Genomic DNA, 115,343 nt, shown 5'->3' on the forward strand with positions numbered 1-115,343 from the left:
TGAAACTCATTGACTGGGAATATGCAGCTGATACCGATATCGGATTTGCGTTAGCGACGCTATTTCGTACCAATCATTGGGATGAACCGCAGCAGCAGGATTTTTTGCGCTGCTATTGCAGTCAGCCATCAGGATACCGGGATCGAACATTATTGACGCGTCAGATTAAACATTGGCAACCTTGGGTTGACTATATGATTTTGATGTGGTCTGAAGTGCGCTGGAAACAGAGTGGTAATCCACAATTTTTAGAGTTAGCGCAACCGTTGCGTCTCTCTTTTGGTCTAACGTTTTAAATCAATCACGCTGCATTGATTGCAGCACATGAATACAAGTGAGGAATGTTATGGGTCCGGTAATGTTAGATGTTGTCAGTTATGAACTCGATAATGAAGAAAAGGAAATTTTGCAACATCCATTAGTGGGCGGTTTAATTCTGTTTACCCGCAATTTTCATGATGTTGAGCAATTACGTGAATTGGTACGTCAAATTCGTCAGGCATCCCGTCATCGTCTTGTGATTGCCGTTGATCAGGAAGGTGGCAGAGTTCAGCGTTTCCGTGAAGGGTTCACCTGTTTACCCGCGGCCCAGTCTTTTGCTGGATTGAGTGATAATTTCAATGGCATTAAATTGGCGGAAGAAGCGGGTTGGCTGATGGCGTCTGAAATGATTGCAATGGATATCGATATCAGTTTTGCGCCTGTGCTGGATTTAGGTCATCAATGTGCAGCTATTGGTGAACGTTCATTCCATGAACATCCTGAGCAGGCCAAGATGATGGCAGAGCATTTTATTAAAGGAATGCATTCTGCTGGTATGAAATCGACGGGTAAACATTTTCCGGGGCATGGTGCTGTCAATGCGGATTCTCATAAAGAAACGCCCCATGATGATCGTCCGCTGGACGTTATTTGTTGTCATGATATGTCTATTTTCCGTGATTTTATCCAGCGTAATTTGTTGGATGCGATTATGCCGGCTCATGTGATCTATTCTCAGGTGGATAAGCATCCTGCCAGCGGATCGTCATATTGGTTGAAATCGGTACTGCGTCAGCAATTGGGCTTTAATGGTGTGATATTTTCGGATGATCTCTCTATGGAGGGGGCGGCGATTATGGGCAGTTACGCTGAACGCGGGCAGGCTGCGCTGAATGCAGGTTGTGACATGATCCTAGTGTGTAATAACCGTGACGGGGCGGTCAGTGTGCTTGATAACTTGCCTCAGACCAAAGTAGAGAAAGTCTCGGAATTATATCATCAGGGCGGCCAATTCAGCCTGAATGAGCTAAAGAATTCAAAACGCTGGCAGCAGGCTAATAAAGCATTAACGGTTTTACATGAGAAATGGCAGTGTTGTGTTCGGTGAGGGATGTTAAGGGATGGCAAAAAAAAGTTCTCAACTTGTCTGAGAAGAAATTAATGGAATGTCTTAATCGCCTTGGGTATGACATTGAGATTGTCGTAAAACCCAGTCGAGAATTTATTGGGCATCGCACTTTTTGTTTTGCTGGATAGGGGAATGCCAAGGGAATACGGGGGAGTCACATATTCCCCGTTTATCGAGCCAAATCCAACCAACTGAAAATAAATTGACAATCTTTATGATTGATGTTTATTTCTTCAAAAGAATTTGATGTTGTTCAATTTTGGTATGACCAACTAACCAGCCGTGGTATTCTGGAACTATCACATCAGTTATTTATTTCAAACTAAATGTTATCTAAGGATATTGTTTTAATATCCTTAGATAACATTTGATTTACATTTTTAGTGGAGTAGTCATGTCAACACCAAAGAAGAGAATTGTGATCATTGGTGGCGGTGCTGGTGGTTTGGAACTGGCAACCAGTCTGGGGCACAATCTGGGGCGCAAAAAGAGAGCAGAAATTGTGCTGGTGGATCGTAACCAAAGTCATTTATGGAAGCCGTTATTGCATGAAGTCGCGACAGGATCACTCGACGATGGGGTTGATGCGTTGAGTTATCTGGCTCACGCCCGTAATCACTATTTCAGTTTTCAATTAGGCACGTTGACCGATATTCATCGTGACACCAAAAAGATTTCTTTGGCTGAGATCCGGGATGAATATAACGAGGTGTTGGTTCCTGAACGTGAACTGAGTTATGACATTCTGGTTATGGCTCTGGGCAGTAAATCTAATGATTTTAATACGCAAGGTGTGAAAGAACACTGCATCTTCCTGGATAACCCACAACAGGCGCATCGTTTCCATAATGAAATGCTGAATCTGTTTCTTAAATACTCTGCAAGCAGTGGTCAGCAAGATAAGGTTAATATCGCTATCGTTGGTGGTGGGGCAACAGGTGTTGAGTTATCAGCGGAATTGTATAACGCGGTAAAACAACTTAACAGCTATGGTTTTGAGGGACTGAGTTCAGAAGCATTGAATGTGACGTTGGTAGAAGCAGGTGAGCGTATTTTGCCTGCATTGCCGGCACGCATTTCTGCTGCGGCGCATCAGGAGCTGACAAAACTTGGCGTTCATGTATTGACCAAAACTATGGTAACCAGTGCTGATGAGCATGGATTGAATACCAAAGAGGGTGATTTGATTAAAGCGGATCTCATGGTATGGGCGGCGGGTATCAAAGCACCTGATTTTATGAAAGATATTGCCGGCCTTGAAACTAACCGGATTAATCAACTGGTAGTGAAGCCAACGCTGCAAACGACATTTGATGACCATATTTTCGCCATTGGTGATTGTGCATCATGCCCGAAGAAAGAAGGGGGTTTTGTTCCTCCGAGGGCACAGGCGGCTCACCAAATGGCTAGCCGTTGCCATAGCAATATTATGGCGTTGTTGAATGACAAACCGTTAAAAGAATATACCTATAAAGATCATGGATCTCTGGTTTCGTTATCTAAATTCAGTACGGTTGGTAGTCTGATGGGTAATTTAATGCGTGGTTCAATGATGGTAGAAGGGCGTGTGGCTCGTGCTGTCTATATTTCATTATATCGAATGCATCAGGTAGCTTTGCATGGTTATATTAAAACTGGCTTGATGATGTTGGTCGGTGGAATTAACCGTGTGATCCGTCCACGATTAAAATTGCATTAATTATTTAATCAATACAAGGCCACTCGTAAAATAATGAGTGGCCTTGATAAAGCATCACTTATTTAGTTTGAAATAATTTATCTTAATTAAGAAAACAGACGATCAATTAATTTGAAAGCATTTGCAACATTTGGGCGAGAACCCATTCCCTGTAGTTCTCCGGTTGAAAAGCCACTATTTTTAACCAGTGTTGCTATTTGAGAGCAATTAAAATATCTGTGATATTTTAATTTAGCATAGGATTGAACGAGCGCTAACGCACCGGAAACTAAAGGTGTTGCACTGGATGTCCCATTATAACTACGAGTGTAGTTTCTATTATTTCCTGGCAGGCGCTGTAAGTTTGAATATCCAGTGGTTGTGACATTTTCACCCCAGGAATTTAAACTGGTATGGAGATTATGATTGGAAAAACCTAACCTGTATCCATTAATTGATGTACAGGCACCAATCATAATACCGCCAGGATCGCCATAATTAGGGAAGGTGAAATCATAGGCTAAATTAATACCGCCATTACCGGCAGAAAAGATAATAATTGCACCTGCGTCAACACAGCTTTTTATTTTCTGCCAATTAGACTTGATATAGGTAAAAGGGTAATATCTATTATTGGCGACAATTTGAATATTTAAACTAATAATATCTCCTGGTGAAAAACTATATATTATTCTGTCAAAGTCATCAATGTCATAAAAACGGAAATGACATTCGTGAGCTATACCTGTCACACCAAATTCATTATTCTTTGCTGCAATACATCCGGTGGACGCTGTACCGTGGTTACAGTCTTGTGTTTCAGGGCGGCTGTTGATCACAGTAATATTACCAACCAAGTCTTCATGGTTTCGGTAAACACCAAAATCAAGATGGTGCACAGTGATACCCTGACCTTTATAACCAGTAGCCCAGGCATTTCTGATATTCATCCCATTGTGTTCGTCTAAATACCCTTGCAGATATGAAAAATCAGGTGTAATGATATGAGAATCAAATTCGGCAATCACCTCTTCTGGTTTGGATGAAATCAGAGGAGGCGGAGGTTGATATTTTAAAACAGGAGTGAGAGAGCAAAACTCGATATAATCCAGTTTTTCCAATTCATCGGCTAACTTAACTAAATCAGAATGATTAATATCCGCTTCTATTTTGTAAAGATAAGTTAATTTATTGAATTCCTGGGTTTTCCAGGTTTTTTTATCGAAATCGTCTTTATTAAAAATAGGTTTTATCTCCATTTTATGTTTAGATGCATTAAAAACAGGTAATGAGTCAGTTGTTTCAGCTGCTAATCTTTTTAATCCATCTGGGAAAAACATGATTTCAAGATTATACTTCAAATTATCATTTGGGATATGATTGTTTCCTTTTAAAGAAATATCATTATCTTCAGATGGTGTTTGTTTAAGTAATGGATAGCTAATATCATTGCTTTCATTCCTAATGATTTCATTTATTTCTCTATTTATATCAAACAGAAAATCTGATTCTTTTATTTCTATATTTTCTGGTGGAAGTTTTTTAATTACTTTTCCATTCTCAATGATAGTGGTTTCTATTGTGTAATTTGCGGGTTTAAGTGAGGTAAAACAAGCTAATTGATTATCGTCACTATAATATTCATATATATCTTTTGTGTCTGAATCTATTAGCTTGTATTTTATTTCTATGTTATCACTCATTTCACCATAACATTTAAGATATAGATTACCGTCAAATTTTGCAGATTTAAAGTACTCAAGGGATATGGACATTGTCATTCTCCTCTTTAGTTAATTGCCTCCTTAGTATAACTATAAACGGGTATTTCATATTATTATTATTTCTTAGTCCACTATTCTGTTAGGGAGTGGCTGTATTATCTGTATTGATTATTACTGAATGTGATTTTATATTGAATATATAGTTATGTTCGTTTGTAATTTATCTCTCATTGAAGTGAATGGTGGGTTTTAATTAATAAGATCAGGTATGAATATATTCCATGAATAGTGCAGGGTTATTCGTATTTTTATCTATTGTTTTTCCTTTTTCTACGAAACCACAGCTAAGATAGAAACCGATAGAGTCCTTATTTTGACAATAAACCTCTAATTCCAGTTTATTTCGTAGATTTTTGGCATAGTTGATCAGCTGCTTACCGATACCTCTTCCTTGCGCTGATGGTGAAACAAAGATAGCAGCAATACGGTTTTCGTATAGGCTGAGAAAACCTTTCACAAAGCTTTGTTCTTCAAATACATAGGTTTCTGACGATGGGATATAGATATTGCGCATATCATCTGTTTTGCTTTTCCAAAAATCAGCATCAATGAAATTATGGGCAATCAATGATGCTGATAGCCAGATATCCAGAATAGTATCCATATCCTGTGCGTTAAAAGGGCGGATCATGATTGACTCCCAACAGATTTATATTCTGTTTCAGTTGATAGTTACATTGCACTGGCAGAGTAACCAATAACTACAATGGGAGTCAAGATAATGGATCTTTCCTGCTCTTTCTACGCTATTAATGCTTGATTGTTAAAGACGGGATCAGATTGAATATGGATCCTCTGTAAATGTCGTTCTGATTTAGACGTAAATCCTTCTCGCCCATGTAGCAAAGAGAAATTGTCCACAATCACTAAATCGCCTTTTTGCCATGCATGAGCATATAAATGGCGCTTATCGTATAGCGTATTGATAAAATCTTGCTGAAATTCTGCTACCTGATCAGGATTGATATTATGATACTCAATAGCATGTTTATTCAGGAATTTCTCACCATCTACCGCGGGTTCATTATATCTGATAACAAATCCATTTCCATCGGGATGTTTTTCTAATAAAGGAGAATGGACTTCGCCACCATAATGAGTGACTTTATTAATGCGATAAGTAACAGATATATTTTTCCATTGTTCTAATTGCTGCTGAGTCGCATTAGCAACCACAAGGCGGGTATTGACGAAGGTTGTTCTGCCGCCTTGGTCACTGTCTGGCGCATGTGCACAATGGAACATAATAAATTCGGGAATGGTTGGTTTATACATGCCATCCCAATGAAGCGGCATATAGCTGTTATCAAATACGTGATCGGTCGCATCCTGATGTTCACGAACATCTAAAACAGCACCGAACGGCCACATCATTATTTCTCCCCAATCATGGGCATAATCTTTATATTTTTCGTGATCAGATAAGTCAGATTTGAAGCCACGTAATAAAAGCAAATGATGTTTTTTAATCAGTTTTTTTAATTCTTCTACTGATAGCGTATCAATATGCTGGTCGGCATATTGTGGTGTAATCTTCAGGCCAAAAGGCGTCATCTCTTCTGTCTGAAATTTGTTTAAATCTGTCATAGTCATTTTCCTTTAAATTACATAATGGCTGGGTTTTCCATGAATACTTACTAATTTTCCGCCCATCATCTGAACTTCTTTATGTTTCATTAATATAAACTGCCCATTTACATTGGCTGCAACGCCATGCCAGGGGGTTAACCAATCATCCCTGGTTGGCATCATATGAATACCGAGTTTAATACTGTCTGCTGGTTGAGGATGAATAGACAAACGTATGGCTTCTGGGAAATGCGTATCTAATAAACTTCCCCATGCCCAACTTCTCTGAATAACACCGATAGCTCTCTGTTTGGCATCTTTTTGCAGGGCATTGTTTGATCCGGTATAGCCGGGTAATAAGCTGTCTTCATATAAAAAGCGGGTAACCGCGCGATACAATTGCAATCCATCACTGCTTTGCAACAGTTGATTTTTAATGGATTCCTCAGTTCGGGCGTAATGTTTTACTAACATCTGCCTCTGTAAATCGAAATCATCACTATGCTCGCAGAGGTTCTTATCGTCATTGAGATTAAATGTACTTAGGTTTATAGCACCCATCTCATTGATTAATTGTTTAATATCTTCATGATATTGACTGATGATATCATCACTGACACGAATTAGATCGCCGAAAACATGCCCGTCTGAACAGATAATAATACGGGCGCCAGGAGGATAATAAAGCTGTATACGCTGGCACAGAGAATTAAGAAAAGTCAAAGATAAGCGTTCTGCCATATCGGGAGCAGTACCAAGCACTTTATTTTTATTTGGTGATTTTGTTGGGAATGCCGGCAAAATAAATTCGATAGGTTTTTTATTCCTGATGAAATACGCAATTCTGGGTAACTGTACGTTTTTAACAAACGCTTCTTCTTGCACTAAATCTTTTTCTGAGTTGGTAAAGCGTCTGCGGTATTGTAACAACTCATGTAGAATCTGCATGGAAATATTGCTAGAAGAAACATTACCAGAAGTAACGTTATTGTAAGTAATACTTTGCATAATGACTATTTCTCTTTCTTGTCATAAATATCTATTCTTTACTTCCTTAAAAATAGATAAATATGAGTTTAACTAATTGGTATAGACGAAGTGTAAGATAGCGCAATTAAAAGATAATATAATATTTAGGAATAAATAATAATTTATTTTCTAACAAACAATATGTTTGAATATAATTTTTATAATCACTCAATATATTTGATTGATTGTTACAATAAAGCACAGTTTTCCTGGGTTATTAGAATCCCATATAACTGGTACGATCACTTTAATTGGATACCACTTAAGGTTAGGTAAGGTAAGCGAAATGAGGTTATTGCACCATTTTATGTTAGCGATTTTTCTGAAATTTATCGTCAATAAGACGAGTGAGGCATATCTTTATTTTATCTAATGTATTATTTGGGGTTATGAAAGATGTGGGTTGCATAATTAAGGGTTATGATTGTAACAAGAGAAATAGGATTTAAGTTAAAAAAGCAAACTAATATGTAAGGTTGATAATATAATCTGTTATCATGAGTATGACTCTATTTGGTTATTATTTTCTGAAACCTGAATTTACCTCTAATTTAATTCGGCAATAGCCCAGATTCCATATGAATATTGCGATATGATTGTTATTTAAAAATAAGTATTAATGAGTAAATTACAGCACTTCCCCACGGACTGATAATCAATCACAGGGGAAGTAAAAAACAGCTTAAAAACTTACTTGATGATGTTCAAAAGTACTCATTAACTGCTGAATAAACTCCAGACGCGCCATCCTCTCGTTCAGGTCAGTAATGAATTTCAATTTAGCGGGGCCATCCAGCCGGTAAATCTCAGGCTGTTTCTGTAACAGGCTGATAAGATAAGTTGGATCAACTTTATTTTTCTCACTAAATTCGATGAAACCGCCTTTTTCATGGGCTTCTATGCGCTTAATCCCTAATTTCTGAGCAGATAAGCGAATTGCCGCTGATTGTAATAAATGGCGCCCAGGATCAGGTAATATGCCGAACCGGTCTACCAATTCAACCTTTAATTCTGCCAATTCTGATTCGTCTCTGGCGCTGGCAATGCGTTTATAGAAAGATAAACGCATATTGACCTCAGGAATATAACTGTCAGGCAGTAAAACAGGCATACGTAATTCAACCTCCGTCTGGCTATTCACCAAGTCTTCAAGTGAAGGTTCACGACCTGCTTTTAATGCATTGACAGCACTTTCCAGTAGCTCCATATAGAGTGTGAAGCCAATCGTTGTCATCTGGCCACTTTGTTCTTCACCGAGAAGTTCACCAGCTCCGCGGATCTCAAGGTCATGGGTTGCCAGTGCAAAACCAGCGCCTAAATCTTCAAGGGAAGCGATTGCTTCCAGACGTTTGTGTGCATCGGTTGTCATGGCTTTCGGATGTGGCGTCAGAAGATAAGCATAAGCCTGATGATGAGAGCGTCCGACACGTCCTCGTAGCTGATGCAATTGAGCCAGGCCGAAATGGTCAGCACGTTCGATAATGATGGTATTGGCGCTTGGAATATCGATGCCTGTTTCAATAATGGTGGTGCAAATCAGGACATTAAACCGCTGATGATGGAAATCGGTCATCACCCGTTCTAAATCCCGTTCACGCATTTGCCCATGACCAACGGCGATCCGTGCTTCTGGCACTAACTCCTCGAGGCGTAGTTTTGCTTTCTCAATATTTTCAACCTCATTATAGAGGTAGTAGACTTGACCACCGCGCAAAATTTCACGCAACATCGCCTCCCGAACAACCAGGCTGTCATACTCGCGCACGAATGTTTTAACCGCCAGGCGACGGGCGGGCGGTGTCGAAATGATCGAGAGATCCCGCATACTACTCATTGCCATATTGAGCGTTCGCGGAATAGGAGTTGCGGTAAGTGTCAGAATATCCACATCGGCGCGCATAGCTTTGATCTGCTCTTTATGGCGAACACCAAACCGGTGTTCCTCATCGACAATTAATAAACCAAGGTCTTTCCAGCGCAGGCCACTTTGCAGCAATTTATGAGTACCGATAATAATATCGACTTTACCTTCGGCTGCCATCTCAACGACTTGCTGCTGCTCTTTCGCGCTGCGGAAACGGGATATCATTTCAATACGTACCGGCCAATTAGCAAAACGGTCACGGAAATTATCAAAATGTTGTTGAGCCAGAAGAGTTGTCGGAACCAATACCGCCACTTGCTTGTCATTATGGACGGCCAGAAATGCAGAGCGCATCGCAACTTCGGTTTTACCAAATCCGACATCACCGCAAACCAGGCGATCCATCGCCACGGGTTGACACATATCATTGAGAACGGCGTTAATCGCCTGCTCTTGATCTGGTGTAGTTTCGAATGGGAAGCTCTGACAGAACAGTTGGTATTGTTCCCAATCATGTTTAAAAGCAAACCCTGGTTTTACGGTGCGATGGGCATAAATATCAAGCAACTCCGCAGCCACATCGCGTACTTTTTCGGCTGCTTTCTGGCGGGCCTTGCTCCATGCCTCTCCGCCCAATTTATGTAGTGGCGCATTTTCATCTGCGCCACCTGCGTAGCGGCTAATCAGGTGCAGGGAAGACACCGGAACATAGAGTTTGTCGTTACCGGCATAACTCAGGATCAGATATTCAGCCTTGATCCCCCCTGCTTCCAGAGTGGTTAACCCCTGATAACGGCCAACACCATGTTCCAGATGAACCACCGGCTGACTGGGATGTAGTTCTGCAAGGTTACGGATCAGAGTATCTGTATTGATCGTGCGGCGGGTATCCTGACGGCGGCGAACAACACGCTCACCAAGCATGTCACTTTCACAGATCAGAGCAAGTGCATTCTTTGCATCAATAAAACCATGTTCAGCCGCACCAATCATCAAAAAGTAGCCTGATTGTTGAGCTTCATGTAATTTGCTGATTTTAATTGGCTTAATATTTATCCGTGACAACAATTCTTGCAACGTTTCTTTTCGGCCTTCACTCTCAACGGAGAAAATAACGCGGCCACTGAATTGTTCAAGAAAACGGCGAAGCTTATCCAGAGGTGCCTTATTTTGTGCAACAACGGCGAGATCCGGCAGTCGTTGATAATCAAGATTGATGTGGCTGGTTTTTTTACTGAGCTCTTCCGTTTTGAGTTGAATGCGGGGCCAGTTTTTGAGTTCGGAGAATAGCTTATCAGCCGGAAGCCAAAGTTCTTCCGGTGGTAAGAGAGGACGCATGGGGTCAACTTTACGGCTCTCAAAACGTTGTTGAGCATCTTGCCAGAAACGTTCCGCGGAGGGGGTTATCTCTTGATTGATAATCAAAGTGTTGTCTGGCAGATACTCAAATAGCGAAGGCAAGGGTTGGTTGAAAAACAGGGGTTGCCAGTATTCTATCCCTGCCGGTAATGTCCCTTTACTGACTTGCTGATAGATGTGTTCACCGTCACGACGGACTTCAAAACGTTCTCGCCACTGGCTGCGAAACAGTTCAATAGTCTCTTTATCCGTTGGGAATTCATGAGCGGGCAGTAAGTTGATTTGCTTGACCTCGGTCAGCGTGCGTTGGCTGTCAACATCGAAAATTCGCAGACTATCAATTTCATCATCGAAAAAATCAATACGATAAGGGTGCTCGCTCCCCATTGGAAAAAGATCAAGCAGGGCGCCACGGGTAGCAAATTCACCATGTTCAAGAACTTGTTCAACACTGCGATAGCCCGCCTGTTCCAATTCCGTACGCAGTTTATCCCGCGAAAGCCTTTGACCTTTGCACATGACCAGCGCATGCCCGTGAAGAAATTCATGAGGGCAAACCCGTTGCATCAAGGTATTTATCGGCAGGATTAAAACACCTTTGGTCATTGTTGGCAGACGGTAGAGTGTGGACAGGCGATTGGAAATAATTTCCTGATGAGGGGAAAAACTGTCATACGGCAATGTTTCCCAGTCAGAAAGGAGATCAATAGGGCAGTCGGTAAACTGATGGATTTCATCATGCAGACGTAAGGCGTTTTGCATATCTTTGGTTATCAGTACCACAGGGCCTTGATGGCGTTCGACAATTTCAGCACACTCTACAGCATAAGCTGCGCCAGTAAGTTGGCCTAACTGGCGGCTATCACCGCGGCGTTCAGGAAGTTCATAACGGTATTTTGAGGACATAAGCGTTAATGTGTTCTCTATGATTCAGTCCATTCCCAACAGATTTTTCGACTCATAATGGTCTTAAAGTAAACACGCTGGCAGGTTGAGAGAAAATAAAAAAAACCACAGATCCGGGCGTTGGTGGTTCCATAAAGTATAGCTACCCTTTATTATCCCCGAACACTTTGCTTTGGCAACAGGGGAGTAACAGATTTCATGTTTCAATCTGTCTCATTATTTATAGGTTTGCGGTATATGCGTGGCCGTGCGGCTGACAAATTTGGCCGGTTTGTTTCATGGCTGTCGGCAATTGGTATTACTCTCGGTGTTGCTGCATTAATTACAGTACTGTCCGTGATGAATGGTTTTGAGCGTTCACTGGAAACCAGTATTCTTGGTTTTATGCCGCAGGCTATTGTGACGTCGGTGAATGGTTCTTTGGATCCGGAAAAGTATCCGGCCAGGGAGCTTGAGGATTTGAAACAAGTTAGCAGGATTACACCCTTGGTGGTGGGAGATGTCGTATTACAAAGTCCCCGCAATGTTGGTGTGGGCGTGATGTTGGGTATCACTTCTGATGAATATGAACCGCTGACGGAATATCTGATCAGCACTTATCGTCAGCAACTTGAATCCGGCAGCTATAATGCGATTTTGGGCGAAAAACTGGCCAGGGAGCTTGGGGTAAAGCGCGGTGATCGGGTCCGCTTTATGGTGCCGGGTGCAAGCCAGTTGACACCGATGGGGCGTATTCCCAGTCAGCGTCTGTTTACGATTGTGGGTACTTTTGCTTCTAACAGTGAAGTAGACGGCACACAGGTTCTGGTTAATCAGCAAGATGCGGCTCGTCTGATGCGTTATCCGCAGGGTAACATCACCGGCTGGCGTCTCTATCTCATAGAACCCTTGGCTGTAGATAGTTTGAGCTTACAAACCTTGCCTGAAGGGTTGTTGTGGAAAGATTGGCGTGAACGTAAAGGTGAATTTTTCCAGGCGGTAAGGATGGAAAAAAACATGATGGGCTTATTGCTGAGTTTGATTATTGCTGTAGCTGCATTCAATATCATTACTTCGCTTGGCTTGCTGGTGATGGAAAAGCAAGGTGAAGTGGCGATTTTGCAAACACAGGGACTGGTACGCCGTCAGATTATGACCGTTTTTATGATCCAGGGAGCCGGTGCCGGGATCATCGGTACATTACTAGGAACCGGGCTTGGTGTTCTGCTTTCCAGCCAGCTTAATAACTTAATGCCATTGGTTGGCCTGTTAACCTCAGGTGTTGAATTGCCTGTTGCGATTGAGCCATTACAGGTAGCCACCATTGCAATTTCAGCGATGGTTATCGCCTTGTTATCTACGTTATATCCTTCCTGGCGTGCTGCTGCCATTCAACCTGCTGAGGCTTTGCGTTATGAATAATCAACCACTACTGCTGTGTAATAATTTGTGTAAAAAATATCAGGAAGGGCAAGTACTGACCGAAGTGCTGAAAAATGTCACTTTCGCTATTAAGCAGGGTGAAATGATGGCGATTGTCGGGAGTTCCGGCTCAGGTAAGAGTACGCTTCTGCATTTGCTTGGTGGATTGGATACACCGACCTCTGGTGAAGTCCTTTTTAAAGGGCACTCTTTGAATAAAATGTCCTCCAAAGCCAGAGCAGCGCTGCGCAACCATGAATTGGGTTTTATTTATCAGTTTCATCATTTGTTGCCTGATTTTGACGCAATAGAGAATGTGGCTATGCCACTGCTGATTGGCGGAAAAAACCGCAGCCAGGCACAGAAGAAAGCATTGGAAATGTTGGCGGCTGTTGGTCTGGAGAAACGAGCCCATCACCGCCCGTCAGAATTATCAGGGGGTGAACGCCAGCGAGTGGCGATTGCCAGAGCCCTGGTTAATGAGCCTTCTTTAGTTTTGGCTGATGAACCTACCGGTAACCTTGATTTACGTAATGCCGATAGCGTTTTTGAATTATTGGGCGAGCTTAACAGACAGCAAGGCACAGCATTTCTGGTTGTCACCCATGATTTGACACTGGCTGGCAGATTGAATCGTCAGGTGGAGATGCAGGATGGTTATTTACAGGATAAATTGACCCTGGCGGGGGCATTGTAATGGCGAATTTGCCTCTCTCTTTAGTCACTGCTCTGCGATTCAGCCGGGGGCGCCGCCGTGGTGGAATGGTATCCCTGATTTCAGTGATTTCCACGCTGGGGATTATGCTTGGTGTCGCTGTTCTGATTATTGGTCTGAGTGCCATGAATGGTTTTGAGCGCGAATTGAGAAACCGGATCCTTTCGGTCGTTCCTCATGGTGAAATCTATGCAGTTAATCAGCCTCTTGAGCATTGGCGGCCGGCATTAGAACGGGTAAAAAACACAATCGGCATAGTTGCTGCTTCACCTTATATTACTTTTACCGGATTAATGGAAAAAGGCGTCAGCTTACATGCTGTTCAGGTGAAAGGTGTTGATTTAGTTACTGAGGCTCAGGTCAGTTCATTACCACAGTTTGTACAAGGTAATGCATGGCAAAACTTTCAGGCGGGTCATCAACAGGTCATTCTTGGGCAGGGCGTTGCTAATGCTTTGAAGGTTAAACAGGGCGATTGGTTGACTGTCATGATCCCAAACAATGATCCGGAAATGAAACTGTTGCAACCAAAGCGGATCCGTTTACAGGTTAGCGGAATTTTTCAGCTAAGTGGCTTACTTGATCACAGCCTGGCGTTGATTCCTTTGGCTGATGCACAGCAATATTTGGATTATGGTCAGGGGATCACCGGAATTGCGATCAAGGTTGATGATGTGTTTGCCGCTGATCAACGGGTACGGGCTGCCGGTGAAGCCTCACAAGAATATGTTTATATCAGTAGTTGGATAAGAAATTACGGTTATATGTATCAGGATATTCAGATGGTACGCGGCATTATGTATCTGGCGATGATTCTGGTGATTGGCGTAGCGTGTTTTAATATCGTTTCTACACTGGTCATGGCGGTAAAAGATAAAAGCAGTGATATCGCTATTTTGCGAACCCTCGGCGCGAAAGATGGGCAAATCAGAGCGGTTTTCCTCTGGTATGGATTATTGGCGGGTATGGTAGGCAGTATTGCTGGCGCGGTAGTCGGCGTGGTGGCATCACTGAATCTGACGGCCCTGATTCATGGTTTGGAAAAGCTGATCGGCCATCAATTTCTTTCCGGTGATGTTTATTTCATTGATTTCCTGCCATCTGAGCTACATAGCATGGATGTGCTGTATGTTCTGGCGACGGCTTTGATTCTGAGTTTACTGGCAAGTTGGTATCCGGCAAGACGGGCAAGCAGACTTGATCCGGCGCGGATTTTAAGTGGGAAATAATCAGCCGGCTATTGGCATGAGCTAAACAAAGGCGCTATGGTATAAAAAATAGAAACCTAAGCAGTACTAAGAAATCTTATAAGGAAATCATATGCGTGTTCGTCGTCGGCTTGGTCGGTTTCGTAAGGTTAAGCGTTTGCGGCATCAGAGGTTTCGTAGTCGAATTTTCTATAGGGATAATCGATTGGCACTGAATATGAAAAAACCTTATGTAGTGGTATTGACTGGCGCGGGTATTTCGGCTGAATCGGGTATTCGGACGTTCCGCTCCTCTGATGGACTATGGGAAGAACACCGGGTGGAAGATGTTGCTACACCGGAAGGTTTTCAGAAAGATCCGGAACTGGTACAGGCATTTTATAACGCCCGGCGTCATCAGCTTCAGCAACCGGAAATAAATCCGAATGCGGCGCATTATGCTTTGGCAGCCTTGGAAAATGAGCTTGGTGATCATTTTCTGCTGATTACCCAGAATATCGATAATCTTCATGAGAGGGCGGGCAGCTATCGTACGGTGCATATGCATGGCGAATTGCTCAAAGTCCGTTGCTGTCAGTCCGGGCAAGTGTTCGATTGGGCAGGTCCTCTGACGACTGATGAACGTTGCCATTGTTGTCAGTTTCCATCACCATTGCGTCCGCATATTGTTTGGTTTGGTGAAATGCCTTTTGCTATGGAGCAAATCTACTCTGCATTGGCTCAGGCGGATATTTTCATTGCTATCGGCACTTCCGGGCATGTTTATCCTGCGGCTGGATTTGTGCATGAAGCTAAACTGGCAGGGGCACACACAGTAGAGCTGAATCTGGAGCCGAGTCAGGTAGAAAGTCTGTTTGATGAAAAGCATTATGGGCCAGCCAGTAAGATAGTGGATGAATATGTCCAAAAGTTGATTGATAGGATAAAAGAATTTAAAGCTGATTTGACGCAATAATTATTCTGTTTCTCTTCCTCATATTGACATCCTCCCCCACTTTCGCACTTCGTGACTCAAGAGGGGGATCCCCGTTAGTGGGCGACGGCTGATCGCTCTGCGTCTGGTTCCTGCTTCGACGGGCGGCCTGACTGCACCGTCCCTCCACAGGCAAGCACGGCATGTCCTGCCGCTAAAATGTTACGAGCGCCGTTTACATCTGCGTTCGCGGTATATCCACACACCTGGCACACGAATTTACTCTGTGACAAGCGGTTCTCTTTTGCTGTATGACCACAACATGCGCACCGCTGGCTGGTGTATGCCGGAGGGACTGCCAGTACCTGACCGCCGCGCCAGCGCTGCTTATATTCTAGCTGACGGCGCATTTCATACCAGCCCTGATCCAGTATCGCGCGATTTAAGCCTGATTTAGCCCGAACGTTCCTTCCGGGCTGTTCTGCCGTGCCTTTCGCTGACTTCGACATGTTACTGACCTTCAAATCTTCAATCACGATCATCGCGTGGTTTTTGCTTATTTTCGTGGTGGTCTTATGAAGGTAGTCGCGGCGAATATTGGCGATGTGCGAATGCAGACGCTGAATTTTTCGCTTCTGTTTCTGCCAGTTGGCGCTGAACTTAACTTTGCGGCTTAACTGTCTCTGGAGCTTTGCCAGCTTGCGCTGGCGGGTTTTAAAACTGTTGACCGGTTCGTATATCGTCCCGTCTGAGAGCGTCGCCAGTTTCGATATCCCGGCATCCAGACCCACCATTGTTGTTGATTCGTGGTGTGGCTCAGAGGCTTCTATCTCGACTTGAAACGACACATACCACTTACCCGCTGACTGGCTGATCGTGGCATTTTTGATTTTGCCGTTCACCTCCTGCGATTGCCGGAACTTTATCCATCCGAGCCCAGAAGGAAGCCTGACTCTGCGATTTTCAAGGAGACAATATTTTTCAAAATTGACGAACCGGATTGAATCCCTGCCGTCATTTTTTCGTTTCCATACAGGCGCTTTCGCTGCCAGTGTTTTATCGAAGCAACGCCGCCATGCCCCCTGTAAGTCTTTAAGTTTTTGTTGAAGGTTATCGGTGTAAGCTTCCTGTAAGAAGGCGTATTCCGGTATTTTTTTCCACCCCGTGAGCATTCGGTTGAGTTCAAACGCGGAGGGAAGTTTTCCGCCAGAATCCAGAATGTGTTTTGTTACCTGAAGTCCGTGATCCCAGACAAAACGAGCACACCCGCATAACTGCCGCAGACGCTGCGACTGTTCTTCAGTTGGCTCTAGTCTGAACTTGTAGGCTTTCAGTATTAGCATTATCATTCAGTGTGTAGTCGGTTTGTTCTCTATTTTACTGTGCCTTCGGCTAACTTCAATGCAAAAATACAAAATTAATTGTTCACGACATGCCGCCTTTCTTTTGCATGTATATCTTGTGTTTGTGACCAAATACCGTAGAAAGATTCTTGGCGAGCGGACACTATGCCGCCTTTCTACGTGGAGGTGACCTGGCTGATAAATATGCCAGTCACTGCCTCTTAATCGGAAGATCTGATTAAAAGGCAGTGAGGTAATAACTGGGTGAGAAGTGACACAGAATTATTTAAAGGGTCACCTTTTGTGATGATACATTAATCATTAAAGTACCAGTAGCCACTGTTTACCAATGCAGTGAGCAGGCTGATAAAACGCACATCATCTATCGCTTCACCCAGCATTTCTGCATTAATCTCATAATAGTGGCAAAGAATATCAGCTGCTTTAATATGAGGTGTATCTATTAATTCACCATTCACAAAGCACTGATCACCAATTCTTATAACCCGTAGTCCGTTAAGGCGGTGGAGATTTTCACCTTGTTTCATTAATTCATAAATTTCATCATTTTCATAGGGCGGCTCTGGTGGGGCAATATCAAGCTCATGCCGGGACTGAGAGATAAACTCGCCAAACCATTGTTGGAAAGTTTCAGGTTGCGCTAATAATTCGTTCATCATTGTGTGTAGCGCGGATAGTTCATGTGGCTGGACCCGTGCCGGGTTTTCGCGGAAAGTCAGATCAGGGTCGCTATAGCGATAGCTGCCTAAATCATTAGCCAGCACATAATCGGCAAAACTGCTGAACAGTTCGCGGGAATTGGGCGCACGGAAACCAACTGAATAATTCAGTGAATCTTCAATGGCATAACCTTCATGCGGAAACCCAGGTGGAATATAGAGAATATCACCGGGTTCCATCTCTTCATCAATAATGGCGTTAAATGGAGCGACTTGTAATAGATCGGGATGAGGGCAGTGCTGTTTCATGGGGATCTTTTCCCCAACGCACCAACGACGGCGACCCATTCCTTGAATGATAAACACATCATATTGGTCGAGATGCGGGCCAACACCCCCACCGGGAACAGAGAAGGAAACCATGAGATCGTCCATCCGCCAGTCAGATAACACGCGGAATGGTTGCATTAATGCCGCGGAAGGATGATGCCAGTGATTAACCGCTTGTACCAGCAGTGACCAATCCTGTTCACTTAAATGATCGTAACTTTCGAATGGACCATGAGAGACATCCCAACGGCCATTTTTCTGGCTGACCAGACGGCAGTCAACTTCATTCTCCATAGCCAAACCTGCCAGCTCATCGGGAGTAAGTGGATCAATGAATTGACGGAAGCCTTGTTTAATCAGTAAAGGGCGTTTTTGCCAGTGATTTTGCAAAAACGCCTGCCAGTCCAGATTCAACTGATAGTCCATAGTGACATCCTGAGTGTGAAGTGAGTTTCAGGATATTATAACGAATTAGTTAAATCGAGTATCAGACTGCATAGGCATATTTAGCAAAAATAGCCGTAAACCTTCGTCCGATGCGGAAGGAGGTATAAGAGCACAGAGCAGTCCACTTAATCGTCATCATTAATTTGCTGACACCGGAATATGACGCAAATTCTGGCGCCGCCAAGCGGGCTGTCACTGATACTGATATCACCGGTATATTGTTCAATAATTTCAGAAGCAATTGACAACCCAAGCCCCTGACCAGGTCGTAAGGTATCGACGCGTTGGCCCCGCTGGAAAATTATTTCCCGTTTGTCAATTGGAACGCCTGGGCCGTCGTCGTCGACAATAATCATCACCGAATCGTGATCAACAGTGACTGAGATTTCGACAAATTTAAGGCAATATTTACAGGCATTTTCCAGCACATTACCCATGACTTCCATAAAATCATTTTTTTCACCAAGCCAGGTGATCTCCGGCGATACATCTAACGTAAGGCTGACCCCTTTACGTTGATAGACTTTTGTTAAAGCGCTGCACAGGCTATCCAATAAAGCGGGAATAGAAGAGACTTTCCGCATAATAGTACTGTGTTCGCTGCGCATACTGGCTCGATGCAGGTAATAGCCTATTTGCTGAGAAATACGGCTGATTTGCTCAAGCATGATGGGTTCGGCCTGTTGAATCGTCATTTGCTTACTGTTGCGTAAAGAACGAAGGGTTGATTGCAAAACAGCCAGTGGAGTTTTCAGGCTGTGTGTTAGATCAGCCAGCGTTGTCCGGTATTTTGTATAGCGGTTTCGTTCATTATTGAGCAGCACATTAAGGTTACGCACTAATCCCCGCAGCTCGGTCGGTGGGTTTTCATCCAGTTTTTCCCGTTCACCTTTCTCCAGTGAACTGACCTGATGAATCAGCGACTTAATCGGTCGTAAACTCCAGTGTGCCGCCAGCCAGATTAAAGGGATGACCAGAATCAGGTTGGCAATCAATACATAGCCGAACCATTCCCACACCATAACCGTTTTTTGTAAATCCTGCGGAATAGTATCGATGACGACAATGGTTAACGCCGGCAGATGATCTGTCGCACTGTATCGGTTAACAGAAACGGAGTGGGTCAGCTCATTGTCTTCATTTTCGTCGAGAGCGTTAAGTTTACCTAATTGTCCTTGCATATTGTCCGAGTCTTTTAACAAGTCCCGGCTGTTTTTCAGGTCAGTATTCAGATCATACAAACCATTTTCCTTCAACCATACACTTGGAATCGAGTTCTCTACTTTCGGGAGATGACGTTGACGCCAGAGGATCGTTCCTTTGTTGTTGTAAATCAGAACCAGTGATGGGTTGTTCAGTGTGAAATTGGGAGGGACTGAAATATCCAGTTTATTGTTATTCCACTGAGCAAGACTGAAAAACAGGTTACTCTGACTGCGTAGCAGAGTATAAGCGGTTTTATCAAAACTGACCAGATAACCGACAATGGCAACAATACCGTAAGACATTGTCAGAGCCAGAATAACGGCGGCAGTCGCCATTAAAAACCGGGTACGGAGTGAGAAAGGTTTCTTTTTGTGCTTCAGCACGGTTTTACCCAGCAAAATTTTATACATCAAAGCGATAGCCTTGACCACGGACAGTCACGATAACTTCATAAGGCCATATATCTTGTATTTTCTTTCTTAACCGACCGATTAACACATCAATGGAATGGCCTTCGCGTAGTTCAGCATCGGGATATAACTGGCGCATTAATGCATCTTTAGTAACCACTTTGTCACTATTGCACATCAGTATTTCAATAATCCGGTATTCAAACGCTGTTAGTTTGACATTTTCCCCATAAACCGTTAATTCCTTGCGTGACAGATCAATTCTGAAGGGGGGAAACTCAATAACCTGAGAAACCAATCCATTATTACGGCGCAGAAGTGCCTGCATCCGGGCAATAATTTCTTCAAGATGAAATGGCTTGGTGACATAATCATCGGCCCCTGCATCAAGGACTGTGACTTTTTCCTGCCAGCTTTCACGGGCTGTCAGAACAAGAATGGGGAGTTTTTCATCTTTCTGGCGCCAGCGACGGATCAAACTCAAACCATCTTCTCCGGGCAAACCAAGATCAACAATAGCAATATCTGGTTCGCTTTCTGCCAGATAGTAATCGGCTTCTTTGGCATTTGCCGCAGCATCAACCAGATGGCCTGTGTCGCGAAGCTGTACTGTCAAATGATGACGTAGCAGCATGTTGTCTTCAACGATCAATATCCGCATGGAATATTCCTTCTAAAACGGCAACTGGCAGTATTGTAATAATTAATTTATTCAAACTGTTATATAGACAAAACTGCTGGTAAAAAATTCAATGCAATGGGTCTGGCTGAGTATGTTAGATATATGGATCTGTAACAGCAAGTCATCAAGTAGAAATAGAGAATATAACTTCAATGTGTGTTTGGGATTGGTTTATAAAAGGGTAGAAATTAGCAGATATTTTATCCGTCTCAGGTTGTTGACAAGCCTCTCTATTTCAAACGAAGCCCTATGTCGCCCAAGCCATACGCAAACACGATAAATGGTTCATGTCACAACAGCATGAAAGAACGCTCAACCAAATACTGGCGAATGAAGAGCCTAAAGTTGTTACCAATCCACATGTTCCCATCCCTGATGCAAGTAAGTTTTCTTGCCAGGATAGGGTAATTCAACACAATCAATTTGCCAATTAAGCACCGCGATTGAGTGTTCTAAATCAAACAAGCAGATTGGACGCCCATTAATGATAGTTTCTGACATCAAACTGCCACATTGCAAAAAACCTTTATGCCAGCGCTCCGCTACAGAGATATCGTGACAACGTAAGGAGATATGATCGGCTTGATATTGCTCAACATTCAAATTAAGCCGCTGTTTGAACCGTACCAATTTTTGCTCAAATATTGCCAGTTCAGCCACTAAATCCTGTAATTCAACAATAGAAGAAAAATGTGTCATACTATCCCAGTTAAGATGCAATAGATTGGTCTCTTCCCTTGGCCCCAAACAGCCCAAGAATTTTAAAGGGTTGCCGCCGTTTCAAACCTCGAATGATACTCTCGATTTGTAATAATTGAAATTTGATGGTACCAACACAATCACTCTTTCAATAACTCCATGAATTCGTAAGATGAACGCCAATGAATTCTCATTACCCTATTTCACTCACAAAAAACTGCAATTAAACGAAAAAACCCGCTTGGGACAAGGTTTGATACCTTGCAAGAAACACTATCTATCAATAATTTACTGTAACCATTTTATTTTACACAATTTCTGTACGGAATGGGAATTAATGGTAACTCTGGCTTGCTAATATAATTAGATTAGGAAATTAAAAATAGGAATCTTATTCTTTTATTCTAATGATTCGGGATAATTATTTAAAATAAAGAATCTCAATATTAAAATTAACGGTAGATACAAAGATTATTGTAATTGATACAGATCACAAATGCTAATTTTCTCATTGAAACCCCGCCATAAAATAAATAAATTATACTTCCGTCAAATATGTAAGCATCTTTGACTAAGTTTATTTCCATAAAATATAATTTCAGAGGTAATACTATGTCTAACTGGTCTGGAAATGTTCCAGCTAACGCTGAAAGAGGTAAATCCACAGGACTTATTCTCAAACAAGGAGATATAATCTCTATTGTTGCTCATGGATGGGTGAAATATGGCCGTGATAATGTTGAATGGGCATCACCTGATGGCCCTTTACCTATTAATCCACAACCGCCATCAATAGCCACACTCGTCGCTAAGATCGCCAACCAGAATTTTGCAATTGGCAACGGAGTACTTCATAAAACGATTCCTGTAGATGGTGAATTAATACTTTTATTCAATGACGTACCGGGTACTTTTGGTGACAATTCAGGTGAATTTCAAGTCGAGGTCATAATAGAGTCTCGGTATTCCCCTCTAAAGTAAACAAAAACTGTGTGAATATATATTACCAATAAAGTAATAAACATTTTTACTGATATAATGCCAAGTGAAAAATCACATCATTTCACTTGGCAGATAAGAAAAAGACCACATTAAGCGATCAAAAACTCCCCGACTTTTAAAGCTACTGGAAAATAAGCACTCCACCCTTGCACTAACAAAACAGGCCACACAATGCGCAGCCCTTAATAAATTACACTACCGAGCTAGTCAGTAGCGGCCTGTGGGCAAACAACTTCGTTTCCTTCTGCGCCACCCTCGCCAGTCAGTGGCTGGCACGTCGTCGATGGCCACGGAGACGCTTATGTTTGCGGGTCAGCCATAACACGAGTTTGCGATCGATCTGCCTCAGCGTTGGATACAGTGCCGACTTATAAAATGCACCGTAATAATTTATCCAGCCTCTGATTTTGGCGTTAAACATATGCGCCAGATTGATTGGTGATAACGGTCAGATTCTGGGTATCCCGGGTAAAGCGATTAGCCATACCCCGGAAGGCGCTTATAGTGCGGCGAACAGCGCAGAACTTGTCTATCGTAATAACATGACTGAGCATATGCTGTATCAGTTATCGGTTGACAATCAAAAGGATATATTAGCGGTAGAAAAAGGGGATAAAGCGGCGGGATGCCGCAATTACCGTCACCGCAGTAGGGACAGGCGGTTATGAGCTGGTTTATTGCGGTCAGATACTGATTGCGAGCTCGGCGGAATATCTTCCGCTTATTTTACATTTACCTAACCTGCTATGACCATTTAAAAGCACGAAAACAGAGATATTAAATATTTTATATAAAAGACGGATTTAACTATAAGTGTAATTTTTTTAAAAGAATATTGATTATATTTAATCAAAGTCTATTTATCATTAACAGAGAATTGAAAAAATCAGCAAAAAAAGATATTGCTCGGGAAAACATAAAAGGATATCTTTATACCATCAAGTTATTTACTGATTGATTTATGAAGATAAAAGACTTATAAAAACTGTTCAGGATTGCCAGTAAAACAGCGTCAGTAAAGATAAAAGTCGAGTATGATTAACGTTGGTTTAACGTAAAAAACAATATACCATGATGATTAAACTTAATAAAAAAAATGTTAAAAGCAGTAAAAAAAACGGCTAAAACCTTATTATACAAGTTAAAACCAGAGGTTAAAAAAATGGCTTTTAATAACAGTTTAAAACCTGCCTATGATAAATCTATCAGTGAAAATGAGAAAAAGAATTGGTTTTATTAATGCTTTATATACCACGCAAAAAAAATAAATAAAAACAGGGATAACAAAACCCGCAAATAAACGATTAAACCGAACATGAACTGGATTACTTACAGCGCTTTTATGTTGAATTTGTTATGCAACACTGCGATACATTAAATACATCCGTTAAAACTTGTTTTATACTATTTCATCCCGTTTAATAGCATTGCTTTTCTACTGTTTGATTTAAATCGCGCCTCTTTTTATACCTTAAATGTGATTTAACGATAAAATTAACTCATATCGTTGTTTTTGCAAGCTTTTTTCAGAGTTTAAACCTTACAGAATTAACCTTTTTATCCATTTTTTATTGTGCTATTTCCTTATGGCTTACTTCGTAAAATAACGACTAGAAAGATTTTGCATGCCCGTTTATTCAGATAATATTCTTTCATGTACTGATTTCTTTTCAATTCTCTGTTAATGGTATTAAATACCACACTCATTTATTTAAGGAAAAATAGTCAGTATTCATGATAAAAACAAAAACCTCGTTATTTTCAACGAGGTTTGTCAGCGGTCTGAGACGGATATTTTATCCATCTGTGGGAATATCGATTACTTTAATTCATCAACCAGTGTGATTGCGCGGCCAATATAATTTGCCGGCGTCATTGCTTTCAGGCGGATTTTCTCTTCTCCAGGTAAATCTAACCCATCAATAAAGGTTTTCATCCCTTCAGCATTGACGCGTTTACCACGAGTGAGCTCTTTCAACTTTTCATAAGGTTTTTCGATACCGTAGCGACGCATGACAGTCTGGATAGGTTCAGCAAGGACTTCCCAATTTTTATCCAGCTCATCCAGCAGATTCTGTTCATTGACTTCCAGCTTATTTAAGCCTTTCATTGTAGATTGATAAGCAATCAGAGCATATCCCAGACCAACGCCAAGGTTACGTAATACGGTTGAGTCAGTCAGATCACGCTGCCAACGGGAAACCGGCAACTTGCTTGCCAGATGACCAAGTACGGCATTTGCCAGCCCCAGATTACCTTCAGAGTTTTCAAAATCAATTGGATTGACTTTATGCGGCATTGTGGAAGAGCCAATTTCGCCGGCAATCGTTTTCTGTTTGAAATGGTTGAGTGCGATATAACCCCAAATGTCACGGTTGAAATCGAGCAGAATCGTATTGAAACGGGCAATGGAATCGAACAATTCCGCAATGTAATCATGAGGTTCGATTTGAGTCGTGTAGGGATTCCATTTGATGCCCAGTGAAGTCACAAACGTTTCACTGAACTGGTGCCAGTCAACCTGCGGGTAAGCGGCTATATGGGCATTATAGTTACCCACTGCGCCATTGATTTTGCCTAATATTTCGGTTTGCTCCAGTTGGCGATACTGGCGTTCCATCCGGTGAGCAACGTTGGCAAACTCTTTACCCACCGTGGAAGGCGTGGCTGGTTGACCGTGAGTACGGGACAACAGCGGCAAGTCCCGATATTCAACCGCCATTTCTTTAATGGCGTCAATCATCTGGCGCCATTGTGGCAAAATCACTTCTTCACGGGCTGTTTTCAGCATTAGCGCATAAGACAGATTGTTAATATCTTCAGAAGTACAGGCAAAGTGAATAAACTCAGCAACTTTATGTAGTGCCGGAACATCTGCAACTTTCTCTTTTAGAAAATATTCCACTGCTTTAACATCGTGGTTAGTCGTGCGTTCGATCGTTTTGATGCGCATTGCATCCTGTTCATTGAAATTTGCGATAATTTCATTCAGGTAAGCGTTTGCGTCCGCACCAAAAGCCGGAACTTCTTTAATTTCAGCACATTCTGCCAGTTTTTGCAGCCAACGTACTTCGACCTGCGTGCGGAATTTCAATAAGCCAAACTCACTAAAAATGGCACGTAATGCGCTGACTTTATCGCCGTAGCGGCCATCAATCGGAGAAACAGCAGTCAGTGAGGATAATTCCATTGGTAGCAACTCCTGGATTTTGTTTAACAATGAGCAAGAATATCTTTCGCCTGTTGGAGCAGGCGTTGACGAGAAAACATTAATTGCCAGCGACTACCGCCAACTTGCTGCCATAAGACAGCACAACGGATCCCTGCCAGCAGAATAGCCCTGACTTTCGCTTGTACAAGTGGATTGCGCAGAACATCAGGGGAACCTGTCACCTGGATCCTTGGACCTAATGGGCTGACAACATCAACATAAATACCGGCCAACGCATTGAACATGCCTTCCGACATGGGTTCAAAATAAGTCTGTTGGCGCTCTAACTGGCTAATGCGATTGCCAAGTGCGTCGGAAGCGTCCTGATTTTTACTCAGGCGGCGCTCCAGTACCATCAGGCTTAACATATAGCGGGTAAGATTGGCAGAAAGACTACTGTTAGAACCATTGAACATCCCAAGCATGGCATCCAGACCAATTCGCAGATTGCGTTCATGATTACCAAACACATCTAAAACAGATGCCGGGTTGGTGTTCAGAATGCTATTGACCATAGTTGCAACAGCATCGGTATCACACTGGTTTTCGTGAGCAAGTTGCTGTACCAGACGACTTGACTGGCAAATTCCCGCCAGAGCCAGTGTAATGTTGTAATAATTCTTTGCCACAATTACTCCTGCAAACGTTGTTCAATCACGCCACCGCCAAGACAAACTTCACCCTGATAAAAGACGGCTGACTGACCAGGGGTGACTGCGGCGACAGGGTTAGCAAAACGTACTTCTATTTTGTCTTCGTTTATTGGTGTGACAGTACAAGGAATATCCTGCTGGCGATAACGTGTTTTGACCACGCAGTGGATTTCTTCAGTCAGTGGCTGTTTGTCAACCCAATGAAGCTGTTGAGCAATAAGGCCGGCAGACATCATACGGGGATGTTCGTGTCCCTGAGCCACAATCAGAATGTTATTTTGAACATCTTTGTCTATGACATACCAAGGCTCTTCACTACCTTCTTTAGTTCCGCCGATCCCCAGACCTTTACGTTGACCCAGTGTGTGGTACATCAGCCCCTGATGCTCGCCAAGGGTTTCTCCATCCACAGTCATAATCGGCCCCGGTTTGGCGGGCAAATAGCGTCCAAGGAAATCACGGAATTTGCGCTCACCGATAAAACAGATACCCGTGGAATCTTTTTTCTTCGCCGTCACCAAACCGATTTTTTCAGCGATACAACGCACTTCCGGTTTTTCCAATTCACCGACAGGAAATAAGCTTTGCGCGATTTGCTGGTGGCTCAGGGTATATAAAAAGTAGCTTTGGTCTTTATTGTTATCGAGCCCACGCAATAATTGGCTCTTACCGTTAATATCCTTGCGGCGGACATAATGACCTGTAGCGATGTAATCCGCACCTAAATCTTCTGCGGCGAATTCCAGAAATGCTTTAAATTTAATTTCTTTGTTGCATAGAATATCTGGGTTAGGGGTTCTGCCGGCTTTATATTCAGAAAGGAAATGCTCGAAAACATTATCCCAATATTCGGCAGCAAAATTGACGGTATGAAGTTCAATACCCAGTTTATCGCAAACGGATTGCGCATCGGCCAGATCAGTCGCGGCTGAACAGTACTCTTCATCATCGTCCTCTTCCCAATTTTTCATGAACAAGCCAGCCACTTGATAACCTTGCTGTTGCAGCAGGTATGCGGAAACGGAGGAATCTACACCACCGGACATGCCGACAATGACTTTTTTCTGGCTGTTATCTGACATGAGAATCTCACTGGAGAAAAAAACAAGCGCCGTACTTTAACACGTTGTGAACGGGGGTGCATCAAACGCATCACTGTTTTGCTATTAATTAACCGCAGAGACATAGCTATCCAGCAGGGTGAGAGGATGTTTTTCGTCTTGCAGGTAACAGCGGATACTTTCTGCGACGAGTGGTGAACGCAGACAATCACTCTTTAATATTTGTTCTGCGGTAACCCAATGGCAGCAGTTAATATCACTGTCTTGTGGATGGGTTGCTGCTTGTTGTTCCATTTCAACCAGAAACAGAAAGCGGATAAATGGTGTGCTGTCTGGAGCAACCCACTGATAAATTTTCAGCAGCGCTTGTGGTTTAGCCCGGATACCGGTTTCTTCCCATAATTCACGCTCTGCTGCCTGTAATAGCGTTTCATCCGCTTCAAGATGACCCGCGGGTTGATTCCATAATGCTTTGCCATTAATTGTCTCTTCAACCACCAGGAATTTATTCTGGGCATGGACAACACAGGCAACTGTAATGTGGGGGTTAAACAAAATCGATCTCCTTCCATTCGCCGGGTTTCATCTCGTCTAATTGCCAGTTTCCCATACTAAAACGAATCAACCGAAGTGTAGGGAAACCAATATGTGCTGTCATTCTGCGCACTTGGCGGTTTCGGCCTTCATACAGTGTTATTTTTAACCAGCTCACCGGAATGCTTTTACGTTCACGAATCGGTGGATGACGACTCCAGAGCCATGTGGGTTCATGAACTAACTCGGCACCTGCGGGAAGGGTAGGCCCATCTTTTAAAATAATACCGTTACGCAGTTTATCGAGTGAAGCTTCATCTGGAACCCCTTCAACCTGAACATAATAAACCTTGGCCGTTTTTTTATCCGGTTGAGTCAGATGTGACTGAAGTTTACCGTCATTAGTCAAAATCAATAATCCTTCACTGTCACGATCCAAACGTCCGGCGGCATACACATCGGGGAATGGGATAAAATTTTTCAGCGTTATTCTGCCCATTTCATCGGTGAACTGGGGCAAGACATCGTAAGGTTTGTTCAATATCAACACCCGGCGAGGTCCTGTTGGTTTTTTGACAGAGTGTGATATTTTTCTTTGGCTGAATCGGTTAAGTCTGCGTTTTTTAACAGAGAAATTTGTCATCATAGATCACTAAGCGAAAATGGGGTGGGTATTATACATGAGTCTGCTATCGATTGGCGTTTGCAGAATATTCAAGTAGTATTGACAGGTCCCTTACAAAAAATTAACAAGGTATTACGCTTACTTGAAAGGAGAGGTTAATGGAAAGCAAAGTAGTTATTCCGGCGGAAGGTAAAAAAATAACAGTCGACGCTAAAGGTAAACTGGTTGTTCCGAATAACCCGGTCATCCCTTATATCGAAGGGGATGGGATTGGTGTCGATGTTACCCCTGCAATGTTGAAAGTTGTCGATGCAGCGGTTCAGAAAGCCTATAAGGGTGAGCGTAAAATTTCCTGGATGGAAATCTACACCGGTGAAAAATCTACTCATGTATACGGTAAAGATGTTTGGTTGCCGGATGAAACTCTGGATCTGATCCGTGAATACCGCGTCGCCATCAAAGGCCCTCTGACGACGCCGGTTGGTGGGGGTATTCGTTCCCTGAACGTGGCATTGCGTCAGCAATTAGATCTGTATGTCTGTCTTCGCCCTATTCGTTACTACCAGGGAACGCCAAGCCCGGTTAAACAACCTGAGCTGACTGATATGGTCATCTTCCGTGAAAACGCGGAAGATATTTACGCCGGTATCGAATGGAAAGCGGGCTCCGCGGAAGCGGATAAAGTGATCAAATTCCTGCAAGACGAAATGGGCGTGAATAAAATCCGTTTCCCACAGCAATGTGGTATCGGCGTGAAACCCTGTTCTGAAGAAGGCACTAAACGCCTGGTTCGTGCTGCTATTGAATACGCGATTGATAATGACCGTGAATCAGTTACTCTGGTTCACAAAGGCAACATTATGAAGTTCACCGAAGGGGCTTTCAAAGACTGGGGTTACCAGCTTGCTCGTGAAGAGTTCGGCGGTGAACTGCTGGATGGCGGTCCTTGGGTGAAAATTAAGAGCCCGAAAAACGGCAAAGAGATCATTGTCAAAGATGTGATTGCTGATGCTTTCCTGCAACAGATTCTGCTGCGTCCGGCTGAATATGACGTTATCGCCTGTATGAACCTGAATGGCGACTATATTTCTGATGCACTGGCTGCTCAGGTTGGTGGTATCGGTATCGCTCCGGGAGCAAATATCGGGGATGAATGCGCTCTGTTTGAGGCAACTCATGGTACAGCACCTAAATATGCGGGCCAGGATAAGGTGAACCCAGGTTCAGTTATTCTTTCCGCTGAGATGATGTTGCGTCATATGGGGTGGACAGAAGCCGCTGATCTTATCATTAAAGGCATGGAAGGCGCGATTGCTGCGAAGACCGTCACTTACGATTTCGAGCGTTTGATGGAAGACGCGAAGCTGTTGAAATGCAGTGAATTTGGTGACGCTATTATCCAGCATATGTAATCCGTCGTCTTCTGAAAACTTCACGGTAGCTGATATTGCCGTGGAGTTTTCTCATTTCTTGAAATTTTTGCTATAGAACTCTCATAAAATAGCCATAAAAAACATATTTATTTATATTGCTATGATTTATAAGTTTTCCTTTTACATCATGTAGTTACCTATCGTTTTTATACGTTTATGTCTTAATGATTATATTGGAAAGATTCAAGCACCCAAGTGCGATATTTTGTTGTTTTTGTTGGATGCAAAATTTTGCAAGTCATATACGGCAGAGTGTATACTGAGATTAATATTTGTGCTGTTTGATATTGAGGGGGAAAGATGAGTGACTCAGATGATAAAAAAATAGAGTTCAGCACGAGTGATGTGTTAAATGCTCTCTTGCATCGCGGGCAGAATATGCAACATCTTGCAACTCAGGAAAGTGTTGATAATCTGCGCCGTGAGAATGAGGCTAGCTTCACGTCACTTAAATCCGATATTAACCAGCGGTTTGAAGCTATGGATAAAGCTCTTAACCAACGATTTGAAGCTACGGATAAAGCCCTTGATCAACGATTTGAAATTATGGGTAAAGCCCTTGATCAACGATTTGAAGCGATGAGTAAAGAGTCTAACCAACGATTTGAAGCGATGAGTAAAGAGTCTAACCAACGATTTGAAGCTATGGGTAAAGAGTCTAACCAACGATTTGAAACTATGGATAAAGAATCTAACCAACGATTCGAATCTATGAGTAAAGGCGTTAACCAACGATTCGAGTCTGTGGATGTACGTCTTAGCAAACTTGAAGGTAAATTTGATCGTCTTCAATGGTCTATTGTTGCTGCGACGCTGGCGTTTCTTTTTAAAGAATATATTTTTAAGGCGGTTGCTCTTATCCAGTAACGTGCAAAATTTTACACGTTACAGTTGTTTTTTGGGACGTTACTATTTTCTCTTCTTCATTCTCTTCTGCTACGGTGCCTTACCCGTTTATATCGGAATAGTACTGTAGCTGCATCTGTAACACGCCATATGGGCCGAATAGAAGCTGATGACCGATAAGTAAATATAGAAGTTAAAACTGGATAGTTAATTTAATAGCTTGTAAAAATCTTTATGGTAGATGTGACTAAGTAAAAACCGCTAACGGGAGTTTGTTCTCCCGCTGTTTTTATAATTGTATATATAGTACTTACTGTATAATATTTGAATCGTTATGATTTAGTTATTATTTTCCTTATTAAGAATTTTTTCATATTCCTCCCAAACGACAGATAATGGTGAACTTAAGCAACAAATGGATATAGAACCCCCTGATGGAGGGTGGTATTCGTATTTAGATCTCCCACGATAGACTCTTATAGGTAAATTGTTATCAGTAGGATTCTTCCTTTTTCTTCTTAACGTCATTCATAACCTCAACGTATATTGTTTAAATTATGTATTGAGAATAAAAGTGAGATATTTTTGCAATATTAACTTCATAGACATGTTTTTTTTGTAAAAGATAACAAATGAAAATATTAGCAGTAGATAATAAAAGATCCAGTTTTATGTTGCATATAAGAGAAGTTTTTTCATATTTTTTACGAAATTAATTTCGTAATGGAATAATATTTTATTGAAATTAATGTAAAATGTTAAATATTTGTTGATAACGTGTTGGTTATGACTATACATAGTTGGGTTAAGTCTGTTGTTTTTACAGATTAATGGGGCTGTAATTAATCGTGAAAATATTAGTTTTGGAGGATTTTGATGCTTAAAAGTAAAAGAATTGTTAAGGTAAATATTGAGCAGGATGTTAGCAAAAAAACATTGTAAACCCTCTAAATTAGAAAACCTGTTTGATAGCATGGAAAGCAATCGCTTAGGCTATATTTTTCTGGTTATATTAATGAATTGCTGAGTTGGGCTTTTTGTTGGCGATTTAGCCAACCATTTGACAGATAATCGAGTTTGTATTTATGCACTGGAAGGCCGCCAGATAATCGTTATTTATTTCCCGCAGACGACCAGAGAACGCTCCGATTATTTTATAGGGAACCTCTAAAAACTCTCAATACAAAAAATAAGATCAATTTTGCACTCACCAATAAATGACCTTATTGTGTATGACTTTTTCTTGCTTTTTCAGGGGAAAAAATAAACTCATCGCTTTTTCATCACATACCGGAATTAAAAGGCATGAATGCCGGATTTTCCAAAATAAACCAAACGTTGTAAATTATAGCAGGTTGCCTTCAGAGTCATCGCAAAAGTGGCTCGCAGCTGGCCTATCGTTCGGATAAATTTTTCACCCATCTGAGAGAATGAGCCAAAGATATGTTCTACTCGTGCCCGGGTTTTCGCTATTTTCTTATTTCGGCCTTTCTGACAGTCTGATAAGGGCTTATTGCGTGACGCTTTCCTCTGAATATGAACACGATAGCCCTGTTCCTTCAGCTCACGTTCACGCATCTGGCTGGCATACCCTTTATCAGCATAAATGTCCCGACTTGTATTTGACCGATCCAAAACGGCTTCAAAAAACTGGCTGTCATGGACAGCTGCGGTTCCTGTCGCGATGTGGCGGATCACTTTATATTTTGTATCGACATTAATGGTCAGTTTATAGCCAAAATAACTTTTACCGTTCTTTTTCGTCCAGGTTGCCTCGGTGTCTTTCTGGCATCGTTTGTTTGCTGTCCAGTTATCCGGGGTTTTACCCTGACGGATTTGTTCATTCTCTTCCTTCTTATTGTGCTGCTTAGGAACTGGAATCAACGTGGCATCAATGATTTGACCCCCTCTAGGAATGAATCCCTGTGTCGAAAGCTGATGCTTCGCCTCTTCAAACAACGCTCTGGCACCTGCCTGGCCAATCCGTTTTTCGAAACACCAAATCGTGTTACGGTCTGGAATATTAATGACATCGGTCAAGCGACAAAAACGTTGCCAGCTCATTCGGTCAAGCAATTGATATTCCATCTTTTCATCGGAAAGATTATGGAAATGTTTCAGGATAATGATGCGAACCATCACCTCAGTCGGGAATGGCGGGCGTCCACCTTTGGGAGAAATAATACGTGGCGCGACAAGGTCTATGGTGTCAGCCAGTGCCGAGAAATCAACATACTTATCAAGAACAAGTAGCGGATCACCTAATTCATCGATTTTTCGACGGTGATATTCGGATGCCAGCTTGTCTTTTTTTAAAGCAGAACGAGGCGGTATCATGACAGCGCTACCTTGCAGAGATGTACTGTGCCTACATTTTACTCAATTTTGTGGCTGTGAAAAGTTTTTAGAGGTTCCCTATAAAGAAGATCTTGCTATGTCAGTTCTATTGTAATTTCACTTTAATTTATCTGTGGGAATATTGGGCAATAATTTTACAGAAAATACAGCAGTAACAGAGATTGGACATATATATTCAGATAGTCAAAAAATAAGCGGAAATGTGTTAATCGTGACCATATAAAGAAGTGCAGAGTATTCATTAAAAACTTTTAATGTTAATCACAACTTAACACAAATAATCAAAAGAAAAATATCATTTATTCTTTTGATTTGGTAAGCCTATAGTTGCAGGGCAGTTATAGGTTTACCTTTTTATTAGTTTTTTGAATGTTATGTATTCATTGGGGTGATATTCCTGGCATTAGCATACGGTATTGATGTTTCATTGTGATTTGATAAGAAATGGTGAGTTATCTTTTTGATTTTTAATGTTTTATATGATGAGCGTCACTATGCGAAATTTTTTTGAATTAATGACGATTTTTTTCTTAAAGCTGATAATCTGCTCACAAAATTAACCACAATATCTTATTTTTGAATCTTTTTTCTTGATATTAATTTCCTGTTGATTTAATTAACAAGCGATTCACAGACGGGAGGCGATAGATAATGGCGTGTATGAAGTTACTGGCGGGCAATAGTTGATTGAATGACATGATCTATTAACTATCGGCATCGGCCAAGAAACAGTACATCAAACATTCATTTAATCTGATGGATAATGTAAAAAGGTCAGTAAACATTACACATTAATTTCAAACTTGTGTTACATTCATAGCGTTTTTCTGACCAGTATCTCTGTGTTTTTTTAAACGGCATTGTGTTAGTTGTTAATTATAAAGGCATATTAAGCGCAATGAATTCTGCCGGATACGATTTTATGGTCAGACTGGGTTTGCTAATTTAAGGGGAAAAATATTTTGACGGAACTGATTAACTTCTTTAACAACATCCTTTGGGGCTCCGTACTGATTTATCTTCTTCTTGGGGCCGGTGTTTACTTCACTATATGTACAGGTTTTATACAGATACGCCACTTTGGGCATATGTTTTCAGTACTGAAAAACAGTAAAAAATCTGACAGTGCGGGTATTTCATCATTTCAAGCGTTGTGTACCAGTTTAGCTGCACGGGTAGGTACGGGTAATCTTACCGGTGTGGCAATCGCTTTAACGGCGGGTGGGCCTGGCGCCATTTTTTGGATGTGGGTTGTTGCCCTGATTGGGATGGCGACCTCTTTTATTGAGAGCACACTTGCCCAGCTGTACAAGACAAAAGACGATAAGGGGAATTACCGCGGCGGCCCGGCCTATTACATGGAAAAAGGGCTTGGGGTACGCTGGATGGGCATTATGTTCTCCATATTCCTTATTATTGCTTTTGGTCTGGTATTTAATGCTGTTCAGGCAAATTCAATTGTTCAGGCTGCTGCTTTCGCGTTTAATTTTAATCCGTTATATGTTGGTATTGGGCTGGTGATCCTTAGCGGGGCCATTATTTTTGGTGGCTTGCGTTCTATTGCCAGAGTTGCGGAGTTGGTTGTTCCTTTCATGGCAGCAGCTTATCTTATCCTGGCGTTTTGGGTCGTCGGGCATAATTTTGAACGAATGCCGGAAGTGTTTGCATTGATTTTCAAAAGTGCATTCGGTTTGCAGGAAGCGGTTGCAGGAACCGTTGGTTACGGTGTTGCGCAGGCAATGACGCAAGGTGTCCAGCGAGGATTGTTTTCAAATGAAGCGGGGATGGGTTCAGCCCCTAATGCAGCTGCATCCGCATCTCCATATCCTCCTCATCCGGCATCTCAGGGGTATGTGCAAATGCTGGGTGTCTTTATGGATACTCTCGTTATCTGTAGTGCTACCGCTGTTATCATCCTTTCATCGGGTGTGCTTGATGGTGATATTTCAGGAATAAGTGGAATAGAGCTGACTCAGCGGGCATTATCCTCAGCGGTCGGTGATTGGGGATCTGAGTTTATCGCGTTAGCTATCTTCTTTTTCGCCTTCACATCAATCATTGCGAATTATGCTTACGCTGAAAGCAATATTGTATTCCTTGAACGTAATCATACTGCGGGCCTGGTGATCCTCCGTCTGGCGGCATTAGGTATGGTGATGTTTGGCGCGTTGGCTGAATTGCCTTTAGTTTGGAAAATGGCTGATTTATCTATGGCATTGATGGCAATTACCAATCTAACTGCTATTTTGTTACTTTCCGGCGTCGCATTTAAACTTGCAAGAGATTATAACCAGCAGAGACGTGCCGGTAAGTTGCCGACATTTGATATCAATCAATATCCTGAGATTCAGCAAAAGGTTGAAGTTGGTATTTGGGAGGAAACAGCAAGTCGCGCCCACGCGAATCAAGCGACCGAGCACAAGTGAGATACAAGGACGGAAGGTATAGTTAATATTATTTAATGATATAGAAGCTGGTTACCTTTTACGTCTTGCTTATTATTTTTGCCTTATTCCTATCTAACTTATGGGAATAAGGCGTTTTCTGCTGTGTTTTATATCAAGAATAAAGCTGATAATTTTGTAAAAAAATCATATAAAATATAAAATTTATTTTGTATTCATTTGATTTCTTTGTGTTATTATATTGTTTTCAATTAATAGGTGGGACAGGGAGATTATGAAAAAGATCATATTGGTTGGCTTATTTATGTTATTGGCCGGGTGTTCCAGCCAACGTCATCTGGAAGATCGGGGCACTTATAAAGTTGATAGCTCTTTTCCTTCGAAAAGTCAGAATGACAGAGTAAGGTTTTTGGTGTTCCACTATACTGCCGTCAATGATCAGGATTCTTTACGTATATTGACTCAGGATGGTGTCAGTGCTCATTACCTGATCCCATCGTTACCGAATTATGTGAGTGGGAAGCCGGTCATTCTGGAATTGGTTCCTGAAGGTAAGAGAGCATGGCATGCTGGTGTCAGTGCGTGGAATGGTCGAAAAGATTTGAATGACACATCAATTGGTGTTGAAATTGTCAATAAAGGATTTACGGAAAGGTTACTTGAGAAAGAGTGGTATCCGTTTAATGAGCAGCAGATCGATCTGTTAACGCGTTTGGCGAAAGATATTATTCAGCGTTATGACATTGAGCCTGTAAATGTTATTGGTCACAGCGATATCGCACCGCTGAGAAAATATGATCCAGGTAAACTTTTCCCGTGGAAGAACTTGGCTGAACAAGGTATCGGTGCATGGCCTGATGATGTAACAGTTGAAAAATATATGGCTGGCAGAAAATGGAATGACATGGCTTCTGTTGCGTTGATACAGAAAACATTAGCTAAATATGGCTATACCATTCCACAAACGGGTGTACTTGATGAAGATACCCTTAGAACAATCAGTGCATTCCAGATGCATTTCAGACCAGATGACATTAGTGGTAATCCCGATGCGCAAACTGAGTCAATAGCTCTGGCTCTGGTTGAGAAATATAAAGGGTAGTTTGTCGTATTCAGTAAGATCGTGCCATAAAAGTTACTTTATTAGAGTGACTTTTATCGCATAGCTTTTCGATAATTAGCACGATAAAACTTTCATGGTTCGCTCTTCTGATTTCTCTTCACATTGTTTTAATCTGGAATCGCAGACTATTTCGGCAATGATCAATCAAGAATTTCCAATTTCATTTCCATTATCTTGATTACAAATCTCTTTCATCATTACTTTTTATAACTAAATTATTTTAATAAACTAGTCGTCAGGCAGGATTGTAGAAATCCGGTCATAGTGGAATAATAAAAAACTCAGTAATAATGCAATGTATATAAATGATCGCTGTTTTATTTTATAACGACGATTACTATCTTAAGTAATAGTCAGATGAAATAAAATTTTTGGGGACATAAGGTAAATATTACCTTTTATTATTGTTTTTTCTTGCCGGAAGAGTAAATGCAAGAATGATCCCAACCAGGCTGATAAATGGCGAATAGATCATTATTTTGTCAGAAAGATAGTTTGGTAACACACTGCATAGATAGATAAAAATAGATATTGGCCAGCCATATAATCCCGCCCCATTCAATCGGAAAGCGGTTTTCATGATTAAATAGTAAATAGTGGCGAAGGAGCACATTGCCCATAAACCAATAGAGATCATATACAGCCATACAGATAATCCATATTGCATATAGGCTGCATAATTGTTTTCTGCCAGATAACCAGAGAGGAAAATCAGCATTCCGAGGATAACAGCCGCTGTAATAAAGCTGATAATATAATCTTTCCTATTCAATTTTTGTCTGAAATAGTTTTTTATTGAGCTAACTAGAGAATCATCCATAAGTAACAGTCAGGTAAATAAGAATAGAATAGATAATAACTGATCTAATGATGGTATGAACAGGAAAACATAAGTCAGATATTAGATGAAAATATTTCAAAAGTAATTCTATGATTTAATATGTGGGAATAAGGTGATGATTGTTAAATTATATGATAGTTTGTGTTCTTTATGATCTCTCTGGTGTTTCAGTCATTCTTTGGAGAACCCGACAAATGATTATTCGTTTATCTAAGGTCTTGCTGGTCTGTGCAATAGCGCTGTTTGCTACATTGGTCGCTTTTGGCAATATCACAGACTATGGTACTAATTTCGTGTTTGTACAGCATGTATTGATGATGGATACCATTTTCCCTGATGCGACCATCACCTATCGTGCAATCCATTCACCGGTGTTACATCACATTAGTTATATTGTCATTATTTCTTTAGAAACGTTAACCGCGGTGTTCTGTTGGATTGGTGGTATCCGTTTACTGGCGAATTTGAAATCTGATGCTGCTGTCTTCAATAAAAAGAAAGCTATTGCGATAGCTGGCCTGACCCTGGGTTTTCTAACCTGGCAGGTGGCATTTATGTCAATTGGTGGTGAATGGTTTGGGATGTGGATGTCTAAACAATGGAATGGAGTGTCCAGCGCTTTCCGTTTCTTTGTCACTATCATTTTGGTATTGATTTATTTGATACAGCGTGACAGGGAACTAGACCAAGAATAAATATGAGGATCGATGTGAAAACAAGGATCGAACAACACAAAGCGACAATATACGGAGTCCTGGCGATTGTGTTGTGGAGTGCAATTGTCGGATTGATAAGAAGTGTTAGTGAAAGTTTTGGGCCTGTAGGTGGCGCAGCGCTTATTTATACTGTTGGCGCAATTTTTCTGGTTTTGCTAATTGGTTTCCCAAAAATCAGCACTTTTCCCAGAGTCTATTTGTGGCTTGGGAGTTTACTATTTGTCGGTTATGAAATCTGTTTATCACTTTCATTAGGTTTTGCCAATAATCGTGCTCAGGCAATTGAATTGGGTATGGTTAACTATTTATGGCCGGGTTTTACTGTCTTATTGGCGGTCATTGTTAATAAGCAGAAAGTGAACGGGTGGCTCTACCCTGGTTTGTTATTGTCTATTCTGGGGATTGGTTGGGTGATGAGCGGTGATAATGGCTGGTCATTCAGGCAGATGGTGGAGAATATCCAGAGTAATCCATTAAGCTATGGGTTGGCTTTTGCTGGTGCAATTATCTGGGCGGTGTATTGTAACATTACAAAAATCATGGCGGCGGGTAAGAATGGCATGACGCTGTTTTTTATCTTGACGGCTTTTGCATTATGGATTCAATACTTTTTCACATCTCCACCTGAAATGGTGATAACTCTTCGTAGTGTCAGCATATTACTGTTTGCCGGAGCGGCTATTGGTGTGGCGAATGCTGCCTGGACAGTCGCAATCATCAGAGGGCATGTTGCATTATTGGCTACGTTATCTTATTTCACGCCGATTATCTCTACCGCTTTTTCATCCTTACTGCTGAGTACCGCACTCTCTTTTTCATTTTGGCAAGGTGTGCTAATGGTCACAGTCGGATCAATTGTCTGTTGGTTAGCGACCAGAGCCAAATAATACCTGTGAAGCTAGGATCCCAGGGATAGGTATGAAGATGGGGTTAAATAGAGAATAAATCGCTTTACAGGAATTTATTTATCGCTATTGCCACCCCATCTTGTTCATTTGTTGCAGTAATAAACTGAGCGATATCTTTGACACCTTGTTCGGCATTACCCATTGCGACACCAACAGCGGCGAATTCGATCATTGCCAGATCATTATTATGGTCACCAATACACATAATTTTATCTCTGGTGATACCGAGATGATCAGCCAACGGCTTTGACAGCAGTCCCTTTATTCATTTTATTGACATATCTCTCCCCTGAAAGTCTGGCAACCTGATTGTGGTATGGCTGCGTTTGTTGGGTAATTACCCGTTTAAAGGTGCTTTCTGGTTGTTGTGTCATGAACAGTTGGTGGTGAAATGCAGAGGTTGTTTAACCTCTAACTCAATATCTGGATTCTGCCGGAAATCATAGGGCGTTATGCCATACTCTTTACGGAACATATAAGTGAAATGAGATTGTGAGCCAAAGCCAAAATCCAGGGCGATATCAAAAATAGGCAAGGTGCTGTTTCTTAAAAGATGAACAGCACCGGCCAGACGTCGCTGGCGGATATATTTGCCAAGAGAAATTCTGGTAACTTCCTTGAATATTTTCTGCATGTGCCAAAGCGAATAGCCAGAGTAAGCAGCCAGTTCTTCCAGATGGATTACTCGGCCAAGGTGATTCTCGATCCATTTGCTGAGAGCGTATACAAGTGCTAAGTGATTATCCTGTGGCATTAACAATTTTGTTCTAGTTGAAAGTGAAAGGAAGTATACACAACTTTTTCCGATTTTTCTAAAGATGACAAAGTGTTGACATAGCGATTCAAATTATAACTAAATGTGATAATTGATTTTTTTATGCTGATGAATAGAATCCACATAATGAGTATTTGTTTAAATTCGTTTTGGTACATTGCTGTCATAAAACTGTGAGCCAGTACGATTTTTTCACAAAGGAAAACATAAGATGAATATTTTTCCTGTTGCACTATTGTAAAATATCATTTTCCAATTTTATTCTTAACATATTGCGTACTGACCGAACTTGAAGGAAACAGAATTGGATATAAAAAAAACCATTGCAATCTTAGTATTACTTGGAATATGTCTATTCTTGTATCTGTTAGCTTTGGATAGCTACTGTGATCAGGGTGAAAAGTTTGATTCAGGTATTTGTTTTGTGACCCGGTATCTGCCTTTCTAATTAGTTGCTGATACTCATCAGCCATTTTCCCATCATGTATCTGTGCTAACATATGCCTTCAATATCCACCCTTTAAATAAAGCAGATAAATGGGAAGTGGTTGTTTTCCCACTAATAATAAAATAAAAGTTGCAGCAAGAGGAAAAGATGGCAGAACAATCGCAACGATCAACACTTAAACGCGGTTTAAAAAACCGGCATATTCAGCTTATTGCTTTGGGGGGGGCTGTCGGGACTGGATTGTTTCTCGGTATTGCGCAAACTATAAAAATGGCAGGTCCCTCCGTAATTTTAGGCTACGCTATCGCAGGCTTTATCGCATTTCTGATTATGCGTCAGCTGGGGGAAATGGTGGTTGAAGAGCCTGTAGCTGGGTCGTTTAGTCATTTTGCCTATAAATATTGGGGGGATTTTCCCGGTTTTTTATCGGGCTGGAATTACTGGATGATGTTTACTCTGGTTGGAATGGCAGAATTGACGGCTGTAGGGATATATATTCATTACTGGTGGCCTGATATTCCTACCTGGGTTTCTGCTACGGTATTCTTTGTCCTAATCAATACGGTAAATTTAATTAATGTCCGGTCATATGGTGAGACAGAATTCTGGTTTGCTATCATTAAAGTGACAGCAATTATCTGCATGATTGTTTTTGGGGCATACCTGTTAGTCAGCGGTAATGGCGGCCCACAGGCCAGTATTGCTAATCTTTGGCAATATGGCGGTTTTATGCCTAACGGGATCTCCAGCCTTATCATGGCAATGGCTGTGATTATGTTCTCTTTTGGTGGGTTGGAACTGGTTGGTATTACTGCTGCGGAAGCGGAGAATCCACGTATCAGTATTCCCAAGGCAACCAATCAGGTGGTATACAGAATATTGATTTTCTATATTGGTTCTCTGACCGTGTTGTTGTCGCTTTATCCATGGGGCAATGTCATTGAAGGTGAAAGCCCATTTGTCATGATTTTTCATAACTTGGATAGTTTCTGGGTGGCTAATGTTTTGAATGTTGTTGTTCTGACTGCCGCATTGTCCGTTTATAACAGCGGTGTATATTGTAACAGCCGGATGCTGTACGGTTTAGCAAAGCAAGGCAATGCCCCCGGAATGCTGAAAAAAGTTAATGAGAGTGGTGTTCCTACCAAAGCAATCGTGATGTCTGCATTGGCTACATCAATTGGTGTATTGATTAACTATGTCATGCCGGGTAAAGCATTTGAATTATTGATGGCGCTGGTGGTGACAACACTGGTTATTAACTGGGTCATGATCTGTATGGCGCATTTAAAATTCCGGGCAAAGAAAGTTAAAGAGGGGGTAGAACCTTCATTTAAAGCATTCTGGTACCCATTTAGTAATTATCTGTGTCTGGTTTTCCTGGTCTTTATACTGGTTATTATTTTGATGATGGACAGTATTCGTATTTCAGTCATTCTAATGCCATTTTGGATTGGTATTTTATGGCTCGGGTTTCTCATATCCCATTCCCGCAATAATAAAATGGAAACCATGAACCAGGGATAACATATACCTGGATTATCTCGATAAGGATGCCAGGCTGATGTCACCCACAGCCTGGTATTTTTTATCTGGTTACCATTGCCAGCGTAACCAGGCGAACAGAACGTTACCGTTATTATATGTGCCGGGAATGTATGTCCCCTGAAACGATAACCGATCATATTCTATGGAGAATAGCGGTAGTGGGAGTGGAATAGGGACATAGTAATAATCATGACGGGCTGTGACACTTAAAGTGAAACCAATACCCATTCGGAAGCCATCTAAATCACTGGGTATCCACATTTTCTGAAACCCATAACCAATGATGGGTTCCAAACGGTTATGAGAATCCATAAAAGCCATAGCATAGAGAGAATGCCAGTCATTGTCTTCGTCGTAACGGTATTTACCATAACCGAAACCCCAGGGCCGCTCATTATATTTGTCAATTTTTTCTTCATCGTAGGTAAATCTGTTATGCCAGGTAATTACCGGTAGATAAAGTTCATTACTGGGTGCATCCCAAGTGAGAGCGACATTATTGCTGAATTTTCCCCATAAACTGTCTGAACTGTTGCCATAACTGATGGGGGCATGGGATACCGTGGTTGTTAATGATTGATTGGCGGTATCTGCCGCTGTTGCAAATACTGTCCCGGATGAGACTACAAGAATGACTGATAGGGCACGGGCTACAGTTAAATCAAACTTCATTATTTTATTGCTCCAATTTCCCAATGACATAAATTGGGAAGATCCTCTACATCATGCAAAATATGACAAACATCTAAATTCAGAAATTCTACTCTTGCTATTTTCAATATCACTTAAACGAAAAATTAATATTAAGATGTTATATGTATTAAATGAGTATATTTAATACCGATATTTGGGCTGACGAATATTGGAAATGTATTGACTTTTTCTTTCACTCAAAGAGTGGTGATTCGCGCCTGTAGACATACCATAGATATAAAGATTCTAATAATAAGACAGGCAAAATAAGTTAAAGTTATTTATGTGATTTGGGGTTTTGTTGAGTGGATAAACTGTAAGCTAATTAGGATAACCTTGGATTTTCAAATTTTTGCGGTTATGTTAAACAATAATTGTTGTTAAGAATTTTAAATATGTGCGTTAGCTCCATAGCTGATAAAAAATGGCTTGCCATCATATTAAGAATATGTGATAAATCGTTCGGGTAAACGAGGTACGGTTCTGTTAATAGCAGCAACTCGCTCTGGTTTTTATGTTGCGCCGAACGGCGAATTAGAATTAAGTGATCCAAAGGAAATTCTTAAAATGGCAAAAATCACTGGTACTGTAAAGTGGTTCAACGAATCTAAAGGTTTTGGTTTTATTACTCCCGCTGATGGCAGCAAAGATGTGTTTGTACATTTTAGCGCTATTCAGAGCGAAGGTTTTAAAACTTTGGCGGAAGGTCAAAAAGTTGAGTTTGAAATTCAGGACGGTCAGAAAGGTCCTTCCGCGGCAAACGTTACAGCAGCATAACTTCTTTTTGTCAATCATTTTGAATTGACGAAGTAAATTTGTTGTCTTAATTGGTTTTTTATTGGCAACAATGACATACCGATATCACCCTGTTGGTTATCTGATAGGGTGTTTTTGTTTTGACTCGGGGCGCTCTTCACGGAGCTGAGATGAACCCGTAATACCTGATCTGGATAATGCCAGCGTAGGGAAGTCAAGGTGTCTTTTTCCTGATACCTGCTTTTCTTTTGCTGGTGGGAAGGAGTACCTATGGTAAGAATCAATTCACTGACAATTGCCGGGACTGATCCTAGCGGTGGCGCCGGTATTCAAGCTGATCTAAAAACTTTCTCTGCGCTTGGTGCTTATGGCGCAACAGTAATGACAGCTCTCGTCGCACAAAATACGCATGGCGTGCAATCTGTTTATGACATAGATCCTGCTTTCGTTGCTGCACAGCTTGAGTCTGTACTGTCAGATATCAGAATCGATAGCGCTAAGATAGGCATGTTATCTAATGCGGCCAATGTTGCAGTAGTTGCAGACGCAATAAGCCGTTATTCAGTACCTTATGTTGTATTGGATACGGTGATGATTGCGAAAAGCGGTGATCCGCTGCTGGTGCCGGAAGCGGTTTCTGTGGTTGTTGAACGGTTATTACCGAAGGTTTCGTTGATGACGCCGAATTTGCCGGAGGCCGCGACCATATTGAGATGCTCTGTAGCAGAAACTGAAGCAGACATGCAAAAACAAGGACGGGAATTATTATCACTGGGATGTGAAGCGGTTTTACTTAAAGGCGGACATCTTACCGACTGTGAAAGCCCTGATTGGCTATTTACGGGGAATGGAGAATGGCGTTTTACTGCTCCCAGAATCAATACCCGGCATACTCATGGTACAGGGTGTACTCTTTCCGCTGCATTAGCGGCTTTGCGTCCACGTTATCCGGATTGGCAGACAACGCTTCCTGTTGCCAAATCATACCTCCAGGCGGCATTAGAACAGGCGGATTCTCTGGACGTCGGAACCGGAATTGGACCTGTACATCATTTTCATCAGTGGTGGTGAGGGGGGGGATTCGGTGATAATGAGTCATGAAGGGTAAGATGCCTGTGCTATGAGAGCAATATGGCTCAGAATGTGTAATGTCTTCACGATGTTATTCATCATCACCGATGATAAGCCTTATTAAGCGATTGTCACTTGTTGATCCAGATAGACATCTTGAACCGTATTAATCAGTTCAACACCCTCTTTCATGGATTTTTTGAAAGCCTTACGACCGAGGATCAACCCCGTCCCGCCAGCACGTTTATTAATGACGGCGGTACGAACTGAATCACTCAAATCATTATCACCGGATGCACCGCCTGAATTAATCAAACCGGCACGACCCATGTAGCAGTTAGCTATCTGATAACGGACCAGATCGATTGGGTGATCGGTGGTCAAATTGGTATAAACACGTTTATCTGTATGACCAAAACCAATCGCAGTATAGCCGCCATTATTTTCAGCCATTTTCTGTTTAACGATATCGGCACCGATAGTGGCGGCTAAATGGTTAGCCTGACCGGTTAAATCTGCGCTGGCGTGATAATCCACTCCCTCTTTTTTGAAGGCGGAGTTACGCAGGTAGGCCCATAATACCGTGACCATACCCAATTCATGCGCTCGTTCAAAAGCCGCTGAGATTTCCTCGATTTGACGACGTGATTCAGCAGAGCCAAAGTAAATCGTTGCACCAACGGCTACTGCGCCCATCTCAAATGCTTGTTCAACGCTGGTATATAAAGTTTGATCATATTGAGCAGGATAACTCAATGTTTCATTGTGGTTCAGTTTAACCAGAAACGGGATCTTATGAGCATAGCGACGGGAAACTGCGGATAACACGCCATAAGTAGAGGCGACACAGTTACAGCCTGCTTCAATAGCCAGTTCAACGATATTCTTTGGATCAAAATAGAGTGGGTTCGCGGCAAAAGAAGCGGCAGCAGAATGTTCTACACCTTGATCCACCGGCAAAATAGATAAATAGCCAGTACCGGCAAGGCGACCATGATTTAGCAATGTTTGCATGGAGCGCAGAACCGTATTTGGCCGGTTATTGTCGATCATGACGCGGTCGACAAAATCGGAGCCTGGCAGATAAAGATTTTCACTCGGAATGGTGCTACAACGATGCTGCAATAAACTGTCTGCATCTTTGCCTAACAACTTAGCGATATCAGTCATGTCTTACTCCAGTTCACAAAAGATACTGTTGATTGTCATTTATCCGTTTTAAAATAACAAGTTGTATTAGGAGGGAAGTGGTAGTGGATCGCTTCAGGTAGGCTTTTAAGAATATTAAAGGAGGTTTCACGATGACATACAAAAAATACAACCTTTCTTGGGAAGGTTATATGGGGGATTTCTTAAGAGGTTATGTTGGAATTAATCAAATTAAAATCCCTTTGATGTTATTGGTCTCGAAAAGCAGTTAAGAGAGAATACAGTATATATCGCACTGCTGTCATTAGATGAGGCAAAAAGTGTTCTGGAGGATATTGATTTCCCAAAATCAAAAAGCCCATTTATGAAAAAGGTGTTCTCGGTTGCAGATCCAATATCACCCTATGCAGGTAATATTTGTGATGTTTTTGACCTTACAAATAGAGTAAGAGAATTTAAAAGATTAGGGATTAAAGCGACAGAGTATGTTGGCAAGAATGGTGAAAAATATATTAAAACCTCAGGTTATTTAAGGATAAATACACGCTGGATGATTTTTTGGGGAATATTGCTGTAGATCTGGTTAAGGCAGCAGCAGTAGCTTGTGTTTCTTGGACTATTGGGTCTTTGATGTTAGCTACATCTGTTGCTGGTTCTAGTGTAATTTTTGTGATTGCCATGGTGTTTACTGTAGGTTTTATGACAACATATGCACTTGATGTTATAGATAAAAAATTTAAAATTAGTGAAACTGTGGTTAATATTATTGTATTATGCATTCGCATAAATAAGTTAATTGATTACATGAAATGTATACAAACATACAACATATTCTGATGTTATTCAGATTATCTTTATAAGGTCAGATATAAATATTTTGAGGTTTTTATTTTTATAAATGCAATTGGTTCCATTTTTATTTCGGCAATTTATTTACTATGATTATATGGAATGAGTAAGGATCTTGGACATCACAGTTTAAAAATATATATAATCCTGTAAGCGATAATCAATGTGGTTATTTATCCTATCGTAAAAATGATTATAATGTAAAATAATTATTGTGTTAAATTTTTAGTTTCAGTCTGTATTTATCGATTAATTAACTGATTGATAAACATATAAATATAATTTAATTTTTTCACAGATAGAAAATTCCTCATGTTTTTTTATTGCAGATGGTGATATTTAACTTTCTTTTCTTTATAAAAAACATTTTTCCTGTTACGTTTTTTCCTTGGTAAACAGTATATTATTAAATGGTTGGGCTGTTGATGGAAGATGTTGTGTTTGATAGATAAGGCAGAATACTTATTGTTGTTCCCCACCAGACTGGCTTTTCCTGAATGTTATTGCCAGATGATATTTTCACTCTGAATCCAGTACAGAAATGTGTTTCTGCCGTCCTTTGATTTGCTAACCAGTACTTGTTGTGAGGTTAAGATGAATATCAACTTTATCCTTGTGAGATACCGGATGTGCTGCATTGTTATTCACCGGATTTTGGTCAATGAGTGCTATTTTACCCTTGTTAATATTATGGATACATGGAATAGAAGTTGTCCTGTGTTGATAACCAGAATAGCCAGGTAAATGTTGAACTAATAGTTTTAACAATAAGTAAATTGCAATTATCTATTTTCATAATTTTCACCTGATTAATTCTATCGAATTGTATAATATTTGGTCTAAATATGATGGGTTTCTTGAATGATTGAACAGTGGAAAATTTTAATTACATTTCTTTAGATAGTGTGATATTTCAATAAGTAGAAATATTTTCTTATTAATGCATAGAGTACAAGAAACATATTAATATAAAGGTTTATTAATTTAATAGTTAAGTTTATCTATTTAATTAATCATGTAAATGAATCTCGTAACTCATTGATTTTATTTATTGGATAGAAAAAGAAAAGGCCAGCTCAAGGGAGATTGAGCCGGCCAAGGAGGTGGTTCCTAGTCTTACTGTAAAACTTTTTTAATTTTTTATTTTTCACCAACAATACTACGGTAAATAAAATAGTATTGATGTGATCTATTTCTAAAAAAAGAAATATATCATTACCAGAATGGTATATTGGTGATTATTTGTCTGTGTCTCGGTTCGTTTGAACATATTGAGAACTAATACCATTTAGATTGCGTATTAATAAGGCGTAATTAATATCAATTTGTTTAGGGATTGGTAAATAGACAATATACCCATCTCCAGGAGCAACTTCCATTGGTTGGTTTTTTTTATCCTGCATTGCTTCCAGTGTAAACTGGATATTACCCGATGGTGTCATTAATTCGAGACTATTTCCAACCATGAATTTATTCTTAACTGCAACTTCAGCCAATCCGTTGACCCGTTTTCCGGTAAACTCACCGACAAATTGTTGGGTATCGGATATCGAATGGCCGTATTCATAACTCTGATAGGCATCGTGGGTATGGCGGCGTAAAAAACCTTCGGTATATCCACGGTGAGCAAGTCCTGCCAGTGTTGTTAGCAGGGTTGGATCAAAAGGTTTTCCTGCGACAGCATCATCAATGGCTCTGCGATAAACTTGTGCTGTGCGGGCGCAGTAATAGAAAGATTTTGTCCGTCCTTCGATTTTCAAAGAGTGAACGCCCATTTTAGTTAATTGCTCAACATGTTCAATCGCACGTAAGTCTTTGGAGTTCATGATATAAGTACCATGTTCATCTTCAAAAGCCGACATAAATTCGCCTGGGCGTTTCGCTTCTTCAAACATAAATACTCTATCTGTTGGTGCACCTTCTCCCAGTGTCGGCTCGATATTTTTTGCCGGTATAGGTTCATGCATATGCACAATATTACCGATATCATCCTCTTTGCCTTCTTGAACATTATATTCCCAGCGACAGGCATTAGTGCATGTTCCTTGATTTGGATCACGTTTATTAATATAACCGGATAACAGGCAGCGACCGGAATAGGCCATGCACAGTGCACCATGTACGAAAACTTCCAGCTCCATATCGGGAACATGCTGGCGAATCTCATTAATTTCATCCAGAGAAAGTTCACGGGAGAGAATGACTCTGGTCAGTCCCATTTGTTGCCAGAATTTGACTGTTGCCCAGTTAACCGCGTTAGCCTGAACGGAAAGATGAATTTCCATTTCGGGAAAAGCCTCACGAACCAGCATAATCAGTCCGGGATCGGACATAATTAGCGCATCAGGTCCCATTTCAACGACAGGTTTCAGATCACGGATAAAGGTTTTCAGTTTGGCATTGTGCGGCGCAATATTCACCACAACATAAAAACGTTTGCCAAGCTCATGTGCTTCTTTAATGCCTAGCGCCAGATTTTCATGATTGAATTCATTATTGCGGACACGCAGGCTGTAACGTGGTTGACCGGCATAGACTGCGTCCGCGCCATAGGCGAAAGCATAGCGCATATTTTTTAGTGAACCGGCGGGGGAAAGTAATTCTGGAGTAAACATGGTTAAAAAATTCTCGGTCTGAGTTCGGCGCAATTTTCACTACAAAAAGTGAGGGTAAGGCGGAGGATTCTAACGCTTAATTTGCTGAAGATACAAATTTATTAGCTCGAAGTGCTCAATTCTGTTAGTCGATGAAGATGCACCTTATCAGTTGAATATTGATTCCAACTGATAAGGTGCAGTTTATGATGAAAAAATATCACTCTGACTTTGTCAGATCCCGGACATTTTCACTGGAGCCATTTTTAATCGCAGACTGAATGCCCTTTTTGGCAATGGTTTCATTATCGAAAGATTCGCTGATACCAATGACTTGATAGTTCCTGGCTTTCAACACGAAATAATGCTTGCCAGACTTGTGTTCCCTGATTTCGAAGTTTTTTTCTGCCGGTGAGTTTGCTTGAACAGAACGAATCCCTTTATTCGCCGCTGCCTTTGTGGTGTACATTTCACTGGTGAGGATAACATCACCGTTCGATGCTTTTAAATTGTAGTAATACTGCTTGTTTTTTGTTCTTCTCAGATCATAATAACCTACAGCCATAAGAAATTCCTCCAATTAAGGTAAGTATTTTTAATATAGCTGAATTTCTGACCGGCGAAAGGTTGAGAGAAATTTAATTCAGTTAAAGTGTGACAGTTATAACAAACGGCATATATCTGCTTCCCACCGGTAACCCAGTCCATAAATGGAGCGAATGAACGTTTTACTGTTGTCCAATTGGTCCAGTTTGCGACGCAGGTTTTTAATATGGCTATCAATAGTCCGGTCTGTCACGATCCGGTGATCGTCATACAGATTATTCAGTAATTGATCGCGGGAAAACACTTGCCCTGGACGGCTTGCCATCGTTTTTAATAACCGGAATTCAACTGGTGTTAAATCCAGTATTTTATTGCAGTAACGCGCCTGGAAGCAGGCTTCGTCAATTTGCAGATCACTTTGCCCGACAATATCCTGTGGCCGGTAACAACGGCGAAGAATGGTTTTAACCCGCGCGACAATCTCACGCGGGCTGTAAGGCTTACAAATGTAATCATCTGCCCCGATTTCCAGTCCCAATAAACGGTCAATTTCTTCCGTTTTGGCGGTAACCATAATAATCGGGACGTCAGAGAAACGGCGGATTTCCCGGCAGACAGATATGCCATCACAACCTGGCAGCATCAGATCCAATAAAATAATATCTGGATTATGTTGCTGTACGTGGGGAACAACTTCATCACCACGCAGTAGCCACTGAGTTTCGTAATCAGCCGCGCGCAGGTAATCAACCAGCAACTGGCCGAGCTTTGGCTCATCTTCAACAATTAGAACAGTATAATGGTCAAATTCCGTACTCATATCGTTTCGCTGTCAGGGGATTCAGTTAGCGGCAATTCTATGATAATTCTCAAGCCACCTAAAGGTGAGGGTTCAGCACAGATCGTACCGTTATGTGCTTCAACGATGTTATAGCAAATAGCCAGCCCAAGTCCTGAGCCACCACTGGCGCGGTTTCGTGAGGATTCACTGCGGTAAAATCGTTCAAAAATCCGTTGGCATTGTTCGGGTAACAGGCCAGGCTCGCTGTCCTGCCAGTTCAATATAAAGCAATTATTATCAGAATTCCCTTCAATAGTCAGTTTGCCATTATCAGTAGTATAGCGAAGGCTGTTTTCCAGCAAATTATGAAAAAGTTGAGTCAATCTGCTTGGATCAGCAAACATCATGATAGTTTCTGGCAGTTTAACATCCATCTGAATTTGCTTATCAAGGAAGCGCCCACGATAAGACGCGATAGCCGCCTGAAGTAACTCACTGATATTGATAAATTCTTTCCGATATGCCAGTGCTCCGCGATCTGATAAAGAGAGCTGGTGTAGATCATCAACCAATTTGGTCAATGTGGTGATCTCTGCCAGTAACGAATTCAGTGTTTCGGGTGTTGGTTGGTGAACGCCATCCTGTAAAGCTTCCAGTTCACCGCGCAATATGGAAAGGGGAGTGCGCAGTTCATGGGAAATATCTGCCATATAATCGCGGCGCATCTGCTCATTTTTTTCCAGTGTACTGGCGAGCTGGTTAAAATTGTGGGCAAGCTGACCGATTTCATCTTTACTTGATGGTGTTACTCGAACACTGAAATCGCCCGACGCCAGTTTATGTGTTCCTTCGACCAGACGCTTAACAGGTTTTAACATGCCACGGGATAACAATAACGTGGCGATGATAGCTAGCAAAGTAGACAAGCTGGCAATTATCCAGCTTGTCAGTTGCTGCTGGCGATCAAAACTGATATCTGCCTGACGGGTAATTTTGTCTGATGCACTGACAATGACCCAGCCAACGACTTGGTCATTATAGATGATCGGTTTGCGATAGGTATCTTCCGGAATTTTACCTTCATGACCGACCAGCAGCTTCATCTCACTGTCCACGACCCAAAATTGAGTTCGCCAGCCACGGGGCGGTGGACCCTGGCGGCTTTCACTGGTTTGTTCAATGGAACGAATGATTTGAAAAATGATCCGGTCATTTTTCTTTAAGAATTTCCAGCTACCATATTGTTGATATTGCTCAGCCAGTGCTTCAGCCAGCATGGATGTACGTAACTGGATATTTTGTTTTATATAACCCATAAAACCATGCTGAAAGCTGCTTCTTACACCCCAATGCATGGTGATAAGCACCAGCATGCAAGCGGCGAAGATAGCCATAAACAGCTTACCGCTGATCCCTAGCTTCATAGTTGCCCCGCAATCTGTTTGGTGGCATGCCGTTGTTGCCATTTCTCCCTCAGCCGATCAAAACAGAGATAGACAACCGGTGTGGTATATAGCGTCAAAAGTTGGCTCATGACCAGGCCACCAACAATGGTTATCCCCAATGGCTGGCGTAATTCCGCTCCATCACCACTGCCCAAAACCAGTGGCAGAGCACCAAACAAGGCGGCCAGTGTGGTCATCAGAATCGGGCGGAAACGTAACAGGCTGGCCTGGAATATCGCGTCGCGGGCGCAGATATTACCGTTACGCTGAGTTTCAATGGCAAAATCCACCATAATAATGGCATTTTTTTTCACGATACCAATCAACAACATGATGCCGATTAACGCTATCAGGCTGAATGGTGTATCGAACAACTCCAGCGCCAGCAGGGCGCCAATCCCGGCAGAAGGCAGAGTAGAAAGAATGGTCAGTGGATGGATATAACTTTCATACAGTATCCCCAGTACCAGATAGACAGTCATAATGGCAGCCAGGATCAGGAATAATTGTGATTTCAGGGTTTCCTGAAAAATCTGGGCGGTGCCGGCGAAAGTGCCGCGAACCGTTGAGGGCACACCCAGTCCGGTCATGGTTCTTTCAATCGCATTAATAGCATCGGAGAGGGTATAACCTGCCGGTACATTGAAAGAAATGGTTGAAGCAGCAGAAAGCCCCTGATGATTCACACTTAGCGGCGCGTTAGCCGGTTGCCAGTGGGCAAAGTAGGAGAGGGGAATCGCTTTTCCTTGATTATTTATCACAAACATTTTTTCCAGTGCGCTGACATCTTGCGTATATTCCGGTGCAACTTCCATCACAACTTTGTACTGATTTAGTGGCTGATAAATAGTGGATATTTGCCGCTGACCAAAAGCATTATTCAGCAGGCTATTTGCTTCACTGACATTAATTCCCAACCGAGACATGGTGTCGCGATCATAGATTATTGCCATTTCAGCCCCTTTATCTTCTTTATCGGAATTAACATCGGTCAATTGGGGCAATTGCCCTAATGCTTTACGGATAATGGGTTCCCATTTGCGGAGATCATTGAGATCATCTGCCAGCAAGGTAAATTGGTAGCTGGCATTAGACTGGCGACTGCCAGCCATGACATCCTGTACTGGAATGAGAAACAGGTTTGCCCCTGGCTCATTGGCAAGCTTGATTCTCAGGCGTGAAATAACCTGTTCGGCACTGTCTGAGCGTTCTTTCAATGGTTTCAGAGAGATAAACATAAAGCCGTTATTGACCCGTCCACCACCAGTGAAACCAGTAACGCTGTCTACCGCAGGATCGGCATCAATTGCTTGCATAAAATTTTTCATTTTTTCACGCATAGACTGAAAAGAGATACTTTGATCTGCCCGGACAAACCCCAACAACCGGCCGGTATCCTGCTCCGGGAAGAAAGTTTTTGGGATGTTGATATAGAGCCAAATATTCAGGGCAATGATACCCGCTAGGATTAACAATACCCAACGGCTATGGTTCAGTATCCACATCAGGGAGCGCCCATAACCTTGCTGAATTTTCAGCAGAACTTTACCGAAACCACGGATTCTTTTCTGTGCTTTGGATGGTTGAGGTTTCAGCAAATGAGCACACATCATCGGCGTCAGTGTCAAAGAAACCAGCAATGAGATACCGATTGATGTGGTTAAGGTAATGGCAAATTCACGGAATAGCCGGCCAACCAGCCCATCCATTAGCAGAAGCGGGATAAAAACGGCGACCAGCGAAATGCTCATAGCAAGGACGGTAAAGCCCACTTCCCGGACACCACGCAGTGCGGCTTGCATCGGTTTGATACCGGCTTCAAGGTGGCGGGAAATATTTTCCAGTACTACAATCGCATCATCCACCACAAATCCCGTTGCAATCGTCAGGGCCATCAGGGAAAAGTTGTTCAGACTGAAACCGCACAGATACATAGCGGTAAACGTTCCAATGAGTGAAACGGGCACCGCAATTGCCGGGATTAACGTTGCCCGGCCAGAACGTAAAAACAGAAATACCACCAGAATCACCAGCCCGATAGCAATCACTAGCGCCCGTTCTACCTCAGCCAATGAAGCGCGAATCGTCGGTGTGCGATCCTGAGCTACTTTAAGCTGAATAGAGGCAGGAATGGATTCACGTAGCGCCGGTAATTGTTCACGAATCCGGTTTACCGTGGCGATAATATTCGCACCGGCTTCACGGCGAATGATCAGCAAAATAGCCGGTTCACCACCAGACATGCCGGCTGCTCTAACATTCTGAACAGAATCTTTTACATTCGCGACATCCTGCAATCGCACCGGTGAGCCGTTATTATAGTGAACGATTATCGGGCGATAACTTTTGGCTGTTTCTAGCTCATCATTTGTTTGAATTTGCCAGCGTTGTTGCTCTGAATCCACATAGCCCTGTGGACGGCGGACATTGGCATTGCTGATTGCTTTGCGTACTGCATCCAGAGAAACACCCTGATGAAACAGCGCGCTGGGATTCAATTCAACTCTTACTGCGGGTAATGAACTGCCGCCAATAGAGACTTCACTGACGCCTTCAACTTGTGCAATTTTCTGTGCCAGTTGAGTAGACGCAAAATCATAAAGCTGCCCCTGATTATAGGTATCAGAAGTCAGTGTCAGGATCATAATGGGGGCATCGGAGGGGTTTGCTTTGTAATAACCTGGCCTGCCAGGCATACCGGAAGGCAACATATTTTGAGCAGCATTCAATGCTGCCTGTACATCCCGTGCCGCGCTGTTAATATCACGGCTCAGGTCAAATTCAAGTATGATATTGGTACTGCCAAGGGCGCTGCTGGATGTCATTTCATTAACACCGGCAATTCGGCCTAAAGCACGTTCCAGCGGGGTCGCGACAGATGAGGCCATTGTCTCCGGTGAGGCGCCCGGTAATGAGGCATAGACGGAGATCACTGGAAAATCCACTTGCGGCAAAGGAGAAACTGGCAACAGGGTAAACCCCAATAGCCCGCACAGGGTTATGGCTAAACTTAATAGCGTGGTGGCAACTGGGCGTTGGATAAATAAAACAAAGAATTTCACCGCGGCTCCTGATGATCAATGGATGAAATATCCGGTACTGAGAACGTGCGGTTGCGGCGATAGTGCGCCAGCCGGTCAAACAGTAAATAGATCACTGGGGTGGTAAACAGCGTCAGGATCTGGCTCATAATCAGTCCACCTACCATACAGATACCCAGAGGACGGCGTAATTCGGCACCTGCACCGGTACTGAGCATCAAGGGTAGTGCACCAAGCAATGCTGCCATTGTGGTCATCAGAATCGGACGAAAACGCAATAAACATGCCTGATAAATTGCTTCGTAAGGGGATAATCCCTGTTCGCGTTCTGCCGCCAATGCAAAATCGATCATCATGATGGCATTTTTCTTCACAATACCTATCAGCAAGATAATGCCGATGATCGCAATAACATCCAGTTCGTGACCTGCCATCATCAGTGCCAGCAGTGCACCTACTCCTGCGGTCGGTAAAGTGGAGAGAATTGTCACCGGATGGATAAAGCTTTCGTACAGGATCCCCAACACGATATACATGGCGATGATGGCAGCTGCGATCAGCCACAATGTATTACCCAGCGCGCTTTCAAATGCCAGTGTTGCTCCCTGGAACTGGGTGGTTATGTCTTTGGGCATTTTGATCAATTGAGCAGCATCACGAACAGCATTGACTGCCTGTTCAAGAGAGGCGTTTTCAGCAACGTTGAAAGAAAATGTCGCGGCGGGGAATTGTGCCAGATGGTTAATTGCCAGTGGGCCAAATCTTTGTTCAACAGTGGCGATAGCTCTTAGTGGGACGGTATTGCCGTCAGTTCCGTTGAGACGGATGTTATCAAATGCGGCCAGACCCGGGGTTGATGTCATATCATGTTCCAGTACAACCCGGTACTGATTAGCCTGAGTATAAATTGTTGATATTAGCCGCTGGCCGAATGCGTTGTAGAGTGCGTTATCTACGGCTGCCATTGAGATGCCTAATCGGCTGGCGGTGTCTCTGTCCACTTTGACATAGGCGATCAGCCCTTGGTCTTGCCAGTCACTGCTGACGTCAACCAATTCTGATCTCTGTTTCAGTTCAGCCAGTAATTTAGGCACCCAAATACCCAGTTCATTCAGGGAAGTCGTCTGTAATGTAAATTGATATTGGGTACGTGTAACCTGAGTATCAATCGTCAGATCCTGCATGGGTTGCAGATAGAGTTTTACGTTGGGTATAGAAGCAATTCTTTCCTGCAAACGTGGAATAATTTCGGCGATTCTGTCATCACGCTGATTGAGTGGTTTTAGTGTGATTTGCAACCGGCCGTTATTCAGTGTTGGGTTGCTGCTGCCATCAATGCCGACAAATGTGGTGATATTGTCCACTGCCGGGTCTTGCAATAATAAGGATGAAACCTGCCGCTGTTTATCCACCATTGCCGCAAAGGAAATTGATTGCGGCGCTTCCAGTGTTCCCTGAATCAGCCCGTTATCTTGCAATGGAAAAAATCCTTTTGGAATAATGAGATAAAGCAGGGTAGTCAGTGCCAGGGTGCTTAAGGCGACGCTAAGTGTGATCCACGGATGGTTCAGTGCTTTTTTCAGCCATACGGCATAACCGGCAATTGTCCGTTCAAAAAAGCGTTCACTGGCTTGTTCAAAACGATTGTGTTTTACCTTTGATTCTGGTTTGAGCATTCTGGCGCACATCATGGGTGTCAATGTCAGTGAGACAACCGCTGAAATCAGAATGGCCACGGCCAGGGTAATAGCAAACTCACGGAAAAGGCGGCCAACGATATCGCCCATAAAAAGCAGTGGGATCAGCACTGCGATCAAGGAGAAAGTCAGGGAGATAATGGTAAAACCGATTTCACCTGCGCCTTTCAACGCTGCTGCCATCGGTTTCTCCCCTTGCTCTATATAGCGGGAGATATTCTCGATTACCACAATGGCGTCATCCACCACAAAACCGGTGGCAATGGTGAGCGCCATTAGCGTCAGGTTATTCACGGAGAAACCGCAGAAATACATCACTGCAAATGTGCCGATCAATGAAAGAGGAACGGCGATACTTGGGATAAGTGTGGCGATGCCGTTACGTAAAAAAAGGTAAATCACCATGATAACCAGTGCAATCGCCAGTAACAGCTCAAACTGAACATCTTTCACTGAGGCGCGAATCGTTGTGGTGCGGTCGGTCAAAATTTTCATATCGACAGATTTCGGTAAACTGCTGATGAGTTCCGGCAACATCTGACGAATATTATCGGTGGTTTCAATCACGTTAACCCCCGGCTGGCGCTGGACATTAATCACAATTGCCTGTTTGTTATTTGCCCATGCGCCCAGTTTGGTGTTTTCGGCCTCTTGTGCAATGGTTGCGACATCTTGTAACCGCACCGGCGCCCCATTTTTATAGGCAACGATCAGTTTGCGGTAATCATTTACTGACTTCATTTGATCGTTGGCCGAAAGCGTGACAGAACGGGTCGGGCCGTCAAGGCTGCCTTTGGCGGAGTTAACGTTGGCATTGTTGATCGCGGTACGGACAGTTTCGCTATCCAATCCCTGTGCGGCGACAGCCTGAGCATTCAACTTCACTCTGACCGCTGGACGCTGACCGCCGGCCAGTGTCACTAATCCAACACCATTTACCTGTGAAATTTTCTGTGCGATACGGGTTTCGACCATATCCTGAATTTGCGTCATTGCCATCGCCCCGGAGGTGACGGCCAGCGTGAGAATAGGGGGATCCGCGGGGTTGACCTTGCTGTAAATGGGAGGATAGGGCAGGTCATTGGGCAATAAATTACTGGCGGCATTAATGGCCGCTTGTACTTCCTGCTCGGCGACATCTAATGGCAAAGTTAGCTGAAATTGTAATGTGATAACGGAAGCTCCGCCGGAACTTTGGGATGCCATCTGTTTAAGACCGGACATCTGTCCAAGCTGGCGTTCCAGTGGTGCGGTGACTGCGGAAGTCATCACATCAGGGCTTGCGCCGGGGTAGAGTGTGACAACCTGAATTGTCGGATAGTCGACTTCCGGCAGCGCAGATACCGGCAACATGCGATAGCCGATAATTCCCGCCAGTAGGATTGCTATCATGAACAGTGTGGTGGCAACGGGGCGCAGGATGAACAGGCGTGATGGTCCACCTCCTGGAATTTGGGAGCTCACTTGCATCAGGAGTTCTCCATTTTGCCGTGTTTTTGCGGCTGAATCTTATTTACCATCGGTGTGACAATATCCACCTTAGCGCCATCTGTCAGGCGATCGATACCATCAGTCACCACTTTATCACCTGCCGTCAGGCCGGTATTGATAACAACCCGTTGTGTATCCTGCAATTTGACTGAGACTAGATGTTTGCTGACTTTATTATCTTTACCCAGTATCCAGACAAAATTCCCTTCATTACCCATTTGCAGAGCAGCGTTTGGGATTACCACTGCGTTTTCCAGCGTATCAACTTTAATCCGGATATTAACGAACTGGTTCGGGAACAGAATGTCACCTTGATTGGCAAAACGGGCTTTCAGCTTAATGGTGCCGGTAGCAGTATCGATTTGATTATCAATACTCAGCAATTTTCCTTCGGCAAGTTGTTGCCGGTTGTTGCGATCCCATGCGCTGACAACAACATCATGATTCGCTTTCTGAGCTTGCAAAACGGCATTGATATCGTTTTCGGGCAATGAAAACAGCACATCCGCGGGATCTGTTTGTGTGATAACAACAATAGGAGAATTGTTGCCACTGGCGATAAAATTCCCTACATCGATCTGTTTCAGACCCACCCGACCGGAAATGGGGGCGGTAATACGACTGTAAGTGAGTTGGAGTTTTGCACTGTCAATTGCGGCTTGATCAACTTTCAGACTGGCTTCATGTTGGCGAACAAGTGCACGCTGATTATCCATTTCTTGTTGGGAAATCAGTTTAGTGTTTGCCAGTTTCTGGTAGCGGCTTAGATCCTGGCGGGCATTCGCCAGTATTGCCTCATCTTTGGCAAGTTGGCCTTTGGCTTGTGCTAACTGAACTTGAAAAGGGCGAGGATCAATTTCTGCCAATAAATCACCTTGTTTAATCTGTTGACCTTCCTGAAAGTGCAGAGCTATAAGCTGTCCTTCAACCCGGCTGGTTACGGTGGCGGTATTGGCGGCCTGAATGGTGCCGAGTCCGGTCAGAAAGCGTGGTACGGTCTGCTCTTTTGCGGTGGCAATTTGAACAGGAGGTAAAGGAGGGCGCCTTAAACCAGAGGGTTGATCCGATGCGCCAGATTGTTGAGGGGCCGAAGGCGTTTTAAATTGGCACCAGATAAATATAGCGGCAGTGATGGCAACAGCGGCCAGTGCTGCACGGAAAAGGAGGATACGGCGTTTATTATTTTTATTCATTTCTTCGACATTCTCTTAAATGCAAGGTGTTGCTTGATTATGTCCGACTGCAATATCGGTTTAATCGTATTCTGCTAGTTTAGCCAGTGAGGATAGGCTAAAAAATGGAGAAAGTGTGGAGAATATGTCAAGGAAGTGCTTTTTAAGGTAAATTGAGGTGTTTTTTGTCAGTTTTTTCGAGACTGCTCCAAGAATTATGTAAATGATGGTAGCTTTGTTACTTTCATTTTCTTGTCATTATTGAATGATATATTTTAATTTTTTATAAAATTCAGGCTGATTATAGAATACAGAGGAAATAGAATGAATATAAATATGTAATTCATATTTTAATGTGACTGGAAAGATATCATTTGTGCGAATAACTTTAATTGTTAATTTTATTAGGATATTTTTGCCATTCTTTGTGTATATATGTTACTTATGTGACATCTTGTAAAATTATTTAGGAACGGATTATTGTGAAATAGATCACATATTCCTGCCATAGTTCTGTGCTTATTACCTTCTAATGCCAGAAAAAGGTCATATGACTTTTTTTTCTTGGAGTTTATAACCTAATGTAAGGCGCATGATATAAGAGAGGTATGTGATGAGACATTTTATTATCGATACAGATACGGCTTCCGATGATGCGGTTGCATTGCTAATGGCGCTTCGTGAGCCATCGGTCTTTATTGAAGCTATCACTATTGTTGCAGGTAATTGTGCCATTAACCAGTGCAGAAAAAATGCATTAATAAGTATCGAAAAAGCGGGGACATATATTCCTCCGATATATGAGGGAATGAGTAAACCGTTATTTAGAGAATGCTATACTTCATATCATATTCATGGAAAAGATGGCATGGGTGATATGAATTTACCGGCATCTTCATTAATAGCAGAAGTTAAACATGCAGTAGATGCAATCATTGATATCGTAAAAAAATTTTCTGGTGAGATAGAAATAATCACTTTGGGCCCACTGACAAATTTAGCGATGGCGGTGTTAAAAGAACCTGATTTATATAAGTTCGTCAAAGCCGTTTATATCATGGGCGGTGCTGGATTGAAACCAGGTAATATTACCCCCTTAGCCGAATTCAATATTTATGCAGATGCTGAGGCGGCACATATCGTGTTGAACTCTGGATTGCCTCTTGTTTTTTGTGGATGGGAGTTAGGTATGGAAGACGCTTTTATTAATGAATCTGATATGGATAAATTAAGTTCCTTAAGTGATCTTGGTCAGTTTGCAGTGAGATGTAATAAAACACTGATTGAGTTCAATGCAGAAAGGTGTAATAGAAAAGGATTTGATTTGCCCGATCCGATAACAATGGCTGTTGCTTTATATCCGGATGAGATGATAGCAGATAAATTAGCGGTGTATGGTTATGTTGAATATCAAAGTGAACGTTCGTATGGGCATTTAGTTATTGATTCAACTCATCTTCTCAATAAACGTCATAATATGACGTTCATTATGAAAATCAAAGGCAGTGTATTTAAGAATAAACTGTTCACTTTATTATCATAAATTATAATAATATATGAGGGTAAAAGATGAGTTTTAATCCTGCTTTGCTGAAAAAAATAGAATTACATACACATCTTGATACTGGATTGAGTTATCATTTTGTTAGAAAATATATTCCTGATATTAGCCCAATATTGTTTCGTGAAAAGTATATCGCGCCTGAAAAATGCCATGATTTAGGCGATTTCTTAAGTAAAATAGGCCCTTCATTAGATATGTTGCAAAAAAAGAATGTGATAGCTGATGCTGTAGAAGATCTTTTTATACAATTAAAGAACGATAATATAGTCTATGCTGAAATTAGATTCGCCCCTTTACTTCATCTTCGCCTGGGATTAAGTGACTGCGATATTGTTGAAACTGTTCTGGTGGCAATGAAAAATTCGTCGATTAAATATGGTATAGAGGCAGGTTTAATATTATGTACCTTGCGGCATTTTTCAGAAGATCAAAGTTTGAGAACAGCATATCTTGTAAATAAATATTCTCATATTGGTGTCGTTGCTCTTGACCTTGCTGCTGATGAGGCAAGATATCCACTTAATGCTCATTTGAAAGCATTTAGAATGGTATTGGAAAATGGCGGAAATGTTATTGCGCACGCAGGAGAAGCAAAGGGGGCTGAAAGTGTACGTGAAACTATTAATAAATTAAATATTTCTCGTATAGGTCATGGAGTAAGAAGTGTTGAAAATCAAGGTGTTATTAATTATCTTATAGAAAGAAATATACATTTAGAAATATGTCCGACATGTAATATTGTTTGCGATATTTATGATGCTTATGAAAACCACCCGGTTAATATTTTAAAGAAAACTGGGGTAAATATTGGTATTAATACAGATGCCAGAGCAGTGGCAAATATAACTTTATGTGAAGAGTATTTAAAGATTAATAGGTATTTTGGTTGGCAATATAGTGATTTTATTGAAACAAATTTGAATGCATTACGTGCCTCGTTTTGTAGTAAGGAGTTAAAGAATAGATTAGAAAAAGAAATAATGATATTTTAATGGTGGAAAATTAAGTTATATTTTTATATTAAATAAGATAAATGTCTATTGAATATATTATCTGTTTTTAATGAATAGTTGACATAGAGAACTCGACAGAGGATAAATAGAGATGTCGTAAATGCTATAATATACTTAGTCATGAAATGACTTCTAAAAATGGTGAATTCAATATGCATCTGGATAAAGAGAAAAAACTTAAATATTATTTTGATAAATATGATCTTGATGAAATTTTTTCAACAAAACTTATGGAAAAATTAGATGTGGTAGAAAGGAAGAAAAACGCTTATCTTACACATCAGTTATCAAAATTCACTCATCTTTATATTCTGGTTGAGGGTAAATTGAAGGTTGAGTTTTATAATGCTAACGGTAAATTCTCTGTTTTTGCATTTGCCACTCCGCTTTTTCTTGTCGGAGATCTAGAGCTTTTTCATTCCCAGGGGTATAGTATAATTAATTCTATCTCTGTTCAGGAGCCGTCAGTATTCCTGTCAATTCCATTAGAAACGGTGAAAACTTTTGGGTTAACCGATACCCGATTTCTCGGGTTTGTTTGTAAGCAGCTTAGTAATAAGCTTTTTGAGTCTTCTTTATTGAAGTCTGGCGCATTTTTAACTGTTGAAGAGAATTTAAAGAGGTTTCTTTATCATGATTCGGAGAAAAATGGAGATGTGCTTGTACTGGAGAAAAGAGAATACTTGGCCTCTATTTTAGGTGTTTCAGTTAGGCAATTAAATCGAGCTATTAAGAGCTTGAATGAGAAAGGGATCATTATGTCAAAGAACAAACAGGTTAAAATTATTGATTACAATGCTTTAGTAAAGGACATTGAATTTTGACTTAACTTTACTTTAAGCAATGAAAATCAAAATTCATATGCATAAAAGGTGCTGGTGAATATACACCAGCTTTTGTGTATATTGATTAGCAATAGTTACACCGCTTATTGTAAATATAGGTTGTATCTGATATTGCTCAAACACCAGAATAAGCTGTTGTTTGTTATCTCATTTGATGATTTTCATTTTTCTCGATTGTTGTCTGCTTACTTTGCTGATGATGATCTAATGCCGCTATGGACGAATAAATGAAACGGCCAAATAAAATCAGAAAGCTGATAAGTATAACCAGTTTAGTAATTTGAGATCGCTTCTTTTTTTTCATGGGCTAAATCGCTATGTTGATTCCTCTGCTATTTCTAATTGCCAACCTGTAACGTTATGCCAGTATTCCTGCTCTTTTTCCAGATCAAGTTGCATCAGGGTGTTTTCTGATAAGTAATTGTAAGGCAGATAGAGTGCCCAATGACCATCATCAGTAACCAGCCTGAGTGATTCAGGGGTGGTTGTGGATTGACGTTGATTATTGAGTAAAGTCGCCAGACGCAGGATTTGAATTAATGGCAGATATTGTTTTTTCTTAAATAGATTGAATCTTGGCAAATCATCCAGTTTCATTGTTTTGCGGTGACAGCGAACCAGGGTCGCCAGCAGTAATTGTTGTTCCTGATTAAAGCCTGGCAAGTTGGTATTTTGCAGAATATAAGCAGAGTGTCGCTGTAATCCGCTTAAGTTAATACTCAGCCCAACTTCGTGCAGCATTGCCGCCCAGTGTAAAATTGCTTCGAGTTGGGGCTGCACCAGCTTTGGGTTCTGGATGGCCCATTGTTGGTAAAGCGCTTCAGTGGTATTGAGCACACGCTTTGCCTGTTCTCTGTCGATATTGTAGTGTTCAGCCAGGCTTTTTGCCGTTCTCCGGCGGATGTCCTGGTGGCGGAAGCGGCCTTCCATTTCATATAAAACACCTTCGCGCAGAGCGCCATCTGATAGTTGTAACTCTTTTATATGCAGGGCATCGAATACACCGCATAAGATAGCCAGGCCGGGAACAAAAACGTGTTTACGATCATCGGATAATTCAGGTAAGTCGAGGGTTTTAAACTTTTTGAATTTAAGCACTTCTTTGACCAACATTTCCAGCCGTTCAGGTGTGATTAATCCATCCTTCTCTCCCATTGCGACCAGTACCTCATAAACGGCTTTGATTGTCCCGGATGCGCCGAGCGCGGAATTCCAGCCTTTTATGCGGTATTGCCATGAGAGGTTCTCCAGTTTTTGAGCTGCTTCAAGCCGTGCTCTGCGGAATTTCTCTGCACTGATTTCACCGTCGGAAAAGAATTGATGAGAAAAACTGATGCATCCCATCCGGCGGCTTTCTATTAATAAGGGTTCAAAATTTTCGCCGATCACCAGTTCAGTAGAGCCACCACCAATATCAATCACCAGCTTACGATCTTGTTCCGGCTGAGTGTGTTCGACGCCCATGTAGATCAGGCGGGCTTCTTCGTGGCCGGAAATAATTTCAATCGGATAGGGGATGACTTCTTGTGCCCGCCTGATGAATTCTTTGGCGTTGCTAGCTTCACGTAAGCTGTGAGTGCCGACCAGGCAGACGTTATCTGCCGGAAATCCTTGTAGTCGCTCAGCAAATAGCGCAAGGCAAGCCAGACCGCGCTCCATGGCTTCTTCGCTTAATTCACTTTTTTGATTAAGACCGTAAGCAAGGTAGACATGTTGTTTTAACCGGCCAAGGATCTGCAATGCGCCGTTAACGATTCGTGCAATGATCATATGGAAACTGTTTGAACCCAGATCGATAGCGGCAATTTCCATTGGTCTCGGCGTAGATTTATCGTGTGTTAGCGGCATAAATTAGGCTCTTGGTCCAGGTTGTTCGAGGGCTTTTATATAGTCATAAATCGCCAGTTGTGCACGGATTTTCCGTTTATTGCCCCGTGGCACATAACTGTTGCTCAGTTCTTTATCGACGTAACGGGCTTTTACCGTATCGTTGAATTGTAGTTCGAGAATATCCAGTACACGCTGTTTCAATTGTGGATCAAGCAGGCAGACAGCAACTTCAATCCGGTAGTCGATATTACGGGTCATCCAGTCGGCAGACGAGAGAAAGACTTTTTCATCGCCGTTATTGGTAAAGACATAAACCCGATCATGTTCGAGGTAGCGGTCAACGATGCTGGTGATTTGAATATTTTCGCTGAATCCTGGCTGATTGGGCACCAGTGAACACATACCACGTATCAGCAGGCGTATTTTTACACCGGCTTCTGAGGCGTCATACAGGCGGTCCACCAGCTCTTTATCAACAAGGTTATTGATTTTTAATGTAATGCCGGCGGGTTTATCTGCTTTGGCGTTTGCTATTTCCTGAGAAATAAGCTGGTTGAGCATTGCGCGGGAATTTTGTGGTGAAACCATCAGGTTTTCAAAGTTGACCGGGCGATAGGGGTTTTCAATAAAGTTGAATACCCGACGGACTTCGTTGGTAATTTGCGGATTGGCTGTCAGCAGGGAATAGTCGGTATAGAGACGCGCTGTTTTTTCATTAAAGTTACCTGTACCAATATGGGCATAGCGAACAATTTCTTCGCCTTCCAGACGGGAAATAAAAAACAGTTTTGCGTGGATCTTTAGCCCCGGTGCCGAGAAAATAACATGCACACCTGCTTCGGTCAGCCGTTTAGCCCAATGAATATTGGCTTCTTCATCAAATCGTGCCTGCAATTCAACAACAACGGTAATTTTTTTACCGTTATGGGCGGCATGAATCATTGATTCAATAATGCGGGAGTCTTTTGCTACCCGATAAATATTGATCTTGATAGAAAGCACGCTTGGGTCAAAAGAAGCCTGGCGCAGTAATTCCAGCACGTGTTCAAAGGTGTGATAGGGATAATAGAGCAGAACATCCTGTTCACGAATAGCATCAAAACCATTGCGAAAATTATCAAACCAAGTGTGCCGTAATCTCGGCAAGGGTCTGTTCAGCAGGTTTTTTTTTCCCTCATTGGGAAATTTAATGAAATCTTTAAAGTTGTGATAGCGTCCGCCGGCGATCACCGAGTCGTCATTTGACAGGCCAAGTTTGCTGCGCAGTAATTCCACCATTTCATCTGGCATTTCTCTCTGATAAACGAATCTTACCGGTTCCGCAGTCAGCCGTTGTTTCAGGGTGGATGACATCAATTCGAGCAGGCTTGATTCCATCTCTGTTGCTAAATCATATTCAGAATCACGGGTCATTTTCATTGAATAGGCATTGAGTGAATCATAGTCAAAGAAACCTTTGAAAATTTCATCAAGACAGTAGCGCAGAATATTGTCCAGCAGGATCATTGACTTGCGGCGGCGTGGCATTTCAGGCGGCAAATTAACAAAACGTGGTACCTTATCTGACGGAATTTCCAGTAATGCATATTGGATATTCTGGCCGTGGACAATTTCAATCGCCAGATAAGTGTAGTCATCTTTCAGAAATTCAACCAGATTCGTTTCCGGGTTAATCAGGATTGGCGTGATGTGTGGTCGCAGATGCTGACGAAAATATTGGCGTAACCAGATTTGCTGATTCGGTGAAATTTGTCGTTCATTGATCAGGAAAATTTGATTGCGGGCCATCTCCAACAGTAACTCATTATAGAGCACATCAAATTCATGATCGGTTTTAGCCACTTTGGATTGAATTTTTTTCAGTACGTGCCGGGAGCTGGTGGCGAATCCCCGCGCTTCATTAATCAGTATCCTCCGTTTCACATCAGCAAAACGAACTTTGTAGAATTCGTCCAGATTATTGGAGTAAATACCCAGGAACCGCATCCGTTCTATCAATGGGTTGCTCTTATCCGCCGCTTCCTGAAGCACACGTTCGTTGAAGGATAACCAACTAAGTTCTTTTTCGGTATAGAGCCTGTCTTGGGACATTATTACTCCAGGTGTTGAGGTAAGTGTATTGAAATTTTGAATATTATTAGTCGTGACCTGTCGTTATAACCTCGTCTGTCATGGCGGGTTCAGGCCTTTTTATCTGCCTTGGATGCGAAATATTGATGTTGGAAAACGCACATGCGAATGGCTGTGCGGTAACAGCCATTAATAAAGAATTCATCTATTAATTCGCCCTCAGTGTAGAAACCCAGCTTATTATAGATATGAATGGCTTTACTGTTCTCCTTATCGACAATCAGGTAGAGTTTGTACAGATTAAGTACAGAGAATGCATATTCCATCGCCAGTTTTGCCGCTTTTATTGCATGGCCTTGGCCCTGATATGCCGGATCGATAATGATCTGAAATTCTGACCGGCGATGGATATAGTCGATTTCGACTAATTCAACCAATCCAACTCTGGCGTCAGAACTCGCGATAATAAACCGGCGCTCGCTCTGATCGTGAATATGTTTGTCGTAAAGATCACTCAGTTCAACGAAAGCTTCATAAGGCTCTTCGAACCAGTAACGCATCACGCTGGCGTTGTTATCTAATTGATGGATAAAAGGCAGATCTTCCCGCTCAAGGGGGCGTAACCTGACAGGTGGAGAATGAGAACCACCAGACATTTGATACCTCGGTGTTTTTAATAAATAAGAGAGTATTATTAATAATAGTTCGCAGTGCCGGGTATATTACCACAGCACTGTAATCAAGGGTGAATAAATAGATTATTCTGCGGCATAGCCTTGTGGAGGAAGAATGTTCCCATCCAGATGGGCTTTGCCATTAACCATGCTCAGGCGTCCTTCGACAAACCAGTTGATAACTAATGGGTAGATATCGTGCTCCTGAGTTTGGACCCGTTTAATAACCTCACTTTCCTGGTCATTTGCAAAAATAGGAACTTTGGCTTGCAGGATCACCGGGCCGCCATCCAGCTCTTCTGTCACAAAATGAACGGAGGTGCCGTGTTCTGTATCGCCATTTTCCATTGCCTTGCGGTGAGTATGCAGACCGGGATATTTGGGCAATAGAGAAGGGTGAATGTTTAGCAGGCGACCAAAATAGTGCTGAACAAAATCCGGTGTCAGAATACGCATATAACCTGCGAGGACGACCAGATCGGGTTGATACTGATCGATGGCGTGTTTCAGTGCTTGATCATAAGCCTGACGATCCACATAGTTTTTCGGGTTGACGACATGAGCGGGAATTTCCGCCTGCTCAGCCCGTAGCAGACCGTAAGCATCGGCGGTATTGCTGAATACCGCACAAATTCGCCCACTGATTTTGTTCTGCTGGCAGGCGTCAATCACCGCCTGGAGATTGCTGCCGTTGCCGGAGATCAATACAACGATGTTTTTCATTGAATAACAACCTGTTGTTCGTTCTCTTTTTGTGTGGCGATGGTGCCGATTTGCCAGGCTTTTTCACCGGCGGCGTTGAGTAATTCAAGCGCTTGTTCAACGGCTGTTTGTGGTAGTGCAATGACCATTCCGACACCACAGTTGAATGTACGGTACATTTCATGACGGCTGACATTACCGGTTTGTTGCAGCCAGTTAAATATTGCCGGCCATTGCCAACTGGATTCATTAATTTGAGCCTGGGTATTTTCAGGCAGGACACGTGGAATATTTTCCCAGAAACCGCCGCCGGTTAGATGAGCAATCGCGTGAACATCAACGTGCTCAATCAGGGATAAAAGGGATTTCACATAAATTTTTGTCGGGGCGAGCAGGTGATCTGCGAGTGATTTGCCTTCCAGCTCGGTTGTTTCCGGATCTGTGTTGCTGACGGCCAGAATTTTGCGTATCAGAGAATAGCCGTTTGAATGAGGGCCACTGGCGGCGAGAGCAATCAGGGCATCACCAGCCTGAACTTTACTGCCATCAATGATTTCTGATTTCTCAACGACACCAACGCAGAAACCGGCAACATCATAATCTTCACCGTGATACATCCCCGGCATTTCCGCGGTTTCACCACCAACCAGAGCACAGCCGGATAATTTACAACCTTCCGCGATACCGGTGATAACGCTGGCGGCGGTATCAACATCCAGTTTTCCGGTTGCATAATAATCAAGGAAGAACAGGGGCTCTGCGCCCTGGACAACCAGGTCGTTGACGCACATTGCAACTAAATCAATGCCGATAGTGTCATGGCGTTTGAGATCCATCGCCAGACGCAACTTGGTACCAACACCGTCGGTACCGGAAACCAGGATAGGTTCGCGGTATTTTTGCGGTAATGCACATAAAGCGCCAAATCCACCTAAACCGCCCATGACTTCTGGACGACGAGTCTGTTTTACAACACCTTTGATACGGTCTACCAAGGCATTACCAGCATCGATATCTACACCGGCATCTTTATAGCTGAGAGAGGTTTTGTTGGTCACTGAGAAGCCCTCAAGGCGGTTGCATTTGATAAATTAAGATAAAACGCTGACAATTCTAGCAGCCTAAGCAAACGTTTGCGAGACTCTTATTTAGGATCTCAGTTTTCGGGGAGAAGGCGTGTGTCTGATTAAAATCAACAGATTGGTAGTGGTGTTATGGTTAAAAGGCGGTATAATCTCGCGATTTTTTGTCTGCCGGTGACTTGACATACAGTAGGAGAAGTCCATGAAGATCGTTGAGGTGAACCACCCACTTGTTAAACATAAACTCGGCCTGATGCGAGCGAATGATATCAGCACCAAACGCTTTCGTGAACTGGCCGCAGAAGTCGGAAGCCTTCTGACTTATGAAGCAACCGCTGATTTAGAAACTGAAAAGGTCATTATTGATGGCTGGTGTGGCCCGGTAGCCGTTGAGCAGATTAAAGGTAAGAAAATAACCGTTGTGCCTATTCTGCGTGCGGGATTGGGTATGATGGATGGCGTGTTGGAGAACGTACCAAGTGCCCGGATCAGTGTCGTAGGTGTGTATCGCGATGAAGAAACGTTAGAACCGGTCCCTTATTTCCAGAAACTTGCTTCTAATATTGATGAACGTCTGGCGCTGGTGGTTGATCCCATGTTGGCGACCGGCGGTTCTATGATTGCAACTATTGATTTACTGAAAAAAGCAGGCTGTCAGTCAATTAAAGTTCTGGTTTTGGTTGCGGCGCCTGAAGGTATTGCTGCACTGGAAAAAGCTCATCCTGATGTAGAACTGTATACCGCTTCTATTGATGAGGGACTTAATGAACAGGGGTACATTGTGCCCGGCCTGGGGGATGCAGGCGATAAAATATTTGGTACAAAATAATAAGTTAGCCGACTTTTGAGTCGGCTTTTTTTGGTTCGTGATGCGATAATATGAAGAGGATAAACAAATGACCCGTCGCACTATTGGGGTAGATGAGCGGCCTCCACTTTTACAGACCATTCCACTGAGCTTCCAACATCTTTTTGCTATGTTTGGTGCAACGGTATTGGTGCCGATTCTGTTTAAAGTCAACCCGGCGACGATTCTGCTATTTAACGGGATCGGTACATTGTTATATCTGATTATCTGTAAGGGAAAAATTCCGGCGTATTTGGGATCGAGTTTCGCATTTATTTCACCAGTTTTATTGTTGTTGCCTCTGGGATATGAATTAGCGTTGGGAGGTTTTATCCTGTGTGGTGTGCTGTTTTGCCTGGTTTCATTGATTGTCAAAGTGGCGGGGCGGGGCTGGATTAATGTGCTGTTTCCACCTGCGGCAATGGGGGCGATTGTTGCGGTTATCGGGCTGGAGCTTGCTGGTGTTGCGGCTGATATGGCCGGTTTGCGTCCGGCAGAAGGCGCTGATGTTAATCCAACGACGCTGACAATTTCGCTGGTCACACTGGCGATTACTGTTCTTGGCTCCGTAATGTTCCGTGGATTTCTGGCTATCATTCCGATTCTGATTGGGGTGTTGGTGGGTTACGCACTGGCATTCCTGTTGGGGGAGGTTGACCTGACACCTGTGCGTGAAGCACCGTGGTTTGCATTGCCAACTTTTTACACGCCCCGTTTTGAATGGTTCGCCATAATGACGATCCTGCCTGCGGCACTGGTTGTCATTGCGGAACATGTTGGCCATTTGGTTGTTACGGCAAATATTGTGAAGAGAGATTTGTTGAAAGAACCCGGTTTACATCGTTCTATGTTCGCGAATGGGTTTTCAACTGTGATTTCCGGTTTCTTTGGTTCAACCCCTAATACGACTTATGGCGAAAATATTGGTGTGATGGCAATTACCAAAGTTTACAGTACCTGGGTTATTGGTGGCGCTGCGGTATTGGCGATTCTGCTCTCCTGTGTCGGTAAACTGGCGGCAGCAATTCAAGCCGTGCCTGTTCCGGTCATGGGCGGTGTTTCTCTGTTGCTTTATGGGGTTATCGGAGCATCCGGTATTCGGGTGCTGATTGATTCCAAAGTGGATTACAATAAAGCACAGAATCTAATTCTGACCTCGGTTATTCTTATTATTGGTGTCAGCGGCGCGAAAATAAATATTGGCGTTGCTGAACTTAAAGGTATGGCGCTGGCAACTATTGTGGGTATTGGTATGAGTCTGATTTTCTGCTTGATTAGTATTATTCGTCCTGAAGAACAATATATTGAGTCTTCAATTGAATCTGTTAAGCGTGATAAGTCATTGAAGTAATAAGTTCGATTTATTTCCCCGCTTTGAATGGTTTTAATCAGGGAGGGCGGGGATGGGTAGAATAATTTATCTTATCCGTGGAGGAGATTAAGGAAGCAGATGTTCGCCACCAATGAGAGGAATCAGTTTTAGCAGAACTTCATCGTAAAGTCTGGGTTCTGACTTTGTGATAAATTTTACCTTGCGTTGCCGCCAGTCCAGAGTTTGGATCAAAGTTGTTGCCACGATGCAGCGCTGTTCCAGATTGGTGACAGGTACTTCTGTAGGTGCTCCTCTTATACTTGTGCTAATAGGGCAACAGATAACCAGTCCAGTCAGTCGATTATAAGTTTCATGTGAAAGTATGAGTGTTGGGCGATATTTACCAATTTCTTTGCCTTTTGTTGGTTCGAAATCAAGCCAGCAAATATCACCACGTCTAGGAACGAACATTAGTAATTGAGCTCCTTGTCATTTGGAGTTGCCAGTTCGTCAGCGTGAGCAGTATAAGCAGATAAGCCATTTAATAAGTCAGACTCAGTCAATCGTTTCTTGACGGCTTTTTGAATAACTAATCCTTGTTCACTGATCTCAATGTCTACTGCATCACCTGCTTCAAAATTGGGTATTGTTTTAAGATTTCCCGATAGCCGCAGAGCAATGCTATTTCCCCATTTTTGCAAAATTGCTTGGGTGCGCATTTATATGCCTCCATAAATATCTCTATGTATATCCAATGAGTATACATTAATCCACGTGAGTATCAATAAAGTAGATACAAAAGTAAGCAATTATTCAGAGTAAAGTTCGTTTCGCTCTCAATGAAAAAAAATGCGTGTTACGCCGCAAAAAAAGAGATTACAAGGACAGTTACGATTAAAGGATATCAGTATTAGTCTTTTAGTTACTAATAACTGATATCTCTTTAATTTTATGCTCGTTCTGGTTTCGGGTTATTCAACCAGGTTCAGATTATTCATTAAAATTGCGGCAGATAATCACGATTTATCGCCAATACGTCATCCAAAAGCGGTGAAGCAATATCCACATCAGCAACCAGTGGGTTGGTGATCAATGCCCGCAGTGCAGCGTTACGATCGCCATGAACTGCTGCTTCAATCGTCAAACGCTCGAAGGTTTTTATCTGTTGGGTCAGAGAGTACATACTGTCAGGCAGGCGGCCAAATGTCAGCGGGCGGGCACCCTCTGCATTAATGATACAGTTGGTTTCAATGACGGCATCGTCCGGCAGGCCACGGATAGCACCGCGGTTAGGGGTATTAACCACCAACTGGCTGCCAAGATTATTGTGAATAGCGCATATCAGATCCAGTGCAACTTCAGAATAGAATGAGCCACCGCGGAAACTGAGTTGTTCTGGTTTGTGAGCAAGGTTTGGATCGGCATACAGTTCAAACAGCTCCTGTTCTACTTTCATGACTTGTTCTGCCCGTGTGCCTTGTTTGGCAGCGGCTTCGCGCTCTTCCTGCAACATGCTGCGGGTCTGATAGAAGTAACGGTGATAAGGGCAGGGGATTGCGCCTAATGCTCTGAGTAATGGCGGAGGCCAGGGGGATTCTTTAATGTTATTCATGGTTAATGCCACACCGTTGCATAACATATCAAGCACCTGATGAGTTTCATCCCGCCCTGAAACCAGTACCTGATGTACCCAAACCATATGATTAAGCCCTGCAAAGCGTAATTGCACATCTTGATAAGGATGTTGCAGCACATTGGCAATCATATGATGCATGGTGACCGGGACATTACACAGGCCGATTATTTTTGCCTTGCTATAACGGGAAACCGCTTCGGTGACGATCCCTGCCGGGTTAGTGAAGTTAACAATCCATGCATCTGGCGCAAGTTGTTCAACTTTGCGGGCGATATCCAGCAAAACAGGAATGGTACGTAACGCCTTGGCAAATCCCCCTACGCCTGTCGTTTCCTGACCGATTAAGCCATATTTTAGCCCCAGACGCTCGTCCGCCGCCCGCGCCGGAAGCTGGCCGACACGCAATTGAGTCAAAATAAAACTGGCTCCGCGAATCGCATTATCTGGTGTGAAATGTACGCTGACGGTAACGTGTTCCAGGCCATGACGGGCCAACATACGGCGGGTAAGCGCGGCGATGATTTCTACTTTATGTTTTCCACCATCAATATCAACTAATGCCAGTTCAGAGAGTGGAATGTTTTTGTTGCGCTGAATGAGTCCTTCTACTAACTCAGGTGTGTAGCTGCTACCGCCGCCAATAACGGCTATTTTGATCTGTTTCATATTTTTTCCTCCTGTGATGGCATCCGGCGGTAGAGTTCAATCATATCGCCGGCAAGATCCTGAATAACCATCGCGTTCATTAAATGATCCTGTGCATGTATAGTGATCAGATTGACAGGCAATTTACCACCGCCTTCATCCAACCCGATTAGAGTAGTTTGAATGGCATGCGCCTCTTTGATTGCCTGTTGGGATTCAGCCATCAGTGTTTGTGAAGCTTGAAAGTCACCGTCTCTGGCATGTTGTAATGCCATCAGCGCATGGCTGCGTGCGCTCCCGGCATGAATCAGCAGTTCGACAATAGTTTGTTCCAAATCCATGTGTAAATCCTCCGAAGATTATGGCTAAGATTGAGTTTCTACGCTGGTGGATATCGTCTCTTCTTGTTGCTTATTTTCTTCATTGATTAATTGCTTTTCATAAACTTTGAAGAAGGGATACCAGATAAATAGATCGATTATCATCAGCACGATAGCCAGCACTGCTGCACGGTAGTCCCAGGCGGCGGAAAGCATTGCGCCGAATGGGGCTGGTGTGGTCCAGGGAGAGATAGCGACCATTTTATGCACCAGATCAAGATGCAGGGTGCTGTAAGACAAAACTGCATTGACCAATGGCACAACCAGTAGTGGAATGAATAGGGTTGGATTCATAACAATCGGTGAGCCAAATAACAGTGGTTCGTTAATGTTGAAAATAGCTGGAACTGCGCTCAGTTTTCCGATAGTACGCAAGTGCATAGAACGACTGCGTAGGTAAAGAATAGCCAGAGCTAGGGTGGAGCCGGAGCCACCAAGACAGACATAAAATGACCAATAGGGATCAGTGAGAATTTGGGTTGCAGCAGCTCCTTGAGCCATTAATGCCGCATTGGTGGCAATATTGGCCATAAATATGGGGCTTAGTAGGGCAGTGATAAGATTGGCACCGTGAATACCGGCAAACCACAGTAGATTGGCAATCAGCAGTGCCAGCATAATGGCTGGTAGAGTGTCACCGACGGAAATGAGGGGTTGAAAAATCTGCATGACGGCGGCAGGAATGAGCAGATTGAATTCACTCTGCAAGAGCAAACTGATAGGGTAAACCGTCAGCAGGATACCGGTGACCGGATACAAAAGTTCAAAAGAACGGGCAATCGCCGGTGGTACTTGTGCTGGCATACGGATGGTGATGTTGTATTTTTTCAATAAACGCGTCAGCTCAACTGACCAGATAGCACAAATCAATGAGGTGAATACACCTGCTCCTCCGAGAAAATCAAGTGCGATTTTGTTTTCTATTTGTGGTGCTGCCGCTAGCAAAAACGCCATTAGCGACAGTAAAGCAGAAGTTAACCCATCCAAGCCGTAAGATTTAGCCAGGCTGTAGGCCGTGCCGACCGAAACAAATACGCTCATTAATCCCATAGTCATAAAGTAAGGCATGGTGATGGTGCCCCAGTGTGCTTTAGCAAAGGACAACCAAGCCTGACCGAATAAGGATGAAGTTTGTGCATCGAATGGTGGGTTTGCCACAATTAACATGATACTGCCGATGAGCAAGAATGGCATGGCTGAGATAAAGCCGTCACGTATCGCGCTAATATGTCGCTGGTTACCAATTCGTCCAGCAAACGGGACAATATGGCTTTCTACGACGCGCATGAAAGAAGTATAGAGGCTCATGGTGCACTCCGCGTGATGAGGAAATTGATTATTCCAACAGGCTTAATGCCTTATCGAGAACTTTGTCACCACGAAGAGCACCGTAATCCATCATGTCAATAATGCCTATTGGCTTACCGAGTGGTTTGGCGATAGCGGAAAAATGGGCCAGCTGATACCTTACCTGCGGGCCAAGTAAAACAACGTCGGCATCGGTTATCTGATGTTCTAGCTCAACAGTAGGGATGGCCTTGATCTCAATGTCTAATGCCCGTTTTATCACTTCTGCCTGCATACGTTGTACCAACATGCTGGTGGACATGCCGGCAGCACAACACAATAGGATTTTTTTCATTACTCAGCTTCCTGTTTATTATGTCAGTTGATAATGGGGTAGGCGGTAAATCAGAGCGCCCCCACTTCTTATTAAGATTAGCACTTATGTTAAATTTGTTGCGATTTTGTTGGCATATTAATCTGAATAGTGTGTGAGGAATAGCGATAGAATGTGAGCTTTGTTTGTATTGAACATAGCGTGAAAATGTTAGGTTGTACGGGGCGTTGCAGAGGGATTTCTTATTTCATGAAAATAGTGGATTGCTCGTTTTCACGTCAACCGGACGTTGATTATTTATCATTTTGTTAATACACTGCGTATAAGATATGCCTAATGCCGAAGCAAAGAATTTCGGCTTTTTTTCAGAAGTGCTCCGACAACTGTTGGAGGAGACGATGAATAGTTATACAGTAAAAGAGAAGATGCCCGTTCTTATCCCAGAAGCAGATTTTAATATCAAACTTAACATGACAGAGAAAAATGTAGAGCATACTCAGGCTTTCATTGAGAGTGGGGTGAAGGTTTTCTCTTTGCCTGGATTTGTTACACCACACGGTTATCGCTTATTAGCATCTGTTTCTGGCAATCAGTACAGATTAATGTAGACCTTACCTGTTTTCGCATTCAGAATATTTCACCAGTGCTTGCAGATTGTTCTGTATTATGAAGAAATATTGTGCATTTAAGGGGAGGCTGAAAATGGGTTTAACTTATTGAATCCAAAAAATAGTTTTTTTATTATTTATCTATACAGTTCATTTACAACTATTTTCTGTGATAAACTTGTTTGCGCTTGTTACCTGCTCTGTTTGAGGTGCTTCTGAACACACCATCGCAGCTTTCATTACCTTTATATCTTCCCGATGATGAAACTTTTGCCAGTTTCTTTCCGGGGGAAAACGCCACCCTGTTAGCTGCAATCAAATTGGCCATTAATCAGCCGCATGGCAGCTATATTTATTTTTGGTCCCGTGATAGTGGGGGACGAAGTCATTTGTTGCATGCCGCATGTGCTGAATTGTCCCTGAAAGATGAAGCTGTGGGCTATGTTCCGCTGGATAAACGTGCCTATTTTATCCCTGAGGTGCTTGATGGCATGGAACACTTATCACTGGTTTGTATCGATAATATCGAATGTATTGCTGGTGATGAAGAGTGGGAAATGGCGATTTTCAATCTTTATAATCGCATTCTGGAAATCGGTCGCACTTGTTTGCTTATCAGTGGCGATCGTCCACCTCGTCAGATTGATCTTAGGTTACCTGATTTGGCTTCCCGTCTGGATTGGGGGCAAATTTATAAATTACAACCGCTTTCCGATGATGAGAAATTACAAGCTTTGCAACTGCGGGCAAAATTACGTGGGTTTGAGTTGCCGGAAGATGTGGGGCGCTTCTTACTGAAAAGATTAGACAGAGAAATGCGGACGCTGTTTATGACTTTGAATCAGTTAGATCATGCTTCTATCGTTGCCCAGCGCAAGCTGACGATTCCATTTGTGAAGGATATTCTGCATCTATGACGATGATGGTGGTTTCACCATCATCATATCTACCGGATTAGCCAAGAATTTCTTTTACTTGTTCCGGTGGGCGCCCAAGCCTGGCTTTATCACCACAAACGACAATAGGACGCTCAATCAGTTTAGGATTGGCAACCATCACTTTCAGTAGGTCGTGTTGAGTCAGTTTTTCATCGGCCAGATTCAACTCTTTGTATAGATCTTCTTTCGTTCGCATCAACTGGCGCACATCATGAAAATCAAGCTGTTTTAACAGAACAGATAATTGCTCTACCGTGGGAGGGACCTCCAGATAGAGAATAATCTGCGGCTTAATTCCTTGCTCTTCAATAAGGGCCAAAGTTTCACGGCTTTTGGAACAGCGGGGGTTATGATAAATGATCACGTGGTGCATGAAAGTTCCTTAACGTTTGTATTGATTGTAACGTTGTTGTAGCTGGCGTAATTGATCGATACGGGCATCATAACGTTCTTGATCATAACTGCCTAATTTTACTAGGGCGCTGGCACTGCTGAGGTATTTAATGGCATTGTCAAACTGACCACGAAGTGCCATTTCTTCAGCATACGCCGATAATTCTTCATGGCGTTTGCCTTGTTGGGCAGCGGCTTCCGCCATCAGGTGCCAACCGTTTGGATCATCAGGATTATTGAACGTATAACGGTAGAGCAGCTTTGTAGCCTGCTGGTATTGCTTTGCGCGAATGAGCGCGTTTGCCAGATTAATCTGTAAGACCACATTGTCTTTTTGTTTTTGTAAGGCGTTCTGTAATCGGGTGATAGCCTGAGCCGTTCGGTTTTGTTCAATATCAATATCGGTCATTGTGTCAATAAACCAGAGGTTATCGGGTTGTTTTGCTAATAATGGTTCCAGAATAGCCCGTGCTTCAGCGTATTTTTTATCCTGAGAAAGTAAGATTGCCTGCCCATAAGCGGCGGCAAGTTGCTCTTTAACTGTGCCTTTACGGTAATTTTCCAAAATTTGTTCCAGATAGCCGCGTTGCTCCGTAGTGTACATCCCCATAATACGAACTCTGGCGAACAGAAAATCTTGAGATTGTGGAACACGCTTGGCGGGATATTGGTTAGCACGGTTACGGGCATCAGCAAGGCGGCTGTCAGGTAATGGGTGAGTCAGCAACATCTCTGGTGGTTTAGAACTGTAACGGGTCTGATCTGCCAGGATCTGCATAAAATCCGGCATACCTTGGGGATCAAAACCCGCTTTGCGTAGCGTCTGCATGCCAATGCGGTCAGCTTCCTGCTCATTGGATTGAGTAAAGCTGATCATACCTTGTTGTATACCGGCAAAAGTCCCGCTGAGTGCCGCCATTCCTGCTTGTGGGTTAGCCATCATCAACAGGATAGAGCCCAGAGTACTTGCCCAGGCCAGCGGCGCGGTACGCTGTTGATCTTCCATCATTCGTGCCAGATGGCGCTGAGTGACGTGGGAAATTTCGTGGGCTATAACGGATGCCAGTTCGCTTTCATTGCGGCTATAACGAAAAAGTGCGGCATGGAGTACAACGTTACCGCCAAAGAAAGCGTAAGCGTTGATATTCGGGTTATTGATCAGATAAAAATGAAAAGGTGTTTTAACTGAATCTGCATTAGCCACCAACCGTTGTCCAAGGGTGTTGATATATTGTGTCAATAATGGGTCATAAATCAGCGGAGCATTGTCACGCATCTGGCGGACGTAAAAATCGCCCATTGCCAGTTCCTGATTGATGCTCAGGGTTGAACCTGCCGTGGTACCTATATCCGGCAATGAATCTTCAATAGAGGCGCTGAGAACAGAGGAACTTACTAGCAATAATGTACTGCTTAATATTGCTGTCAGAGATTGTTTAGACATTATTTTCATAAAACAAAAATGCTCTCATTTGGCCATCGTTTTAGATAATGCGTGTATGATGAATAAGGGTACCTTAAAATCAACCAATTAGTACAATTTTTAACAAAAATAGAAACATGAATATTGCTATCAAGGAGCCTGGTCAATGCTGGATATGATTATACAGTGGTATCGCCGTCGGTTTACTGATCCGCAAGTTATTGCGTTGTTTTTCATCCTCCTGGCAGGGTTTTGCATTATTTATTTTTTACATGGCATTTTGGCGCCATTACTGGTGGCGATTGTTCTCGCTTATTTATTGGAATGGCCAACCGCCCAACTTGAGAAGCTGGGATGTTCGCGGACAGTGGCTGTTTGTATTGTGTTGATTATTTTTTCCGGGATCAGCTTGCTGGTTATTCTGATTGTGGCACCAACGGCATGGCAGCAGGGAATTAATCTGTTGTCGGATATGCCTAATATGCTTAACCGGTTTAATGAATATGCCCAAACATTACCGACCCGTTATCCAGCTTTGGTTGATGCCGGCATCATTGATATGATGGCCGAAAATTTGCGCAGTAAGATTTCAACAGCTGGGGAATCTGTGGTGAAGTTTTCGGTAGCTTCATTGATTGGTTTGCTGACATTAGCTATCTATCTGATTCTTGTCCCACTAATGGCCTTTTTCCTGCTGAAAGATAAAAACCAGATGCTGCAAGCGTTACAACGGGTTTTGCCACGTAACCGCATTTTGGCCGGGCAGGTATGGCGCGAGATGAATCAGCAAATCACTAACTATATTCGTGGTAAAGTGACGGAAATGGTGATTGTTGGTATCTGTACCTACGCTGTATTCGCATTTCTTGGGTTAGATTATTCGTTGTTGCTTGCTGTTCTGGTTGGTCTGTCAGTGTTAATTCCTTATGTGGGAGCGGTGATTGTCACCATCCCTGTTGTATTGGTTGCTTTATTTCAATGGGGCGTCGGGACAGATTTCTGGACTGTGGTTATTGCTTATTTGGTTGTTCAGGGGCTGGATGGCAATTTACTGGTGCCGATTTTGTTCTCTGAAGCAGTAAACTTGCATCCGCTGGTGATTATTCTTTCTGTGATTACTTTTGGTGGCTTATGGGGATTTTGGGGTATATTCTTTGCTATTCCGCTGGCGACGCTGATTAAAGCCGTTATTCATGCATGGCCGGAGGAGATGGTTATAACAGAAGACGATGAAATAAAAGAATAAATCTATTTTTAATATGAAAGTGGACTTTGTATTTATCTCTGGGTTAATGCCGGTTATTCGTTATTAGGGCAAGTATGGGATGGAAATCTTCCCTTGTACTTGCCCTTGGTATCTTGAGTTGCTGAATGAGTACGATTAATTTTTTAGCGGTTTTTTATTAAGGATGTTGTTTCAGATAATCCACCACGATCTGATGGTGATCACTGGTCTTAAATTTATCAAAAACATGCTCAATATTACCTTTGGCATCAATCAGAAAACTGATACGGTGGATACCATCATAGGTTTTCCCCATAAACTGCTTTTCACCCCAGACACCAAATTGCTCAGCAATTTGATGATCCTTATCGGACAACAATGTGAAGTTCAGCATTTCTTTCTCCACAAAGCGTGACAGTTTACTTGGGTTATCAGTACTGATACCCAGTACCTCAACACCTGATTCCTTTAATGTATCCATTTCATCGCGCAGACCACAGGCTTGTACAGTACAACCAGGAGTCATTGCCTTAGGGTAAAAATAAACTAAAACACGCTGACCTTCGAAATCAGACAAGTTGATTGTTTCTCCATCTTGGTCAGGAAGGCTGAATTGAGGGGCCTTATCACCGGCTTTCAATGGGCTCATCACGTATTCTCCGTTTAATCTTTCTGCTAAAGTGGTTCAAGAATACTAATACTGCCTTGTGCATTTAGATCTGTACATAGCTTATTAAACGCCTGCTTAATAATTATGCCGTCATCATCTAATAGACTGTGAGCGGTAATCTGGATTTGTAGCCGGGCAGGGATATCATCTTCTGGTGACTGTGTTTTTGAGACCAGTTCAGCAATATTAAAATCCTGTGTGGTAAACAGATTGGTAAACTGCTCAACAATACCGGGTGAATCATCAACATCAACCTTGACGGAAACCGTGGAAGGAAATGTTGTATGATCATCACATCTTGTACGTTTCATGACGAGAAGAAGATCCAGCTCGGCCCCTTTCTGTGGCAGCGAAGATTCAATCATGGTGATAGCGTTCCAGCTACCGGAAAGCAGCATAATGAAGGTGAATTCCTCACCAAACATCGCTAAGCGGCTGTCTTCAATGTTACAACCACATTCACTCACAAGACGAGTGATCGTGTTGACGATACCAGGACGGTCAGCACCTAAAGCGGTTATAACGAGAAAATGTTGTTCTGATTGTGGCAAAGTCACTTTTCCTTCTCTGCTGTAGTTTATTTAAGGTAAACACAAAAAGGGTATACTGCCAAGGTCAATCGTATCAAAGTTGCTCTATTGTTCTCATTCCCCACCTTTGAATTTCAATAAATTACTTCGGTTATCACTTCTTTTTAATGGAGGGTATCCGGTATTAACAAAATTCATTGAAATCCTGTGTTAAATAGTTTCCTTCTGTATGACTAGAAAGTACCATTGAACTCTTGTTTGTATAGGGGGGTATGTAATGTCTAGCGGGAGCTTTGAATTTACAGGCAGTATTGTTGCGCTGGTAACACCAATGGATGCGAATGGTCATGTTGATAAGACCAGTTTGAAAAAGTTAATTGATTACCATGTTGCCAGTGGTACATCAGCGATCGTTTCGGTAGGAACAACCGGAGAGTCTGCCACACTGAGTCACGATGAGCACGGTGATGTTGTTTTGACAACGGCGGAACTGGCCGACGGACGTATTCCTGTCATCGCCGGAACAGGTGCCAATGCGACTGCTGAGGCAATATCTCTGACGAAACGTTTTGAAAACAGTGGTGTTGTTGGTTGCCTGACGGTAACGCCTTATTATAATAAGCCATCGCAGGAAGGTTTATATCAGCATTTTAAAACGATCGCTGAAAATACTGATTTGCCACAAATTCTGTATAATGTGCCCTCCCGTACAGGGTGTGATCTGTTGCCGCCAACTGTAGCGCGTTTGGCGAAGATTAAAAATATTGTCGCAATTAAAGAAGCTACAGGGAACTTAAGTCGTGTCAGTCAAATCCAAGAGTTAGTTAATGATGATAGCTTCATCTTGTTGAGTGGTGATGATGCAAGTGGGTTGGATTTTATCCAGCTGGGTGGTAAAGGGGTAATTTCTGTTACTGCAAACATTGCAGCTGCTGAAGTGGCTGAATTTTGTAAGTTGGCGTTGAACGGCCAGTTTGCCGAAGCGCGTAAACTGAATAACCGCCTGATGGATTTACACCATCAACTATTTGTTGAACCTAACCCAATTCCAGTCAAATGGGGATGTTACAAACTGGGGCTGATTGCTGATGACACGCTGCGTCTGCCGATGACGCCATTGACAGATGCAGGAAAAGTCTCAGTCGAAAAAGCCTTGAAAACGGCCGGATTACTGTAAAATTTAGGGAATTTTAATGGCAATATTGTTGCAAAAATCAAAGGTGATGAAGGCTGCTGGTATGTCACTGGTAGTGTTATTGGCAGCGTGTTCTGGTGACCAAAGTTATAAGCGTCAAATCAATGATGATGACACGTATCTTGAAGCACCTCCTCTGAAAGCGCTGAATGTTCCTGCGGGTATGATATTGCCATTACAGAATGGTGAATATGATATTCCACCAACAGTATCAAAAGGGCAGGTTGGCAAAGGGCTTGATATTCGCCCACCATCGCAGGCATTGGCCCTGTTGAGTGGCACCCGTGCTGAAAATAGTGTGAAGAGTAGTAAATTGCTGCTTGAAAACACACCTGAGAATAGCAATCTGTGGTCACAGATTAATAATGTTCTGCTGAAAAAAGGTTACAAAGTTAGCCAGCGCGATGATGCTGGTCAAACACTGACAACCGACTGGATTGAGTGGCCGCGTGCAGATGAAAACGTTCCGTATCAGATTCGCTATCGTATCAGTATTGCACACCAGAGTTATCAGATTGAATTATCAGTTACCAATGAAGGACTGAGACAAGGTGATCAACTAATAACTGATTCTATCGAAATCCAACGTTATAACGCACTGATGCTCAATGAATTGATCGAAGGTGTGAACCAGCAGCGTGAACGGATTAGCGATAATACGGCAGCCCGCAATTTGGGGCCGTTAGATGTACAGAGTGGCGGTGATATTTCTGGGTTGCCTCAGATGATTGTTCGTGCGCCATATAATATCGTCTGGGATAGGTTGCCGGCAGCGCTGGAAAAAGCGGGTATGAAAGTGGGTAGCCGCAGCCGTTCGACGGGTTCTATCGCTGTAACTTATAAAGGTCTTAGCGCATCGGACTGGAAATCAATGGGGGTTAATGAACCTTCCATCAGCGAAGGTGATTACAAATTACAGGTTGGTGATTTGAATAACCGAAGTAGCTTGCAGTTTATTAGTGAGAAAGGTAAGCCGTTGACCCAGTCACAAAATGATGAACTGGTTGCAGCATTGAAAGCTGCTTTCAGCCAGACGACAGGATTATAGATATAGATAAAGGGGCGAAATGAACTGCCCCTCTGTTGACAAAGTGCTGGTTTCTTAGTCAGCACTTTGATCTCATAAAATTCCGCTCAAAAAATGAGCTTGTTTTCATACTAAGAAGAGTTCTTCCAGCGCAATTTTCCCTGAAGGGTGTCCTTTGAAGAGCAGGTTCTTAAACATCATCTGCTCTGTAAAATTGACTCGACTATCAATATGGGTTGTTTATATACAAAAGACAGACTAGATCTGACAGTCATCTTATTTCTGAAAGCTTAAAATTCTGTTGTCAAAATAATTGGGTTTCCTTCTCCACTATGAACGATCATCTAACTGATATATTACTGACTGAGCTGGCAACAAAGCTGGGTATGAATAAACTCTCCTTTGATAAAGAGGGGAATTGTTTCTTATTGGTCGATAACGCTATGCCTGTTATCTTGCGCCGCCAAGAGGAACATTTAACTATTATTGGTCAGATAAATATGGAACTTCCAGATTCAGCGGATGCTGATACTCTTCGTTATTTACTCAATACAGCCCTTAATCCATTAAATAGTCAGATGCCGGGTATTGGCTGGCATCAGGAACTTGGGGTTGTTGCATATAGAATATTAACCATACAACACCTAACGGCCAATAAGTTGGAAGATAAATTGTCCGAATTTATTACCTGGATAAATGAATTTCCAACATCACTATCACAGAAAAATACCCCACAGCCATCTTATGACAGGAGAATGATTTATGATCGAGTTTAAGAATCTTGCTGTATTACAAAATGCCCCATTACAAATACAAGAACAGGTTCGTAACGAAGGTAAACTGCAAATTGCTGGCCGTGAATATCATATTAATGCAGATTTACAGCAGGTTTTGCGTACTCACCCAAAAAGTGATCACTTTGCCCGTTTCTTGGAAGGGGTAAGTAAATTTTTCTCAAGTGGCAGCAGTGCCTCTGTAGCTAAAGAGGCGACTAAAACCATCTTTTCTACAGAAGGGGCGCAACAACAGCGTCTACAGAGTACAGACTCGGTCAGCCATGCTCGTATGTTGTTTAAGGATGGTAATTTGCGGACACCGGAACAAGCACTGGAGAGATTAAAAACAGCAGATACCCATAAAATGACGGAAGCAATGTTGGCTGAACATTCTCTTTTGCTACAGCGTGCTATGTCAGAATCATTACTGAATACAGAAACGGGTAAAAAATTACAGGATCTGATGGGGCACCAGGCAACAGCTCAACTGACCAGTAAACTTGTTGCCCCTGAGCAGTCTTTTGTCAGCTTTGAACAATTGCGTAAGCAACCTTCGGTTTCTGATGCTGTTGCTAGCCTGGAGCCAGTTTTGATGATGGAAGAAAAGAATTTGCTGGCAGCCCAGCATCACCAAGAAGCAATAAAAGGTCAAGATCTTAGCCAAGGCATTTATGCGGAAACTCTTTCTGAAGATTTTTATAACCCAGGCAAGTTAACTGATGATGCTGACCGGGCTGCCGCTTGGATTCTCAAGGCATCCACTTCGGGTGGTAATGAATGGAATAACTTCACAGCGCTACTGAAGGAATATACCCATAATGGAAAGGATTTAACGGATAGCCAAAATCTTAAGGAGCTTCATCATAGGTTGGTTCCAAACATAGAGCGTGATTATCGTGGTCCAGCAATTAGTGGAGGAAGTCTTCCTTCCAGTATAGGTGGTGCGGCGTTGCTGGCACGTCATCTGGAAACTTTGGATAAGGAAGATCCTCAGATTGGGAAACAACTCTTTGCGGCTGTCGTTGGGTTTCACGGTTTCACTGATGGCAATGGCCGGATGGGGCGTCTTCTCTATGCGCTGACAGAATTAAGAGCAGGTCAATTTACTCCTCTTTCTGTCACTACAGAAAACGCTTTGCATGGGATCCACTAAAAGTGCAGGCTAAAGTGCTGGCTTTTTAGTCAGCACTTTGAGCGGATAAAAGCTCGTAAAAAAGCGGGTTTGCTTATGTTATAAGAGACCCCTCTACCATAATTTTCCCCTGAAAGTTTGTCCCTTGAAGAGCTGGTGTCTAAACATCTTTAGAGTTTGCAATAATTCCAATAAATAATACTTATATTTCAGGCACAATATTTGTTGTAATAGTTAATGCAGCAAGTAATGGTCTCTGAAAGAATTTTTGGATTCACAAAAAACGAAATTTTATTTGCAGGTAATAATTCTGGTTATTTTAATTGGATGAGGAGAAGACTGTTGGCCTAAAGATTAGTTCGTTTTGTAGACTAATCTGATAACGATAGAAAAAATCGACCTTTTGAACAGGATTTTGTCAGCAATCTGCTTTATTATTTATCTCTGACGTTTATTCAGTAGTGATATTTTGGAGTATATAAGATGCAGAAAAAAGCTGAGTTGTATCGTGGGAAGGCAAAAACGGTGTACACCACTGATGATCCTGATTTGCTGGTGTTGGAGTTCCGTAATGATACATCAGCATTGGATGGCGAACGCATTGAACAGTTTGACCGCAAGGGGATGGTGAATAACAAATTTAACCATTTCATCATGAGCAAACTGGAAGAAGCGGGTATCTCGACACAAATGGAACGTCTGTTATCAGACACTGAAGTATTAGTTAAAAATCTGGATATGGTGCCGGTTGAATGTGTTATTCGCAATCGGGCTGCGGGTTCATTGGTCAGACGCCTTGGTGTTGAGGAAGGTGTAGTATTGAATCCACCTCTGTTCGATCTGTTTCTGAAAAATGATGCTATGCACGATCCAATGGTGAATGAGTCTTACTGTGAAACTTTTGGCTGGGTTAGCAAAGAACATCTGGCTGAGATGAAAAGATTAAGCTACAAGGCTAATGAAGTATTGAGTAAATTGTTTGATGATGCCGGTTTGATTTTGGTTGATTTCAAACTGGAATTTGGTTTGTTTAAAGGGCAGGTGATTCTGGGGGATGAGTTCTCTCCTGATGGCAGCCGTTTGTGGGATAAAGAGACTTTAGACAAAATGGATAAAGATCGTTTCCGCCAAAGTCTTGGTGGTCTGATTGAAGCGTATGAAGAAGTAGCGCACCGTATCGGTGTTATTTTGGATTAATTACGCAAACGATTACCTGGGCCGAAAGGCCCTTTTACTGGTATAAATTCATCTTGGTTATAATTCTTTCATTTGTTTTTTGTGACCAAATACTATCCGATAATATGAGTAGTGAATATGGATAATTCAATATAGAGTAGGCTACCGCCTTATTAGTCATAACTCGCTGAAATCATGGAAAATTTAGGGTGCGTTAATATTGAATAGGAATTCATTTATATAATTGCTATATATTTGTGGAAATCATTATAATTCGTTGGGATTATCACCGGTTTTTCCTCTATTTATGATCCATGACTTGGAGCCAGTTATTTATTATTCACATTGGTGATATATCTTCCAATTAGGATATTAAATAACCTCACAAAGGTATTGACATTATAGAATAAGATATAAATTTTGTTTTCTTGTGATAGTGTCTATAAAGACTTCAATCAGATAGTGATAAATGCGGATATTTTGCGATAATTGCATTTTGCTAATTGTGAACAAGATCTTGCTACTGTAATCGATCTGTTATTAATAATCCCGATGTTATGAATAACATCCCTAATTCTACTGAGGTGCCATAACCAAAAGATGGAAAAAATCATGTCAAAGAAGTTAACTGTATGGCGGATATTGTTACATAGCGCCATACCATTTAAGGGAACGGTTGTATGTGCTTTTCTGGCTTTAGCCGTGACATTATCATGTGATCTAAGTGGTCCTTATATTATCAGGAATTACGTTGATAAGGCGACATCAGGAACGACTGCTGATCAACTTATCATGCTGGCAATCATTTATATTTTTATCGCGTCGATTGGTGTGATCGGTAGTTTGGTGACCAGTTATATGAGCACCAAGGCTGGTTGGGGTATTGCTGATACCATTAGATACAAGCTTTTTCATCATGTGATGACAGTTTTACCTGTATTGGAAATAGAACGAAGATCGCAGGGAGAGTTGCTGGAAAATATCGAAGGTAATGCTGACATTATAGGAAAAACGATTTCTAAAGCGGGTTTCAAAGCCATTGCTAATTTAGCGATGACACTGGGTACATTGATAATTATATTCAGCGTCATGCCCCAGGCAGGTATTGCTATGGCTATTGTTGTAATACTGGTGGCATATGTATTAATTCAATTAACCCGGCTTTCTGTTCGTCGCTGGCTAATTGCGCGCAATGAAAAAGCCCGAATCTTTGGTTTTATCGGTGATTCATTACATGCAATGGATGATTTGCAGCCATTGTCACAGGCGCATTGGCCTGCCACTGCATTTCGTAAGATGCTGTCGGTATTGCTCAAATTTGAACGCAGTGCTTATATTGGCGGCAGAGCGTTCTGGCCAATTACTCAGCTTTTCTTTGCACTGTGTTTCGGCATAGGTTTTGGTTTTGGGCTTCAATTACTTGGTGAGAACAGCTTAAGCATCGGTACATTAACCATGATTTATCTCTACGTTGATAAACTTCGCGAGCCGGTGGAGGATATGTCATCAGAGATAGAGCTGATACAGAAATTATTTGCTGCTTTATCACTGGCGACAAAAACGTTAAATGAAGGTGCGCCAAGTAAATCATCAGATAATTCGTTGCCGGATGGTCCTCTTTCTATCCATTTTGATAATGTTGATTTCAGTTATAGCGGGGAAGAAGCACAGGTTTTGCATGGTGTTAATTTTTACGTCGCTCCGGGAAGCAAAATTGGCATTATCGGCAGAACAGGCGCGGGAAAAAGTACCATTCTTAATTTGATGTGCGGGTTTGCGCGACCCGACTCAGGAAGAGTGACCATTGGAAATATTGATGTCTCAACAATTAAACCTGAAGAGTTTGCAAAAAAGGTTTCCGTTCTTAGTCAGCGTTCTCATCTGTTTTCTGCAACGCTGCGAGAAAATTTAACGCTGTTCAGCGATGAAATATCTGACCAGCAAATTTGGGAGGTTCTCCAGGAGTTAGATGCGCTTGAATGGGTCAGGGCGTTACCTGATGGCCTTGATACGCAGGTTGGCACTAATAGCCGGATGCTGTCGGAAGGTGAAATTCAGATGATAGCGGGTGCCAGAGTGATGTTGCAGCATTGTTCGCTGGTGATTATTGATGAAGGGACATCTCAGCTTGATCCCAGGACTGAAGAGAGTTGGCTGAAATTACTTGAAAAATTAAGCCGCAATCGCACCGTAGTCATGGTCGCACACCGTCTTCACACGCTTTCAGCCGTTGATGAAATCATCCTTGTTGATGATGGACGGATTCAGCAGCGAATTCCAGAAGCAGAAATCGCAACGTTAACGAGCAATCATGGACTCATTGTATGACTATATCCAGTGTATCAACTAAATCCAAAATGTTACCGGCCTTGATTGACCTCATGAAAAGGTTTGCGCCTCTCTATTTCATCACCATGGTTGTGTGGACACTTATGCATGGTTTTCCGCTATTGGTTGGTTACTTGATCAGCCAGTTACTGGATAGAGCGATGAATGAACCTGCTAACCCTGTGGTTTGGTGGTTGCTTGCCTCTGCGATTGCAACCATGGTCTTGCGATCATTGATTCTCTTTTTGGGATTAAGCCTGGACTTTACGCTGATCTTTAAAGTCAGTGCTTACCTGAAAGAACGGGTTTTGTGGGGCGTGAGCCATTGTTCCCACAATCAGAGACACACTTTTTCACAAGGCGATCTTTTGAACCGCATTCGTGATGACAGTGATGAAATTGCGGAATTTTTGAGCTGGACCTCTGATTTTCTCTACCGTGCCTTACTTTTAATTATCGCATTAGTTGTGCTTATCAACACCGACACAATAACCACGCTTGCTCTTATGCCTATGATTGCGGGCCTTTGGATTGGGGCGATACTTAAACGCAAAGTAGGTAATTTACAGGCGAGTAAACGTCAATCCCAGGGAGATATTGCCGGCAAGATTACTGATGTTTTAACGGGCATACGCGATTTGCGTCTTGGTAATAAAATTGAGGGGCAGATTGAGAGATTGTCGCAGAAATTTGTCAGTCGCCGGGCTATTCAAGCCAGACATCAGGTATTTACTGACCTGCTTTCTGGTTTGTTCAAAAATATTGTGATACTTGGAACGTCAGCTGTTTTATTGATAGTCAGTAAACGAATCGTTGATGGCAGTTTTACCGTAGGTAACCTGGCATTATTTTTGACCTACATCGGCTGGATCAGTGAACAGATATTTTTCTTTGGCCGGGCTGTTGCCTATTACAAAAATGCTGATGTGTGTTATGGGCGAATCAAACAGCTTTTGTTAGATAAAAAAGAGACCAAAGAATATGAGCAAGATGAGAAAGGTGAGGTGCTGCATAAGCTAAGTGTTAATCATCTTGCCTGCTCAAATACTCAGCTCCCGGTTTCGTTTGAGGCGACGGCTAATCAGATTATTGGCATTGTTGGTGATATTGGAGTGGGTAAAACTACCTTTTTGCGTTACTTGATTGGTTTGGAAAAATCCAGTTCCGGCAGTGTGCTGTGGAATAGCAGAGAAGTGTTGGGGAATGAAAACTGGTGGCGGAATCCACGTATCGGCTATGCCAGAAAGAAAGCGGGTTTTTTTGGTGGAACGGTAAGACAAAACTTAGCATTGGGTGATACGGATATTAACGATGATGTCATGGTACGGGCTTTGGAGGCGGTAGGTTTGACTCCCGGATCATATGAATTGCCGGAAGGGCTTGATACTGTCATTAATTCTGGCAATGCCGGGCAATTGTCTGGTGGTCAGCGTCAGCGTTTGGCACTGGCTCGGATGCTATGCCGTCCTGCTGACGTTTATATTGTTGATAACTGTGATTCGTCATTAGATGCAGATACGGCCCGTCGCTTATGGTCCACTTTACCTGAGCATTGGCCCGGTTTGTGGATTGTTGTTTCATATAATGCCGATCTCCTCGCTAAAGCTGACCATATTGTGACTGTTCAACGGCAGAGGGAATTAGCATGAGGCTGGGATAGGCAGTATTTTCCTGGTTGACCAGCCATTCAGAATATTTCTGGGTGGCTGGCATATCGTAGAAGTTAAAGATTCAAAATGAGAATGGTGCCGGCTGACTTCTGAAAGGCCCTTTTTATTATATTGGTATCAAGTCATCTTGATTATAATTTTTTTATTTGTTTTTAGTAATTAATATTATCATATTGTATTAGTAGTTAATACACATTAACTTATATCTATTTTTTTATTTTAATTAATTTAATTTTAATTCAATAAGATAATATGTCATCTCCTTAGTAATAAATAATAAAAATTATGGCGAATTCAGCGTGCGATTAATGCTAACCAGAAATGTACTTATATTATCTCTTTGTATCTTTAAAAGTGATTATAATTCAGAATGTTATTGCTGATTTTTACTTCGTTTATATCTAATTGACTGAAATAGGCTGCCTATTAAGATATTTAGTCATAATTTATTGATATCCCACTGGAAGCTTGTCATCAATAAACATTGAGAATAAATAATTTATTTTTGCAATGAAAAGATTGGTAGTCATCCCTGATTTATATCATATCAGAAGTCTTAATAGGCTGGATGGATTATTTCACTATGGGAAGCTTAATGTCTGACATGGGAATGGATTGGTATTCTGTCTTTCTTTGGCATCCTATTTTGAATGTCAGTTAGGCAACGTTGAATATCAATCCTCAATGTGTATAGACAGAGAATGAGAGGATGATAATTTTCGTATATAGAAAAAATGGTTTTATACTGTGGCTTAGCTCATAGACGGGATCTTAAGAATTAAGCCTTTTAAAACACGCATCCAACATCTTGTCTTTACACGATTTTCTTTGTGGTGTTTTGAACGCGTTTTGGCATAAATAAGCTTGCGCTTTTTCCAGCCAAAAACACGTTTCCGACCATGCCCTTTGAAGCTGGTTTTCTATTATTGGTCTGAGCCAGATAAGTCCCGTAGCTAACGTTTCTTGCCTTGTGGTTAACCCGTGCCAATTTGTATGTGATTTTAGTTCTTTGAACAACAGTTCTATTTGCAGCGGCAACGATAAATATCCATGATGTCATTGGCCGTAAACGCTTCCGCAGGCAAATTAGTCAGCCAGAAGCAGAAGCGTTTTTCTTCGGCAGACCAGCGGCGAATAAGGCGAAACTCATAGCCATGACGCCAACAAATTAGATCCAGCACCTCAGAGCGGTTGGTCCTCCGAGTGATTGATTTTAAAGGCTTACCGGACAGTTTGGGCTGTAATTTTCCCTGACCATTGCGGGCTGTGATTATCTGTGGGTTGAGCGATTTACTTCCCCGGACAACAAATGAACCGCCTGAATGAGAGACTTGCTCAAAATACTCAAAATCGGGGTAACCGGCATCGGCCAGTAATAATGGGTCGCGCAACGTCTCCGGTGCAGGCAGATAAGCCCGCTCAGAGGCTGTATCCGCGGTCACGGTCATCTTGATCGGAGACTGGGTGAACAGTGACAAAGTCATATGGCATTCCACGGCCGCCGCCGTTGTGCTGAACCGAGAGGGGAAAACATCAGCCAGTGCCGGGTGGACTTTGAATGAACTCCCATCCTGTAAAATAACGTTTTGAAATTTTGTGAGTTTTTTGGGGATGGCGACCTGTTTTTCTACCCATTGTGCCATGGCAAATCCCACCAATATTTTGACAAATTCGACAAAAGCGGCTTTGCGCAGTTGATTATAAAAGGGACGATAACTGACCTGTTGTTTTTTATCGGGGCACAGGCCATTAAATTTTTGGTGTAGCTGGGCAATAGAGGTCACTTTACCGGTACTGAGTGCCGTGATAAGGCTGAGGATTAATACGCGAGGCTCAATATTCCTGACCCGTTTAGTAAAACCACATCGCAAAGCGATATTTAGCAAAGAAGGCGCACTAAAGAATTGCATTAGTTGGTGTTTTATAGCGATAATCATCACAGGCTTCATCCGTGGTTTTGATGGTTTGTTTGGCGACGATTATCAGATCATAAATGAAGCCTTTTTTCTATCTAAAAAATTGGTGGATCTCCTTTTGAGGCGGCTTTCAGTTATGTTCATTTTCACCGACTCAATGAGTTGTTGGAGAGTGGAATGGTTGATGATGAGGAGGATGTGCGGGATCACACCAGTTTGCCCATCAGGGTTGAAGTCATCAATGAACGACAAGGATATAAGTTATCTGTTGATGTCACCGCAGATGAAAATTGTTTTGGTGATGGTTTTTCTGAAAAATTTGTCGTGTGTATGCTTAAGGTGATCAACACACTGGCGTTGGCATCGGATGAGGACCCGTTAACGTACTTATCGTAATTAGGGCTTTGCTTGGGAAGTAGGAAGCTAAAGCGCCTTCTGCGAACTGTTTGAGTCAGCAGCCGATCGATTAGCAGATTTCCCTTATATCGGTCATGCAGGAGAGATCTTTGGTACTACGGTTGTGGCCGCCGGAAACTGAGAAAAGACATGCTTGTTAAGCGTTTAATTGCCACATTGGATGGGAAAATACAGGTATTAATAACTGCGTTGTTTGACGAGCAGTGGGAAAGGGCCAGGGAATTGATGAGTGAGCCATTGCGTATGGCGGCTGATGATCTGGCCTTAACTGCGCTGGCAGACAGTTTGTGTAACTCAGATATTAATATTATCTCCCGGCAGGAAGGCACTTGCCGTCTGCAACTAAATACCTTGAATGGAAAATTCAACCTTTATATTGGGCTGAAAGATCAGCTAATTAGTTCGCTTATGCTGGCTCCGTGCCCGCTACCTGATGCGCATGAAAAATCAGGTGTTTTCACCGAAAAAACACTAAGGGAGTTTGGTCTTGAAGATGTTCCTGACGGTCTGGTGTGCCTGCCATCCTCCCAAAATATTACAGCACTTGTACTATTGGTTGCAGGTTCTGGCCCACATTCGATGGATTATGATGTTGGACCTAATCCACTGTTCCGCATGCTGGCACATGAATTAAGCCAACATGGTATCGCCAGTGTGCGTTTTGACAAACGCTACTATCGCGCCTGTCAGGGGAATACTGACTCTGAGGCTATCGATCTCAACACAGAGGTTATTGATGATGCCTGCAATATTTTAGTTGGTCTGATGGAACATGCTGAATTCTATAATGTGCCCGTATTCCTTGTCGGGCATAGTTTCGGCGGATATGTCAGCCCGCTAATTGCAAAGAATTTGCGGCAAAGATCAGGCAGAAATATTATCGGCATTGCGATGCTGGCTACGCCTTTTCGTAGTTTACTCCAGGTGATTTTATCCCAGTTACAAGATGTCAATTTGTCCCCGGAATGTACCGCCAGCCCAGATACCCGCGGGAAAAACACCACATCCCTCGCAGATTTCCTTGCCGTGCCGGATAGCTATTTCAAGCAGCTTAAGGATTACCACGCATTTACCTGCTTAACCAGCTTGCCCGCAATGCCTCTATTCTTCGTTCAAGGCGATCAGGATTTTCAGGTTCCGCATGATATTGACTTCACAATGTGGAAAACCGCGTTGAAAGGCAATAAACAGGTGACGTTCAAACTTTATACGGGATTAAATCATATTTTGTTGCCCACGACAGGATATGCTGGTGGAGAGGATTATCTGCAACCAGGGCAGATCCCGGCGCAGGTGATTGCAGATCTTGTTGCATGGATCAGCCGCCACTCATCATGAAACAGCAGACCGCGACATTAATCTTTTGCCATTAGATTGACCCAGTCATTTATTGTCGGCCACCGGACCAAATCCGCAAATTTGACTGGATACCCTGCATACTTTAGCCGATCAACCAGCATCAGCATTTTTATCGAGTCGAAACCGATATCAAAAAGATTTTCATCTGCCGGTATTGCCTCAATTTCTGGGTGAAGAGCCATGATTTCCCGGTGTAGAATTTCATACAAAAGCTGATTTTTCATTGTGTCTCCAAAAAGTTGCATTAAACAAAACAAACTACAATTCCCTGATCCCTTCGATCGGTGCGGATGCTGCTGCGCGATGTGATGGGTATACACCAAACACTATCGTGATGAAGCATGCCGAGTGATCATAAGTAAGATATTTGAAAAGAAACCGAAAGATAATTATGGGAAAAACTTGGACTAAGTGGGAAGTTATGGAGATTCAATTGTAAATCCTTTTCAGTATTTGAAAGGCAGACCGAACGAGAATCATGCTTAGTCTGCCATCTGATTTTACTAAGCTCAATTAGTTTGACCTGCCTATTCAGACTCGTTATCGAATAACTTACCTTGCAGGCGATCCAGTTCCTCCTTTCGAATACGTTTCACTACGCTGTAAATCCATTGAATAGAAACACCAAACTTACGAGCCAGATCATGATGATTTTTACCGTTAAATTCGTTGAAAATCTCACGATCACGGAGGCTGACTTTCCAAACCATGCCCATAGGAAAATAGACATTCTGACCGCCCCAAACCTGCATCATATGGTTCGCAACAGCTTCACCAATTTGCTCGGCTAACGCAGGCTCAACATGGATTATTTCACTGACCGTGCAGGCTGTATGCTGTGCCAGTTCAACCAGCAACTCAGGACCTTTGCTACGAAAGTTATTCATATCATTCATACTTTTTCCTCGTGACGCGGTTCTGCCACTTATTAAGTTTTTCAATAATGCTGCTGGCTTGGTCTGAATCCAACCACTGTAAACCATCAATATCCGTTTCACGCTTAACCCAGTGAGCTAAGGCTTGTTCAGAATTATTATGAACAATACCTATAGATGCCATTTCCACCCACAATGCACGTATCTTCTTTGATTGGGGATGGCAATCTAATGGACGTGATGTTTTGGATTTATTAGGGGATTTAATCTTAAAACCGCGCTTTTTCATAACTTCCAAAACGCAAGTTAATTGCGGGATATCCATCTCCCGCGTAGAGGCTCTTATGGTTTCTGACAGTAGCATCTGACGATACGTATCCTCATCTAGTTTTAGATTACTATGTGCAATGTGAATAAGCTGAATAAGTTTCTGCTTTGCCATCTTATTCATCCTCTGCTATATACTCTTTAATTGAGTAAACTAAAATAGTTAGCGTTACTGGTCATGTAGAGAAAATAAAAGACCATGCCAGTGTTAATTTGATACCATTGAACCTTACTTTTCGGTATAAGACCGTTTTATCCATGAGTGGTCTCCAGTGGCTGTAAATCCCATGTTGCCACAGATACACCGTATTGCTGGCTACAATGTGGACAAACCAAGATTAAATCGACAACCCACTCACCAAACTCAGGAGTCTGGATAACTTTGGCTTGTTTTAGATTCATTTTTTCAACAGGTTGTTTGCAGTGATTACATGTTATTTTCATAAGTATGTTCCTTACTTCATTTTCTGTTCAAATGGATAATTGAAAAATCTTCTTTACCTGAATTAATTGATATTTCATTAATATCTTTTACAACAGCTTTATTTACAGAATTACGGGTGTAGGAAGCCGCTGTAGCTTTAAACATAACTTTTCTTTTTGCCATGTTTAATTACCCTGTTACTTAATAAATGTGTTTATTAATACCAATATATTTTCTTCTTTTCCTCAACAAAGAAACCTTTTTTTCAAGTAGATCGACAATGAAATGCCGAACTTAATATTTCCAAAACTTCCATTTCTTTGGTTATGGTATGTTCCGTCCTTGTTGTAACCAACTTGAAATTAATAAAATCAGAAATTAGTCGAATCCACCTTGAATATTCAACTTGTTATAAGGCAATTTTAATATGAATATTGTTAATATTAATTGTTAAGTAAAACTTTTTCTTATAATGATCTCTTCAGCTAACACTGCGAATGATATTGGCATCAACCATAGGTATCTCATTAATTGCAGCCATGTTCATAGCTGCAATAATCAAGTTTCCGATAGCTAATGGATATAATAAACTAACAGTTTCTTTACTGCTATGCCGACTAAGACATAAACGGTCACGGATAGCACCAATAGCGCTATTATCTAAAATCTTGTTAGCCTTCATACCTACGCGACTAAATTTAAAATCCAGAAATGTTTCCAGATAATCATTAAGAGGAAACAAATTAACAACTTCACAACGTTGCACTACTTCACGAACCTCTTGATTACGTTCAGATAGCTTCAATTCCAGCTCAGACTGACCAATCAAAATGATCGATAATAGTTTTTTAAATCCATCTTCTAGTTCAAAGAATCGTTTAAGGTGTTTTAATGTCGGTAAAGGCAACGAATGTGCTTCTTCTATTATTAATACATGTTGGTAGCCTGCCCGTGAACTGTCTTTCAATATCTTGTGCAACTGGCGGAAGCGTGCTTCAGGCGATCGTTTCAAGTTTTCCAATGGTGCTAAGGTATTCACAATAGATTCAGCAATGTTTGATGCTTTTAAGGTTTTACCTTTTACGTCATTGTCTTCCATCGCTAATACATAGGGTTCAATAACAATAACGGGGGTATTTTCCCTGTTAATACGGTCAATAAGATCACGACGCAGTGTCGTTTTACCTGAACCCGATTCCCCTGATACTGCCAGAAAACCACCATAGCGGGCTGTTTGATACATGGCTTCTCGTACATAACGGCTATCTGGAGTGACAAAAACATCTTCAGCACTTTGAATTGCATTATCTTCAAATGGATCACGAAATAAACCAAAGTGCTTTTTCGTAGCTGGAAATAACACTTGTTTTTTTAGTAACATGTTTTCCTCCGCAGAAATGAGGGTTGTATTTTTATTATCGGTATAGGTGTCTGATTTATCGGTTGTTTGTACCACCTCAAAACTTTTTGCAGTATCGATACCTCTTTTTGCCAAGAATTCAGTAATACGCTGACGAATTGCACCTGCATTCTGTCGTGGCCATATATTGTGATTAACAATTTGAGCCAACGCCGCCGCTGAAATTCCTGCCGCACTTGCTGCTGCACTTTGCGTTAACTGATGTGCCTGTAACTGCTGTTTAAACACCAGCATAATAATCCCCCGTTAAGCGGCTATCTTTATTTCTGCATATGCTATTGATAATAAGAGATAGCAACATCATTCCCTGGCAAAATATCCTGTATACTTCTTACGTTATAATGAGTTTCACGAAAACAAACTGTGTCTCTTTTATAAATAAACCTCAGTTGTATTTTGAGTTGTCAGTGAAAGCAGTGGATCATGAATTTTAATTGCCATTTTTCTTTTCCTTAATATACACCATGAAAAATTAATTACCGTTAACAATACTGCGTGCAACAGTTGTTGATTTCCCCATGAATTCATCAACCAACTCATCAATTTGATCTGTTGGAACACCATTAGGAAAGCATTTAACTATTTGCTGATAAAATTCACCACACCATGCCTTACCATGTGATTGGAACCGTTCACGTAAAATTTTGACAACATCAACGGGGTTCATAAGCTGTTCAATTCGTGGACTATGTACCGTAGAGGCTTGTCCACGTTTTGGCATATACGTTGGTGCATCATTACGTTCAATATCCAAATATGGATCAAACCGACCATTGAGGGGAAGTGTTTTCAATTTACGTGCTATTTCAGTTTCAGCCGTGCTGTTTGTCCCCATGATTTTCTGTTCAACTTCGGCTAAATTACGTTGTGCAATTGTTTGAGGAATGGCTTGGAATTCACTACCAATTACAGGTGCGCCGATGGCAAAGCCGTACTCATCTTTAGTAACTTCATTAACAAGATGGAAAGTATCAAAGCCATCTTCACCAGTAATGACTACTTGTGCCTCTTCGTCACGCCACGGATTGCGGGTGATCATGATTGAATCACCAACACTCACGCTAGGAACAGTACTGACGTCATACTCACGTCCTCTGAAAGATACTCGCAAGGTTGCCTGTACTTTACGGCTTTCTGGTGCCCCAATTGCCAATTCACGACAAACGTTAATGGCAGGTGCTTTGACTAACTGTTCTGCTGTGATTTTTAGCCAGCAATCTGTACGGGTTTGTCCATGTCGGCTATGTATTGCACTGCGGTTAAACTTCATACGCCATAGCCGTGCCAGACGGTTAAGTTCATCAATATTATCAACCTGTCGAAAACGTAAACCGGATTCGAAATTGCGTTCGATGATGTCACGCGCTTTTTCAACAGAGCCCGTAGCACGGGCGTTACGGGCCTTGTGTTGTATCATTTGAATGCCTAGGGCCTTACACAAGTTACGTAGTGTAGGTGCTGTCAAAGCAGAACCGGGGTCAGTAAATAAAATTTGAGGTACACCGTGTAATACATCTGCATCACCACGATCTTGCATTGCGTTAATCAACACAGAAGTAAAATTCTGACTGGTTTCACCGCCAAATAAGTATTCAACATATATCCAGCCACTTGTATGATCTGTTAATTCAAAAGACCAAACGCGATCATTAATGATACGAGCCAAATTTTTCGGCTTATTTTTATTAAATTCAGCCACAGGCATCATGCGTAATCCACTGTCAACTCCATTGTTTTTATTAGGATTTTTTAGGTAATACAGTACACAAATTGAGGCGTCTAATTCCCATACATGATTGGGGTGCAGGCTAGCCAATTGTAGGCTGGGTGCAGACACTTTCAACTGTTCAGGGTGAAGTTTGTACTGGCGCAATGCACGACTAATAGCATCAATGGATAACGGTGAAAATTCGCCCGTTTCGGTATCAATATGGCCTGCATTAATCAGGCCGTTTGAACGCAGATCATTAACGGCCTGTTCGAGGCTATATAACCGTTTCCCTGTATTACGAGTGGCCTCCATCAATACCCCTGAGATCAAAGTTGCTTCTTCACGTGTCAGTGCGCTATTACCTGCATCGGAACGTTTCTTGCGTGGCTTTTTGCCGGAAACTTCACCAAGTTTTTTAATCAATGTTGAACGTGACATACACAGCTCTTCACAAGCCGCCCGATATATTGCCTCTTTGCTGCCATGTCCGGCTTTATGTGCTGCTTGTGCAATAGCAACTAATCGTTCGGTCATTGTGGTATTCATGTTATTACCCTTATTTCTTCAGTTTCTTTTCAAGCATTTTTTCAATTCAAATTTATTCATGTTCCTCTTCCTTATCCATCCATTCTGGTCGTTTGAATCCTTCTTCTTCTGCCTCCGCACCTTCTCTAGCCCAATCAGGTATAGTGTTACGTTCTCTATATTCAGGCAGATTAAAGTGGTTACGCAGGTTATGAATTTTAACTTCAAGGTCATCAAGTACGCCCGCCATAAACCCAATATGGCTAATGTCGGTACGTGTGGTATGGTCATTAAGCGCTTTAAATCCATTGAAAAGATTGGTGATAGCGGCATCAACAGCAAAAGACAATGAATTAACCTCTTGTGTCAAAGCTGCACCTTCTTCTTCAGGTTTTTCATGATTGATTCGGCGCTGAAGTTTGTGCTGGATTTCAGATTTCTCTTCAATCAAACTACTGACCAGTTCCTTTTTTTCCTGCGCCGTCTGGCGTGAAATATCCAGATCAGCGCGTGTATCACGCAGGGCTTTACGCAGTTCGCGGACAGACATACGATCAATATCATCTAATGTCAGACCAGCTACAGTGCCACCTTCAGCCAATTCAGACAGTTCATCATCGTCTTCAAGCATCAATTCATACAGTTTTGAACGTCCCAAAAGCGAAAACGTTTTCGCTTTTGTTTCTAATCCAGGTGAAAGAAATTTGAGTGCAGCTTGTGCCATTTTTTGGGCAATACGGGGTTCCAAACCGAGTTGATCCTTAACGATGTTAACAAACTCGCCATGAGGTTCATTCTCTTTAAGAATAATGAGACGCTTCCCAGCTTCTAACATTGCTTCAGCACTCTGAGCCATGTAGAAACGGGTTTCATGGACAATGCGATCACGTTCATACGGCAAACCATCACCAAATTGCTCCATGATTTGCAGGCGGTGTGTTGTCATAGCGTTGAGATTGGCCTGCAGATCGTCGGCAAGTTGAACATCTTCGGCCAGTTTTACTGATGTTGTATTTTTTGAGCGTGCCATTATATAAATCCCCTGTTAATTAATTTCTGCTACCAGCTAGAACGCGCTGATTCATTTCTGTAATTCTGGCTTGAGTGTTAGCCATTTCATTAGAGAACGATTGTGCTATTTGCAGTAATTGCATACCTGGTGCATATCTGCCGCTACTCAGTTTTTGCGCTAGCCCTTCTTCTATTAATGTATTTAGTGCACGATTAATATTTGCGGGAGATTCCCCCAGTAATTCCGCTAATTCACCATTACTCAGCCCAGACAAGGAATGACCACGTAGAGCCTTAAGAACCCGTAATATGCGCGTACCAGAACTGGAAACGTTAATTTTGCGCATGTCACATTCTCCCTTTTCAATATGTGATAATCTGTTACATAAAGTGATAAAATAGTTAGGCCAAATTTAAATGCCTAAACTTGGCGTTTTCAGACCTAGCTTTACAGCTATTTCATGGGCCTTTCCGTAATTAGCTTTGGATTGTCCATTAAGAACTCGGTATACAGCTTCACGGGAATACCCGTTCTCCTGTGCCCATTGGGTAATAGTGATGCCGTGTTGATGAAAGCGGCTTTTAATTTTCTCGGGTGTCATGCTATGGCCTCCGGTAATGCAATGATGTTTGTACAATACATGACATTATTGTCCCATTAATGGGACTTGTAAAGGGTTTTGGTGACAAAAATGTCTCTTGGTGAGAGATTAAAAAAAGAGCGTGAGCGATTGGGGTTTAGTCAGTCTGATTTCGCGGAGATGGTTGGTGCATCAAGAAAATCACAGATAAGGTGGGAAAAAGATGAATCTGCACCAGGAGCTGATGCTATAAGCCTTTGGGCAAAAGCGGGTCTTGATGTGTTGTACCTAATAACAGGTCAAGTTCAACAGTCAGCCTCTACCGCTTACAAAAACAGTGAGATAGATGCAGAATTACTGGGAAAAATTGTTCATAAACTAGATTCGATGGCACAACAAGCTAATCGCCGCTGGACGCCCGATGAACTCGTCCTGCAATCATCAAAAATATATAACTTTTTAATTAAAGAGTCGGTTGTCGATGACAGTAGAATTGACAGAGTATTAAAACTGGTTGTTAATCATTAAAAAATAAAGGATTTGCATGGACAGAAGAGATGAAGAATTACAAACATTAGCAGGACAAGTTTTTGATAGCCTTAAACAACTTCCCCAAGATGGGCAGGAACGACAAATAACCATCAGCGTTGGTGGCAATAATCATGGTTCTATTCATGTAGGTTCAGTCGTCAATATTAACCCCATGCCATCTCGCCCGCGTGAGCTTCATGAAAGGGATAGTCGGGAATTACTTGCTATAAAACGAGAATTACTTATAAAAAATAAAGATGCTAAATGGCATTATTACATCAATACACCTTGCCTGCTGTTACTTAGCCTCATGCTTATAGCATTCACGTTTGCCCTATGGAACGCTTATATGATATTTTTTGGTGGAGGACTTACTAATGTATTGGTACTTAATGATAAGATATTGATAATCTTTATTTCTTGGGCCGTGCTGGTAATGCTTTGTGGAAAAAAAATGGACAAGCACAGGAAGATAGAAAATAGGATAATAGATGAAAATCAGAATGTTCTTGATACCATAGATGTAATCTTACGACGTAGAAATTCTTAAAAATATAGTTATTTTCTATTTCATATAAGGGTATGGACTGTGCGTAACTTATTAATTCCCACAATATTTCTTTTGGCGGGGTGTGGTGATGAGACAGAAAATAGCGTTCAGATTGAGTCTGAAAAAGCTCCAGCCCCTGTGTTCTCGATAGCAACAGATGATCCCGCTATCAATCAACTATTGCCAACTATTAGGAAAATGTGCCCAGGATTGGATAAATATGCTGATCAATTTACTGACATCACAGTTTACGAAAACAGTTATCTTTCACGCACAACCATCAAATTTCATATTGATGAAAATACCAAACTTCCCAATGATTATATAGCCGATGGAAATAATTGTTTTCTTGATATAGAGGATAACGAAACAGTTTTATCTATATCTAAATCAGCTTGCCAATCTGTTTGTTTAGATCAACAGAATGTACCTGGTGGAACGTTGGAATTGAAACTTTAGAAACACATAGGATATTTATGTCTACTACAAATATAGAAAAATTTAATGAAATTGTAGGTATTATATTTGGGAAACTATATGAGTCATTTCCTTTAAAGATAGATCTTTTATCTATAGAGATAATCGGTGAACCCCTTCAATATTCTGATGGAATATACTCTGACGAACTTTGTACTACAGTAGAAGATCATAGATTTTTTCTGGATACAGTGGATTGGCTTATGACGAATGGTTATTTGGTAGGGACTATGAGCTCTGAAGGTTGTCATAGAGCCGTATTAACCGCTGAAGGTTTGAGGTTCTCAAAGTAATCCCTGATAGTTTAGAAACCCCATTAGGTGATCGTATTAAGGAAACACTGAAGACTGAAAGTAAAGAAGCATTAAGGTCTTTAATTAGCCAAACTCTCGGAATAGGTTTACAGTTTGTATCCCGTTCTATTGGCTTAGGTTAAAGGTAAAAAATGGCAAAGCAAATATATTGCTTTGCCATCCTCGGTTATTAAAAATTACAAATAATCAGCTCCTTACTCTGCTTGACTTTCCCCGTAATTTTCAAGTTGTACCCGATATTGACTACTTGCATTGTCAACCCTTTGAACGCCTTGCGCATTTCTGGAATATCGTTCACTGAAATTACCATTTTCCCTCGGATGGTATGCGCTAGTTCTGCTAACAGATCATAGTTATCAAGCCCAAATTCTATGCCATATCCCTCTGTACCCCAATACGGCGGATCACAGTAAAACAGCGTATGTGGCCTGTCGTACCGTTGAACGCATTGTGCCCAGTTCATATTTTCAATAATCGTTCTTGCCAGTCGCAGGTGAGCCATTGATAGCTCTTCTTCTATTCTGAGCAAATTAAATCGCGGTGGGCTGGTGGTAGAAGTACCGAAAGTATGTTCTGCTACCTTACCGCCAAATGCCTGCTTTTGGAGATAGTAGAAACGCGCTGCTCTCTGAATATCGGTTAGCGTTTCTTCGGGGGTAATCTGCAACCATTTATAAATTTGGCGGCTGACCAATGCCCATTTAAATTGCCGGACAAACTCTTCCAAGTGATGTTTTATTACGCAATAAAGATTCACCAACTCACCATTAATATCCTTAATTACTTCACATTTGCTCGGTACTTTTAGGAAATACAGCGCTGCAGCACCACAGAACGGTTCGACATAACAGGTATGCTCAGGAAATAACGGTAAAATATGTTTTGCTAATCGGCGTTTACCACCAATCCACGGAACGATAGGTAAAGATTGTTCTTTCATTATCCGTAAGCCTTTTTCATTAGCTGAAAATGAGTTAGGCTTTCCCGGTCATCAATAATCAATAATCAATAGCGGAAAGAGCCTCGGTTGGCTCACAGTACATGTCTGTGAGTTGATAGCCTACCCAGTGTTCGAGCGTTAGGCAGGTCGCTCTTATCCTGTCTTTTACTTTTCTGATGTGCTCTTAACGCCCTTTAAAATCCTTTTCCCAATAAATTGGTAAAACTGTTTCCATCAACGACTACGGAGACAGTTCAGTGAAAACTTTCAAATCGTTTGTATCACTTATCAAAAAATTACGCCTCGGTGGCTGGTTGTTAACAGCTGTTCTATTGCTGATCACTATCGGTTTAGTTTCCCCTCAACAAGTCCCTGTTGTGATCTACAAATTGTCGCTTATTGCTCTGGCTGTTGTCTTGGGGTACTGGCTAGACCGCAGTTTATTCCCGAAAGCAAGGCCCGGTCAGTATCTGAAATATGATGAAATACTCATGAAAAAAGGAAAATATCCCGTTCAGACTGGCTACCATATGGTGTTTGCTGCCGTTCTGATACGCCGTGCACTGATTGTTGCCGCTACCTGTTTGAGCGTAGCTACAGGGTTGTGATTATGAATTGGCGGCAGATTATCGGAATTGTGTTGCTGTGGTGTGGCGGTATGGTCAGCCCAGCATTAGCTGACGAACCACCACACCGTTCGCAGCAATACCGCAATGATTTGATACGGGCATCCCGTGTGGTATGGGGATTGAATGCCCCTGTGGCAGATTTTGCTGCCCAGTTGCATCAAGAGAGTGGTTGGAAATCATGGGCAGTTTCTCCTGTCGGTGCTCAGGGCATGGCTCAATTCATGCCTGCAACCGCAAACTGGATCAGTCAACGTATCCCTGAATTATCTAATAAAGAACCATTCAACCCAGTCTGGTCTATACGGGCGATGGTTCACTATGATCATTGGCTATGGCAACGCATTAAAGCTGTCGATAAGTGCCAAAGAATGGCGATGGTGCTGTCTTCCTATAATGGGGGCTTAGGCTGGTTACTACGGGATAAGAAGAAAACCAAGGTAGTTGGTCTCAATCCGTGGGTCTGGTTCGGCCATGTTGAATCTCAGAATGCTGGACGTAGAGCGTCAGCATGGAAAGAAAATCGACATTATTCCAAACGCATATTACTGGAACTCGCACCTCGTTATTTGGCTTGGGGAGGTACCAGCTGTGCCAATTAAATTATGGGCTAAACCTGTTGTATTGATTTTGTCACTAATCGGCATGCTCGCGTTGGCTTACTGGAGAGGCCATGTCACGGGCTTTCAGGCAGCAACAGATACTGGAAATACCGCATTGGCACAGCAGAAAGCTGAATTTCTTTTGCAGGAACAGCAGCGAGCAGAACGGGAGCTGGCAGCACTCAATGCCTTGCAGCAACGTTACCAAATGCAGGTCAACTCAGCGCATCAGGCAGAAGCCAATTATCTCAACGATATTGAACAACTCCGCACTCAGAACCAACAACTGAAGAGGAAAATTGACCATGTTACCCAGAGTTGGATAGATGAAAAACAACAGTTTCATCCTGTTAATTGTGTGTTTACTCGTGGCTTCGTGCAGCAATACAACGCCGCCCTCGGCCTGTCCGGTGAACAAACTCGTCTTGCCTCCGTTACCACCGGCGCTGATGAAACGTCCCGTGGAAATGAAAGCTCTGATGCCCAACTACGGCCATCCGGTATCACGCAACGAGATATCCTCGCCAATATCATCGACAACGGAGAACAGTGTCTTGCATTGAAAGCGCAGGTCAATGGCCTGCTGGATTACATCGAAGGATTACAACAATGACATTACAGATTGAATTTTGGGCAGCTGTAGGTTTTCTGCTCTCTTTCCTTGGTTTTGTTTTTGGTATCGCAAAGTGGTTATTCAGCAAAGCCGAAGAGCGACAGGAGGAAAGACACGCCTCGTTAGAGCAAGCGCTTAAAAATTCCGTAGACAATTGGTCTCAGCTCGAACGTGAGTTTATGCAGTTTAAGGCTGACTTGCCGCTGAATTACGTGCGCCGTGAAGATTATATTCGTGGTCAAACAGTAATTGAAGCCAAGCTGGATGCGCTTTACAGCAAATTAGAGATGGTGCAGCAGCACCGAATTGCCGGAGGTAAAAATGATTGATGTTGCTCGTGTTCGTCGTGAATCATTGCGCTGGAGTCTGTTGGTTGCACTGAATAAAACCCGCCCGTATACCGCCAGTGAAACTCTGTTATTGGATATATCTCGCGCGATTTATCCTGACGTCACTGCATTGGAATTACGTAAGGAACTAGATTATCTGGCCGACCGTAAATTAATTGACCTCAATAAACAGCCATCGGGTAGTTGGTTTGCTGATCTGACGCGCATGGGTGTTGATGTTGTTGAATATACGGTCGAATGTGCTCCCGGCATTGCTCGTCCTGAAAAGTACTGGAGTGAATAATGGCGCGTCGAAGTACAATCGATAAACTCCCTGAAGACGTTCGGCATTGGCTGGAACGGGCGCTGACTGAATCGGGGTTTAGTGGTTATCAGGAACTGGAAAACCTGCTGAAAGATAAAGGCTACACGATCAGTAAATCCGCTATTCACCGTTATGGACAAAAAATAGAAAAGCGATACGGTGCAATACGGGCGGCAACAGAAGCAGCACGGATGCTCACAGAAGGTGCCGTGGATGATCAAGATGCACGTTCTGAGGCTGTGATTGCTTTAATTCAGACTGAACTTTTTGAAAGTATTATTCAATTTCAGGAAGCTGAAGACGGAGAAATTGCGCCAAAAGAGCGTGTCACACTGCTTTCAAAGGTGGCAAAAAACGTAGCTACACTTTCTCGTGCTAGCGTGAATCTGAAAAAATTCCAATCTGAAGTCCGGGCACGGGCTGAAACTGCTGCAAGTAATGCAGAGAAAATTGCACGCAAAGGTGGATTATCTGCCGAAGCAGTTGCTGCATTACGTCGGGAAATATTGGGAATTGCTACATGAGTCAGCTTGCACCTGTTCTACCAGATACTTCCTCAATAGCAGCACCTGTCGTCTTATTGCCATACCAGCAACGATGGGTGGCCGACTCATCTCCTTTTAAAGTCAATGAGAAGAGTCGTCGAACGGGAATTACTTGGGCTGAAGCGTCAGATAATGTACTCATCGCCGCATCTTCTGCCGCTGCGGGTGGCATGAATGTGTATTACATCGCCTATAACCAAGATATGACCATTGAATATATTCAAGCCTGTGCAATGTGGGCTCGTGCTTTCAACTATGCGGCCAGTGAAATTGAAGAAGGGTTCTGGGAAGAAGACGAAGATGATAAGCACATCAAAACTTTCACTATCAAATTTCCAGACTCTGGATTCCGTGTAGTGGCGCTTTCTAGCCGTCCGTCTAACTTGCGTGGCCGTCAGGGGATCATTGTCATTGATGAGGCTGCTTTCCACGAACAGCTCGATGAATTACTGAAAGCGGCGCTAGCTATGTTTATCTGGGGCGGTAAAGTGCGAGTGATCTCCACCCATAACGGGGATAGCAACTTGTTTAATGAGTTGCTGAACGATATCCGGGCAGGACGCAGAGATGGCGTTATCCACCGTATTACCTTTAAGGAAGCTGTGGCTGAAGGACTATTCCACCGTGTCTGCTTACGTACCGGACGTGAATGGTTACAAGAGGCTGAACAACAGTGGATGACGTCGGTGTACAAGTTCTACGGAGCTGGGGCATCAGAAGAATTGGACTGTATTCCTGCTAATGGTGGCGGAGCATGGTTGTCCCGCGCTTTGATTGAATCTCGGATGTCTCCCGATACGCCACTGCTGCGACTAACTTGCCCGAAAGGATATGAGCTTAAATCCGATGAAATACGCCGCACAGATACCGAAGAGTGGCTAAAAGCCAACCTGAAGCCGTTGTTGGATGCATTGCCTTCTGATGCTCGTTCGTTTCTGGGACGCGATTTTGGCCGCAGTGGCGATTTGTCCGTGGATTATCCATTGCTGCAACAAAAAAATTTGGTACGCAGAGTGCCGTTTGTGCTGGAGCTGCGCAACGTGCCATTTAAACAACAGGAGCAAATCACTTGGTATCTAATGGATGGACTTCCTAATCTGCTGGGTGCAGCCTTTGATGCCCGTGGTAACGGTGCTTATCTGGCCGAATATGCCATGCAAAAATATGGCGCCAGCCGTGTGCAGCAAGTCATGCCCACCGAAGGTTGGTACCGTGACAATATGCCCCCGGTGAAGGCTGCGCTGGAAGACGGCAATCTGGAGGCACTGCCAAAGGATGAAGACACTTTGGATGACCTGAGGGCAGTACAGGTCATTAACGGTGTTCCCCGTGTACCTGATCAGCGCTCAAAAGCAAAAGCGGATGGCTGCAAGCGCCACGGTGATGCAGCGATAGCCCTTGCTCTGGCGTATTTCGCCAGCCGTGAAATTAACAAAGGTCCGGTGAAGGCAAGTTCCCGCCGACGCCGTCAGTCTGCACGTATGCTGGAGGGATACTAATGGCACGTGGTATCTGGGTTTCACCAACAGAATTTATTAACTTTTCCGAATCAAAGCAGTCGTTCACTGAACAAATTGCATCGCGTAACCGTTCCATTGACTTCTACGGTCTGGGGACATATCTACCTAATCCTGATCCTATTCTCAAAGCCCAAGGGCGGGATATTCGTATCTATCGTGAATTACGTACTGATCCTTTAGTTGGTGGATGTATTCGCCGCCGCAAGGCCGGAGTGAAAGCACTGGAGCGTGGTCTAGAACGCAGCAATGCCCCTGTGCAAGTCTTTAACTTTATCCGTGACATGCTCGCGGACTTGGATATGTCACGTATCATTGGCGAAATGCATGACGCTGTTCTATACGGCTATCAGCCTTGTGAATTGATGTGGAACCAGAATCAATCATGGTCAGTGATGGATATTGTCAGCAAACCGCCTGACTGGTTCCACTATGACCGTGATAACCAACTGCGTTTTCGTGCCCGTGATGCAGGCGTTGAAGGAGAACTGGTTCCTCTCTATAAATTTGTAACACCACGTCAAGATGCTACTTATGACAACCCTTACGGATTTCCAGATTTATCAATGTGCTTCTGGCCCGTCACCTTTAAGAAAGGCGGCATGAAGTTTTGGGTACGCTTTGCTGAGAAGTATGGTTCACCGTGGGTAATTGGAAAGCATCCACGAGGTACGCCACAAAGTGAAATTGATCTGTTATTGGATTCGATGGAAGCGATGATTGATGATGCAGTTGCCGCCATTCCTGATGATTCCTCCGTTGAGATTAAAGAGGCAGCCGGTAAATCAGACAGCAGTGATATTTACCAGAACTTAATTACCGTTGCTCGCAGTGAGATCTCTATTGCGTTACTGGGACAAAACCAAACAACCGAAGCAAACAGCAATAAAGCCTCTGCCCAAGCGGGATTGGAGGTAACGGATGATATTCGTGATGCTGACGCTGATATCATTGCCAGTGCCATCAATCAAGTCATACGCTGGGTTGTAGAACTGAATTTCAGTAATGTTGAATGTCCGGTCTATCGTCTTTGGGAACAGCAATCGGTTGATGAAACACAGACTAATCGTGATGTTAAGTTGAGTCAGGCTGGTGTCAGATTTACTCCGCAATACTGGAAACGCGAATATCAATTGCAGGATGGGGATATTGATGAAACAACCTTGTCAACCACGCCTATTCCACCACTCCCACTGGCGTTCTCTGAAGCTGTTAACGCAGATTTAGCAGCACAGGACACCTTAGATGAAGCGCTGGATATTTTGATGAATGAAGGATCATTGAGTGAGTCATTGGAATCTCTGCTACTTCCTTTGTTCCATCGTGCTCAAAACGGTGCTAATCCCAGCAATCTTATAGGAGAGTTAGCCGAGCTTTATCCACAAATGGACGCAGATGGTTTGCAAGAGCGGTTAGCGAGGGTTTTGTTTGTGTCTAACATTTGGGGGCGCTTGCATGAGCATAACCACGCCTGAACTGGCGTATTGCATGACATTACCTCCCAAGCGAGCCATTGGTTATCTGCAATCTAAGGGCTACAAGATAACGTGGGATTGGGAAGAACTTTGGCAAGAGACTCATTCCCGTGCATTCACGGTGGCGAAAGTCACGCGTCTGGATATTCTGGAAGATATTCGCCAGGCTCTACAGCAGGCATTGGATGAAGGCAAGACTGATCGTTGGTTTCGTCAGGAGCTGGAACCAACATTAAGACGTAAGGGGTGGTGGGGAACGCAAGAAACCGATGACCCCGTTACAGGGGAGCGTGTCACTGTTCAGCAAGGTAGCCTGTGGCGCCTTGATACTATCTTTCGTACCAATATGTCAGTGCTATACAGTGCAGGCCGTTGGGCCGAACAGATGGAAAATATTGATGACCGACCGTACTGGATGTATACAGGTATCAACGATAACCATACACGCAAGAGCCATCTCGCATTGCATGGTTTGGTATTTCGCTCTGACGACCCATTTTGGCAAGCCTTCTACCCTCCTAATGGTTGGCGTTGCCGTTGTAGTGTGATTGCTCTCAGTCATGATGATGTTCGTGCCAGAGGGATGAAAGTTATGAATTCAGGTAAAACAATGGGCTGGGAGTTGAAATTGGTTTCACAAAAAACAGGTGAGATGCAGCCCGTTGCTACATTCAACACAGGTATAACAAAAGTGGCGACTGATGTAGGTTGGTCATATTCACCGGGGGCAGCATATCGTCCCGATTTGACCAGATATCAGGGAGAGCTATCTGGACTGGCCCGCCGCGAACTGAGAGAACAGAATGAGTAATCTCACTATCACCATTAATGATGGAGACCTAAGACGCGGATTGCGGGCGTTAGAATTGGCTGCTAATGATCTGACACCTGCCATGCGTAAAATTGCTGGGACATTGTCAGCAGAAACCGCCTTTAACTTTGAAGCTGAAGGACGCCCGGCATGGATACCCTCTGTGGCTGCAAAGGAACGTGGTGGTCAGACGCTGCAAAAAACTGCTCGTTTGATGCGTTCAGTCAGTACCCGATATGATTCCCACACGGCAGTTGTCGGTACAAACTTAGTCTACGGGCGTATTCATCAATTGGGAGGTAAAGCTGGCCGCAATCAATCTTTATTGCTACCAGCCCGGCCTTATCTGCCCGTAACAGAACAAGGCGAATTATCACCAGAAGCAGTAAGAGCCGTATTAAGTACTATTCAACGACATCTTGAATCAGCGGCGCACCGTTAAACTTTGCCTCCCTATGCGGGTGATTTATCATTGTTATTCGCAAAAAACTTTATAAAGCGTTTACAGACTCAAATTTTCGGTATCTAATTGCATGCAGTTCTCCACTTTCTTATTTCCTTCCCAAGTCTTTTCTAAAGCAGATTAAAAGTAGTTTTTTCTGATTGTGGTGAAACTGTCTCTATTAACGTAATAGAGGCAGTGAAATGAAGTCACTTCACATTTTCAAATCCGGTACACATACCGATATGAATGGCAAACAACTGCCGTTCAGCCCCTCAGATTTGCGAGCTTGTGCAAAGGCTTATGACTCATCGTTGCATGAAGCACCGATTGTGATTGGGCATCCAAAAGACAATTTACCCGCCTATGGTTGGGTTAAATCGCTGACGTCTTCCGGTGATGACTTGATTGCAGAGCCTCAACAGGTTGATGTCCAGTTCGCTGAACTGGTCGATGCAGGTCGCTATAAAAAAATTTCTGCTTCTTTCTATTTACCTGATTCCCCAAACAACCCTAAACCCGGCGTGCTCTATTTGCGTCATGTCGGCTTTTTGGGGGCGCAGCCACCCGCCATTAAAGGACTGAAGCGGGTTGAATTCAGTGAACAAGAATATGGTGTCGTGGAGTTCTCTGATTGGAGTGATATCACCAACGCTTCACTTTGGGAGCGCTTGCGAGAATTTTTGATTAGTAAATTCGGTATGGACGAAGCAGACAAAGCGCTTCCTTCTTGGCAGGTGGATTCATTACGTGAAGAAGCTTACAGCACGACTCAGCCTGCTCCTGACTTTCATGAACCCAATAACACACATCAACGTGAGGAAAGCACCGTGACGAATGAAGAAAAAAAAGCGCTCGAAGATGAAAATACCCGTCTGAAAGAACAGCTTGTTGCCCGTGATGTCGCCGACGCAAAGCGCAAACAAACTGAGCAACATGCCGGAAACGTGGCATTTACCGAAAAGCTGATCGCAGACGGCAAATTGGCACCTGCTGCTCAATCTGTCGTGGTCGCCTTGCTGGACGCTGTAACCCAAGGAGATTCCCCTGTCGAGTTTGCTGAAGGTGATGTGAAAAAACCATTGGCTACCGCGTTTAAAGATCTGCTGAGTTCTACCCAGCCTGTTATTGATTTTGGTGAACATGCCACAAAAGACCGGGTTGACCAAAACACATCATCAGATATTGCTGAGTTTTCTGATGCAGATCCTGAACGTCTAGCGTTGCATCAAAAAGCCGTCGCTCTGGCGAAGAAAGAAGGTATTAGTTACGACGTAGCCGTTACCCGCTGCCTGTAACACTGTGACCGTAACTATTGAGGAGAGATAAATGTCTGATTATTTGAAAGGCAAACGTATTGTTGACCCTGTGCTAACCAGCGTGGCGCGTGGCTATAAAAATGCAGTGTTCATTGGTGAACATATTTTTCCCATTGTCGAAATGGAGAAAGAAGGTGCTAGTGTGCCGACATTTGGCAAAAGTGCCTTTGTGGAATATGACACCACGCGTGCTGTTGGTGCCAACAGTAACGTTTTGATCCGTGAGAAAAGCTCTTCGTTAGATATTGTGCTCAACGAACATGATCTAGCTGCACCTGTTGATTATCGCGAGAAATCAGAATCTTTATTTAATGAAGAAGCAAAGGCAATCCGTCGTTCCACCAATGGAGTGAACCTCAAGCGCGAACTGTATGCAGCTCGATTAGCACAAGACCCTGAAGTTTATCTTAGTGACTCGGTGAAGAGTCTGACAGCTAATGAACGTTGGGCTGGTGGCAAAGGTAATCCAATCAAAGTCATTGAAGCTGGAATTGATGTTGTTCGTACTGCCATTGGTGTACGTCCAAACCTCATGACAATAGGGGCTAGCGTGATGTCATTGTTGAAGTTCCACCCTGAAATTCAGGCAGCTATTGGAGCCAACGAACGTAAACGTATCACAATAGAAATACTCAAAGACCTTTTCCAAATCCAGAACGTTGTCGTTGGTGAACCTGTTTCTACCCCAAGTATTAAAGAAGATCCCGTTGATATCTGGGCTGATAATTTGATGTTGCATTATGTATCACCTCCACAGGCAGGAGCAGAAAGCGCTGATGAACATGAACCATCCTTTGGCTATACATTTCGCCGCAAAGGGATGCCTGTAGCGGATAAATATGAAGGTGTAGGCGGTAAGGTCAATTACTGTCGTTATACCGATATTTATAAAGTTGCGGTTGTTGGCGGTGATGCCGGCTACCTGATTACCAACATTGTGAAGTAAGGAAGACATCATCATGGCAGTAACACAACAACCCGTATTGACGACAACAATTATCGCCAGTGCGAACATCATCCAGCATCGTTTAGTTGGTGCTGATAGTGCGCCGTGTCAGTCTGGAGCCGTTGCACTTGGTATAGCAGAAATGGATGCGACAGTAGGTGATGCCGTTCCGGTCAATGTATTGGGCATTATTGCTGTTGAAGCTGGTGGGCCAATAGCTCGCGGGCAAGTCCTACAATCAGATAAGAATGCCTGTGCAGTGCCACTAAGTTTTGCGGAGAATGCTGCCGGAACATCTGTCGGATTTGCGCTGGATGAAGCCACTGCTGCCGGCAATGTTATTCGCATCTTACGTGGCATATGACATGTATTGCTCATTGAAAGACTTGCAAGAGCAGATACCAACGCAATCATTGATATGGCTGTCTAACGAAGAGCCTAATGCCCAGACGATCAATGAGCCTGTGGTTAACAGCGCCATTCGCTATGCCGATGAACTCATCGACGCCCATTTACGTGGGCGCTATATCCTGCCATTGGTGGCGGTTCCCACGGTATTACGTGATGCCGCCATTACGTTAACACGCTATCGGCTGTATGCCCGCCGTCCAGAGGGTTCTATTCCTGAAGCCGTGATAGATGATTACAAAATTGTTTTGCGCCAACTGGCTGACATCCGAGATGCCAAACTGACACTGGGCCTGCTTTCCACAGGAAAAGATGCCCCTGAATCGGGGGAGTTTCGTGTTCGGGCGCGTCGTCCCACCTTTGGGGGGAGTAAAGGAATGTTGGAGAAATACTGATGGATGTTTCGCCGATCATTGATGCCATTGTCATGAGGCTAAGAGAAAAACTACCTGGCTTACAGGTGGAGTATTTCCCTGAAAGACCAACTGAATTCAGGCTGAACCATCCGGTAGGAGCCATTTTAATCAGCTATCCCGGCTCTCGCTTCGACAAGCCTGAAGATGTTGGGACGGTATTGCAGACACAAACTGTCATGCTCAATGCCACCATTGTTTTTCGTCAGCTTAATGGACGTCACGGTGCCGTTGCCACATTGGATGATGTACGCCGGGTTCTCGGTGGATTCCAACCACCGAACTGCCAACGTAAATGTTGGCTGGTACGGGATACATTTCTCGGTGAGATAGCTGGCTTGTGGCAATACACGCTGGATTTTGCGACTGAAAGTGTATTTATCGAAGACAGTGAGTTACCGGATGGTCCGCTGTTAGCTCAAATCAATTATGAGGGAACTGAACAATGAAATACCTCTATACAGGCCCAGCAAGCGGCGTCACTTTAGCTGATGGCACTGAAGTCTTGCTCTGGTCAGGAAAAACTGTTGATTTACCGGAGCAGCATGATTATGTGAAGACATTGATCGCGCTGCAATATCTTCATCCACTGTCAGATACAGCAAAAAAATATCCTGAAGAAAAAAGAAAAGTCTGAGGAGGTCACTGATGGCCGCTAATTATTTGCATGGCGTCGAAACTATCGAAGTCGAAAAAGGCTCACGTCCTGTCAAGACAGTGAAATCCGCCGTGATCGGCTTAATTGGTACTGCACCGATAGGGCCAGTAAATGCAGTGACACTTTGTCTGTCAGAAAAAGATGCAGCTCAATTTGGTGCTCAAATGAATGGTTTTACCATCCCACAAGCACTAGATGCTATTTATGATCATGGTGCGGGAACTGTGCTGGTCATTAAT

Annotated in this window: 112 protein-coding genes, 4 pseudogenes and 1 riboswitch (2 of these 117 running past the window's edge); of the genes and pseudogenes, 60 read left to right on the plus strand and 56 right to left on the minus strand. The window is 42.6% G+C overall.

The features are described 5' to 3' along the window. The 3 genes from thiK to VY86_RS17205 form a co-directional block, all read left to right on the plus strand. A protein-coding gene (gene thiK, locus VY86_RS17195; RefSeq protein ID WP_046975852.1) for a thiamine kinase crosses the window boundary here: on the plus strand, nucleotides 1-296 show its 3' portion. The gene continues 568 nt to the left of window position 1, outside the view; only the last 296 of its 864 coding nucleotides appear in the window; the start codon falls outside the window, past its left edge; the stop codon is at nucleotides 294-296. Between the two features lie 50 nt (nucleotides 297-346). After that, nucleotides 347-1,369: a beta-N-acetylhexosaminidase gene (gene nagZ, locus VY86_RS17200; protein WP_046975853.1), complete on the plus strand. Its 1,023-nt coding sequence runs from the start codon at nucleotides 347-349 to the stop codon at nucleotides 1,367-1,369. Between the two features lie 415 nt (nucleotides 1,370-1,784). Then, a complete protein-coding gene (locus tag VY86_RS17205; RefSeq protein ID WP_046975854.1) occupies nucleotides 1,785-3,089 on the plus strand; it encodes an NAD(P)/FAD-dependent oxidoreductase in 1,305 nt (434 codons plus the stop codon). Between the two features lie 86 nt (nucleotides 3,090-3,175). Here the strand turns inward: VY86_RS17205 and VY86_RS17210 are convergent, their stop codons facing one another. The 5 genes from VY86_RS17210 to mfd all read right to left on the minus strand — a co-directional run bounded on the left by VY86_RS17210 (nucleotide 3,176) and on the right by mfd (nucleotide 11,579). After that, complete coding sequence (locus tag VY86_RS17210) at nucleotides 3,176-4,843, minus strand: S8 family peptidase (protein ID WP_046975855.1); 1,668 nt, start codon at nucleotides 4,841-4,843, stop codon at nucleotides 3,176-3,178. 211 nt (nucleotides 4,844-5,054) lie between these two features. After that, a complete protein-coding gene (locus VY86_RS17215; protein ID WP_046975856.1) occupies nucleotides 5,055-5,483 on the minus strand; it encodes an N-acetyltransferase in 429 nt (142 codons plus the stop codon). 110 nt (nucleotides 5,484-5,593) lie between these two features. Continuing rightward, nucleotides 5,594-6,439, minus strand: coding sequence for a TauD/TfdA family dioxygenase (locus VY86_RS17220; RefSeq protein WP_082111256.1), 846 nt, complete (start codon nucleotides 6,437-6,439; stop codon nucleotides 5,594-5,596). Nucleotides 6,440-6,451: 12 nt separating this feature from the next. Then, nucleotides 6,452-7,429, minus strand: coding sequence for an L-tyrosine isonitrile synthase (gene pvcA, locus VY86_RS17225; RefSeq protein ID WP_046975858.1), 978 nt, complete (start codon nucleotides 7,427-7,429; stop codon nucleotides 6,452-6,454). Nucleotides 7,430-8,132: 703 nt separating this feature from the next. Beyond that, entirely contained in the window at nucleotides 8,133-11,579 is a 3,447-nt protein-coding gene (gene mfd, locus VY86_RS17230; RefSeq protein ID WP_046975859.1) for a transcription-repair coupling factor, read from the minus strand. Nucleotides 11,580-11,777: 198 nt separating this feature from the next. On the opposite strand from mfd, the gene lolC reads away from it, so the two are divergent. The 4 genes from lolC to cobB all read left to right on the plus strand — a co-directional run bounded on the left by lolC (nucleotide 11,778) and on the right by cobB (nucleotide 15,858). Continuing rightward, nucleotides 11,778-12,980 (plus strand): lipoprotein-releasing ABC transporter permease subunit LolC, encoded by a 1,203-nt coding sequence (gene lolC / locus VY86_RS17235; RefSeq protein ID WP_046975860.1) that lies wholly within the window; start codon nucleotides 11,778-11,780, stop codon nucleotides 12,978-12,980. Beyond that, nucleotides 12,973-13,677 (plus strand): lipoprotein-releasing ABC transporter ATP-binding protein LolD, encoded by a 705-nt coding sequence (gene lolD, locus VY86_RS17240; protein WP_046975861.1) that lies wholly within the window; start codon nucleotides 12,973-12,975, stop codon nucleotides 13,675-13,677. The genes lolC and lolD overlap by 8 nt, the downstream gene beginning before the upstream one ends. Continuing rightward, on the plus strand, nucleotides 13,677-14,924 hold the full coding sequence (gene lolE, locus VY86_RS17245) for a lipoprotein-releasing ABC transporter permease subunit LolE (RefSeq protein WP_046975862.1): 1,248 nt from the start codon (nucleotides 13,677-13,679) through the stop codon (nucleotides 14,922-14,924). The genes lolD and lolE overlap by 1 nt, the downstream gene beginning before the upstream one ends. A gap of 91 nt (nucleotides 14,925-15,015) precedes the next feature. Then, a complete protein-coding gene (gene cobB, locus VY86_RS17250) occupies nucleotides 15,016-15,858 on the plus strand; it encodes a Sir2 family NAD+-dependent deacetylase (RefSeq protein WP_023044753.1) in 843 nt (280 codons plus the stop codon). Nucleotides 15,859-15,932: 74 nt separating this feature from the next. Here the strand turns inward: cobB and VY86_RS17255 are convergent, their stop codons facing one another. After that, entirely contained in the window at nucleotides 15,933-17,159 is a 1,227-nt protein-coding gene (locus VY86_RS17255; RefSeq protein ID WP_046976945.1) for an RNA-guided endonuclease InsQ/TnpB family protein, read from the minus strand. 22 nt (nucleotides 17,160-17,181) lie between these two features. Between VY86_RS17255 and VY86_RS26590 the strand changes: the two are divergent. Beyond that, nucleotides 17,182-17,335: pseudogene (locus VY86_RS26590) on the plus strand (IS200/IS605 family transposase); the annotation flags it as partial. A gap of 138 nt (nucleotides 17,336-17,473) precedes the next feature. On the opposite strand, the gene VY86_RS17260 reads toward VY86_RS26590, so the two are convergent. The 4 genes and pseudogenes from VY86_RS17260 to VY86_RS17275 all read right to left on the minus strand — a co-directional run. Then, nucleotides 17,474-18,595, minus strand: coding sequence for a ribosomal protein uL16 3-hydroxylase (locus VY86_RS17260; RefSeq protein ID WP_046975863.1), 1,122 nt, complete (start codon nucleotides 18,593-18,595; stop codon nucleotides 17,474-17,476). A 146-nt stretch (nucleotides 18,596-18,741) separates the two neighbouring features. Continuing rightward, nucleotides 18,742-20,205: a two-component system sensor histidine kinase PhoQ gene (gene phoQ / locus VY86_RS17265; RefSeq protein ID WP_046976946.1), complete on the minus strand. Its 1,464-nt coding sequence runs from the start codon at nucleotides 20,203-20,205 to the stop codon at nucleotides 18,742-18,744. A gap of 19 nt (nucleotides 20,206-20,224) precedes the next feature. Beyond that, nucleotides 20,225-20,893, minus strand: a complete 669-nt coding sequence (gene phoP, locus VY86_RS17270; RefSeq protein WP_046975864.1) for a two-component system response regulator PhoP — start codon at nucleotides 20,891-20,893, stop codon at nucleotides 20,225-20,227. Nucleotides 20,894-21,268: 375 nt separating this feature from the next. Next, nucleotides 21,269-21,613: pseudogene (locus tag VY86_RS17275) on the minus strand (VOC family protein); the annotation flags it as partial. Nucleotides 21,614-22,225: 612 nt separating this feature from the next. Here VY86_RS17275 and VY86_RS17280 point away from each other — a divergent pair. After that, complete coding sequence (locus tag VY86_RS17280) at nucleotides 22,226-22,594, plus strand: LecA/PA-IL family lectin (RefSeq protein ID WP_046975865.1); 369 nt, start codon at nucleotides 22,226-22,228, stop codon at nucleotides 22,592-22,594. Nucleotides 22,595-22,877: 283 nt separating this feature from the next. On the opposite strand, the gene VY86_RS23665 is transcribed toward VY86_RS17280, so the two are convergent. After that, nucleotides 22,878-23,036, minus strand: coding sequence for a group II intron maturase-specific domain-containing protein (locus tag VY86_RS23665; protein ID WP_082111257.1), 159 nt, complete (start codon nucleotides 23,034-23,036; stop codon nucleotides 22,878-22,880). Here VY86_RS23665 and VY86_RS17285 point away from each other — a divergent pair. Next, nucleotides 23,023-23,283 (plus strand): hypothetical protein, encoded by a 261-nt coding sequence (locus tag VY86_RS17285; protein WP_228940493.1) that lies wholly within the window; start codon nucleotides 23,023-23,025, stop codon nucleotides 23,281-23,283. The two genes, VY86_RS23665 and VY86_RS17285, sit on opposite strands and share 14 nt — an antisense overlap. 1,151 nt (nucleotides 23,284-24,434) lie before the next feature. On the opposite strand, the gene purB is transcribed toward VY86_RS17285, so the two are convergent. The 5 genes from purB to rluE form a co-directional block, all read right to left on the minus strand. Further along, nucleotides 24,435-25,805 (minus strand): adenylosuccinate lyase, encoded by a 1,371-nt coding sequence (purB, locus tag VY86_RS17290; protein WP_046975867.1) that lies wholly within the window; start codon nucleotides 25,803-25,805, stop codon nucleotides 24,435-24,437. Between the two features lie 23 nt (nucleotides 25,806-25,828). Then, nucleotides 25,829-26,455 carry a high frequency lysogenization protein HflD gene (gene hflD, locus VY86_RS17295; protein WP_046975868.1) on the minus strand — a complete coding sequence of 209 codons (627 nt, stop codon included), beginning with the start codon at nucleotides 26,453-26,455 and terminating at the stop codon, nucleotides 25,829-25,831. 2 nt (nucleotides 26,456-26,457) lie between these two features. Next, nucleotides 26,458-27,561: a tRNA 2-thiouridine(34) synthase MnmA gene (gene mnmA / locus VY86_RS17300; protein WP_046975869.1), complete on the minus strand. Its 1,104-nt coding sequence runs from the start codon at nucleotides 27,559-27,561 to the stop codon at nucleotides 26,458-26,460. Between the two features lie 84 nt (nucleotides 27,562-27,645). Beyond that, nucleotides 27,646-28,095 carry an NUDIX hydrolase gene (locus tag VY86_RS17305; protein ID WP_046975870.1) on the minus strand — a complete coding sequence of 150 codons (450 nt, stop codon included), beginning with the start codon at nucleotides 28,093-28,095 and terminating at the stop codon, nucleotides 27,646-27,648. Beyond that, on the minus strand, nucleotides 28,088-28,717 hold the full coding sequence (gene rluE, locus VY86_RS17310) for a 23S rRNA pseudouridine(2457) synthase RluE (protein ID WP_046975871.1): 630 nt from the start codon (nucleotides 28,715-28,717) through the stop codon (nucleotides 28,088-28,090). The genes VY86_RS17305 and rluE overlap by 8 nt, the downstream gene beginning before the upstream one ends. A 140-nt stretch (nucleotides 28,718-28,857) precedes the next feature. On the opposite strand from rluE, the gene icd reads away from it, so the two are divergent. Both icd and VY86_RS17320 read left to right on the plus strand, forming a co-directional pair. Then, a complete protein-coding gene (icd, locus tag VY86_RS17315) occupies nucleotides 28,858-30,111 on the plus strand; it encodes an NADP-dependent isocitrate dehydrogenase (RefSeq protein ID WP_046975872.1) in 1,254 nt (417 codons plus the stop codon). Nucleotides 30,112-30,432: 321 nt separating this feature from the next. Then, nucleotides 30,433-30,999, plus strand: a complete 567-nt coding sequence (locus VY86_RS17320; RefSeq protein WP_046975873.1) for a hypothetical protein — start codon at nucleotides 30,433-30,435, stop codon at nucleotides 30,997-30,999. 1,275 nt (nucleotides 31,000-32,274) lie between these two features. Here VY86_RS17320 and VY86_RS17325 read toward each other — a convergent pair. Beyond that, entirely contained in the window at nucleotides 32,275-33,312 is a 1,038-nt protein-coding gene (locus tag VY86_RS17325; RefSeq protein WP_046976644.1) for an IS5 family transposase, read from the minus strand. A 986-nt stretch (nucleotides 33,313-34,298) separates the two neighbouring features. Here VY86_RS17325 and VY86_RS17330 point away from each other — a divergent pair. Together VY86_RS17330 and VY86_RS17335 are read left to right on the plus strand one after the other, a co-directional pair. Then, a complete protein-coding gene (locus tag VY86_RS17330) occupies nucleotides 34,299-35,762 on the plus strand; it encodes an alanine/glycine:cation symporter family protein (protein ID WP_046975874.1) in 1,464 nt (487 codons plus the stop codon). A gap of 253 nt (nucleotides 35,763-36,015) precedes the next feature. After that, nucleotides 36,016-36,843 (plus strand): N-acetylmuramoyl-L-alanine amidase, encoded by an 828-nt coding sequence (locus VY86_RS17335; RefSeq protein WP_046975875.1) that lies wholly within the window; start codon nucleotides 36,016-36,018, stop codon nucleotides 36,841-36,843. A 412-nt stretch (nucleotides 36,844-37,255) separates the two neighbouring features. Here the strand turns inward: VY86_RS17335 and VY86_RS17340 are convergent, their stop codons facing one another. Further along, nucleotides 37,256-37,684, minus strand: a complete 429-nt coding sequence (locus VY86_RS17340; RefSeq protein ID WP_046975876.1) for a DUF805 domain-containing protein — start codon at nucleotides 37,682-37,684, stop codon at nucleotides 37,256-37,258. 215 nt (nucleotides 37,685-37,899) lie between these two features. Between VY86_RS17340 and VY86_RS17345 the strand changes: the two genes are divergently transcribed. Both VY86_RS17345 and yddG read left to right on the plus strand, forming a co-directional pair. After that, nucleotides 37,900-38,400 (plus strand): DUF2165 family protein, encoded by a 501-nt coding sequence (locus VY86_RS17345; RefSeq protein WP_046975877.1) that lies wholly within the window; start codon nucleotides 37,900-37,902, stop codon nucleotides 38,398-38,400. 2 nt (nucleotides 38,401-38,402) lie between these two features. Beyond that, on the plus strand, nucleotides 38,403-39,308 hold the full coding sequence (gene yddG, locus VY86_RS17350) for an aromatic amino acid DMT transporter YddG (protein WP_046975878.1): 906 nt from the start codon (nucleotides 38,403-38,405) through the stop codon (nucleotides 39,306-39,308). Nucleotides 39,309-39,372: 64 nt separating this feature from the next. On the opposite strand, the gene VY86_RS17355 is transcribed toward yddG, so the two are convergent. Together VY86_RS17355 and VY86_RS17360 are read right to left on the minus strand one after the other, a co-directional pair. Then, a complete protein-coding gene (locus VY86_RS17355; RefSeq protein ID WP_023046290.1) occupies nucleotides 39,373-39,570 on the minus strand; it encodes an HAD hydrolase family protein in 198 nt (65 codons plus the stop codon). Between the two features lie 129 nt (nucleotides 39,571-39,699). Then, on the minus strand, nucleotides 39,700-40,083 hold the full coding sequence (locus VY86_RS17360) for a helix-turn-helix domain-containing protein (RefSeq protein ID WP_021325645.1): 384 nt from the start codon (nucleotides 40,081-40,083) through the stop codon (nucleotides 39,700-39,702). 325 nt (nucleotides 40,084-40,408) lie between these two features. On the opposite strand from VY86_RS17360, the gene mgrB reads away from it, so the two are divergent. Beyond that, nucleotides 40,409-40,552, plus strand: a complete 144-nt coding sequence (gene mgrB / locus VY86_RS26695) for a PhoP/PhoQ regulatory lipoprotein MgrB (RefSeq protein WP_036849285.1) — start codon at nucleotides 40,409-40,411, stop codon at nucleotides 40,550-40,552. Between the two features lie 147 nt (nucleotides 40,553-40,699). Further along, nucleotides 40,700-42,079: an amino acid permease gene (locus tag VY86_RS17370; RefSeq protein WP_046975880.1), complete on the plus strand. Its 1,380-nt coding sequence runs from the start codon at nucleotides 40,700-40,702 to the stop codon at nucleotides 42,077-42,079. 69 nt (nucleotides 42,080-42,148) lie between these two features. On the opposite strand, the gene pagP is transcribed toward VY86_RS17370, so the two are convergent. Continuing rightward, a complete protein-coding gene (gene pagP, locus VY86_RS17375) occupies nucleotides 42,149-42,772 on the minus strand; it encodes a lipid IV(A) palmitoyltransferase PagP (protein ID WP_046975881.1) in 624 nt (207 codons plus the stop codon). Nucleotides 42,773-43,360: 588 nt separating this feature from the next. Here pagP and cspE point away from each other — a divergent pair. Both cspE and thiD read left to right on the plus strand, forming a co-directional pair. Then, entirely contained in the window at nucleotides 43,361-43,570 is a 210-nt protein-coding gene (gene cspE / locus VY86_RS17380) for a transcription antiterminator/RNA stability regulator CspE (RefSeq protein ID WP_011147003.1), read from the plus strand. A 115-nt stretch (nucleotides 43,571-43,685) separates the two neighbouring features. Further along, a riboswitch (TPP riboswitch) is annotated at nucleotides 43,686-43,778 on the plus strand. Nucleotides 43,779-43,819: 41 nt separating this feature from the next. Continuing rightward, a complete protein-coding gene (gene thiD / locus VY86_RS17385; RefSeq protein ID WP_046975882.1) occupies nucleotides 43,820-44,620 on the plus strand; it encodes a bifunctional hydroxymethylpyrimidine kinase/phosphomethylpyrimidine kinase in 801 nt (266 codons plus the stop codon). 120 nt (nucleotides 44,621-44,740) lie between these two features. On the opposite strand, the gene fbaB is transcribed toward thiD, so the two are convergent. Beyond that, nucleotides 44,741-45,790 carry a class I fructose-bisphosphate aldolase gene (fbaB, locus tag VY86_RS17390; RefSeq protein ID WP_046975883.1) on the minus strand — a complete coding sequence of 350 codons (1,050 nt, stop codon included), beginning with the start codon at nucleotides 45,788-45,790 and terminating at the stop codon, nucleotides 44,741-44,743. A 343-nt stretch (nucleotides 45,791-46,133) separates the two neighbouring features. Between fbaB and VY86_RS26035 the strand changes: the two genes are divergently transcribed. Together VY86_RS26035 and VY86_RS26040 are read left to right on the plus strand one after the other, a co-directional pair. After that, a complete protein-coding gene (locus VY86_RS26035; RefSeq protein WP_228940055.1) occupies nucleotides 46,134-46,346 on the plus strand; it encodes a hypothetical protein in 213 nt (70 codons plus the stop codon). Beyond that, the gene (locus tag VY86_RS26040) at nucleotides 46,328-46,606 is read left to right on the plus strand and encodes a hypothetical protein (protein WP_052760866.1); all 279 of its coding nucleotides are present in this window, start codon (nucleotides 46,328-46,330) and stop codon (nucleotides 46,604-46,606) included. Before VY86_RS26035 ends, VY86_RS26040 begins: the two co-directional genes overlap by 19 nt. Nucleotides 46,607-47,856: 1,250 nt before the next feature. Here the strand turns inward: VY86_RS26040 and trhP are convergent. From trhP to VY86_RS17440, 7 genes are all read right to left on the minus strand, one after another. Beyond that, nucleotides 47,857-49,233, minus strand: a complete 1,377-nt coding sequence (gene trhP / locus VY86_RS17410; protein ID WP_046975884.1) for a prephenate-dependent tRNA uridine(34) hydroxylase TrhP — start codon at nucleotides 49,231-49,233, stop codon at nucleotides 47,857-47,859. Nucleotides 49,234-49,432: 199 nt separating this feature from the next. Further along, nucleotides 49,433-49,777: a YegP family protein gene (locus VY86_RS17415; RefSeq protein WP_046975885.1), complete on the minus strand. Its 345-nt coding sequence runs from the start codon at nucleotides 49,775-49,777 to the stop codon at nucleotides 49,433-49,435. A 96-nt stretch (nucleotides 49,778-49,873) separates the two neighbouring features. Next, nucleotides 49,874-50,578, minus strand: coding sequence for an envelope stress response regulator BaeR (gene baeR, locus VY86_RS17420; RefSeq protein ID WP_046975886.1), 705 nt, complete (start codon nucleotides 50,576-50,578; stop codon nucleotides 49,874-49,876). Further along, nucleotides 50,575-51,963: an envelope stress sensor histidine kinase BaeS gene (baeS, locus tag VY86_RS17425; protein WP_046975887.1), complete on the minus strand. Its 1,389-nt coding sequence runs from the start codon at nucleotides 51,961-51,963 to the stop codon at nucleotides 50,575-50,577. Before baeS ends, baeR begins: the two co-directional genes overlap by 4 nt. Further along, nucleotides 51,960-55,046: a multidrug efflux RND transporter permease subunit MdtC gene (gene mdtC / locus VY86_RS17430; RefSeq protein WP_046975888.1), complete on the minus strand. Its 3,087-nt coding sequence runs from the start codon at nucleotides 55,044-55,046 to the stop codon at nucleotides 51,960-51,962. The genes baeS and mdtC overlap by 4 nt, the downstream gene beginning before the upstream one ends. Beyond that, a complete protein-coding gene (locus VY86_RS17435; protein ID WP_046975889.1) occupies nucleotides 55,043-58,192 on the minus strand; it encodes an MdtB/MuxB family multidrug efflux RND transporter permease subunit in 3,150 nt (1,049 codons plus the stop codon). The genes mdtC and VY86_RS17435 overlap by 4 nt, the downstream gene beginning before the upstream one ends. Further along, the gene (locus VY86_RS17440) at nucleotides 58,192-59,406 is read right to left on the minus strand and encodes an MdtA/MuxA family multidrug efflux RND transporter periplasmic adaptor subunit (RefSeq protein ID WP_046975890.1); all 1,215 of its coding nucleotides are present in this window, start codon (nucleotides 59,404-59,406) and stop codon (nucleotides 58,192-58,194) included. The genes VY86_RS17435 and VY86_RS17440 overlap by 1 nt, the downstream gene beginning before the upstream one ends. A 592-nt stretch (nucleotides 59,407-59,998) precedes the next feature. Between VY86_RS17440 and VY86_RS17445 the strand changes: the two genes are divergently transcribed. The 3 genes from VY86_RS17445 (at nucleotide 59,999) to VY86_RS17455 (ending at nucleotide 62,786) form a co-directional block, all read left to right on the plus strand. Continuing rightward, complete coding sequence (locus tag VY86_RS17445; protein WP_046975891.1) at nucleotides 59,999-60,928, plus strand: nucleoside hydrolase; 930 nt, start codon at nucleotides 59,999-60,001, stop codon at nucleotides 60,926-60,928. A gap of 26 nt (nucleotides 60,929-60,954) precedes the next feature. Further along, the gene (gene add / locus VY86_RS17450) at nucleotides 60,955-61,941 is read left to right on the plus strand and encodes an adenosine deaminase (RefSeq protein WP_046975892.1); all 987 of its coding nucleotides are present in this window, start codon (nucleotides 60,955-60,957) and stop codon (nucleotides 61,939-61,941) included. Between the two features lie 173 nt (nucleotides 61,942-62,114). Further along, nucleotides 62,115-62,786, plus strand: coding sequence for a Crp/Fnr family transcriptional regulator (locus VY86_RS17455; RefSeq protein WP_046975893.1), 672 nt, complete (start codon nucleotides 62,115-62,117; stop codon nucleotides 62,784-62,786). Between the two features lie 336 nt (nucleotides 62,787-63,122). Here VY86_RS17455 and ppx read toward each other — a convergent pair whose 3' ends face one another. The 5 genes from ppx to purM form a co-directional block, all read right to left on the minus strand. After that, nucleotides 63,123-64,655, minus strand: a complete 1,533-nt coding sequence (gene ppx / locus VY86_RS17460) for an exopolyphosphatase (RefSeq protein WP_046975894.1) — start codon at nucleotides 64,653-64,655, stop codon at nucleotides 63,123-63,125. 3 nt (nucleotides 64,656-64,658) lie between these two features. Continuing rightward, nucleotides 64,659-66,728 carry a polyphosphate kinase 1 gene (gene ppk1 / locus VY86_RS17465; protein ID WP_046975895.1) on the minus strand — a complete coding sequence of 690 codons (2,070 nt, stop codon included), beginning with the start codon at nucleotides 66,726-66,728 and terminating at the stop codon, nucleotides 64,659-64,661. 89 nt (nucleotides 66,729-66,817) lie between these two features. Next, the gene (gene speG / locus VY86_RS17470) at nucleotides 66,818-67,363 is read right to left on the minus strand and encodes a spermidine N1-acetyltransferase (protein ID WP_046975896.1); all 546 of its coding nucleotides are present in this window, start codon (nucleotides 67,361-67,363) and stop codon (nucleotides 66,818-66,820) included. 102 nt (nucleotides 67,364-67,465) lie between these two features. After that, entirely contained in the window at nucleotides 67,466-68,104 is a 639-nt protein-coding gene (gene purN / locus VY86_RS17475) for a phosphoribosylglycinamide formyltransferase (RefSeq protein WP_046975897.1), read from the minus strand. Then, nucleotides 68,101-69,141, minus strand: coding sequence for a phosphoribosylformylglycinamidine cyclo-ligase (gene purM, locus VY86_RS17480; RefSeq protein WP_046975898.1), 1,041 nt, complete (start codon nucleotides 69,139-69,141; stop codon nucleotides 68,101-68,103). The genes purN and purM overlap by 4 nt, the downstream gene beginning before the upstream one ends. Nucleotides 69,142-69,367: 226 nt before the next feature. On the opposite strand from purM, the gene upp reads away from it, so the two are divergent. Next, nucleotides 69,368-69,994 (plus strand): uracil phosphoribosyltransferase, encoded by a 627-nt coding sequence (upp, locus tag VY86_RS17485; protein WP_046975899.1) that lies wholly within the window; start codon nucleotides 69,368-69,370, stop codon nucleotides 69,992-69,994. A 67-nt stretch (nucleotides 69,995-70,061) separates the two neighbouring features. Then, entirely contained in the window at nucleotides 70,062-71,363 is a 1,302-nt protein-coding gene (uraA, locus tag VY86_RS17490; RefSeq protein ID WP_046975900.1) for a uracil permease, read from the plus strand. 87 nt (nucleotides 71,364-71,450) lie between these two features. Here the strand turns inward: uraA and VY86_RS17495 are convergent, their stop codons facing one another. The 6 genes from VY86_RS17495 to VY86_RS17520 all read right to left on the minus strand — a co-directional run bounded on the left by VY86_RS17495 (nucleotide 71,451) and on the right by VY86_RS17520 (nucleotide 75,627). Further along, nucleotides 71,451-71,795: a type II toxin-antitoxin system PemK/MazF family toxin gene (locus VY86_RS17495; protein ID WP_021325667.1), complete on the minus strand. Its 345-nt coding sequence runs from the start codon at nucleotides 71,793-71,795 to the stop codon at nucleotides 71,451-71,453. Continuing rightward, entirely contained in the window at nucleotides 71,795-72,043 is a 249-nt protein-coding gene (locus VY86_RS17500) for an AbrB/MazE/SpoVT family DNA-binding domain-containing protein (RefSeq protein WP_021325668.1), read from the minus strand. Before VY86_RS17500 ends, VY86_RS17495 begins: the two co-directional genes overlap by 1 nt. 278 nt (nucleotides 72,044-72,321) lie before the next feature. Then, nucleotides 72,322-73,626 (minus strand): 6-phospho-beta-glucosidase, encoded by a 1,305-nt coding sequence (locus VY86_RS17505; RefSeq protein ID WP_046975901.1) that lies wholly within the window; start codon nucleotides 73,624-73,626, stop codon nucleotides 72,322-72,324. Next, complete coding sequence (locus tag VY86_RS17510; RefSeq protein WP_046975902.1) at nucleotides 73,623-73,946, minus strand: PTS lactose/cellobiose transporter subunit IIA; 324 nt, start codon at nucleotides 73,944-73,946, stop codon at nucleotides 73,623-73,625. Before VY86_RS17510 ends, VY86_RS17505 begins: the two co-directional genes overlap by 4 nt. A 24-nt stretch (nucleotides 73,947-73,970) precedes the next feature. Continuing rightward, nucleotides 73,971-75,293, minus strand: a complete 1,323-nt coding sequence (locus VY86_RS17515) for a PTS sugar transporter subunit IIC (protein ID WP_046975903.1) — start codon at nucleotides 75,291-75,293, stop codon at nucleotides 73,971-73,973. A gap of 28 nt (nucleotides 75,294-75,321) precedes the next feature. Then, a complete protein-coding gene (locus VY86_RS17520) occupies nucleotides 75,322-75,627 on the minus strand; it encodes a PTS sugar transporter subunit IIB (RefSeq protein ID WP_046975904.1) in 306 nt (101 codons plus the stop codon). Nucleotides 75,628-76,004: 377 nt separating this feature from the next. Between VY86_RS17520 and VY86_RS17525 the strand changes: the two are divergent. Together VY86_RS17525 and hda are read left to right on the plus strand one after the other, a co-directional pair. After that, nucleotides 76,005-76,211: pseudogene (locus tag VY86_RS17525) on the plus strand (hypothetical protein); the annotation flags it as partial. A 212-nt stretch (nucleotides 76,212-76,423) separates the two neighbouring features. Then, nucleotides 76,424-77,131, plus strand: a complete 708-nt coding sequence (hda, locus tag VY86_RS17530; RefSeq protein WP_021324482.1) for a DnaA inactivator Hda — start codon at nucleotides 76,424-76,426, stop codon at nucleotides 77,129-77,131. Between the two features lie 37 nt (nucleotides 77,132-77,168). Here hda and arsC read toward each other — a convergent pair whose 3' ends face one another. Beyond that, nucleotides 77,169-77,525: an arsenate reductase (glutaredoxin) gene (gene arsC / locus VY86_RS17535; RefSeq protein ID WP_046975906.1), complete on the minus strand. Its 357-nt coding sequence runs from the start codon at nucleotides 77,523-77,525 to the stop codon at nucleotides 77,169-77,171. 9 nt (nucleotides 77,526-77,534) lie between these two features. Further along, complete coding sequence (gene bepA, locus VY86_RS17540; protein WP_046975907.1) at nucleotides 77,535-78,998, minus strand: beta-barrel assembly-enhancing protease; 1,464 nt, start codon at nucleotides 78,996-78,998, stop codon at nucleotides 77,535-77,537. A 136-nt stretch (nucleotides 78,999-79,134) separates the two neighbouring features. On the opposite strand from bepA, the gene VY86_RS17545 reads away from it, so the two are divergent. Beyond that, nucleotides 79,135-80,214, plus strand: coding sequence for an AI-2E family transporter (locus VY86_RS17545; protein ID WP_046975908.1), 1,080 nt, complete (start codon nucleotides 79,135-79,137; stop codon nucleotides 80,212-80,214). Nucleotides 80,215-80,371: 157 nt separating this feature from the next. Here the strand turns inward: VY86_RS17545 and bcp are convergent, their stop codons facing one another. Together bcp and VY86_RS17555 are read right to left on the minus strand one after the other, a co-directional pair. Continuing rightward, nucleotides 80,372-80,842 carry a thioredoxin-dependent thiol peroxidase gene (bcp, locus tag VY86_RS17550; protein ID WP_046975909.1) on the minus strand — a complete coding sequence of 157 codons (471 nt, stop codon included), beginning with the start codon at nucleotides 80,840-80,842 and terminating at the stop codon, nucleotides 80,372-80,374. Nucleotides 80,843-80,868: 26 nt separating this feature from the next. After that, on the minus strand, nucleotides 80,869-81,414 hold the full coding sequence (locus tag VY86_RS17555; protein WP_046975910.1) for a glycine cleavage system transcriptional repressor: 546 nt from the start codon (nucleotides 81,412-81,414) through the stop codon (nucleotides 80,869-80,871). 256 nt (nucleotides 81,415-81,670) lie between these two features. Between VY86_RS17555 and dapA the strand changes: the two genes are divergently transcribed. The 7 genes from dapA to VY86_RS17590 all read left to right on the plus strand — a co-directional run bounded on the left by dapA (nucleotide 81,671) and on the right by VY86_RS17590 (nucleotide 90,676). Continuing rightward, entirely contained in the window at nucleotides 81,671-82,570 is a 900-nt protein-coding gene (gene dapA, locus VY86_RS17560) for a 4-hydroxy-tetrahydrodipicolinate synthase (protein WP_046975911.1), read from the plus strand. 16 nt (nucleotides 82,571-82,586) lie between these two features. Next, complete coding sequence (gene bamC / locus VY86_RS17565; protein WP_046975912.1) at nucleotides 82,587-83,636, plus strand: outer membrane protein assembly factor BamC; 1,050 nt, start codon at nucleotides 82,587-82,589, stop codon at nucleotides 83,634-83,636. A gap of 365 nt (nucleotides 83,637-84,001) precedes the next feature. Then, the gene (locus tag VY86_RS17570; RefSeq protein WP_158019980.1) at nucleotides 84,002-84,391 is read left to right on the plus strand and encodes a type III secretion system chaperone; all 390 of its coding nucleotides are present in this window, start codon (nucleotides 84,002-84,004) and stop codon (nucleotides 84,389-84,391) included. After that, the gene (locus VY86_RS17575) at nucleotides 84,378-85,544 is read left to right on the plus strand and encodes a VopS family T3SS effector adenosine monophosphate-protein transferase (protein WP_046975913.1); all 1,167 of its coding nucleotides are present in this window, start codon (nucleotides 84,378-84,380) and stop codon (nucleotides 85,542-85,544) included. The genes VY86_RS17570 and VY86_RS17575 overlap by 14 nt, the downstream gene beginning before the upstream one ends. Before the next feature lie 462 nt (nucleotides 85,545-86,006). Beyond that, nucleotides 86,007-86,720 carry a phosphoribosylaminoimidazolesuccinocarboxamide synthase gene (gene purC, locus VY86_RS17580; protein WP_046975914.1) on the plus strand — a complete coding sequence of 238 codons (714 nt, stop codon included), beginning with the start codon at nucleotides 86,007-86,009 and terminating at the stop codon, nucleotides 86,718-86,720. A gap of 591 nt (nucleotides 86,721-87,311) precedes the next feature. Then, entirely contained in the window at nucleotides 87,312-89,027 is a 1,716-nt protein-coding gene (locus VY86_RS17585) for an ABC transporter ATP-binding protein (RefSeq protein WP_228939733.1), read from the plus strand. Further along, the gene (locus VY86_RS17590; protein ID WP_052760867.1) at nucleotides 89,024-90,676 is read left to right on the plus strand and encodes an ATP-binding cassette domain-containing protein; all 1,653 of its coding nucleotides are present in this window, start codon (nucleotides 89,024-89,026) and stop codon (nucleotides 90,674-90,676) included. The genes VY86_RS17585 and VY86_RS17590 overlap by 4 nt, the downstream gene beginning before the upstream one ends. A 792-nt stretch (nucleotides 90,677-91,468) precedes the next feature. On the opposite strand, the pseudogene VY86_RS17595 reads toward VY86_RS17590, so the two are convergent. After that, a pseudogene (locus VY86_RS17595) lies at nucleotides 91,469-92,637 on the minus strand (IS4 family transposase). Between the two features lie 153 nt (nucleotides 92,638-92,790). On the opposite strand from VY86_RS17595, the gene VY86_RS17600 reads away from it, so the two are divergent. Beyond that, a complete protein-coding gene (locus VY86_RS17600) occupies nucleotides 92,791-93,009 on the plus strand; it encodes a hypothetical protein (RefSeq protein ID WP_046975916.1) in 219 nt (72 codons plus the stop codon). A 150-nt stretch (nucleotides 93,010-93,159) separates the two neighbouring features. After that, nucleotides 93,160-94,368, plus strand: coding sequence for an alpha/beta hydrolase (locus tag VY86_RS17605; protein ID WP_046975917.1), 1,209 nt, complete (start codon nucleotides 93,160-93,162; stop codon nucleotides 94,366-94,368). Nucleotides 94,369-94,385: 17 nt separating this feature from the next. On the opposite strand, the gene VY86_RS17610 is transcribed toward VY86_RS17605, so the two are convergent. The 10 genes from VY86_RS17610 to VY86_RS17650 form a co-directional block, all read right to left on the minus strand. Continuing rightward, nucleotides 94,386-94,613: a phosphopantetheine-binding protein gene (locus tag VY86_RS17610; protein ID WP_046975918.1), complete on the minus strand. Its 228-nt coding sequence runs from the start codon at nucleotides 94,611-94,613 to the stop codon at nucleotides 94,386-94,388. Between the two features lie 303 nt (nucleotides 94,614-94,916). Continuing rightward, nucleotides 94,917-95,285, minus strand: a complete 369-nt coding sequence (locus tag VY86_RS17615) for a Mor transcription activator family protein (protein ID WP_046975376.1) — start codon at nucleotides 95,283-95,285, stop codon at nucleotides 94,917-94,919. After that, nucleotides 95,278-95,706 (minus strand): gp16 family protein, encoded by a 429-nt coding sequence (locus tag VY86_RS17620; protein ID WP_046975919.1) that lies wholly within the window; start codon nucleotides 95,704-95,706, stop codon nucleotides 95,278-95,280. Before VY86_RS17620 ends, VY86_RS17615 begins: the two co-directional genes overlap by 8 nt. Before the next feature lie 137 nt (nucleotides 95,707-95,843). Further along, nucleotides 95,844-96,035, minus strand: coding sequence for a hypothetical protein (locus VY86_RS17625; RefSeq protein ID WP_036843673.1), 192 nt, complete (start codon nucleotides 96,033-96,035; stop codon nucleotides 95,844-95,846). A gap of 16 nt (nucleotides 96,036-96,051) precedes the next feature. Beyond that, nucleotides 96,052-96,198 carry a hypothetical protein gene (locus tag VY86_RS24935; protein ID WP_158019981.1) on the minus strand — a complete coding sequence of 49 codons (147 nt, stop codon included), beginning with the start codon at nucleotides 96,196-96,198 and terminating at the stop codon, nucleotides 96,052-96,054. A 298-nt stretch (nucleotides 96,199-96,496) separates the two neighbouring features. After that, nucleotides 96,497-97,669 (minus strand): ExeA family protein, encoded by a 1,173-nt coding sequence (locus VY86_RS17630; RefSeq protein WP_046975920.1) that lies wholly within the window; start codon nucleotides 97,667-97,669, stop codon nucleotides 96,497-96,499. 238 nt (nucleotides 97,670-97,907) lie between these two features. After that, the gene (locus VY86_RS17635) at nucleotides 97,908-99,692 is read right to left on the minus strand and encodes a DDE-type integrase/transposase/recombinase (protein WP_046975921.1); all 1,785 of its coding nucleotides are present in this window, start codon (nucleotides 99,690-99,692) and stop codon (nucleotides 97,908-97,910) included. 52 nt (nucleotides 99,693-99,744) lie between these two features. Beyond that, nucleotides 99,745-100,701 (minus strand): hypothetical protein, encoded by a 957-nt coding sequence (locus VY86_RS17640; protein WP_046975922.1) that lies wholly within the window; start codon nucleotides 100,699-100,701, stop codon nucleotides 99,745-99,747. 19 nt (nucleotides 100,702-100,720) lie between these two features. After that, a complete protein-coding gene (locus VY86_RS17645; RefSeq protein ID WP_040153029.1) occupies nucleotides 100,721-101,029 on the minus strand; it encodes a helix-turn-helix domain-containing protein in 309 nt (102 codons plus the stop codon). Nucleotides 101,030-101,095: 66 nt separating this feature from the next. Beyond that, a complete protein-coding gene (locus VY86_RS17650) occupies nucleotides 101,096-101,284 on the minus strand; it encodes a DNA-binding protein (protein WP_036777229.1) in 189 nt (62 codons plus the stop codon). 90 nt (nucleotides 101,285-101,374) lie between these two features. Here VY86_RS17650 and VY86_RS24250 point away from each other — a divergent pair, with 90 nt between their 5' ends. The 4 genes from VY86_RS24250 to VY86_RS17670 are packed head-to-tail and all read left to right on the plus strand — an operon-like array spanning nucleotide 101,375 to nucleotide 103,114. Continuing rightward, nucleotides 101,375-101,791, plus strand: coding sequence for a helix-turn-helix domain-containing protein (locus VY86_RS24250; protein WP_082111258.1), 417 nt, complete (start codon nucleotides 101,375-101,377; stop codon nucleotides 101,789-101,791). 16 nt (nucleotides 101,792-101,807) lie between these two features. Beyond that, entirely contained in the window at nucleotides 101,808-102,344 is a 537-nt protein-coding gene (locus tag VY86_RS17660) for a hypothetical protein (protein ID WP_046975923.1), read from the plus strand. 39 nt (nucleotides 102,345-102,383) lie between these two features. Then, entirely contained in the window at nucleotides 102,384-102,803 is a 420-nt protein-coding gene (locus tag VY86_RS17665) for a hypothetical protein (RefSeq protein WP_052760868.1), read from the plus strand. A 17-nt stretch (nucleotides 102,804-102,820) separates the two neighbouring features. Beyond that, nucleotides 102,821-103,114, plus strand: a complete 294-nt coding sequence (locus VY86_RS17670; protein ID WP_229015620.1) for a hypothetical protein — start codon at nucleotides 102,821-102,823, stop codon at nucleotides 103,112-103,114. A gap of 190 nt (nucleotides 103,115-103,304) precedes the next feature. Here VY86_RS17670 and VY86_RS17675 read toward each other — a convergent pair whose 3' ends face one another. Then, entirely contained in the window at nucleotides 103,305-104,075 is a 771-nt protein-coding gene (locus VY86_RS17675; RefSeq protein ID WP_046975924.1) for a DNA adenine methylase, read from the minus strand. Between the two features lie 257 nt (nucleotides 104,076-104,332). On the opposite strand from VY86_RS17675, the gene VY86_RS17680 reads away from it, so the two are divergent. The 17 genes from VY86_RS17680 to VY86_RS17760 form a co-directional block, all read left to right on the plus strand. After that, nucleotides 104,333-104,683 (plus strand): putative holin, encoded by a 351-nt coding sequence (locus VY86_RS17680; protein ID WP_046975925.1) that lies wholly within the window; start codon nucleotides 104,333-104,335, stop codon nucleotides 104,681-104,683. 2 nt (nucleotides 104,684-104,685) lie between these two features. Next, nucleotides 104,686-105,303: a transglycosylase SLT domain-containing protein gene (locus VY86_RS17685; protein ID WP_046975926.1), complete on the plus strand. Its 618-nt coding sequence runs from the start codon at nucleotides 104,686-104,688 to the stop codon at nucleotides 105,301-105,303. After that, nucleotides 105,293-105,916, plus strand: a complete 624-nt coding sequence (locus VY86_RS17690; protein WP_052760869.1) for a hypothetical protein — start codon at nucleotides 105,293-105,295, stop codon at nucleotides 105,914-105,916. The genes VY86_RS17685 and VY86_RS17690 overlap by 11 nt, the downstream gene beginning before the upstream one ends. Next, the gene (locus tag VY86_RS17695) at nucleotides 105,913-106,245 is read left to right on the plus strand and encodes a hypothetical protein (RefSeq protein ID WP_011147627.1); all 333 of its coding nucleotides are present in this window, start codon (nucleotides 105,913-105,915) and stop codon (nucleotides 106,243-106,245) included. The genes VY86_RS17690 and VY86_RS17695 overlap by 4 nt, the downstream gene beginning before the upstream one ends. After that, nucleotides 106,238-106,549, plus strand: a complete 312-nt coding sequence (locus VY86_RS17700) for a hypothetical protein (protein WP_046975927.1) — start codon at nucleotides 106,238-106,240, stop codon at nucleotides 106,547-106,549. The genes VY86_RS17695 and VY86_RS17700 overlap by 8 nt, the downstream gene beginning before the upstream one ends. After that, a complete protein-coding gene (locus VY86_RS17705) occupies nucleotides 106,549-107,094 on the plus strand; it encodes a DUF3486 family protein (protein ID WP_046975928.1) in 546 nt (181 codons plus the stop codon). Before VY86_RS17700 ends, VY86_RS17705 begins: the two co-directional genes overlap by 1 nt. Then, nucleotides 107,091-108,614: a Mu-like prophage FluMu protein gp28 gene (locus VY86_RS17710; protein WP_046975929.1), complete on the plus strand. Its 1,524-nt coding sequence runs from the start codon at nucleotides 107,091-107,093 to the stop codon at nucleotides 108,612-108,614. Before VY86_RS17705 ends, VY86_RS17710 begins: the two co-directional genes overlap by 4 nt. After that, entirely contained in the window at nucleotides 108,614-110,107 is a 1,494-nt protein-coding gene (locus VY86_RS17715) for a DUF935 domain-containing protein (protein WP_046975930.1), read from the plus strand. The genes VY86_RS17710 and VY86_RS17715 overlap by 1 nt, the downstream gene beginning before the upstream one ends. After that, nucleotides 110,088-110,918, plus strand: a complete 831-nt coding sequence (locus tag VY86_RS17720; RefSeq protein WP_046975931.1) for a phage head morphogenesis protein — start codon at nucleotides 110,088-110,090, stop codon at nucleotides 110,916-110,918. Before VY86_RS17715 ends, VY86_RS17720 begins: the two co-directional genes overlap by 20 nt. Then, nucleotides 110,911-111,360, plus strand: coding sequence for a phage virion morphogenesis protein (locus VY86_RS17725; RefSeq protein WP_046975932.1), 450 nt, complete (start codon nucleotides 110,911-110,913; stop codon nucleotides 111,358-111,360). Before VY86_RS17720 ends, VY86_RS17725 begins: the two co-directional genes overlap by 8 nt. Nucleotides 111,361-111,563: 203 nt before the next feature. Continuing rightward, nucleotides 111,564-112,658, plus strand: a complete 1,095-nt coding sequence (locus tag VY86_RS17730) for a hypothetical protein (protein WP_046975933.1) — start codon at nucleotides 111,564-111,566, stop codon at nucleotides 112,656-112,658. A 31-nt stretch (nucleotides 112,659-112,689) separates the two neighbouring features. Continuing rightward, the gene (locus VY86_RS17735) at nucleotides 112,690-113,625 is read left to right on the plus strand and encodes a hypothetical protein (protein ID WP_046975934.1); all 936 of its coding nucleotides are present in this window, start codon (nucleotides 112,690-112,692) and stop codon (nucleotides 113,623-113,625) included. 13 nt (nucleotides 113,626-113,638) lie between these two features. Further along, nucleotides 113,639-113,989: a capsid cement protein gene (locus VY86_RS17740; RefSeq protein ID WP_046975935.1), complete on the plus strand. Its 351-nt coding sequence runs from the start codon at nucleotides 113,639-113,641 to the stop codon at nucleotides 113,987-113,989. A 1-nt stretch (nucleotide 113,990) separates the two neighbouring features. Next, on the plus strand, nucleotides 113,991-114,428 hold the full coding sequence (locus tag VY86_RS17745; RefSeq protein WP_046975936.1) for a gp436 family protein: 438 nt from the start codon (nucleotides 113,991-113,993) through the stop codon (nucleotides 114,426-114,428). After that, nucleotides 114,428-114,895 carry a Gp37 family protein gene (locus VY86_RS17750; RefSeq protein ID WP_046975937.1) on the plus strand — a complete coding sequence of 156 codons (468 nt, stop codon included), beginning with the start codon at nucleotides 114,428-114,430 and terminating at the stop codon, nucleotides 114,893-114,895. The genes VY86_RS17745 and VY86_RS17750 overlap by 1 nt, the downstream gene beginning before the upstream one ends. Continuing rightward, on the plus strand, nucleotides 114,892-115,083 hold the full coding sequence (locus tag VY86_RS17755) for a hypothetical protein (RefSeq protein WP_046975938.1): 192 nt from the start codon (nucleotides 114,892-114,894) through the stop codon (nucleotides 115,081-115,083). Before VY86_RS17750 ends, VY86_RS17755 begins: the two co-directional genes overlap by 4 nt. Nucleotides 115,084-115,094: 11 nt before the next feature. Beyond that, nucleotides 115,095-115,343 carry the beginning of a phage tail sheath subtilisin-like domain-containing protein gene (locus tag VY86_RS17760; RefSeq protein ID WP_046975939.1) on the plus strand. The gene runs 1,179 nt beyond the window's last position, so the window shows 249 of its 1,428 coding nt (coding positions 1-249); the start codon lies at nucleotides 115,095-115,097; the stop codon falls past the right edge of the window.

This window comes from Photorhabdus thracensis (assembly GCF_001010285.1).
GTDB classification, from domain to species: domain Bacteria; phylum Pseudomonadota; class Gammaproteobacteria; order Enterobacterales; family Enterobacteriaceae; genus Photorhabdus; species Photorhabdus temperata.

Excerpts from the sequence above, each read along its gene's own strand:
- nagZ (WP_046975853.1), top strand. The coding sequence starts at position 347 with ATGGGTCCGGTAATGTTAGATGTTGTCAGTTATGAACTCGATAATGAA.
- VY86_RS17205 (WP_046975854.1), top strand. The coding sequence starts at position 1,785 with ATGTCAACACCAAAGAAGAGAATTGTGATCATTGGTGGCGGTGCTGGT.
- VY86_RS17210 (WP_046975855.1), bottom strand. The coding sequence starts at position 4,843 with ATGTCCATATCCCTTGAGTACTTTAAATCTGCAAAATTTGACGGTAAT.
- VY86_RS17215 (WP_046975856.1), bottom strand. The coding sequence starts at position 5,483 with ATGATCCGCCCTTTTAACGCACAGGATATGGATACTATTCTGGATATC.
- VY86_RS17220 (WP_082111256.1), bottom strand. The coding sequence starts at position 6,439 with ATGACAGATTTAAACAAATTTCAGACAGAAGAGATGACGCCTTTTGGC.
- pvcA (WP_046975858.1), bottom strand. The coding sequence starts at position 7,429 with ATGCAAAGTATTACTTACAATAACGTTACTTCTGGTAATGTTTCTTCT.
- mfd (WP_046975859.1), bottom strand. The coding sequence starts at position 11,579 with ATGTCCTCAAAATACCGTTATGAACTTCCTGAACGCCGCGGTGATAGC.
- lolC (WP_046975860.1), top strand. The coding sequence starts at position 11,778 with ATGTTTCAATCTGTCTCATTATTTATAGGTTTGCGGTATATGCGTGGC.
- lolD (WP_046975861.1), top strand. The coding sequence starts at position 12,973 with ATGAATAATCAACCACTACTGCTGTGTAATAATTTGTGTAAAAAATAT.
- lolE (WP_046975862.1), top strand. The coding sequence starts at position 13,677 with ATGGCGAATTTGCCTCTCTCTTTAGTCACTGCTCTGCGATTCAGCCGG.
- cobB (WP_023044753.1), top strand. The coding sequence starts at position 15,016 with ATGCGTGTTCGTCGTCGGCTTGGTCGGTTTCGTAAGGTTAAGCGTTTG.
- VY86_RS17255 (WP_046976945.1), bottom strand. The coding sequence starts at position 17,159 with ATGCTAATACTGAAAGCCTACAAGTTCAGACTAGAGCCAACTGAAGAA.
- VY86_RS17260 (WP_046975863.1), bottom strand. The coding sequence starts at position 18,595 with ATGGACTATCAGTTGAATCTGGACTGGCAGGCGTTTTTGCAAAATCAC.
- phoP (WP_046975864.1), bottom strand. The coding sequence starts at position 20,893 with ATGCGGATATTGATCGTTGAAGACAACATGCTGCTACGTCATCATTTG.
- VY86_RS17280 (WP_046975865.1), top strand. The coding sequence starts at position 22,226 with ATGTCTAACTGGTCTGGAAATGTTCCAGCTAACGCTGAAAGAGGTAAA.
- VY86_RS23665 (WP_082111257.1), bottom strand. The coding sequence starts at position 23,036 with ATGTTTAACGCCAAAATCAGAGGCTGGATAAATTATTACGGTGCATTT.
- purB (WP_046975867.1), bottom strand. The coding sequence starts at position 25,805 with ATGGAATTATCCTCACTGACTGCTGTTTCTCCGATTGATGGCCGCTAC.
- mnmA (WP_046975869.1), bottom strand. The coding sequence starts at position 27,561 with ATGTCAGATAACAGCCAGAAAAAAGTCATTGTCGGCATGTCCGGTGGT.
- rluE (WP_046975871.1), bottom strand. The coding sequence starts at position 28,717 with ATGACAAATTTCTCTGTTAAAAAACGCAGACTTAACCGATTCAGCCAA.
- icd (WP_046975872.1), top strand. The coding sequence starts at position 28,858 with ATGGAAAGCAAAGTAGTTATTCCGGCGGAAGGTAAAAAAATAACAGTC.
- VY86_RS17320 (WP_046975873.1), top strand. The coding sequence starts at position 30,433 with ATGAGTGACTCAGATGATAAAAAAATAGAGTTCAGCACGAGTGATGTG.
- VY86_RS17335 (WP_046975875.1), top strand. The coding sequence starts at position 36,016 with ATGAAAAAGATCATATTGGTTGGCTTATTTATGTTATTGGCCGGGTGT.
- VY86_RS17340 (WP_046975876.1), bottom strand. The coding sequence starts at position 37,684 with ATGGATGATTCTCTAGTTAGCTCAATAAAAAACTATTTCAGACAAAAA.
- VY86_RS17345 (WP_046975877.1), top strand. The coding sequence starts at position 37,900 with ATGATTATTCGTTTATCTAAGGTCTTGCTGGTCTGTGCAATAGCGCTG.
- yddG (WP_046975878.1), top strand. The coding sequence starts at position 38,403 with ATGAGGATCGATGTGAAAACAAGGATCGAACAACACAAAGCGACAATA.
- VY86_RS17360 (WP_021325645.1), bottom strand. The coding sequence starts at position 40,083 with ATGCCACAGGATAATCACTTAGCACTTGTATACGCTCTCAGCAAATGG.
- VY86_RS17370 (WP_046975880.1), top strand. The coding sequence starts at position 40,700 with ATGGCAGAACAATCGCAACGATCAACACTTAAACGCGGTTTAAAAAAC.
- pagP (WP_046975881.1), bottom strand. The coding sequence starts at position 42,772 with ATGAAGTTTGATTTAACTGTAGCCCGTGCCCTATCAGTCATTCTTGTA.
- cspE (WP_011147003.1), top strand. The coding sequence starts at position 43,361 with ATGGCAAAAATCACTGGTACTGTAAAGTGGTTCAACGAATCTAAAGGT.
- thiD (WP_046975882.1), top strand. The coding sequence starts at position 43,820 with ATGGTAAGAATCAATTCACTGACAATTGCCGGGACTGATCCTAGCGGT.
- fbaB (WP_046975883.1), bottom strand. The coding sequence starts at position 45,790 with ATGACTGATATCGCTAAGTTGTTAGGCAAAGATGCAGACAGTTTATTG.
- VY86_RS26035 (WP_228940055.1), top strand. The coding sequence starts at position 46,134 with ATGAAAAAGGTGTTCTCGGTTGCAGATCCAATATCACCCTATGCAGGT.
- trhP (WP_046975884.1), bottom strand. The coding sequence starts at position 49,233 with ATGTTTACTCCAGAATTACTTTCCCCCGCCGGTTCACTAAAAAATATG.
- VY86_RS17415 (WP_046975885.1), bottom strand. The coding sequence starts at position 49,777 with ATGGCTGTAGGTTATTATGATCTGAGAAGAACAAAAAACAAGCAGTAT.
- baeR (WP_046975886.1), bottom strand. The coding sequence starts at position 50,578 with ATGAGTACGGAATTTGACCATTATACTGTTCTAATTGTTGAAGATGAG.
- baeS (WP_046975887.1), bottom strand. The coding sequence starts at position 51,963 with ATGAAGCTAGGGATCAGCGGTAAGCTGTTTATGGCTATCTTCGCCGCT.
- VY86_RS17435 (WP_046975889.1), bottom strand. The coding sequence starts at position 58,192 with ATGCAAGTGAGCTCCCAAATTCCAGGAGGTGGACCATCACGCCTGTTC.
- VY86_RS17440 (WP_046975890.1), bottom strand. The coding sequence starts at position 59,406 with ATGAATAAAAATAATAAACGCCGTATCCTCCTTTTCCGTGCAGCACTG.
- VY86_RS17445 (WP_046975891.1), top strand. The coding sequence starts at position 59,999 with ATGAGACATTTTATTATCGATACAGATACGGCTTCCGATGATGCGGTT.
- add (WP_046975892.1), top strand. The coding sequence starts at position 60,955 with ATGAGTTTTAATCCTGCTTTGCTGAAAAAAATAGAATTACATACACAT.
- VY86_RS17455 (WP_046975893.1), top strand. The coding sequence starts at position 62,115 with ATGCATCTGGATAAAGAGAAAAAACTTAAATATTATTTTGATAAATAT.
- ppx (WP_046975894.1), bottom strand. The coding sequence starts at position 64,655 with ATGCCGCTAACACACGATAAATCTACGCCGAGACCAATGGAAATTGCC.
- ppk1 (WP_046975895.1), bottom strand. The coding sequence starts at position 66,728 with ATGTCCCAAGACAGGCTCTATACCGAAAAAGAACTTAGTTGGTTATCC.
- speG (WP_046975896.1), bottom strand. The coding sequence starts at position 67,363 with ATGTCTGGTGGTTCTCATTCTCCACCTGTCAGGTTACGCCCCCTTGAG.
- purN (WP_046975897.1), bottom strand. The coding sequence starts at position 68,104 with ATGAAAAACATCGTTGTATTGATCTCCGGCAACGGCAGCAATCTCCAG.
- upp (WP_046975899.1), top strand. The coding sequence starts at position 69,368 with ATGAAGATCGTTGAGGTGAACCACCCACTTGTTAAACATAAACTCGGC.
- uraA (WP_046975900.1), top strand. The coding sequence starts at position 70,062 with ATGACCCGTCGCACTATTGGGGTAGATGAGCGGCCTCCACTTTTACAG.
- VY86_RS17495 (WP_021325667.1), bottom strand. The coding sequence starts at position 71,795 with ATGTTCGTTCCTAGACGTGGTGATATTTGCTGGCTTGATTTCGAACCA.
- VY86_RS17500 (WP_021325668.1), bottom strand. The coding sequence starts at position 72,043 with ATGCGCACCCAAGCAATTTTGCAAAAATGGGGAAATAGCATTGCTCTG.
- VY86_RS17505 (WP_046975901.1), bottom strand. The coding sequence starts at position 73,626 with ATGAAACAGATCAAAATAGCCGTTATTGGCGGCGGTAGCAGCTACACA.
- VY86_RS17510 (WP_046975902.1), bottom strand. The coding sequence starts at position 73,946 with ATGGATTTGGAACAAACTATTGTCGAACTGCTGATTCATGCCGGGAGC.
- VY86_RS17515 (WP_046975903.1), bottom strand. The coding sequence starts at position 75,293 with ATGAGCCTCTATACTTCTTTCATGCGCGTCGTAGAAAGCCATATTGTC.
- VY86_RS17520 (WP_046975904.1), bottom strand. The coding sequence starts at position 75,627 with ATGAAAAAAATCCTATTGTGTTGTGCTGCCGGCATGTCCACCAGCATG.
- arsC (WP_046975906.1), bottom strand. The coding sequence starts at position 77,525 with ATGCACCACGTGATCATTTATCATAACCCCCGCTGTTCCAAAAGCCGT.
- bepA (WP_046975907.1), bottom strand. The coding sequence starts at position 78,998 with ATGAAAATAATGTCTAAACAATCTCTGACAGCAATATTAAGCAGTACA.
- VY86_RS17545 (WP_046975908.1), top strand. The coding sequence starts at position 79,135 with ATGCTGGATATGATTATACAGTGGTATCGCCGTCGGTTTACTGATCCG.
- bcp (WP_046975909.1), bottom strand. The coding sequence starts at position 80,842 with ATGAGCCCATTGAAAGCCGGTGATAAGGCCCCTCAATTCAGCCTTCCT.
- dapA (WP_046975911.1), top strand. The coding sequence starts at position 81,671 with ATGTCTAGCGGGAGCTTTGAATTTACAGGCAGTATTGTTGCGCTGGTA.
- bamC (WP_046975912.1), top strand. The coding sequence starts at position 82,587 with ATGGCAATATTGTTGCAAAAATCAAAGGTGATGAAGGCTGCTGGTATG.
- VY86_RS17570 (WP_158019980.1), top strand. The coding sequence starts at position 84,002 with ATGAATAAACTCTCCTTTGATAAAGAGGGGAATTGTTTCTTATTGGTC.
- VY86_RS17575 (WP_046975913.1), top strand. The coding sequence starts at position 84,378 with ATGATCGAGTTTAAGAATCTTGCTGTATTACAAAATGCCCCATTACAA.
- purC (WP_046975914.1), top strand. The coding sequence starts at position 86,007 with ATGCAGAAAAAAGCTGAGTTGTATCGTGGGAAGGCAAAAACGGTGTAC.
- VY86_RS17585 (WP_228939733.1), top strand. The coding sequence starts at position 87,312 with ATGTCAAAGAAGTTAACTGTATGGCGGATATTGTTACATAGCGCCATA.
- VY86_RS17590 (WP_052760867.1), top strand. The coding sequence starts at position 89,024 with ATGACTATATCCAGTGTATCAACTAAATCCAAAATGTTACCGGCCTTG.
- VY86_RS17600 (WP_046975916.1), top strand. The coding sequence starts at position 92,791 with ATGGTTGATGATGAGGAGGATGTGCGGGATCACACCAGTTTGCCCATC.
- VY86_RS17605 (WP_046975917.1), top strand. The coding sequence starts at position 93,160 with ATGCTTGTTAAGCGTTTAATTGCCACATTGGATGGGAAAATACAGGTA.
- VY86_RS17610 (WP_046975918.1), bottom strand. The coding sequence starts at position 94,613 with ATGAAAAATCAGCTTTTGTATGAAATTCTACACCGGGAAATCATGGCT.
- VY86_RS17615 (WP_046975376.1), bottom strand. The coding sequence starts at position 95,285 with ATGAATGATATGAATAACTTTCGTAGCAAAGGTCCTGAGTTGCTGGTT.
- VY86_RS17620 (WP_046975919.1), bottom strand. The coding sequence starts at position 95,706 with ATGGCAAAGCAGAAACTTATTCAGCTTATTCACATTGCACATAGTAAT.
- VY86_RS17625 (WP_036843673.1), bottom strand. The coding sequence starts at position 96,035 with ATGAAAATAACATGTAATCACTGCAAACAACCTGTTGAAAAAATGAAT.
- VY86_RS24935 (WP_158019981.1), bottom strand. The coding sequence starts at position 96,198 with ATGGCAAAAAGAAAAGTTATGTTTAAAGCTACAGCGGCTTCCTACACC.
- VY86_RS17630 (WP_046975920.1), bottom strand. The coding sequence starts at position 97,669 with ATGCTGGTGTTTAAACAGCAGTTACAGGCACATCAGTTAACGCAAAGT.
- VY86_RS17635 (WP_046975921.1), bottom strand. The coding sequence starts at position 99,692 with ATGAATACCACAATGACCGAACGATTAGTTGCTATTGCACAAGCAGCA.
- VY86_RS17640 (WP_046975922.1), bottom strand. The coding sequence starts at position 100,701 with ATGGCACGCTCAAAAAATACAACATCAGTAAAACTGGCCGAAGATGTT.
- VY86_RS17645 (WP_040153029.1), bottom strand. The coding sequence starts at position 101,029 with ATGCGCAAAATTAACGTTTCCAGTTCTGGTACGCGCATATTACGGGTT.
- VY86_RS17650 (WP_036777229.1), bottom strand. The coding sequence starts at position 101,284 with ATGACACCCGAGAAAATTAAAAGCCGCTTTCATCAACACGGCATCACT.
- VY86_RS24250 (WP_082111258.1), top strand. The coding sequence starts at position 101,375 with ATGTCTCTTGGTGAGAGATTAAAAAAAGAGCGTGAGCGATTGGGGTTT.
- VY86_RS17660 (WP_046975923.1), top strand. The coding sequence starts at position 101,808 with ATGGACAGAAGAGATGAAGAATTACAAACATTAGCAGGACAAGTTTTT.
- VY86_RS17670 (WP_229015620.1), top strand. The coding sequence starts at position 102,821 with ATGTCTACTACAAATATAGAAAAATTTAATGAAATTGTAGGTATTATA.
- VY86_RS17675 (WP_046975924.1), bottom strand. The coding sequence starts at position 104,075 with ATGAAAGAACAATCTTTACCTATCGTTCCGTGGATTGGTGGTAAACGC.
- VY86_RS17685 (WP_046975926.1), top strand. The coding sequence starts at position 104,686 with ATGAATTGGCGGCAGATTATCGGAATTGTGTTGCTGTGGTGTGGCGGT.
- VY86_RS17695 (WP_011147627.1), top strand. The coding sequence starts at position 105,913 with ATGACATTACAGATTGAATTTTGGGCAGCTGTAGGTTTTCTGCTCTCT.
- VY86_RS17700 (WP_046975927.1), top strand. The coding sequence starts at position 106,238 with ATGATTGATGTTGCTCGTGTTCGTCGTGAATCATTGCGCTGGAGTCTG.
- VY86_RS17705 (WP_046975928.1), top strand. The coding sequence starts at position 106,549 with ATGGCGCGTCGAAGTACAATCGATAAACTCCCTGAAGACGTTCGGCAT.
- VY86_RS17710 (WP_046975929.1), top strand. The coding sequence starts at position 107,091 with ATGAGTCAGCTTGCACCTGTTCTACCAGATACTTCCTCAATAGCAGCA.
- VY86_RS17715 (WP_046975930.1), top strand. The coding sequence starts at position 108,614 with ATGGCACGTGGTATCTGGGTTTCACCAACAGAATTTATTAACTTTTCC.
- VY86_RS17720 (WP_046975931.1), top strand. The coding sequence starts at position 110,088 with ATGAGCATAACCACGCCTGAACTGGCGTATTGCATGACATTACCTCCC.
- VY86_RS17725 (WP_046975932.1), top strand. The coding sequence starts at position 110,911 with ATGAGTAATCTCACTATCACCATTAATGATGGAGACCTAAGACGCGGA.
- VY86_RS17730 (WP_046975933.1), top strand. The coding sequence starts at position 111,564 with ATGAAGTCACTTCACATTTTCAAATCCGGTACACATACCGATATGAAT.
- VY86_RS17735 (WP_046975934.1), top strand. The coding sequence starts at position 112,690 with ATGTCTGATTATTTGAAAGGCAAACGTATTGTTGACCCTGTGCTAACC.
- VY86_RS17740 (WP_046975935.1), top strand. The coding sequence starts at position 113,639 with ATGGCAGTAACACAACAACCCGTATTGACGACAACAATTATCGCCAGT.
- VY86_RS17745 (WP_046975936.1), top strand. The coding sequence starts at position 113,991 with ATGTATTGCTCATTGAAAGACTTGCAAGAGCAGATACCAACGCAATCA.
- VY86_RS17750 (WP_046975937.1), top strand. The coding sequence starts at position 114,428 with ATGGATGTTTCGCCGATCATTGATGCCATTGTCATGAGGCTAAGAGAA.
- VY86_RS17755 (WP_046975938.1), top strand. The coding sequence starts at position 114,892 with ATGAAATACCTCTATACAGGCCCAGCAAGCGGCGTCACTTTAGCTGAT.